Raw genomic sequence first — 115343 nt, 5'->3', positions numbered from 1 at the left:
AACCGTCAAAAACTGCTGCGGGTGGTTTAATTTCCATGGGTACACCGTTTTAAAATTGTGCTACTTTTAAATTCTGAATCTGATTTGAACGGAGTTATCAATATTCCCAACTGATTGATTCTGACTGTTAGATTCTGACTTCTGAATTCTTCTGCAATTAATGACCGGATATTTCCGGTTTTATATTATTTTTATGGAACAGACTCAGAAAAGGATTGAATTCTCTAATTTACCTTTAGCTGTATATCGAGAAATAGCGGCACATTTGCATCAAGTAGAAGGGGTAGATGTGGATTTAATTCCTCAAACATCTTCAGAATTTGATTACAATCAAAGTCAAATTGGTTGCTTATCTATTTCTTGGAAACCAAATACTAATGAGGAAAGGGTTAAGCAAATTTTGGCTTACTATCAAAACCGTTATGGTGTTTCTTCTTTGTAATAGTATTTAGTTGGGAATTTTAGCTGAAGGGGTGTTTATCTGGAATACCCCTTTTATTTTCTTATAAAAGCTTTTTAGGCTATTTAGATTTGGATATCTAAATTTTATCAAACTCTTGTGGGGCAGCCACTGCCTTGGGTGGGTTTACCGACTTGTAGCAAGTGGTATTGGGCATCTTGCCCAGTTTAATTATGCAATTTAAAAGTCGAAATCTTAAAACTTAAATTCCATATTCATTTGTCCCCTAAAACCATATTCACTATTACCTAAACGAGAATTGATCACCAAACCAGAATTAGGACTCTCATAGCGGAATATCATCCCATAGTTAGGATCTTCAGCCTGACTTTCAAATCCTTTAGTAGCCAGAGAATTATTGGAATAGTAAGGACCTATTGTTAAAGTCCCAATTTTTTTGTTTTTCATTACATCATATGTAGCTTCAAGTTGGTAGAAAGATGGATTGCCTAGAGAGATAGAACTATTAAAATTAAAACCAACTTTATGGGAAAAATTGAAGAGAAAAAAAGCACCTATATCGCCTAAACTACTAGATTTAATATTAGGATTGAGCATTGTCGGCGCATAACTCAACACAGGATAAAAAGTAATATTAAAATTAGGTTTCACAAATTGAAACACATTCCCCAGAGAAATACTCGACATATTCAACCTATTAGGATTAGTGTTATAAGTTAATGAAAAAAAAGGTGAATTAGTTATAATCGTTTGCCACTGTTTTTTTTTATCATAAAATATATTCTTAAAATCTGCCTTAGCTGCAAATTTCAACATTCCTCCCATGGAACTTTCTACTGTAGCATTAGGATTTAAATTACCCAAATTACTATCAATCATTGGTGCAGAATCTGGAAATAGATTAAACCATATTCCTGTAGATAGGGCATAACTAAAGTTATCAATACTTCCAGAAGTTACCAACTCAATTGTTGGTAAATAAAGATGTCCAGTATAAGAAGATGTTTCAATATCTCTTTGTGGAAACGTACTCAGTTTTATCCTTCCAAAATCTAGGTCATAACTTTTTTCTGATCCAATAATAGGAACTGTTGTAAACATACTGGACAAATTATTGTCAAAAACATAAGATTGATCAAATAAAACTTCTCCATCTGAAGTTTCACCGCGAATAAAAGTAACTTCAAACGTTTCTGGAGCATTAATTTGAGTTAAATTAGTGGGAATATTAATACCAGTAAAAAATATTGGCCCCAAGTCACTGGGACGAACAAAATCTATGATAACAGGCGCTTCAGGAGTCCACGGTTCTATTTTTTGCTCAGTAAATTGTACACTCCTGCGGTAAATACCTGTTCTCAATTGGAATAATAATGAACTATCTGGAGTAATATTACTCGCAAAAGTATAACTTCCTGAAACTTGGCTAAGATTGCTATTAGTATTAGCATAATTAAGTGTATTATTTAACCGTTCATTCATTTGCCTTCGTTGTTGAGATGTAGCCTTCGTATTGAGAGTAGCTAAAGGCTGCAAATTTTTATACTTTTCTTTCGCTTCACTAATAGTTTCATTCAAATTACCCGGATTGAGAAAATTAAAGACGCTACCCATCATTAAACCTAGACTAGCGTTTGTGGTTTGATTTAAATCAGTATCTTTCCATTGTGCTGTAGTTATAGATAAACCTGGATTAGCAAAAACATTCAAATAATTTAACTTGATTTTTTCTGGATCATATTGCAGTAAAGTCCGGTTATGAGACCAACTCAAACTATATCTAAACCAATCTTGATTTGGAGGATCTGATGTAGAAAAAGTGGCAACTTCAGGATCTTGTTGCCCAAGGTTATACCACATCAAGGAGTTGAGATAATGAAAATCTCTTTGTTCTTTAGTTAGAAAAGGATTGCTGAGAACTGCAACAATATCATTGTTGTCACTTTGATTAACTTGCAAAGTTTTGATTCCTGGAAAAGAAGTAATAGGAGAGTTAAAAGCAAATCCCTGTTTAGTGAAAACATTACCTAATGTTAGTCCAGCGGCAGCAAGATTTTCACGGGGTATAATACTGCCAATTTCCAGCTTGACACCATTATTTAATAAAGGTTGTAAATTTACAGTTGGAAACCCTTGTAAAAATTTAGGTGTATTCGTAGCATCTAAATTCCCAAATAAAGAACCTCCTCCTAGCAGTGAATCTGTGGTTGCTTTGCGGGTGTCATATAGGGGAATAAATTTTTCAAAAAAACTACTATCAGGTCTAGTTACATTAATAGTAAAACTGGCATTATCAGCTAGATTTTCTCCTTTAGGTAATACTATTTCCGCAGCAGCACTAATAATATTTATCTCATTCAAATTATTATCCCTAACTAAATCTTCAAAGACATTGGGAATAGCAAATACTGTTTGGACTCCCCAAAAAACTGTAGAAATTTTAGCAATTTGTCGAAATTTTTGTTGAGAATAATTTCCCTGATAACCAACATTCAAATGTCTACCTTCAGTATTAATAACTACTCGATTTCTATCTAAAATCCAATAAAATTGTTCGTCATCGGGATAAAAAGAAATATTGGCTGATTTAATGAGAATATCGCTAAATTCTCCTGTCTGAAAAGAATTACCTACTTCAAACTTATCTAGGTCTAAACTGAAATCTGAATAAAACTCAAATTTTAAAGGTTGAAAATTCCGGGGATTAATAATTAGTTTATCACTTGTATTTACCAGAAATGGATATCTTGATGCACTGTTGTCTAACAAGTTACGCATTAAGGTTCTCAGCACTTTTTTATTTTCTTCTGGTGTTAATTGGGGTTTATCCTCTGGTTTATCTTCTGGTTTATCTTCTGGTTTCTCCTCTGGAATAGGTAAAGAGGGTATTTCCTTGGGAACTACAGGCAAATTTGGCTCAACTGGATTAAATTGTGCTTGAATTTGATTATTCGTTGATTGTGCAATTAAATTCTCTTTTGTAAGAGTAGCTTCAGATAAAGATGCGTTAGAATATGAAGCAATGGGAAATTTTGTATTTATATTCTGCACGGAATCGTCATGAAGAATTTCACCAGCACTGTAGTCAGATAGTGCAAAGGAGGTATTATTATCTTCACAAACGGATATTTTTGGCTGAAAGTCCTCCTGAGTATGGGGGTTATCTTCTGTGGTCATGGGTATGAGTGGGGAATTTTCCAGGGTATGTCCCCGACAACTTCTGGTTGTATGTAGGAGCTTTTCTGGTAACTGATATGCAGAATTGTGAATGGGATTGATTTTTGTATTGATTAACTGTTGCTCTGGTGAAAAAGAAATAACGTTTGTTTGCTCTGGAGGAGAATAAGTTAAGTCTTTTTGGTCAAAAACTGCCTCTGTTGAATTTAACTGTCTTTCGGTATGACTATTCTGATTTTTTGTCTTGACACTCATAAGTTCGTCAACTGTGTCTGGCTCGGTTGCAATGACTTTTATCGGTAATAGAGCCGATATTGACAGAGTTAAGAAAAGCCCACTATTCCAGAAAAGATATTCTTTCTTCATAACAATCTTAAATATTGGAATTAGATTAAATGCGGTTGCGGTTGAGTTTGCATTCTCTGATGAACTGTCGAATTTTTATCGCACAAAAATCTCTGTATTGAAAATTATTGCTCAACACAACCATTCTCTTAACCAGTTACAAAAATGTAAATGTTTGTGATCTTAACCATTAGAAAGCAATCTAATCCTCATCCCAATACTACTCGGTTAAGATGCAAGATCCTTGCAAATAACCCTAAATACCACCCAAAAAGGAGGACTTTAAGAAATTTAGCTCTTCTTGAAAAGGGGGGTTGGGGGGATCAAACTTTAACCGAGCAGTATTGATCCTCATCCAAATTTAAGACTGTAGTTTTGGAAGCATTGGCTAAAAGTCTGAGTCAGCAAGACATATACATCTCAAATAGCTGTGAACAAATCTCCATTTAGCCAAATAATAACAGTTGATTTAGCTTTTATCAGAATTTTTTTTACATGATTATGGTGAGCTAATTACTGTTTTTTTTCAGTGTAGGGATTGAAAAAATAAGTAGTGTTACGTAGGTACAAATTGGCTTGCCTACGTAAATATAATCTTTAATAATCTTGCCAAATAAACAGTTACAGTTATTGCTGAAAATTAACGATAATTCTTTAATCAACTCTAAGGTGATTTTTTATTACGCTGGTAACGAATTATAAAAATACTGAACGTTTAAACAGGATATACCCAAAAAACTATTAAGTGATTTACAGTATTTTTACTATTTGATATTTTTAAAATTTCAATATTTTCCCCGTAACAACCTTCCAATATTCCGTGTAAGGTATTAAACATAGATTCTTACCCATTGCCAAAGCAATCAAACATCCATCTGTATAGTTTCAGAAGCTGAGTTTTTCCATCCTGATTCTTATCAGGATGGCTGACTAAAAAGAGTCTTTGTTTCATGCTCTTGAAAAATTCCTACCTATCGGAACGTTACACAGCCTGAAATGAAGAAAATTCTTCAATACAAATGATGCAAAGTTTTTGTAGTGTGTAAGTTTTAGTAAAAAAACTAGGAGTTACCAATCATGAACGCTAAATCTAACAAAACATTAAAAGCTGCTGCTATTTCTTCTCTGTTAGCAGGTGGTGCAGTTGCAGCTTCATTCATCTCTGCTGAACCAGCTAAAGCTCAATTCATCGGTGCTGATTCTCAGTCTAGAGTATCTGGTGCTGTCACCAGCGTTTTAACCAATGGTGTAACCAACAGCTTTGCGGCTGAAGTCGTATTTCCAGAGCAGTCTATAGCTTCGACAGGTGCTTTAACAATTAGTGCTACTTATGCTAGTGTCGGTTCAGATGCGAGCCAAATTGCTATTACAACAGCAAACATGAGTGCTGGTACTGCAACTTATTCTGCCAGCACAGTTGAAGCTGCTACTGCTCGTGCGATAGATTCTGCTGAAGGCGCTACTCGCTTTGGTGACATTATCGGTATCGTCAAACAGTGGCAAAGTGGCGGTTCTGCGGCGTTGGACTAATGAAGGAAAGTCGGCGATTCCTACTAATAAAAGGGGATAGAAGGAATCGTCAACCACCTTTATGGGACATAGACAGGAAAATTCAATCCCTATGTCCTGTAGTTAATTATAGTTCATCTTCTCTGCATTAACTGGGGGATGACCTTATTTTATTCTGAATTTGAGTCAATGTCTGCGGTATTTTCTCCAGATGTGAAAATTGAAGTTGGGAAAGGTTGGGATAGTCAACAAATAGAGTGTCCCAACCATGAACACCAACTTTACCCACACATCAAAAGCATCAGTCATTGCATTTTTATTGGTAGGGGGTGCAGTTGCAACCTCATTTATTGCAGAGAAACCTGCTCAGGCTCAGTTTATCGGTAATGATTCCCAGTCTAGAGCCTCAGCGGCAGTGACTAGCGTTTTATCAAATGGTACAACTAATAGCTTTGCATCAGAAATTGTATTTCCCCAAAATTCCATTACTCCGACTGGTCAACTGATATTAAGAATTAATTATGGTGCTGGAGGCCATGATCCTAGTCAAGTGACAATTACTAAGGGAAATATGTATGCTGGTACAACCAATTATACAGACAAAACTATTCAAGCTGCGATCGCTCGCGCCATTGATGCTGCTATTAATGATGTTCGCTTTGGTGACATTATCGGCATTGTGAAATCATGGCAAAGTGCCGGTTCTGCTGCTCTAGATTAATTGTGGTTTTAATTGCTGCTTGATAAATTATACAACCTTGTGGGTGGGCATCCAGTCTGCCCAACATTACTGATTAGCAAAATACGAACATTAATTTTTCATTGTGTGATTTGAATTTAGATAAATATTATTTCTTTAGCAAATTTTACTGAAATTAACAAGTTTTAAAGGTAACTATGATTATATTTTGTGGTGGCACTGCTCAGAATTTAAGAACTCTGTGTTACGACCTTTGCCAAGCCCTGCTCACTCAAACTGGTAAAATTGATATTCAAGGGACAGCTTGTAAAACAGCAACTGAAATTGATGCTTATTTGGAAATCAAAGGAGAACCTAAACTAACAACACTAATCCAATATCAGACTCTTTCAGAAACAGCCTTAGAAAAAATTCATCAAGGTCAAACTAAGAGCATTTATCTACATCAAGACCCCCGTCAAATTCTAGCTGCTGTTATTACATCCCCAAAGCAGAAGGAAACTTTTGAATCTATCTTTATTAATCTTTGGCAACAATACCAGAAAAAGTGGTTTCCTGATGTTAATAAAACTTTATTAATTTCCAGAGAAATCTTACTTGCACAACCAAATTCAGCGATTGCGTGGTTAGCGGAATATTTAGAAATTTTAGTAACAGAAGCAGAAATTGACCTGTTCTTAAAAGATTACCCCTTAGAGCAAGAGATAACAAAAGAATGGCAAAATATTCTCAATCCTCAACAATGCTTACTAATTGAAGCTTTACTCAGTCCATTATTACTGCATTTTCATGACGAAGATGAAGCTAGTTTATCTAGAAAATTAGAACAGGATTTGGCATCAATTCAATTAGAACAGCTACTTATACACATTGATCAACTTCTTGCTCAAGTTCACCGTGTCAAGTCAGGAGAACTGCGGGAAAATTTTTATGAGTCTATTGATAAACATCTGGTTACTAGATTCATTGCTATGGGGCGGTTACAGGAAGCTGCAGAAGTTTGCCATTTATTGGCAACATCCCTAATCTTAAAAAATGATCTACAACTATCAGAACAATGGTATTTACGTGCTGTTAGTATCCAGCCTCAATTAGCTAAATCCCACTATAATCTAGGGTTTGTATATGAAGAACAGGATGAGTGGGAAAAAGCTATTAATAGTTATGTTAATGCTATCACTATCAACTCCGATTATACTAAAGCTCATTATCGTTTAGGATTAATTTTTAAACGTCAAAGGCATTTTATCAAAGCCATAGAGCAGTTTTCTCAAGTTTTACAAATAGACGAAAATCACCAAGGTGCTAAATTCAATTTAGCTTTACTCTGGCAACAAGGAGAAGGTGCAGATTTTATTCAGAATCTGCTAGGGGAAAAAGAGTTGGAATTATTGCCTCAACTCATCGAGCAAATCAACGATACTGGCGCAATGTTGGTGCGTCAACGCAAATGGGAACAAGCTAAAAGCTGTTTTCACTCCGTAATTGACCTAGATCCAGATTGTGTTTTGGGCCATTATAATATTGGTTGTGTTTTGCAAAATCAAAAATACCATTCAGAAGCTATATCTTCTTATCGCCGAGCTTTAAAAATTGATCCTAATTACATTGATGCACTCAAAAACTTAGGTTATGTTTACTATAAAACAGGACAAATTGATTTAGCTAAAGAATGTTTCCAAAAAAGCCTACAAATAGATCCTAATCATGGCGAAACTTACGAACTTTTGGGCTTTCTTGCTGGTGAACAAGGAAAATTATTAGAGTGCATTAATCTCTTAAATGAAGCGTTAAAAATTAATCCCAATAATTCTAAACTACATTCTTGCTTTCTGTATAATTTAAGTTCGCTCACCAGTTTTACACCGCAACAGATATTAGATTCTGCTCAACTGTGGTATCAGCAACAAGTAGTTAATCAATGGCTACCAACTCTCAGTAATCATAATAACAATAGAAATCCACAACGGCGTTTACGCATTGGCTATATTTCCCCTGATTTTCGCAGACACTCCGTAAGTGCATTTATTAAACCTGTTCTCCAACACCATGACCGCACCCAGGTTGAGGTCTTCTGCTATGGAGAAGTTAATGAACCTGATGCAATCACAGATGAAATTATAGATATCTGCCATGCTTGGCGTTCCACAGTTGGTCTTTCTGATTTACAAGTAGCTGAGTTAATTCAAACCGACCGTATAGATATTCTGGTTGATTTGGCTGGACATACGGCAAACAACCGAATGATGGTCTTGGGGATGAAACCTGCACCGATTCAAACCACCTACTTGGGTTATTTTGCTACCACAGGTTTACCAACCATTGACTATTGGATTACTGATCAGGTTCTCCATCCCCATGATACACAGGAAAAAACCAGCGAAACTATATGGCGTTTACCCCGTTGTTATGTGGGTTATGAACCTCTAAAAAATGCACCCGATATAGCTGAACTTCCCTGTAAAAAAACGGGTATCTTCACTTTTTCATCTTTTAATAATTTACGCAAACTGACACCAGAGACTTTTGCTCTGTGGATTGAAATCCTTAAAGCAGTTCCTAACTCTCGCTTGGTTTTAAAATGTGCGAGTTCCGATGTATTTAGTCCTTTAATTGCGGAAAAAATTCAAACTCCCTTTGTGGAACAGGGTATTGATCCGAAACGCATCTTTTTATATGGTGGGTATGCTGCTGATGAAGACCACCTGAATCTTTATAATCAAGTTGATTTGCATTTGGATAGTATACCTTATACAGGATGTACTACAACGTGTGAAGCTCTGTGGATGGGAGTACCCACAGTCACCCTAGCAGGGACTCGGAAAATGGAACGCATGAGTGCAAGTATTTTGCATAGTGTTGGTTTGGATAATTGTATTGCCCATAGTGCCGCCGAGTATGTTCAAAAAGCGATCGCATTAGCCCAAAATCCAGATTATCTGCAATCTTTGCGCTCAACTATGCGGGAACGAGTGCTGCATTCTCCTCTGTTGGATGTGAAAAACATGACCAGCACTTTAGAAGCTGCTTATCGCCAAATGTGGCAGATTTATATTGAGCAAGAAACAGCAGTATCTAATGGCGAAAATTATTCTAGTAACGCTTCTTTTCCTGTTGGTTTAGAATTTGCTGATGCTATTAATTATTATCAGCAGTATATTCAAAATCATCCTGATGATGCTCAGGCTTACTATTATTTAGGTCAGGCTTATCAAAAATTAGATGATGTGGAAAATGCGATCCCATCTTATTTACAATCCCTTGCCTTTAATCGCTGTTCTGCTTTAACATACCAAGCTTTAGGAAAACTGTTGGAAGAGCAGGAATTAATTGAACAGGCTGAAAAATATTATCGGTGTGCGCTGTTAGTAGAACCGGATAATAGGGAAATCCGGCAAAATTCAAAAGTTTTATTGGAAAATTTTGGCTCTAAATATGCTAATAATATTACTCCTGCTTTTCTTAAAAATGGTAAAACTTCTGAAAAAATAGAAAAATCACACATCCATGATACTTCTATTATTCAAGCAATAGCTATTAATGGCAAACAAAGAAAACTGCATATTGGCGGAACTGAAGCTGTAGCAGGTTGGGAAATATTGAATGCTATTCCCGGCTCTCATGTAGATCACATAGGCAATGCTAAAGATTTATCCAGATTTGCAGATAACACTTTTTCTGCTCTCTACTCATCTCATGTATTAGAACACTTTGATTATGCTTATGAACTGGAAAAAACTTTGCAAGAATGGCGGAGAGTTTTAGCCCCTGGTGCTGCTATTTATGTTAGTGTTCCTGATTTAGATGTTCTGGCTTCTTTGTTCCTCCAGAAAGATAAATTAACTTATCACGAACGCTTTAATATTATACGGATGATTTTTGGCGGTCATGTCGATGAATATGACTATCATCTGGGAGGATTTAATCAGGAAATCCTCACTAGACAATTAAAAATGGCAGGATTTACCAATATCCGCAAAGTGAAAGAATTCAATATATTCGGAGATACAAGTTCTATGACTTATAAAGGAACTCTCATCAGCTTAAATATGATTGCAGAAAAATGATTGTTGCCATAAATACATCCGATCCCCAACTTCTCAACGAAATCGGGGATCTATGTTCTGTCAATCTAAAATCCAAAATCCAAAATCTAAAATTGAATCACCTACCGACGCACAACCACGACAGTCCCCGTTCCTGCCCAATTGTATAACTTGCGTGCTTGCTTAACTGGCAAATTTACACAACCATGACTAATGGGAGTCCCAAAACGGTTATGCCAGTAAGCACCGTGAATAGCATAGCCTTCATAAAAGTACATAGCGTAAGGAACATCAGGAATGTCGTAACCTGTACCACGCATTCGGTGAGTGCGATACTTGGAATTAATTGCAAATCTACCAACTGGTGTGGGGGTGGAACGCTTACCTGTAGAAATTCGGAAGGAATACACTAAATTTTTACCATCCCAAGCCCGTAAACGTTGCTCGGACAAATCAATTTCAATGCGCCGAGATTGGGCTATTTGCTGACTTTTAGATATAGTAGTTCTTTGATTGACTACAGTTGCGTTAGCTGTAGTAGTTTTGGGGTCACTGGTTGGTGAAGACCAAGAAAACACAGTCACCACCATCAATACTAAACCTGTACAAAAAGTTCCAGAACAACGTATTAAAGCACTACGAATCCAGCTAGGCATGATCCAATTACCTTTTAATTTTTAGTGTTATTACTTCGCGCAGGATTTCTGAGGATTTACGCCAAATTCTGGTAAACAGAGATTTTCAATACCTTTCTCTATTTTACTGATCCTGCAACCCCTAGAACCGTTTAATTGTTTTGATTTCCTGTGATTTTGGTCATTTATCAGGTGATAGGTAATTGGTGTATTCATCTCCCCATCTCCCCACTTCCTATTTTTTAACAACTACTGGAGTTCCTACATCAGCCCACTCAAATATCCATTTCGCATGATTAGGTGCAAGATTTACACAACCATGACTTACAGGTGTACCAAATCTTTTATGCCAATATGCTCCGTGAATAGCATAACCGCCTTGATAATACATAGTATGGGGGACATTGGCAACGTCATAACCTATACCCCGCATCCGAGTTTTTTTCAGCTTTGTTTGAATCTTAAAAGTGCCAACACGAGTGGGTGTAGATTTTTTACCAGAAGAAATGGTGATTGCATACACAGGTTTGTTACCTTCCCAAGCAATTAAATTTTGCTCTGAGAGGTTAATTTGAATCCAGCGTTGATCAGATTCTTTGAGTGTTTGAATAGCTGTAGCAATTTTATTGTTGTCTGGATTTTTATTGTTGTCTGGATTTGCCCACACTGCATTCGCTCGGAAACTAAAAATACTAGTAGAGACTAATGCACCCGTGAGTAATATTTTTAAGCGACGCATCCAATTAGGATCAATTAGGCTTTTCATGGTAAACACACTCCTCTATACTCATTAGTGATTGGTAATTGGTGATTGGGAAGAATTTATTATGACTTGTTCCCTATTCCCTATCCTTGTCACCTCACTACTAATTTAACCTCCGTATGAGATTTTTTGCTTGCCCCGCGATCGCGTCCCAATTTCCTTCTAATAGCGTTTTTTTGGGAAATAATTCCCCACTTAAGCCCACCGCCACAGCCCCAACTTGTAAAAAATCTTTAGCATTTTCTATTGTCACACCACCGGTAGGTATTAAGGGAATATGACCAAGAGGTGCTTGTAAACTTTTTATATAACTCGTTCCTCCCACAGCTTGCACAGGAAACACTTTCACACAACTAGCGCCCTGAGTCCAGGCTGTAACAATTTCTGTAGGTGTGAGTGCGCCAGGAATGATGGGAATATCTTGAGATACTGCGGCTCTAATCATTTCTGGATCAGTATGGGGAGTGAAGAGGAACTGCGCCCCAGCTGCGATCGCCTCTTTTAACTGCTGCACATTAAACAGCGTACCCGTACCAATGATACAATCAGGTAAATCGGTACGCAGTCGAGAGATTAATTCCCCAGGGCGATCGCTATTCCAGGTAATTTCTATTAACTGCATTCCCCCGGATGCTACCGCTAAAGCCATTTTTTCACCCCACGCCATTTTTGGGGCGCGAATAACTGCGATCGCTCGATGTTGCTGCAATTGTGACAACCAAACTTGATCAGACATAAAAAAATAGGCGTTGCTCAGTAAAAATAGGATTTGACCTTACACTTGCGTAACGTAGAAGGTAAGAGTTGAGGATCTTTTATTTTTCCAATTTCATATCGCTCAAGATTCAGATCCCCGACTTCTTAGAGAAGTCGGGGATCTTGTTGTCTTGTTGTTCACGAAGAATTTAGTATTGCTATATACCAGCTAGTACCATAGAGATATGCCTAAATTTTCTATCATGCACCATTAGCCAGATGCAAACAAAGTTGCATCTTTGTAGGCTGAGATTATTAATATCTTCCCCTAACTTATTGTGCATTATCCGGTGATACTTGCCGCCAGATTTGCATCACTTCAAATTACACGTCGAAAGTTTAGGAAAAAATCTCTAGTTTCCATAATTAATAACTATGCGAGACGCAACTATAATCAATTTAGTCGATGCGGTGCGTGAATCTGCATATCCACTAACAGGTGTAGCCGCAGAATACGACCCATTAATGAATTTAATCGGTAATGCTCGTTTGGTTTTGATTGGTGAAGCTTCCCACGGGACACATGAATTTTATGAACAAAGAGCAGAAATTACCAAACGGCTAATTCAAGAAAAGGGTTTTAATGCTGTAGCTATTGAAGCTGACTGGCCAGATGCTTACCGTGTGAATCGTTATGTGCGAGGTGGAAGTAATGATCCCACACCAGCAGAAGCACTAGGTGATTTTCTAGGTTTCCCGACTTGGATGTGGCGAAATACAGACGTTTTAAACTTTGTCAATTGGTTACGAGAATATAACGACGCTTTACCAGAAAATGCTGCCAAAGTTGGCTTTTATGGACTTGACCTTTACAGTATGTATGCTTCTATAGAAGCAGTTATTGACTACTTAGAACAAGTTGACCCAGATGCGGCTCAACGTGCGCGTTTTCGCTATTCGTGTCTTGAGCATTTTGGTGAAGATGCCCAAACCTATGGTTATGCTACCAGTTTTGGTATCACTCCAACCTGTGAAGAAGAGGTACTGAATCAATTAACAGACTTACAAAGTCAAACTGCTGAATATATTCAACAAGATGGTCGGATGAAAATAGATGAATCCTTTTATGCTGAACAAAATGCTCGATTGGTCAAGAATGCAGAGGCTTATTACCGCTCGCTGTTTGAAGGAAGGGTTGAGTCGTGGAATATTCGCGATCGCCACATGGTAGAAACTCTAAACCGATTAGTTGCACATCTCGATCAACAGGGGACACCAACTAAAGTCGTAGTTTGGGAACATAACTCCCATTTAGGAGATGCAAGTGCTACAGATATGGGGTCATTGGGTGAGGTGAATGTTGGTCAACTAGTACGAGAAGGTTATGGTAATGATGCTGTTTTGATTGGTTTTACCACCTATACAGGTACAGTTGTTGCTGCTTCTAATTGGGGGGAAACTGCCCAACTTAAACAAGTTCGTTCGGCCTTACCAGGAAGTTATGAAGCCTTATTCCATCAAACAGGATTACCCCGGTTTTTACTTCTGCTACGAGATGGAAATCCGGTAATTACAGGTTTAAAAGAACCTCATTTAGAAAGAGCCATTGGTGTAATTTATCTACCAGAAACTGAACGCATTAGTCACTATTTTTATGCTCGTTTGCCTGACCAATTTGATGCAGTTATTCATATAGATGATACCAAGGGAGTGCAACCTTTAGACCGTAATACTGAATCGGAGATGGATGAACCACCAGAGACTTTCCCCTTTGCACTCTAAAATTAGGAATTACAAATTGGTATTATGCCACCGGCTACAGATTTTAAAGACTATTACGCTGTTCTGGGTGTGAATAAAAATGCCACACCAGAAGAAATCAAACGAGCATACCGCAAACTTGCCCGCAAATACCACCCTGATTTAAACCCCGGAGATCAGCAAGCGGAGGCGCGTTTTAAAGAAATTAACGAAGCCCATGAGGTACTATCTGACTCTGAGAAACGACAAAAGTATGACCAATTTGGGCAATACTGGAATCAGGTAAATCAAGGATCAGCACCACCTAGAGGTGCAGGTGTGGGAGTTGAAGGTTTTGATTTTGACCAATACAGCGATTTTGATTCATTTATCAATGACTTATTAGGTCGTGTTGATGGGGGTAGAACCAGAGGCAGAACTTACACCTATCGCACTCCTACAGGGCGACCAAGCGGTTTTAGCAGAGGATTTGAACATTTTCATTTTGGGGGTGAATATGCTCCTCAGACTTCTGCGGCTGATACAGAAGCGGCTATAGCTCTGACGTTTTCCGAAGCCTATCACGGTACACAAAAACGGCTACAACTCGATCATGAAATTATTAATGTGAGAATTCCACCAGGAGCTAAACCAGGTAGTAGAATTCGCATTCGGGGTAAAGGTCGTCCTAGTGCGTTTTCTCCACAACGGGGAGATTTATACCTAACAGTGGAAATTCTGCCCCATCCTTTCTTTAGATTTGAAGACGATAATATTGCTTGTGACGTACCTATTCGCCCTGATGAAGCAGTATTAGGCGCTGAAATCAAAGTACCCACACCCGATGGCAGCGTTACCCTAAAAGTACCGCCCGGAGTTCGTTCGGGGCAATCATTGAGGTTAAGAGGTCAAGGTTGGAGACAGTCCGAAGGGGCAAGAACTGACTTAATAGTTAAGTTGCAAATTGTGCCTCCCAAAGATTTAGACCCTATTGAACGGGAAGCTTATGCAAAAATTCAAGCACACACCAGCTTTAACCCCCGCACACAATTGCAGGAGGTGGGATTATGACTGAGTTGAGTCTTTCCCAAGTAGTAGTTTCACAAGAAGGTGAACAGCTTTATTCTTTTGAATATGCGGCAATGGCAACAAACACATCAACCGCTTTAGTAGAAGGCTGTGTCACGCTGGGATTAATTGAACCTATTGGGGTGATGCTAAAAAAGCGAGATATTGCTCGTATTGCTCAAATTCAACGTCTACGTCAAGATTTAGGTCTAAATTTGGTAGGAGCAGCAATGCTTTTAGATATGGCTGAAGAAATTGCTCAGTTACGCGCTCAAATTCGTGCGTATCAGTCAATACAGGAAAGTTAAGAAATGTAACGATGTAGGTACAGGTAATTGGTAAAAAACACGGTAGTTAATTACCCATTACCCATTACCTATGACCTAATTAGGCAATATCTTCGCGTTCAATATATAAGAATAAAAACGCGAAAACTACTGCTGGCAAAACTAGACCAGTCAAAGGAACGAAGATAGAAGGCAAAAATGAAGAATAGGCCAAAATAGAGGGCAAAAATGAACCTGACATAGTAAAGAGTCCTCTGAAGTCACACTACAATTCACTTAGGAGCTTACTGCAAAATTCCTCCTCTTTTTGGAAATTCTCAAGATTTTTAACAAAACCATTTACATCCCAAGCACCTCATCAAGTTCCATCATCGGTAAGTCGGGAGGTATGACAGTCTTGACTACTGTGATTTTATGACTTTCCTGTTGGGTACTCATATCGAGAGCGATCGCCCCTACCAAAATTTCCACACAGCCTAAAGGCACAATTAATTGAGTTATGGCTTCCCAATTTCCCCAGGGGGTAGGCCGCAAATCTTGGAGCAGATGGGGTCCGTCTAGTAACCCACGAGTTTGGTAATCCTCAACCCATAACTTCATCACAACTGTTGATGATGCTTGGGACAGTTCTAAACGCACTTTTACAGACGTACCAGCAAGCAATTCACCATTGGGCAGAAACAGTTGGGGTGTAGATAAAGATGTCAGCAGCGGAGGGGATAAATCTAGCAGTTGTTGTTCCTGTGGTTCCGAAACCTGACTGCTGTCCTCATTGCTTAAGGCAATATAGGTATCATCGAGAACGATTTCTTGAGATAACAAATTAGATATGTGTTGAGATGCTTCTGGCTCGGGGGTTGGTTCACTCGTGTCTAGAAGCATATGCTCAGGCAAATCTATCAATTCTTCTATTTCTATTTCTGCATCTAATAGAAGTAATTCATCCTCAACAGCAGGATTTTCATCATTCAGAGTCACACCAGGCTCCTGGTTTGATTTATCAGTCTCATTGTTTTGGTATACCAACTCGATACCTTCATCCAAGAAGTATCCTTGGTTCTTCATCCACTTTTGAATCAAAGGTGATGTTTGTGTTGGGTCTGCTGATATCTCTGCTGTGTTTAATTCCTCGGTTTCCAGAGTAGGAACTTGAGGAACTGCATCTTCGATCAATTCCACACCAAAGGCTTCTTCATGTTCATTGCTGGACAGTAATTTTGGTGTGGTTTCAGGCTCAGATAAGGTAGTTTCAAGAGGATTTTGCAGATTTTCTTGGGTTTCTGGTTCCGGTTCTGGTGCAGGTTTTAAGCGTTTTAAGTAGGGAAAAGAAGTTTTAACTTGTTTGATCACCAACTTTTCTAGATTGATTGGGGGGATCTGACTAGGTAGATTGATGGTGCCGTCAGATATGGGTGATCCTGTAACTGGAGAATTACTAGCGAGAGCATTTTTGCGAATCCGGGGTAATTTCGGCAGTTTCGGTAAATCCCCATCTAAGATAACTATGGGTTTAATTCGTGGTGGTAGTGTTTTTTTTGCAGATGGTTTTAAAATATGAAACTGAGCTAATTTGGGAGTTTTAACTAGATTGAAAAGTTCTAAACCTACGCTAACAGGTGGTTTTGGCTTGGTGGCTACATCCTGATGTGGGGGAGAGTTGCCATCAGGTAACAAATTTGGGGGACTAAATTTTGGTGAGGTAATGGTCAGTAATTCTGTGACATCTGCTGTAATTATGAAAGAATGGCTGCCCAAGAGTATGACTTCACCACTATTCCTAAGTGCGCCATATAAACTAATATTTGCCAAAATTAACTTTGATTCACACTCTCGCGGAATCTCAATGATGCTACTAAATGTAAAAGGCAAGATTTGATTTGTTAAAGGCTGTCTGAGTTGAGTGAGGATTTTGGATTCTGAGGGCGATCGCAGTTCGGTAACTAGTTGCAGTTGATAAAGATGGGTTACAGATAATATTTCATCTTCCAGATTTTCCGTTTCTGCCAGTTCCACATAGCCATTTACTGTGATAGTTTTTCCCCAACTACCAATGTATATATCCCTTTCTAGAGATACCTTGAGTGGTGATGGTGGGGATACTGGTGAAATATCCTCATCTGGTGAATTTTCATCCCAGGATTCTGAACTGGGTAAAGCTAAATCTATTAAGCTTTGTACGATCTGTTCTGCTGTCTCTCCTTTAAATAAGACTGGGCTGACAGGTTGATTAATAACTATATCTTCTTCGGTTTCTGTTAACAAAGCATTGATGTCAAGGTTGCTGGGTGAAGTCAGGGCAGATTCATCTTCCCCAGTGAGTGTTACCTTTAGCCCTTCGTCAAACTGATCTCCACTACCTAACAGTGGTTGCTCACTGAATTGTAGAGGCAAGACTTTAAGGAGTAGGCTATATTGCCAGGATTTACCCAGCATATCCGTCATCAAGTCGCCAGAGCATCGTAACTCCCAAATTCCCGGTTTGAGATCGGTAAAGGGAATTACTGCCATGAGTCCATCTGCATTAGTACGACGCAAACGCTTAAAAATTCGCCGTTTGGGTGGAACTTCCTGGATTGAGGAGTGAATTACCCGCACTTCTACATCGGTATTGGCAAGGTGAGAACGAGCCAAAACTCTATACTTACCTGCTAAAATTCTTAGATTTGGCGATTCCAGGGGTTGCCAATCGCGATCGCCCTGTTTCTGTATCAGAAATTGCCAGTGTTCCATTGAAGTCATGCCTAAGCCAAGGAGCGGATGATTAATTTTTTGTATTAACTTGCTGTAAGTTTAACTTAGTAAGATGATGACATCACACTTAGACTGCTCAGATGGGCTTTAAAAAGCCCCCGGCTTTAGCTGTGGGGTTTCTGACTATGGGAACTATATTTTATCGCTATTAATTGTGTCCCACTGCTTTGTCTCAGCCACCTGAATTTTACCAAAGAAATGGGTTGAAAGCCTCGCCCTTCTAGGGCGACCGTCTTTGGGTCAGAAAAATATCAGACTTAGCGTTTGGCGAATTTCTCCAAATATTAGAATGGGTAGCCAAAAATAAAAATAAACAAGTTATTTTTGTAGATAAGTGGTATTGTAAAACTTCGCCCAATCTATAGACAAATATTGCCATCTATTGTCATTCGTAACAGTGAAACCAGCTAATAGATGGGCATAGAGCAAACCTAAACCCAGAGAATTAACATAAATTTATTGACATAAGTACGCAACTGAAGCCACTGTAGTCAATTAATAGCTTTTTTATGGCTGATGACTACGACGAATTTCTGTAATTTGGTCTGCTACATCCAGTAAAGATTTCGGCATTTCTGGGCCTGTGAGAATGATATCAACATGGGGAGGACGGTTTGCTAGAAACTCTAAAACCTCTGCTTCTGGAATTAAACCAAAGTTAATTGCTAAACTTAACTCATCCAAAACAACGAGAGAATACTTCCCTTCAGATACTACTTGTTGTGTATACTGCCACAACTGTTGTAAAGCTTGATTTTCCGTTTCCTCTAGGTGTGGTGTATCGATGCAACGTGGTAAATCACAGCGTATCCAATCTAAATTTTGCCCCATTTGTATAGGTTTGTTATGTCCTTGATGAATACCACCTTTGAGGAACTGCACTATTAACACTGGTGTACCTTGTCCAGCAATTCTTAGTGCTTGTGATATGACGCTAGTAAAAAAGTTACGATGGGAGCTAGTGAAAACTTGTACTAGTCCAGCAACGGAATATGGCAAGCTGAGAGTCGAATTGATACTTGGGGTTTCTAGTTGGGCAACCATAGGGCTAAGTTTAAAGAGTCACAATAGATGAATTAGTTGTTGCTAATAGTAGTAATTGCAAATTTACGCTGTATAATTAAGCTGTTTTGTACTGGTCTAGTGTATTTTAAGATTAGCATTATTAGTCAAACACTAGATTTATTCTCAAGTCAAGAGCCATTGTGATTTACATTGTGGTTTTTTTGCAGGAAAGTAATTGTAAAAATACAAACAAATAATTGGCAAACTTTATCATTTGGAAACTGGCGCTAGAAGCTAAAAATCATTAAAAAAGTGGATTTATCATTTTATTTGGGCAAAAAAACAGAGCTAGGCAGTAATGAATTTGAGATGATGAGGAGTGAACTGTTGTGAAATTGGTGATTTTAGGAGGTTCAGGTTCGGGAAAAAGCACTCAAGCACAAAGGCTCTGCAAATACTTTGATATTCCTCTGATTTCGACGGGTGAGATTTTAAGGGAAGCTATATCTGGTAATAAATCGGCGAATGGTTATGGTGAACTACATGATTTAGTCCTCTATGCCAAGCCTTATGTGGATAAAGGGGAATTAGTCCCAGACGAAATGATGATTGAATTTATCAAAGTTCGCCTCAATCAACTGGATGTTACTTGTGGTTGGATCTTAGAAGGCTACCCCCGAACGGCTTTTCAAGCGGAAGAATTAGATTTTTTGTTGGACAGTTTAGAACAAAAGCTAGATCATGCTATTTATCTGCAAGTACCAGAGGCGGTGATGGTTAGCCGTTCTTTAGGACGATCGCTCCCAGATGATCAACCAGAAATTGTCCAGCGACGTGTAGAGCTATTCTACGATCGCACTATTCCCATTTTAGAATATTATGACCGTCGTCGCCGTCTGTTAACTATCAATGGTGACGATTCAGCAGAACAAGTACAGCACAATATTCTCAGTTTACTTGGCAACAGGGAATAGGTGACAGTAAGAAGGCAAGAGGCAAAAGTTTCTTCTTCCCAGTCCCCAGTCCCCAGTCCCCAGTCCCCAGTCCCCGTAATCCTGCGGTAATCTAAAGGCAGAATACAAAAATTTTGAGGCAACTCCAATGGCTTGGCAGCGTCCCGACGGTCGAAACCCTTACGAACTCCGTCCACTGAGTTTTTATCCTAATTTTACCCGCTTTGCGCCTGGGTCGGTTCTGGCAAAATGTGGTGATACTCAGGTACTTTGTACTGTTAGTGTCACCGAAGGAGTACCCAGGTTTTTAACGGGGAGTGGTAAAGGTTGGTTAACGGCCGAATATCGGATGTTACCATCTGCCACACAACAACGACAGGAAAGGGAATTATTGAAATTATCGGGACGGACACAGGAAATTCAACGTTTAATTGGGCGCTCTTTAAGAGCCGCGTTGGATTTTGAGGTGTTGGGAGAACGGACGCTGACTGTAGATGCTGACGTATTACAAGCTGATGCTGGGACGAGAACAACAGCGATTACAGGTGGTTTTGTGGCTTTAGCCCATGCTATTTCTCAATTATTGCAGCGGGGAGTTTTAGAGCGATCGCCTTTGTGTGGACAAGTGGCAGCGGTGTCTGTGGGCTTATTGGGGGGAGAAGCATTTTTGGATCTTGACTACATTGAAGACGTGGCCGCAACTGTAGATTTTAACGTTGTCATGAACCAAAATCTGGGAATTATTGAAGTCCAGGGAACCGCAGAGGAAGGCAGCTTTAGCCGTCAACAGTTGAATCAGTTGTTAGATGTTGCCGAAAAAGGGATTCAGGAATTATTAATTGCTCAACGAGATGCTATTGCTGATTGGAATACCGTATTTACAGGAAATTAAGATGCAATATTTCCCGTCAATTGTCACTTGTGTTGAATACTGACTAATATCAAAAGTCAACACTAATGGCGGTAAACTTGCAACCAACAAGAAATCTGGAACAATTGTGGATTGTGCGCTGTTTGGCCACAGTGCTGCTCTTTGGTCAAATATCACTGCACATACTTCAAGGAAAAACTTATTACCGGAAGGTTCTGGATCATACAGTCAAAGCGGGACCTGCTTCGCTCTTGCCAGTTCTGTTAGTCAGCGGTTTTGCGGGGATGATTTTCACGATTCAAACAGCAAGAGAATTAGTCAGATTTGGTGCGGTGGAAAGTGTGGGAGGTGCTTTTGCTTTAGCCTTTTGCAGAGAATTAGCGCCAATTTTGACTGCTAGTATTATTGCCGGACAAGTAGGTTCAGCTTTTGCAGCTGAAATAGGAGCCATGCAAGTCACAGAACAGATTGACGCTCTTTATATGCTGAAAACTGACCCAATTGATTATCTCGTACTACCGAGAGTGATTGCTTGCTGTTTAATGATGCCTGTGATGATGATTTTTGCTTTGGTTATGGGCATCACAGGCGGAGTTTTTGCCGCAGCACAATTTTTTCAAGTTCAGCCAGAGACATTTTTAGAGTCAGTCCGAGATTTTTTAGCACCTTCAGATGTGTTTATTATTTTGCTTAAAGGGTTGATTTTTGGATTGATAGTTGCAGTTAATGGCTGTAGTTGGGGATTGACTACCAAGGGAGGAGCTAAGGAAGTAGGAGAATCTGCGACAACAGCAGTGGTGACTACTTGGGTAGCAATTTTTATGATGGATTTTGTGCTGGCCTTGCTACTGTTTGAGCAGCCTGTGCTTTAACAGTTATCACTTATCAGTTAGCGGTTATTTGAAAGCTGATCAGCGATTAGTACAACTGACTACTGACAAATGACCAGAAAAAGTGATAAAGAACCTCTAGGTTGATTATTTCCCACCTAACTTGATGATGTTAAAAGTTTCAAAAGTTAAAAAGGGAAATTGCCAAAAGTTAGGTAAGCTGTTGCTGGAAGCCGGCTATGTGATGATAAAGCCATGAACAACACGGTTGAAATTTTACCGGATCTACCTGCGCTGGTAACACGGGCGCTAAATTTGATCCTGTCCAAATTGGAAACTGCGATTCAAGAAAGGGGGCAATTTACTATTGCTTTATCTGGTGGCAGCACACCTGAGCCGTTGTACGAAGCAATAGGCTGTTCAAATCTGCCTTGGGATAAAATTCATGTGTTCTGGGGAGATGAGCGTTATGTACCACCAGATCACCCTGATAGCAATGAACTGATGGCGCGTCGTGCATGGTTAGACCGCGTTGCTATCCCAGCAGCTAATATTCACGCCATACCAACTTTATCAGCTAATCCAGCGGTAGATGCTGCCAAATATGAACAGCATCTGCAAGAATTTTTCCATTCTGCACCGGGAAATTTTCCCGCATTGGATGTAGTGTTACTGGGAATGGGTGATGATGGACACACTGCATCTTTGTTTCCCCACACCGAAGCTCTTAATGTACGCGATCACTTGATTACTGTAGGTAACAAAGACGGTAATCCTCGGATCACTTTTACCTACCCATTCATCAACGCTGCGCGGAGCGTGATTTTTGCAGTTGCTGGTGCTAATAAAAGACCTGCTTTAGCACAAGTATTCGCGTCCGTGGCTGATGATTTTACCTATCCATCTCGCTTGATTAAACCTCAAGGAGAATTGTTATGGCTGCTGGATGAAGCAGCTGGTTTGGAACTCAAACCCTAAATCAGTCAACAGGTGACAGGTGACAGGAAACAGGGAAGATGGAGAAAATAATATATAGCAATAGACAAGGCGGTTAGGAAATTCTTAAAAGCTCAAATTCAGTGATGAAAAGGGTTTTACTTTTGCCTTTTGCCTTCTGCTATAAGACTTCATGCCTTCTGCCTCTTGACTCTTGCCTCTTGCCTTTTCCCGCTGACAACTGACCACTGCTTGTGAGTAATATATTTTACGATGACCTTGACAAAGGCTTAAATCCATGATCGTCTGCCCGAATTGCAATCATCCCAATCCAGACGGCGCTGTTCAGTGTGAAGCTTGCTACACGCCGTTACCAGCGACTACTAACTGTCCCAGTTGTGGGGCAACAGTGCAAGCAGATGCTGCTTTTTGCGGTCAGTGTGGCTATAACCTGCACTCTAATACTGCCGCAGCAGAAGCAACAATAGTAGGATCAACGATGGCTCCCAATATTCCTGTGGAAGTACCACCGTTGGTTACTCCTGACCCAATGTTAGAACTTTTACAACCTGATGCTCTAGGGCTTGGCGCTCCTGCTAATCCTCCTGCTGCTTCTACCCTACCACCAACAGTAGTAGCAGCAGCCCCACAACCTATACCAACACCAGCACCAGCACCCATACCAGTTCCGCCTCCAGAAGCGGTGGCTCCACCTGCACCAATACAAGTTCCACCCCCACAACCTATACCAACACCAGCACCAGCACCCATACCAGTTCCACCTCCAGAAGCGGTGGCTCCACCTGCAGCAGAACCGGAACCCGCACCTGCACCAGTTCCACCTCCAGAAGCAGTGGCTCCACCTGCAGCAGAACCGGAACCCGCACCTGCACCAGTTCCACCTCCAGAACCGGAACCCGCACCTGCACCTGCGGTAGCAGCCTCTAGAACCCAATTACAACAGGTCGTGGCGCGGTTATTTCACGTCCAAAGTAACCAAGAAATTGAATTACCGCAAAATCTGTCTGTAATTCATATTGGCAAGCCTAATGACCGCATTCCCCCAGATATCGATGTGGCTGGATTTCCTAATTCAGAAATTGTCTCACGGATTCATTCAGATATTCGTGTTGAGGGAGATGCTCATTATATAGAAGATGTGGGTAGTTCTAACGGCACTTACATTAATAATTTGCCGCTATTACCAGGGAATAGACACCGCTTACGTCCAGGCGATCGCATCAGTCTGGGTAAGGGAGATTTGGTAACTTTCTTATTTCAACTCTCTTAGACGAATAATTCGTAATTGATAATTCGTAATTGATAATTCGTAATTCGTAATTAATAATGAGTAATCATAAATTACGAGTTACGAATTATATTTTAGGAATATTACCCATGAGGGAACCAAAAAATTTTCAACCTTTCCTGACTCAAGAAGCCCCCCCAGAATTTGAACGGATGGGGTTAACCTGGCTTGTGGGAGCAGCGATCGCCACGGCTATTCTGTGGCAATTCCCAGCAGGTGATTATATTTTATACCCATTTACCATCTTGGCGACTTGGTTTCATGAAATGGGTCACGGCTTGATGGCTCTGATGTTGGGGGGAAATTTCCAGAAATTAGAGATTTTTAGCAATGGTTCTGGTGTTGCTACTTATACTATGCGCTCAACCTTGGGTCCGATAGGTCCAGCTTTGGTTGCTGCTGCTGGTCCAATGGGTCCACCTATTGCTGGTGCAGCTTTAATTCTCGCTTCCCGCAGTTTTAAAGCCGCTTCTCTAAGTTTAAAAATCTTAGGGGGCTTTTTGCTGTTTTCTACATTAGTTTGGGTGCGTTCTTGGTTTGGCTTAATAGCGGTTCCCTTGCTAGGTTTAATTATTTTGGGAGTAGCTTTGAGAACTCCACGCTGGGTACAGGGTTTTGCAATTCAGTTTTTAGGTGTGCAAGCTTGTGTGAGTACGTACCATCAATTAAATTATCTATTTAGTTATAGTGCTGGTTCTTTAGGACTTTCCGATACAGCGCAAATGCAGCGGTATTTGCTGCTGCCTTATTGGTTTTGGGGTGGGTTGATGGCTGTGGCTTCTCTGGTGATTTTAGTGCAGAGTCTGCGGGTTGCCTATCGTTCAAAATAATGTGTAATAAAAATCACAAGAAGGCAATTGATTCTTTCTTAAAGCAAATTGCCAAACATCAAGAAAAGATTACACTGGAATTAGAGAAGGATTTTCCTAATCAGGGTTTAATTAAGCATTGGGAGAAAGAGATTAGGACTTTTGAAGAGAACATTCAGAAAAAGCTTAAAAGATTAGGTCAATGAATATGATGCAGATTACTGAAAGACATCTTCCAATCACTAACTCAACTCTCAGTACCTTAATTACTGAATTGGGTGAAGAATGCCAGAAAGTACAAACGTTAATTAATCAGCTACAGTTACCTGGTTTAACCTCTGATCAAAAAGGTGACATTATAGCAGAACTTCTCGTGAGTGTCGTTCATCTACATACTCATTGTGATGATGATTTTCAGGAGCTAATTTCTAGTGAATTAGAAGAGTTACCTGATGATCAACAGAATCAGAAAAAAGAAGAAATACCGAATGCGCTTGAGGCATAGACCGAGGGAATTGATAACACAAGAAATAGCAGAGGAATATGAACCAATTATTAAGTTGAATAGTAAAGAAATATAGCAGAAGTCAGGAGTCAGGAGTCAGGAGTAAAACCCTTTTGTAGTGGGAGTTTCATTATCAATTGATGTCCTAACCACCCTGTCCATGGCTATAAGTAGGGCTTGCTGAATAAAGATAAAACCGTTTATTAATAAGGGTTTCGCGGATTTTTATCACAAGAAAGTGCAAGGTTTTGGTTTATGGTGTCTCAAAACAGGTGCAATTTTCCTTGTCGGATATGGGAAATTGAAGATATCTAGATAGCTGAAACTGTTCCCTGTTCCCTGTTCCCTGTTCCCTCCCCTCACAGACAAATTTTTCAGCAAACCCTAAGTAAAGAAATAGAAGAGTTAACTGAACAAGAATAATGAATGTAAAAAGCGATGCCTGGGTTGGGCGTAGCCATCGCATTTACATTACCAAATATCAACCAACTAAAGCCTTTTCCGGTTGATAGCGGATTTCATTGGCACAAGAACGACCTTGTTCAATGTCAGCTATATTAGCAAAAGTGGTGTCAGCAATATTCCGCAAAGCCTCTTCTGTAAAGAAAGCTTGATGTCCCGTAATTAGGACATTGGGAAATGTCGTCAAGCGTTGGAAAATATCATCTTGAATAATTTCCCCAGACAAATCTTCAAAAAACAATTCTGATTCTTGCTCGTAAACATCTACACCGAGATAACCAATTTGACCAGATTTCAACCCCTCAATCACTGCTTGGGTATCAATCAACGCACCCCGGCTAGTGTTAATAATCATCATACCAGGTTTCATCTGGGCGATCGCTTCACTATTAATCAAGTGATGAGTTTCCGGCATCAGGGGACAATGTAGAGAGATAATATCAGAATTGGCAAACAGTTCTGGCAGTTCCACGTACTTTCCACCTAAAGCTTCTAAATCTGGGTTTTTATACAGATCATAAGCCAGTAAATTACAGCCAAACCCTTTCATAATCTGTCCCAAAATCAGACCGATTTTTCCTGTACCGATAATCCCCACTGTGCGCTCATACAAGTTAAAACCTAACAGCCCATTCAGAGAAAAATTACTTTCCCGCACACGGTTATAAGCACGGTGAATTTTGCGATTTAGGCTTAAAATCAAGCCTACAGCGTGTTCTGCTACCCCATAGGGTGAATAAGCAGGTACACGGACAACAGTAATTCCTAACTTGGCAGCGGTTGCTAAATCTACATTGTTGAAACCTGCACAACGTAGAGCAATCAAACGAGTTCCCCCAGCAGCGAGAATTTCCAAAGTCGAAGCATCAACTTGATCATGGACAAATGCACAAACACAGGGAAATCCAGCTGCTAAGATGGCAGTATCTCGATTCAGACGAGGTTCAAAAAATACCAACTCATGTTGAATCGGAAAATTTGCAGCTTCTAAAAACTGCCTATCGTAAGTTTTTGTACTGAAAACTGCTACTTTCATCCAAAATTTCAGGTTATATGCTGCATGACACCTTATACGCTACACCCTACACCTCACACCTCACAAACTTCTTAATTATTTCCTTCGCACACAGAGCATTGTAATATCATCAAACTGCGGTGCATCAGCAGTAAAATCAAATAAATTAGTTTTAATCGAATTCAGCAAGTCACTAGCAGAAGTGGATGGTTGCTCTAGAATATCTCGCAGTCGCTTGTCTGTAAATAACTTACCCTCAGGGTTTTTGCCTTCAGTCACCCCGTCAGTATAGCCAATCAATATATCACCAAGTTCAAGCTGAACTTGCTCGATTTTAAATTTCATTCCCGGCATCATTCCTACTGCTGGTCCAGTAGATTTAAGAATTTTCTTCACACCAGATTCGTTAAGAATAAAAAGTGGTTCATGTCCACCATTAATATAAGTAAGTATGCCCGTTTCTGGCTCTAGAACACCAAAGAACATGGTTGCAAACATACTCATTTGCCAATGATTTTTGGCAACATATTCATTAGTTCTTGAAACTGCTTGCAGCGCCTTGACGTGAGCTAAATTTGTAGAGATAGACTCACCAATCCAACCACTGGTTGGCTGATTTTCTTCTAGAACTTGATTGGCAGTGCCGCGCAATTGGGTTTCGGAAGAAAATACACGGATTAAACTCCGCATCAGCGCCATAAATAGTGCCGCTCCTACACCTTTATCACATACATCGGCAATTACCAGTCCTACGTGATTATTAGGAAGGTCAAAAGTATCATAGAAGTCTCCAGCTACCTGACGGGCTGGATGAAAGCAAGCTGCAATTTCCCAGTTAGGCAATTTAACCAGTTGATATGGGAGAAAATCAATCTGTATCTGTCTTCCCTTTTCTAGTTCAGCATCAAGAGCCTTTGAATATTTATCAAGTTTTGAGTACAGACGAGCATTTTCCAAAACTAAAGCCATTTGGTCAGCAGTTAGCAGCATGAGATTAGCTGTTTCTTGGCTAAAATGTCCTGGTTGACAGTGTAACAGGGTGATAATACCTAGTAATTCTTCACCCCTAATAATGGGAACAGCTAAAGCAGAACGGACATTATAAGGCTGATTAGGTAAGGTGAGCCAGCGATCATCATTCTCAGTATCTATAATCAATCCTAGTTCACGGTTACGGATTACCCAACCAGCTAGACCTTTATCCAATACATTACCGATCAGGTTTTTGCGCTGTTCTGGCGTTACTTCCGCTCGTGACAAAATCGCATCTGCTACTTTTCCAGAAGGCTCTAGTAAAAATAGACTACCTTTTTCAGAGTTAGTTTGATCCGTGGCGACATCTAATGTAGTCTGTAATGCGGCTTTTAATACCTCTCCTTCAGTAGAAGAGCGTGCCATTGATACTAATTTCTCTAGCAAATGACTTTGAGCCTTGAAAACAGCTTCTTCATTTCTGAGTTCTGCTACTTCTCGGCGTAGTGATTCTAGTTCTTCGTAATCTACTGTTTGAGCCTGATTGTTAAAATTCATATTCCCCCGAAGCAAATGATTGCTACCATCAATTTAAACTGAGTTGTACCAAAAATTAGATACCTAAAACCTGTGTGTGTTGATATTTTTCAATTGCTTAACCTATCTAACTTAGATTTATGGGGGCTGAATTAACTGAATATAACCTAAACAAACATCTATAAATCGGCTATTTGCAATTCACAACGAAGATGTTACGATTTTTATCTCCCACACGCTCATAAAAATATTGATCAACGCCCTGAATTGCTAAGTATACTCCCAGCCCGCCCATCCGGCGTTCATCCAAACGCTTATTTAATTCTTCAGCCTCAACAGTCACCATTTCGTAAGGATCGTATCTGGTTCCTGTATCTTCAATACAAATACTTAAAGTTGATTCATGGAGATTGCTAGATAAGTCTAATTTGCCTTCCAAACCAGCTTCTTCATAACCATGAATAATGATATTAGTGGCAATTTCATCAACTGCCAAACGGAGCTTGTAAGTAGCTTTTTTGTCCAATCCTGCTGACTCAGCTGCTGTGATCACGTATTTAGCGATCGCTCCTAAAGAGTCTAGTCTTCCCGATACGGTTAAAGTTTCCATAAACAGTGGTTGTTGTACAAAGCCATAATGAGGGTTAATATCTGCGTTTCTTGAATAAACGCAGATTGGCATCTTTTAAAATTTTTTGTGTTGCTGATTTTGGCGTTGCTGAATTAGGGTATGAAATTGAAAAATCAATGATTTCAAACTCTTACTCTCTGTGACTGGAGCGCCTCTGCGTGAAACAAAATCATACTCTTAATCAGCAACGCCCTGATTTTATGTATGAATATGATTTTGTATTATCTCTGTAGAGACGTTTCGCCAAAACATCTCTACCCTTAAATTCATATCTTGTTCCAGCGAGTCAGATTACTACACGCTTTCTATTTTGGCAGCGTCGTACTCATCTAGCAAATATACACTGTGATGGAAACCAGTTTTTGTAATTGTCTCCAAAACTGTATCTTTTTGAGCGCCTACCACATAAATATCCAATGTTCCCATCTTTTGTTTAGCGAAGATTAGCACCCGGAGTCCGGCACTAGCCATATACTCTAAGTCTTGCATCATCAGCACCAAACGTTGAGGATTGTGGGCAGCAGCTTCTTCTACCTTTTCCTTGAAAATTGATGCTGTACTTGCATCCAGTTCTCCAACTAAGGTAATTTTAGCGATATTGTCACTTGTTTCTAGAGTTACGTTTAAAGCCATGATTTTCTGTTATTGGTTGAATTGGAAAAAAGTAATTGAAAGTTGAAAGTCGGCAAATTTAACTTTGCCAAACTTAAATTTATTTACCTACCAAGATAGCCATAGAGCGATCGCCCATCAACAATCCCGATTGATTTTCTAACACAGGTTCTGCACCAGGTTGCCAGCTATCATAGGGTGAGGTAGCGCCAGTATTCGCAAATATATGCCAATTCATGCCCACAGGCAAGCCAGGAATCTCAAACCACAGAGAGTCCCAGTGCATATTCATAGCCACGTAGACATAATTATCTTCTACTGTGCCTAGCTTGGCGTGTTTTCCACAGAGCATGAAAGCCAGAGTCCGGCTAGAATCAGACCAATCAGCGTTCCAGGCTTGGGTTCCATGCCAAGTAATATCTGCATAACCACTACCTACATAATCGCGATTTTGGAAATGCCAGGGATTTCTCAATACTGGATGAGCGTTGCGGAAAGCGATACAGTGTTTAAAAAACTTAAACAAATCTGCATTAGTTTTTAACAGATTCCAATCTAACCAGTTCAAATCATTATCATGGCAATAAGTATTATTATTACCATATTGAGTACGCCCCACCTCATCACCCATGAGAATCATTGGCACACCCTGACTTACCATCAACATTGCCACAGCATTTTTAATTTGCCGATGGCGTAAAGCATTAATGCCTGGATCATCTGTTGGACCCTCCCAACCACAGTTCCAACTATCATTATCATTAGTGCCATCATTATTATTTTCACCATTGGCTTCATTATGTTTCCCGTTATAGGAAAACAGATCCATCATGGTAAAACCATCGTGGGCCGTAATAAAATTAATCGATGTTGCGGGAGCGCGGCCAGACCAAGCATACAAATCAGGAGAACCTTGGAGACGTTGAGCAGCATCACTAACCGTACCATCTCCCTTCAAAAACTTACGAATCCCATCACGGTACTTACCATTCCATTCAGCCCAACGTCCGTAAGCTGGGAAAGAACCTACTTGGTATAAACCGCCCGCATCCCAAGCTTCAGCAATCAGTTTACACTTTGCCAGAATCGGGTCAAAAGCCAAAGATTCAAGCAGAGGAGGATTTGCTAAAGGTGCGCCCCAAGGATCACGACCTAAAATAGCTGCCAAGTCAAACCGGAAGCCATCAATATGATATTCCGAAGCCCAGTAACGCAGACAATCTAGAACTATACCCCGAACAATGGGGTTATTGCAGTTGAGAGTATTACCAGTACCGCTAAAGTTGTAATAATACCCTTCTGGGGTAAGCATATAATAGGTCTTATTGTCAATCCCTCTAAAAGAAATTGTCGGACCATGCTCATTACCTTCGGCAGTGTGGTTAAAAACTACATCGAGAATTACCTCAATCCCGTTTTTATGTAATTCTTTAACCAGTGCTTTTAGCTCATCCACCTGCATCCCAAATTTACCTGTAGCAGCATAACCAGCTTTGGGAGCGAAGAAGCCAACGGTACTGTAACCCCAGTAATTATACAGAGTTTCCCCAGTTTGGGGATTAGGACGGCTATTTTCAAACTCATCAAATTCATAAATAGGCATCAACTCCACAGCATTGACACCCAACTCTTTCAGGTAAGGAATTTTATCCCGGATACCTGCAAAAGTACCCTGATGTTTTTCTTTCACACCAGAGGAGGGATGACGGGTAAAACTGCGGACGTGCATCTCATAAATAACTTGATCCTCTGGGGGAATTTCCAAAGGACGGTCATTTTCCCAGTCAAAATCATCAAAAGCAATTCTAGCGCGGTGGTGATAGATATCATTCCAGTCTGGAGTTACACCCCAAACATCCCGACCACCAATAATTTTGGCGTAGGGGTCCATCAAAACTTTGCTGCTGTCAAACCAATGACCTTGCTGGAAATTATTTGGACCATCCATACGATAGCCATATTCCAGATTTTCATAATCAAGGTCAAAGACAGTCATGCAATAAACATTACCAATGCGAAACTCTTCAGGAAAAGGAATTTCGACTAAAGGTTTTTTGGCGTGCTTTTCAAACAAGACTAAAGTGCAGGATTTAGCGTAACTCGAAAAAATCGAGAAGTTAACTCCTCCTGGAACTAGGGTTGCACCAAACGGAAATGGTTTTCCGTTGCGTAATTTGAACCCTTCATAAGTATGCGTTGGATGAACATCAATTCTTTCCATTAAACTTTTCCTTATTTGAGGGCTTGTAATCCAGTGTCTAGGTCTTGAGCAGTGACAAAATGTTCTAAGAATCCAGTTACTTCCATTGTGTCTTTAACTTCTTCACTCAAACCCACTAATACTAGTTTGCCTTCTTTCAATGTTGATTGCCGATGTATAGTCAGCAAAGTTCGTAAACCTGCACTAGACATATATTCCACCCCTGTCATATCGAGCAGAATTTTACTACCTGGTGCTACTAGAGGTAAAACTTCTTTTGTTACCAATGGTGCTGTACTGGCATCTATATCACCCTCCAGCACAACTACTTCGATGTCTTCTGTCGTCTGGATATTAATCGTAATTTTAGTTTCTTCCATGTTACCAACTACCAGTAGATTTGCATTTAGATATGGGGAAGAAGCAGGGGGTATGTTTTATCCCCCCTCATTCTTTTTTCTGTGTATAGTTACACAGGCACAATCTGCACTTTAACTTTCACCCTTTCGCTGGTTTTGGGTAAGGTGACGGTTAAAGCTTCAGCATCGAAGTTGCTGTAAGGTTCGCCGTCGATTTCACACTTACCAATTTTCACACTTCCAGGAGGTAAAATATCTGGTGATACTCTGAGAATATTGTCAGGGAATCCACCGGGAATAGGCTTAAAGTAGAAGTCCATTGGCTGTTTGGTAATTAGCAAGTTGGTATAAACTGCTGCCAAATAGCACAACTCGAAGGAGTGATAACCACTCATGGAGTGAGAGCCTTTACCCCGTTCGTTGCCTCCAGCTAGATAAGGAATACCATTAGCCAGAACGTTAAAGTAAATGCCACCTTCTTCTAAATCTAGGAACCAAGCATTATAAAATGCTGCTGATTCACGAGCCAAACGGTGATATTCTTTGTTATTGAGAATGCCTGCTAGAATCTGGTAGGCTAAAATTGCTTGTTCTTGTTGCCACCAAGCTTTGCGATCGTGCCAAACAAAGCGGTAATGCTCTTCACCTTCAGCTAGAGTGCGTTCTACAACGTCGTACCAACCGCCACGTTGTTGATCACTACCCACATCTGGCATGATATCAGCAATTTTCTTAGCTAGATTGACATAGCCATCCTTAGGTTTGAGGCTTTGCATCCGCATTAAGTTCCAGGCAATCTTGAGGTTATGACCAACTACAGCGCGATTTTGCTGCCAAGCCCAAGTTGTATCATGAGACCAGTCTTGGAAAAACCGTTCTTGTACAAATGGACTATTTTCGTAATCAGGGAAACGTTTTTCGATGGTGTCGAAGGTATACTCCAACATATCTGCATATTCTTGTTTACCTGTAGCTAACCAGAGGTTAATCAGGTAAGCTGGGGCATGATCACCGACGGAGTTCCAGTTTTTTGTTCCCTTATTATGTCCCAATGACTCGCTCAGGGGATCTAAAGTTAAGGGATCGATGTGGGAGAAATATCCGCCATGTTCGCCTTTATCGAGGAAAAACTCGTTAAAAAGCTTAATTGTTTTTTCGGTGTCATCCATAATTCGGGGATCACCAGTACAACGATAGGTTTGGATGGGACCTGCTAGGGCATAAATTTGTTCATAAGCCGGGATAGCGTAATAATCATCCCCAAATTCGGAAGCAAAGATTTTATCTTCTTTTTCTCCCTGAACGTCGATCCCGTGATACCAGTAGACAATTCCTTCGTCTAAGTCTACAAACCTCATGTGTTCCCGCAGGTACTCAGTACCTCTTTCAGCGGCTTTGAGGAAGCTATCATTACCAGTCATCAAGAATGCAGTAGCAAAACCATAGACTAGACGGGAAACAGTATCGGTTTCTTGGCGGAAATTGATGCTTGACTGTATACCACTCAAATTGAGAGTAGTGCGATAGTTGCGGTAGTCGTATTCACCTTCGCCAAATTGGGCTTTGAGGTAAAATTTACCTAAAGCATTGACCTGTTTTACCCACCAGTCTTGTTTCTCGAAAACGTAATCGTTTTTCTGACGACCGGCAAAAACTATCTGTTTCGCATCGAAGATATCTTTATCTGGATAAAATACCCCATAGGTAAATAAATACCTTCCGGGTAATAGCATGGCTCTCATGCTGGCAGTTGCATCAGGATAGCCTTCGTCAAAGTTTTGAATTAACTTAGCATAGGCCATAGGGCTGATTTTAACTTGAAACTCTCTGCCATCAGAAGTTTTCAGTCCAAAGGTATCGCTATTACCGTCATATTCAGTAACGTATCCAGCGATGAGATCAGAAAAGGTAAAATCTACCTTTGTGGTCATAATATTTCCTCGTTTTGGTAAGAATTGATTGACTCTAATTTCCTAAGGAAAGGATGTATGGCAATTACTAATTTTTCTCTATTTCTTTGACAAAAGTTTCCATGAATTGGTCTACCATTCCTGGATGCTTGCCTGTAATCAGATTACCATCAATGACTAAATCAGTAGTGACATCACCTTCATAGATAACGTCTGCCCCGGCATTTTCGACATCACAGATAATGTTATGAGCGCAGGTTACTTTTTTGCCTTTAATTAAGTCTGGGTCTGCACAGAATAGCCACAAACTATGGCAAATAGTACCTAATTTTACATTGTCTGTATTTGCAGCTTTTCGGAGAAAAACAACTGCGGGAGCTTGATTTTTTTCACCTTTTTTAACATTGACTTGATATCTTAACCTATCCATTGCATAGGCTCCGATACAAATAATGCCTTTATAGTCACTGGGTTCTATATCTTTAACTTCTGTGCTGACAGTGACATGATATTCTACTTGATCATTTTCGGGATTGGAACCAAAGTGTAATTCTTTATTACCCCACAGATGAGAAATGTACTCTACTTCATAACCCTGTTCAGGAAAATATTCATTAAAACGGCGGAATTCTGTGCCGTCGAAATGTTCTTCGATGAGTACGCCGATTTTACCTTTTGACTCAGTTGCCATATTTTCTTAAATCCTTGCTTATTACTGGTAGTAATAGAATCTACCTAAATGATTTTTGCAGTCCCATCTCAACTGAGGATGAATCTAGGAAAGTTTATCTAGATTTACTCAAACTCCAGCATCTTTACGACTAAGTTTTTCCGATAATGCACAATTAATACCTTGTTTGTCATTCAACTAGAGTAATTGCAACCACACGACCAATGTTCAAATTTTAACTATTACCAAGAAGTTTTTTCGGGGTTGCATAAATGGGGAATGAATTGGCGATCGCATCAGTTTAAAATTTGTTCACCATTGGGCAAAATCATCCCATGATTTAGCAACTCCGATTTTCCTAGTTGAGTGATGTGAAGTCAGAGAATAGTAATCTTTGATTCCTCTTATACAGTCTGTTCCACAATTTCATAAATGTGAATATCTGGTGGAACGGTTTTGAATATCTCAGGTGCTTTTCCTAGAGAATTCCTGGCAAAATTCTCGTAGTCTTCACGCGTTTTCCATTGTGTATAGTTAATAACCCGCATTCCATCTAGACTCCGGTGTAGGGTAGATGAAATGAAACCAGGCTGATACTTCACCTGTGAGCCACCATAAGTCATGATATTATCCAGCAGATGCTGTTGTTGTGATGGATCTACTGAAAAGACAACCATCACTGTAGTTACATCCTTGTTCGGCTCAAGGGTTACAGTTTTATCACCCGCTTCATTCCAAGGAGACATATCTGCATAAACTCGCCATTCACTGACCTTATTGCCCCGCATCCGATAGATATCGCAACAGGCTACTGTCACGTGTTTCTTGCTGCCTACCATTTCATATTTAGCATCCATTTCAATGGTGATGATGTCTGGTTCTATCCAAATTTTCCGAGCATCATGACCATAAAACTTAGCTGTAGTTTTAAAGGTGTGTTTAAAGAAGTCTACAACTGCGTTTGGTCCATACATTGGCGCACCTGAACCAACTTTATAAAATAGATCATCTGTCAGGTAAGTTTTGACTTTTTCCCAATCTTCAGCCATGATTGCTGCTGATAGTTCACCAACTACTGCTAATTGTGCTGATGGCATTTCCGTATTACCCTCTATAGACCATTTGGGACCAGCAATTGACCATTTAGGAATAAATCCTTGGGCTACTCTTTGTTTACCTTCAGGATGTTCGGCAAAATGTCTTCTCATTGTGCCGGGAGGAAGCATTTGCTGTCCTTTGCTGACTGTCAGCACAGACGCGGATTCAGGAACGGGAATTGAGGGATCAAATACAGGATTTACATCCATGAAAATCCGCAGTTCACTGAATTTATCCCCTTCAACTCGGAAGATATCAAAACAAGGAAGTGAAACAACTGAACCATCTTTGCGCCAGTATGTCACATCCATTTCTACGAATACCGCATCTCCTTCTTCCCAGATCATTTTGATCTCGTGATACACCGCATCAATTTGACTAAAGAAAGCATCGGCTGATTTTTTGATCGATTCTTTATCTAAACAGACATCAAAGTTACCAAATTGATAAACTGGTGTGTCGGTAAAGAAAGTAATGAAACCTGCGGAATCAAAAGCTTCTCCTCTGGAAAACAGGCGTTTTACTAAGTCTGTATTAGTTCCAGAAATGCTTTCTGTTTCGGCATGATCAGGTGATCCTTGTGCCATCAACTCACCCATCATTGACTGCACAACTTGGCCAAAAACTATATGAACTTTACCAAGTGCTGAAGCCAATTCTTCTTTGCTTAATTCATAGCCATTTTCCCTAGCAATCTTCACAAACTGTTCAGCTGTGTCAGCAGAATGCAGTTGCTGTTGTAGATTGGGTTTATCAAAAGCTGCGTGTAACAGGTCGATTACTTTATGTGACATAACTATTCTCCTAACTAAATTATTTCAGTTCAGTTTTGCCACGGGGTCATATCTGCATAAACCCGCCATTCACTTACCTTATTGCCGCGCATCCGATAGATATCGCAACAAGCTACTACCACGTGTTTCTTGCTGCCTACCATTTCATATTTAGCATCCATTTCAATGGTGATGATGTCTGGTTCTATCCAAATTTTTCGGGCATCATGACCATAAAACTTAGCTGTAGTTTTAAAGGTGTGTTTAAAGAAGTCTACAACTGCGTTTGGTCCATACATTGGCTCACCTGAACCAACTTTATAAAATAGGTCATCTGTCAGGTAAGTTTTGACTTTTTCCCAATCTTCAGCCATGATTGCTGCTGATAGTTCACCAACTACTGTTAACTGTGCTGAGGAAGCGGGGGTATTTTCAGCACCGATAGGCCATTTTGGTCCAGCAATTGACCATTTGGGAACAAATCCTTGGGATACTCTTTCTTTACCTTCAGGATGTTCGGCAAAATGTCTCCTCATGGTGTCGGGAGGAAGCATTTTTTGTCCTTTGCTAACTGTCAACACAGAAGCAGATTGAGGCACGAAAATTTTGGGGTTAAATACAGGATTTACATCCATGAAAATCCGCAATTCGCTGAATTTATCCCCTTGGACTCGGAAGATGTCACTGCAAGGAAGTGATATAACTGAGCCATCTTTACGCCAATAGAGGACATCCATTTCTACGAAGACGACATTTCCGACTTCCCAGATCATTTTGATTTCGTGATACACCGCATCAATTTGACTGAAGAAAGCATCGGCTGATTTTTTAATGGCTTCTTTATCTAAACAGACATCAAAGTTACCAAATTGATAAACTGGTGTGTCGGTAAAGAAAGTAATGAAACCTTCGGAATCAAAAGCTTCTCCTCTGGAGAATAATCTTTTTACTAAGTCTGTATTGGTTCCGGGGAATTTTTTGGACATGGAGATAGTTCCATTATTGGTTGCTTTTAAATTGCCAGAGTTGTGATTTTGCGTCTGGGCAATTTGAGGATGTTTTCCGTTTCCTGTGTGATTGAAGTTGGTAACTATTGCTTCTGGAAAGGTGAATGTAGTGCCGTTGGCCTGGTTATATTCCTGCATTCCTTGTTGGAAGCTGGTTTTAACTTTACGGGTAACTTGGTTAAATTCCAATTGTTCCCCATTTGGTCCTTTGCAGTAGAACAAAGACCAACCTTCCATTGGATCGTGACTCCAATCTATTTCTGGTTCTCCGGCAGCTAAATCTTCTGGTTCATTCCAAAATTTAAAAGAATTATATCTGAGGGCAACTGCTCTTCTTTCAGCTTCGGATTTGACGTTAACAACTCGGTTACAAACGACGTTTGTCATTCCCCGCTTGTGACATTCTGCTTCTAACATATTGGCAAAAACATTCAAATCAACGCCTTCTTTAACGTTGAAAGAAATGTGCATGGCATTGACTTTGCCAATTTGGGAAGCACTATTAGGAACTGAAGCATAAGGAGCGTTAGGTTTACCCGCTTCGCGAAAGTAAATTAGTTCTACAGCTGTGTTACCAAAGGAAATAAACTTGACATCTAATGCGTCTTCTTTGGCACTTCTGAGATGGGGAATAGGCAGGGTTTGCGGATCAATACCTTTAGCGATCGCATCCAATTCTTCTTGTTGAAAAAGAGTATTTTGAATGACATCACCGACTAACTCATTTTCACCAACAACTAATTTTCCTCCCAAGACTTCTGTGTAAAATTCGAGGGATTGGTTCATGTCATGAACTGTAACACCGACGTGTTGAACGCCTTGCAACAAATGACCTAAACCAGAAGTAGTTAAGGCGCTATTTTTTAGCTCAGTTTGACCATTGTGTATTAAACCTTTTTCATGAGTTTGACTACCAACCATCAACGCCACAATGTCATTTTGGATTTGATTGGTAGCACCAATTTTATTAATCAATTCTGCTACTTTGGCACTACGTTGACCAGCAAGGGTAATCTGACCATCGTAAACAAAAGTATAAGTTGTTTTTTCGGGAAAGGGTTTGATCTGTTTAATGTATTTAGCTGCGTCTTTTATGGCTGCTAAATATTCAGAAGATGCAAAAAACTTTTCTCTTTCTAGATGATTAGCAAAGGCAATTTCATAAGCTGCTTGATATTGCTTTTCTGCTGGTTCATAATGACTCACTCCTGCGGCATCTGGACGAGAATTATCTACTTCTTCAAATAAATGTAGTCGGAATTTGAGGACGGAATCACTACTGCTAACTAGGGGGGCAAAAGTTTCGGTTAAATAACTACGAAAAGCTTCTATACTTGCGCCATTGGCTTTTTTCACCATGACGTGAAATTTGATTGCGCCGGTTTCGCCGTTGGGATCACCGGTAGGGATTTTATCTACATAAGTAATAGAATTCCCAGGACTGCTCACATAACCGATGGCTTTACGGAACAAGTTATGCTCATCATCCATCAAAATAGCAGAGGCTGTAAACCATGTCTGACGGTCTGCAACACTTGCAAATGTTAACTCAGCAATGCTATCAAAGTTATCTTCTGAGTCAGTTGTGTAGTCTAAGCCGGGAATCTGCGGACAAAACCCACCTTGGTTGTGATTTACCCGAAATTGCCAATATTGATATTGTCCAGGTAATCTGGCACAAACGGGTCCGTGTACGTTTTTCCAATATTTATCAAAAAGCTCTTCTGCGATTCCTGGTCTTTTCCACAGGAGTACATAAAAAGCGACTTTTCCTTTTTGATCCCGTGCTGAATAATCGGCTGTGGTTGCCTTTTGATTCGTTGTCAGCATTTCTGCTATCCTTGGTGTGCTATTGGCATGATCAAAAATCAAATTCAGGGTAGCAAAGCAAGCCGCGACTTTATTAAATCCCGCATAAACACAGAGGAACAACAGCAGTTCTTCAATTTCTGCGCGGGTTGCGCCTTGCTGGAGAGCCATATTGACATGGGCAGCGAAGGGGTTGCCAGGACCTCTATGATCCTGATTAACAACATCAATAGCGATGGTAATCAGAGCCTTAGTTTTTTGGTCAATTAACGGCAAACCCCAAGCTTCACCTGCTACCCGAATGACAAAATCACCAAACTTGGGATTAATTTGTTTTAGACCCTTTTGAAGTTCAGGGTCATCCAGAACCGCGTTTTTGTACACTCGCTCCTGTTCCATTATTAAGCGGTGGTGATCAAGGTCAATAATTCCTGAGCCGCAAAAACATCACGATAGAAAGTTAGTTGTTCAGTCTTCAAATAGCAAGCACCACGATGACCACGACGCACCCAAGTTACATTTCCTTTGGCGAGAGTTTCGTTGGTTTCATCATCCACACACTTCCATTCAAAGTATGTATGTTCACCAAAAAACATGACAATAGGCCAGCACATTGTCACTCCTGGTTGAGCAATTAAAGCCCACCAATGTTTTTCTCTTTCTTTTTGTTGTTCTAAGCCTTGGTATGGTCCATCCTGACAAAAATAAACTAGATCATCACGATATTCTCCAGTTAAAATATCGCCTCTTCCTTGTCTTAAGGCTTCGCAATGGGTAGGCCACCAATCTCTGTTTTCTTGTTCAATTTGTGCCAGGGTATAGTAAGGACCAATTTCTGGGAGTTTTGGTTCTTTCATGGCCACAATTCTTTCTGCATCCTCGATCAGTTTTTTCGCTACGTAAGGAGTAACTAAACCGGGGCGAGAATAATCAGCGGATAAACCAGCATAATAATTAGTTCTCTTTCTCGTTGCTTTTGGCTGGCTTTGTCCGTTTTGGGAAGAGGAAAATCCGTTGGTTTGTTGATTGTAAAGAGTTTGATTTAGCATGAGAGATTCTATATCTTCTTGAAGTTGATTAACTGCGCCAATTTCTGTGATCAGTTCTGCTACTGAGGAACTCCGTTTACCAGCGAGTGTCATCTGACCATCGTAAACAAATGTATAAGCTGTTCTTTCGGGAAATGGTTGGATTTGTTTAATATATTTAGCTGCGTCTTTTACTGCTGCTAAATATTCGGAAGATGCAAAAAACTTTTCTCTTTCTAGATGATTAGCAAAGGCAATTTCATAAGCTGCATGATATTGCTTTTCTGCTGGTTCATAATGACCAACTCCTGCTGCATCTGGTCGAGAATTATCTACTTCTTCAAATAAATGTAGTCGGAATTTGAGGACGGAATCACTACTGCTAACTAAGGGAGCAAAAGTTTCTGTTAAATAACGACGAAAAGCTTCTGTACTTGCGCCATTGGCTTTTTTCACCATGACGTGAAATTTGATTGCGCCAGTTTCACCGTTGGGATCACCGATGGAGATTCTATCTATGTATGTAATAGAATTACCGGGACTGCTGTTGTAACCGATGGCTTTACGGAATAAGTTGTGTTCATCATCCATCAGAATGGCGGAAGCCGTAAACCATGTCTGACGATCTGCAACACTTGCAAATGTTAACTCTGCGATGCCATCGAAGTTATCTTCTGAGTCCCAGGTGTAGTCTAAGCCGGGAATCTCTGGACAAAAGCCACCTTGGTTATGAGCTACATGAAATTGCCAGTATTGATACTGCCCTGGTAATCTAGCACAAACTGGTCCGTGTACGTCTCTCCAATAGTCGTCAAAAATTTCTAGAGAGATTCCTTGTCTTTTCCACAGCAGTACATAAAAGGCTACTTTTCCTTTTTGATCCCGTGCTGAATAATCAGTTTTGATTGCGTTATTAATTACTGAAAGCATTATTGCTGTCCTTTTTCCACCATGACTTAATTTTGGTTGATGTTACTTTGATGAAAATAAAGGCTCAAACCTGAGAACAATCAAGGTTTTTAAATCAAGCGATCGCCTATCTTTCCACAGGTTTATTTCCTACTATCTAGATAGATGTAGAAGTTTTGAAGAAGATTATTCAGCGACAAGGTTCAACTTGTTTAACACACTTGTCTCAAACTTACAATAAGTTGGTGTGTCTGTTTCTTGAGGTCAATATTTGTGATTGCTATATTAACGCCTACAGTTGCAGACAACTTATTATTATGGCAAAACAGAAGTTGATTTTTCCTCAAATCTCCGTATTTCCGTACCTCAGTAATTTCACTTTCCTCAACTACAAATCGAGAGTAGTGGATTCCGGAATCAGGCTGGAGATTATTTTCCCAGTATTTCGTTTAGAGCGCCAAAACAACCTGCGACTTTATTGAACCCTGCGTAAGCACAAAGGAACAATAATAATTCTTCGATTTCTTCAGTAGTTGCTCCCTGTTTGAGAGCCATACTGACGTGAGCGCCAAAGGGGCTTCCTGGTCCTGCTTGTCCTTGGTTGACTACATCAACAGCAATTGTGATCAGGGCTTTGGTTTTTTGGTCAATTAATGGTAGTCCCCAAGCTTCACCTGCTACTCGCGTGACAAAATCACCAAATTTGGGATTTATCTGTTTTAAACTTTCTTGAAGTTCTAAATCATCTAAAACTGCATTTTCATACTTCATAGCTTGATTTTTCCCTCATTATCTTGGTAGCTATCAACTATGTAACCGTAGAAAGTTAAAATTAGCCTTCCGTAGTCAGAAATCAAGATTTTTTAGCCCCCCATCAAGATTTCTACTTCTGGATTTTAATTTTATTTTCAACTCAGGTGCTACTAACCTCTAGCCAATATACAACATAAACTAGCAATATTATAATTGCATTGCCTCAATATTTATATTTCCTCCCATACAATGGCATGAACCCATTTTCCCTGACTGGGATTTTAATAACTTTTTACATATTCAAAAACTCAAGTTTGAATACCTAAACCCAATACACATATTTGGGATTTAATGTCAATGCTGCGTAAGTATTAGTTAATTATTATCCATTAAACTTGGGACTAAATTAAGTTAGGACTCAATAGACATCTCCGGAAAATAACTCACATCTTGCACCAGGCGACTGGAAGTCACGGCTATACATACAAAACCCCCCGGCGTGGGTTTCAAACCCTTGATTTTCCGTGAGTCCGTGCAGACGGACTTAGTTTGTATAGCAGTATCTTTCTAATCACCTGGGCTTGGTGCAAGATGTAAGATAATGTAGAGCCGAGAATCCCTACCCATGGAACGTCTCTACAAGGGTTCTAGGATACGCATATTTCATTTCTGGAGATGTCTAATTAAGATTGTTTTCAGAAAACTTGCAGATTGCTAAAAAGGCTCAGATTAGTATTGGCACTTTTTACCTATACAGCAGATTGCAGATCAATGAGGTACAGAATCTAAATTGAAAACTATACACAAAGCTAGTTTTACTCCTGACTCCTGCTGTAATTTGGTTGATATTGCTTGATTAGCTAAAAACTGAAGGTTGTTCTCACCCCACCAATAACAATGTCTTCATTGTCAGCGTCTTGATTAGGCGCTGTAATCCAGGTAACAGAAGGAGTAATTGAGATATTGTCTGTAAGCTGATGCCTGTAATATGCTTCAATGTGTAATGATGTATCCTTTTTGAATTGCGAGTAAGGTAGTTTAGTTCTGACATCTGTGAGGGTAGGTTCCATACCAACGATTAAACCCCCCTGATTCCCTTGTTTAAACAAATCGGGAAAAGCTGCCTGAACCGAATAAGTCCAGATATCAGCATCTCCTTTACCGAGTAGCCTAGCTTGGATTAAGTTAGCCCAACCACCAATTAGCACTTTGGGAGTGATGGCGAAGTAGCCACCAACCTGATAAGCATTGGTACTAACGGCAGAATCATCAGCAAATAAAACACCAGCATCATCAAAACGATTTGCTAAGGCAGTACCGACAAAACCATTACCTCTAAAACTTTGACCGCTATTAAAGCCAAAATTACCAGGGTTAAAATAACCGTGCTGATATAAAAATTGCAAGAAAAGTCCAGGATTGGGATTATAGTTAATTTGTCCAGAAGCAATATAATCTCCGTTAAATAAACCTCCGGCGTTGGAATCGTTGCCAAGAGGTGATAAATAAGTCAAAGTTAGTACAGTAGAGTCTACAATTTTATAACTGGCTGAAATACCTGTACCAGCCCCTACAAGATAAATGGGAGGTGCTTCAGCAAAAGCACTGGCTGGACCACGACCAATACTATAATAAGGTGCAAATCGAGAAAGTAAAACCGGACTAAAACGATAGCGATTGGCAGCAACGACATCTATAACTAGATTTTCACCGATGGGAAATTGATATTCTAAACCTAGTATTCTGAAACTGCCGCCACTATCGCCAGATCCAGTGGCATCGCTGGAACCTTCTCTAGTAGAACCAACTTCTCTGCCATTGTTGGTGCTGGCAAGATTAGGAAATTCACTGCTGGTAGAGCCTAGCGCGGTTAGCAACAGATCTTTCCCAGTGAAGCTAGTCAGCAACCCCAGGAAGAGGCTGTATTGCATATTCGCTTGAGGATTACCGTCACCGGAAAAATAGGTATTAGTTTGAACTCTTAAATTACCAAGTAATTTAGTGGTGGTAGAAAACTGATTTTCCCTTATTTCGGTGGTTTTAGCCTCTAATGTATCAACACGACCACGGAGAGTTGCTAGTTCAGCGGAGAAATCTTTTTCTAACCGCTGCAAAGAAACCAAATCTGGTTGAGAGACAATATTCTTTGTCGCTGTGGATATTAATTCATTGATGCGATTTAAACAAGCATTTAAGCCTGCGGCCAATTCATAACGAGTAATAGCACGATTACCTCGGAATGTGCCATTGGGATAACCCGCAATACAGCCATAGCGTTCAACGAGGGATTGTAAAGCTTGAAAAGCCCAGTCTGTGGGTTGGACATCAGAAAACTGAGCGACACTATTAATCTGTGCCATACTTTCATCGGCGCTACTGTTATTTTGATCTGGATTAGGGGTAACAGTAGAGGAATTATCTAGCAGATGATCAATTGAACTGGTTGGGGTAGTTGATTCCGATATTGATGAATTATCTGTCAATACTACCTGAGCAGAAGCAATACTACTTATTAATGTTGAAGTAGCGATCGCCCCCACGATTACCATTGGACTGGCGAGTAATTTTATTAATGCCAACATTTGCTTAATCTCACACCACGTATTAAAAACAATTTTTATACTTTAAAGTTTTATCTACCCTAAGTACATACTGAAGAACTCAGAATTTAGGAGGGGAAACTGACGTTAACCCCTCCTAAATTAAAACAGGCTTTTAACTCACATTGACATTGATTTGCACAATGACATCATTGTAATCTCTGTCACTTTGACCATTTGGTAAATCTTCAAAGCCGAAGATGTTATTGCCTAGTAGACGAATATGATCCGCCTGACCGGGGTTAGCTCCTAAGAATGGGAAGTAAACTGCGGGAATGTTGGTAGAATTGCCTAAAACTGCCTCTGGTGTGCCATTAGCAATAATAAATGGTGCAAAGATTGAACCTTTAGCGAAGGTTCCTTGATAGGTTGCTTGCCCTTGGTTGCTGACAGTTAGACGGATATCTCGCAGGTATAAGTTAACAGCGGCTTGGAGATAACCTGCATCACCGGGGGCAAAATCGGCTTGACCATCATTGTTGATGTCGATTTTCCCTTCTGCATCTAAGATGGGATAAAAACCGACAAAGTTGTTAAATGCTGCTTCTCTGTAAACTTTAAACTCTGCCTGGACATTAGTGGTAGCCGATCTAAAATCAAGAATTTCTCCGGCAAAGCCACCTTGCAGACTCGTACCCTGAAATGAGGTTTCGCTGGTGGCTTTAATTTTGACTTTAAAGTTGCTGTTGCCCGATTTATCCTTCCACTTCAGGGAAAATTCGCCCCCAGTTAAAGCGTCAATTTCTTGGTATGTTTCGGAAAAGAACACTTCTGTTTTAGAGGTGAATCCAGATGATACAGCGTCTAAAGTGCTGTTGTTAACCAACAAGAATCTTACTCTCTCACCAGAATCAAATTCTATAAGGCTGGACACATCAGTGTTATTAAAGCCTGTGGGCAAATTGGCAATAGTTGAGAAAATGACTTTGGCACGTGCTAAAGCTGCTTCAGTGTAACCAGATGCCCCCGGAGCTATACCGTTAATATTGCCATCATCACCATCAACAAAAAATACCGCCATTTCATTGACTGAAATGGAACTGCGTTCTTCCATGGAGACTTTTAATTTGACTTTGCCGTTGCTGCCACCTTTGAGGGTGAAAATATCCTTGTCATTGATCCTGGTTACTTGAGGAATTGACTGGAAACTGGCTGTAGCAAAAGTATCTGATTCAGGTTTATTTTCTGCTCCCAGGTGAATAATTTCATACTCACCATTTTTTCTCCGGGTAAACAGAACTGGTTCACCCTTGGGTAAGTCGGGAAGGTCAGCAAAAGTTCCCAGAATTTCTTGAGTGTTACCAGCGGAGGTTAATGAGACATCAAGACGCAGTTCTTCTTCATCAGAGCTACTTTCATGATCTTCACCATGACTTCCACCCATATAGGTGAATACCTGAATCTGTTCATAACCATCAGGTTTATTACCCTTAGCAATTGTAGTCAGGTTGGCATTATTGGTTTGAACAGGGAAGTTATTTGGCTCATCTGGTCTTTGGAGAACATAACCAGATGTGACATCTACCTCACCAGTGTAGTTAGGACCGTAGGCTTGGAAAGATTGAGATAGCAGTGCTGTGTCATGGGCGGTGTCTTTGCCAACTAAACTGCCTTTTTCCTGAATTAAGATCCCGTCATAGACTTCCACTAAGCCGCGTCCACCACGGCCCTGTCCGACAATGATGTCGTCATAGTTATCACCGTTGATATCACCAACTGCCAGGTTGATTTTACCCTTGAAGTCTTCGTGATGAAAGGCGCTAATGCGGCTCATCAGCTGAAAATCTTTACCGCTGTAAATCTCAATTATGGGCGCGATACCACCACCTAAACCCACGACGACATCTGCAAAGCCGTCACCATTAATGTCACCGGATGCGACTGAGGCAATTTGGTCTTTGGATGCAGTGATATTTTGGAAAGGATTGAATTCTGTAATTAAGAGGGCGGCGTTTTCTGCATCTGTAATTTCGTCTGCCCCTGCTTCTTGCTTGTGAATTAGTGATTCACCATCAAATACTTTAACGGTGAATTTATCATTAGCATTTTGTACAGATCGCTGGATGGTGATGATGTCAGTAACGTTATCAGTAACGTTCTTGTTTTCATCTGTATCAAGGGTTTTGTAATTGACATCAGCGATCGCCAGATCAATTCCTGCTTTGAAGTTTTTACCATAGGGGTTGAGATTGATGCCTTCTTCATAGTTGCTGGCTCTAAACAACTCTATTTGTCCTTTAGCATCCTCATCAACCCCCAGACCTAACCAAGTATCTTCTGTGTTGAGAATAACTCTGAGAACTGCCATCATGCCTGCATCTTCATGGAACAGAATGTGACAATGATTGACATAGCTGCCAGGAAAATCCTCAAAACTCATGACGATTTTGACTTCTGATGCCTTCAGTTTGGCTAAGTCATCGGGATTGGCCGGATTTGCTCGGATACCGTAGGGATTTTCTGGGGTAGCGGTTCCGTCTACATAAGCTGGTGGTAGGGTCACGGTGTCACCTAAGACACCGGCTAGGTAGGTTTGATCAATATCTTCTACATCAAATCCATTAATTGATAAAACGGCAAAGTCATTTTGATGGATGTGGAATGGATGCCATTCTGATAACGGAATATTGGGTAGGGGAATATCAGTACCTGGTATGGTCTTGCCATCAAAATCAGCATTTGGCAATCCTGATCTATTGATAATATTCCAAATTTCCTTTGTTCCCAGCATGGGCATTGCCAATGGGGGCATACTTTCACCGGGCTTTGTGGAAAAATATTCCCCGTTGATGGTATATGTGCCTTCAAAGGTTTTTACTTGGGTATCACGAGGAAAATTGCCAGCCAGGAGCGCACCACCTATATTTGCATCCCATCTAAAAGTCCTCACCCGATTTACATCACCGTTTTTAGCTGCTTCTATGATTTCATTAATCTCTTGGCTTTCTTCTTCTAAAATGTCATAGACTTCAGGGAACGGCGGTAAAACTTCTATTGGATCACCTGTGACTTCCACAGTGGCTAAAACCTGCGATCCCCAAATTAGGTGTCCATCATTGAAACCTTTCCCATCACCAATTAAAACGGAGACATCTTCTTCATTGAGAATTTCTTCTGTCCCGTTGGAAAGAAAGTAGTATTTACCAGGCTTAGTAAAGGCGTGTTGGATGGCGACTCTAGCACCTGGACTGAGAACTGGAAACTCAGTTATTTCTCTTCTGGAACTTTCTACGATACCGCTGGCGTTACCATCAATAGCGACCAAGGTAACTTGTTCAGGGGTAAGATGACCATTTTCATCTTCATGTACCAACTGTACGAGGTGAAATGAGTTGATACTCATGTTGGCGAAGTTGAAGAGACTCCATTTGCCAGTTTCAACCTCTAATGTTGGGTTGTATTGTCCATTCACGGTGTGAATGACGTTTTCTACTGGTTCTAATAAAGCTCCTCCACCATATTCAAATGTATTAGCAGCAGGATTTCCAGTTGGGTTTTCTGGATCATAAAATACAGGTTTAGCGTTGTAACCTCCAAACACTGCATCAGAAAGTTCATAAGCCCCATTTGTTAGTTGCAAGGGTGTACCAGCTGGAACTTTTATTCCGTCTGGACTCTGATTTAAAGGATCATCATCGCTGGCATTTCTTAGTTGTTGCTGTATTCCAAAGGTATTAAGAGACAGGGTATAGATTGGCTCTTTTGTGATATCAAATTTGTCTAAATCTGGTAGGTCGTGTGGAGGGTTAATTGCTATCAGTCCACCTAAACCGGAAGCTACTTGTTCACTAGTCACTCCGTGTAGGTGGGGATGATACCAGTCATATCCAAGAGAGTGATTATCGGGTAATTTGATTGATATTTCTCTAGTATCTCCAGAGTCAACGCTAACAAGAACGTTATCTCCTGCTCCTAATGGTGAGACGTGTAGTCCATGTGTATGTAGGTTGGTTGGTTGTTCGGGCGCAGATGGAGCAGATGAGCCTGGTTGTAAATTATTTATGAGGGTAATTTTGAGTGTGTCGCCAGGATCTGCAACTAGCAATGGTCCTGGTATTAAACCATTGTAAGCCCTCAGAAATTCATAAGCTGTTTGCTCGTCATTTAACCAGGGAATGAAACCATCACCTGCTCGTATGATACCAAATCCATCAATCTCAATCTCGCTTAGATACTGCATATCTAAGGTGACTTCTAATTCTTGATCAGGTCCCCAACTAGAATAATAAACGCCTCCTTGACCTTCTGATTTATAGGCACCATTTTGATGATCTAGTTGCCACTGTTTCAGAGGATCTTTGAAAATTACTTTCTCTTCAGGATGAGGTAAAACTTTTAAGTAACCTGATGCTTCATAACCCTCACTCCACGCTTGAAAATTTTCAGCACCAATAATGTATGCATTCTGTAAAGTCATGATAAAAATGCCTCCAAGGTCACAGAAATTACTTGAAAATATTATTTGAGTGTCTGCTTATTCTGCTGCTAAATACTCGTTTTTCAGCCCCATATTTTTCTTAATTAGAGGACTGAATCATAATTCACTGTTGCATTAATCGAGAAAACCGTCTCCAACTTTTTTGCGCGTCAAAACTCTTCATGTCAAACTGAAATTCAATATTATGTCTTCAGTTAGAGACGAGAAAATTAAGCCAGCATTGTTTGAAGGTATGAATATAATTCATGTGAATTTTTATTTCTCATGTAGTTTATGCCGGTTCTATTAAAGATGATACAGCAACTGGTGTCAAATATTGTGTCATTTTTTTAACATTAAATTAAATAAATGTAAAAATATGAGTTATGGTAAGAATATAAGGTCAAGCCTAAATTATCTTCTTTTTGAGTCAATTATGTGGTGCAATTGACTATTTTCTCAATATCCAGCCCTAGTGATGAAAGATAGATTTTTTAAGAAAAAATCTCCTAGAACTCCTAAAATAGTTCTCGGTTAGTAGTTGTTAGTACCTGAACAGATGAAAAAAGGTTTGTGGCAACCGCCTAGATTACGCATTGGTGAGGAGCATGAAGAAAGACGTGCGACTTGGCTCGAACTTTTCTATGATCTGGTATTTGTAGTTGCGATCGCGGAATTATCTCACAATCTGAGTAAGGATGTTTCGCTGGGGGGATTTGTTGGTTTTGTTGCCCTGTTTATACCGATATGGTGGTGTTGGATAGGTGCTACTTTTTATGCTACATTATTTGATACTGATGATCTTGGCGATCGCTTGCTAACTCTACTGCAAATGTCGATTATTATCGCTTTGACGGTAAATTTGCATCATGGTCTCAGTACATCTTCTCATGGATTTGCTATTTCATACATAGCTGCTCGCTGTGTTCTCATACTGCAATACTTGATTGCTGGACACCATGTACCAGAAGCCCGTCCCTTAACGAATTGGTATATCAGAGGTTTTAGTATTGGTGCGGCATTTTGGTTAGTTTCGCTGTTTGTACCAATTCCCTGGCGTTTTGGATTTTGGACATTAGGTTTGATTGTCGAATTTATTACTCCGCTAGGTACAGGTGATTTAGCAGTTAAGCTCCCACCAAATATGTCTCATGTTCCAGAACGGATGGGACTATTTACAATCATTGTTTTAGGTGAATCAATGGCCGCAGTAGTCAGGGGTGTAGCCGGAAAGCAATGGGATACCTCATCAGTGTTAACTGCTGTGTTAGGTGTAAGTATAGCGTTTAGCTTCTGGTGGCTATATTTCGATAGCGTCGATGTTTCACCACTAGAAATGATGAAGGCAGGTAGAATTAAAATCTTTCTGACTTGGCTTTATTCTCACCTCCTGCTGGCTATAGGTTTAGCAGCAATAGGGGTAGGGGTTGAACATATAATTGCTAACAGTGGAGTTAATGTTTTACCAAAAAATGAACGTTGGCTTTTTTGCGGTGCGGTAGCACTGTGTTTAATGATTTTAGCTGTAATTAACTTCACTACTTGCGTTTTAGATAAAATGCACAAAGGGAGAATTTTGAGTGCTTATCGTCTGGGAGCAGGAAGTTTTATTTTATTCTTAGCTATCGCAGGGAATAATTTATCTCCTGTGGGTTTAATTACTCTTGTTGCTTGCGCTTGTATAGTCACAGTGGCTCTAGATTTATTAACAAAAAGTCAGGTTTCTCTGAGTTCTTAGATGACTAAAAGAGACTGGGGACTCAATACTGTTCGGTTAAGGATTTTAGTAGGTTGGGTTGAACAAAGTGAAACCCAACAAACCCTTGTAAATGTTGGGTTATGCCTTCGGCACACTGCGTGTATGCTTACAGCACGCTTTGGGAACACGTAGTGTCCCGAAGGGATACGTTCCATTGCTCCGCGAACGTTCACGTTCCACAACCCAACCTACGTGATTTCACTTTTTTGAGCTTAACCGACAAGTATTGACTGGGGACTGGGTACTGGAGAGAGCCTAAGCCCCAGACCCCACCGTAAATTCTTGACTATGTGAATATGAAAATTCAAAAACTTGTCTACACTCTACAAAGCCGCAAAAACCGTCTTTTTTGGCATCAGGTAAAAAACCTGGTTGATAACCATACAGCCACATTTTATTTTTGATTGTTTCTGGTAACGTTGATAATTGTTCATAATTGGCATGAACAGGAGTTTGATAGCTTGATGTTTCACAATCATGAAAAATTATATCTGCCTGCTCATATATTTCCCTATTTTGCTCGAAACATAATTGGGTATCTGTAGATAAAAATATCTTCACGCCTGCTAATGTAAAAAATAAACCATAGCTTGGCATCAAATAAAAGCCGTTATTAACATGAGTAACTCTGATGAGATTAAACTGGATTTCTTGCCAAATAAAATAACCTTGACGACCAATTTTATACTGCTCAAAAAAAGTATCTATAGTGGCGATATCGCCATCAAGAGACCTCAGTCCACCCGATAAAGTTCTATCCCACAAATTGCTAGACACATCTTTGCTTAAATAAAGATTTGGCTTTTTACATCTAGGGTCAAATAATGTACTAAAGGCAATATATTCAAGTCCTCCCACATGATCAGAATGCAGATGACTAATATAAATATCGGTGATATCAAGATAGGATAAACCAGCCGCATTGAGAGAAAATCTAATATCTGTACCACAATCAATTAATAGTTTATGGTTTTGATCAGTCATTAAGAGTATATTAGACTGAAAATTATTGGCACCAACCGTAAAAGCTGAACCAGAACCTAAAAAAATCAAACTTGTCATTTTGCTATTATTATGTAGTAGTTGGATTTCGATGTCAGAGATTATTGGGAATTTTGAGCATTAATTTGTTCAATTAAAATATTAAATTTATTGATTATTTCTGGAGATTTGACAGTAAAGCGAATGCAAAAATGACCTATCTGGGCAGGCTTTTCTAAGACCTTAGCATACATAGCTCCGGTTTCTTCTAGTTGATTTTGGGTGGATAGATTAAGTTTGATATTGGTCAGGCAAGATGGTGGAGATTGGATTTCTTCAGCCAAACAAATTTCTGCTTCATAGGTTGAAAGTCTGACTAAAATTCCTTTGAAAGATGAACTACCGATATCTTTACCATCTACAATTGCGTATTCAATGGGAATGGGTTCAAGAAGAGTGCATAATTCTTCGTGATGTTGAGATAGAAAAAGATTGTATTCGCCAGTGATACCAGCTATTTTATAGACGTTAATTGGTTCTTGAACACCTTTTGGTGTGACTTGAATTTGACGGTCAACTGCTACTATTGACTTTACTTCGTTAAAAGTTGATTCAGAAATAATAATTTCGCCGCCTGTCGTGTAACCTTCGATGCGGTAAGTTAAATTTACTTGACTGCCAACAATGCCATACTTGGTGCGTTTTTCGGAGCCAATATTACCGACTACCACAACGCCTGTATTAATACCGATACCCATTTCTAGCGGTGGTAAGCCCCACTCTTTCATTTGGTTATTAACTTTGACCATAGCTAACTGCATGGCGACACCGCAAGCGACAGCCCTAACTGCATCGTCTTCTCTAGCAGTAGGAGCGCCAAAGAGAACTAAAATACCATCTCCCATGAATTCATCAATGGTTCCCTGATATTTAGTAATCTCATCTGCCATACATTCGAGGTAAAAGTTGAGAATTTTAACTACTTCTTCTGGTTGTAATCTTTCCGATGTGGCGGTGAATCCTCTTAAGTCGGAGGTAAAGATGGTAATTTGCCGCCGTTCACCACCGAGTTTTAAGCCTTCTGGGCTTTCTAATAAAGTGGCGACGACTTCATCTGTTAAGTAACGCCCAAATACCTTGCGGATATCTCCAGCAGAGCGAGCAATATAAGCTGTGATAGCTATTACTGATCCTGTGAGTGCTAAAAATGGTGGGACTGCTGGTAGCCACCAACCCCACAGGAAAGCTAGATAGGTGCTACCCAGTAAAGCCCCTCCTGCTAGTATGACAGCGGCTATCCTCTGATAGCCGAGCAGGTCTTGAAATCGCAAGTGCCAGGTCAGGGTTGCGCCGACTCCACTCCAGATTAGTATCCATAGCCACTCTTCGGGTTCTGACCAAGTTTTAAACAGAGGTCGATTTTCTAAGGCAGCACTAATAATTTGGCTAGTGATATGGGCGTGAATTTCTACCCCTGTCATAGGTGCTGGGAGGGTGAGAAGTTCGCTGCTGTGGGGCGTGAAAAATGAGTCTTTAAAACCTTCTCCTACATACCCAATCAAGATGATGCGATCGCGCCCCCAATTTGCTGGTACTTTGTTTTCCAGAATATCTGTCATGGAAACGGTTTCAAAGGAATGGTTTTTTCCTCGGTAGTTAATTAATATCTGGTAACCACGAGAATCAGCACGGACATAGCCACCATCATTGCTTTGAAATGGAATAAATTTTGCTTTCCCTAACCGGAAATCTTTGCTGGCGAAAATTCCTTTTTTTTCCAGATAATGCAAAGCTAAATGCAAGCTGAAACTGTAGACAGTTTCTCCCTTTTTAGGGTTCACGTACATTAAGCCGCGTCGCACTTTGTTATCTGCATCAACCATCAGGTCATTTGCACCAACTTGACCCAAAGATTTGAGTACCGGGGGTGCAGCTACTTTTTCGTACCTGCTTTTTCCAACTACTTTCTCGATACCTACCAGATTAGGGGTAGATTTAAAGACCTGTACTAATTCTTGATTACCTGGTTCTACAGGTAAATTACGATACACATCTAGACCAATGGCTATCGGTTGTTTAGCTTTTAGTTTGTTGAGTAACTTCGCTAAAACTTGATCTGTAATGGTTGCCTGTTTGAGATTATCCAAGTCTATTTCATCAATGCCGACGATAACAATCCGTTTGTCACGGGATTCTTGGGGTCGCCAACGCATATATTGATCAAAAACCCCCCATTCCCAGGGCTGCAATAAACCAGCAGTACGGATGACAATGATTGCTAATGTGATGATAGGAGTGGTAATCCACAAACCGCGCCCTTGCCAAAGAAAATGTTTCAGCTTGTCCGCATTCATCGTTACTAAGGTTTTGGGTCTGGTTGACAACAATCAAATAGCTCTTCAGAGGCTATTACTTCTAGACCAACTGATTTGAGAAGTTCTTTCCATTCATTTGGCTTTTCGGTGCGTAATTGAGCAATCTTGGTGATGGTTTCTGGCCAAAGAGCATATTGGGCATAAATTTTTGCCTGTTTTAGAGGTGTTGCTTGTTGAAGAGCCTTGCTTAAGGATGGAGTGATGGCAGTTCGTTCGATTACGCCGTGTATATATTCATCGGCGCTTCTGTCGTCAGGATTACAAATAATTGTTAAGTACCATTTATATGTTGAGCCTGTTTTGAGGGCAGATGTGGGGGGAATTTGTAGTTTGACTATTCCTGATTTACCAGGAAGTTTAAAGGTGGTATCGTAAATATCTTCTTCGCCTTCTCTAAGTATAAATTCTGCGGTAGAGGCTGTAGTTTTGGGAACATAAAAATAAAATTCTGGAGTCTTGGTAGCGGTGAGACTTTTGTTATCCCGTTTGGGCATTAAGGCAGTGAGGGAGGGTTTCCCTTTGTCAATTGTAAGACATGAAACTCCCCGTCTTCCTCCCCCAAGTGTGGATGCGGGTGTACCTCTAGGATCTCCAGATGGAAACTCAAGACTTATTTTCATTGGTGCTGACTGTGCCAGCAACTGTCCTGGTAAGAGAGATGTAACCAGGAGTCCAGGTAAAATTACGCTGACTACTTTTCCTGGATACTGAAAATATTTTGGCAAATTCATGATCCTTAAGATTAAGTTTATTACTTTCTTTACTAAGGTAGTTTACTGTATTTGATTAATACATGGTTTTACGAAAAATTTACAATTAGTATTTCTTGATCTGGGCTGTGATTTGAAGTTGCGGCTGATGGTATGTAGCAGTTTACGTTATGTCCTTTTATTCAATTGTGCAATTAACTTCATAATTTCTTGATAGTATAGTGTATTTCCTTCTTGATCAAAGAGACTAGCAGATTTTTGGAAATCGTCAATAGCGGCTTGAGTATTTCCCAGATGTTTGTGGATATCTCCCCTACTGTAGTAGGTGGCGGCTAAGTTAGGATTAATTTGCAAGGCTCGGTTGTAATCTTCTATTGCACCTTGATAGTCTCCTAATAAGTGACTAGAAACTGCGCGATCGCAGTATCCTTCTGCTAGATTGGGATTGAGTTGTAGTAGTCGATTGCTGTCTGCAATTGCACCTTGATAGTCTCTAAGTTGGCGACGTGCATTAGCCCGCAAGCCATAAACTAGAGGGAGGAGAGGATTAATTTGTAACACTTGGTTATAGTCTGTAATCGCGTTTTCATAGTTTCCTAAACTGCTATAAATTAAACCTCGTTGATAGTATGCTTGCACATCATCAGGATGCAGTTGTATTGCTTGATTAAAATCAGCGATCGCTCTTTCGTAGTTTTGAAGATGAGACATGACCAAACCACGGTTATAATAAGCTTCGGCAAATTGGGGATTAATTGCTAATGCCTGATTATAATCTGTAACTGCGCCTTGATAGTCTTGAACAGCGTAGCGGCTATTACCTCGGTTATGGTAAGCTGCTGCCAGGTGAGGATTTAGCTGTATTGCTTGGTTGTAATCGGCAATTGCTTCTGTGTACTGTCCAAGGATGTGTAGAATATTACCACGGTTACTATAAGCTGCGACAAAATCAGGATAGCATTGTAAAGCTTGGTTGATATCTGCAATGGCAGCTTGATCATCTCCGCGTTGAAAACAAGCTAAACCCCGGTTATGAAATGCTTTAGCGAGATCAAATTTGATATTTGCAGGTAAATGAAGAGGATTTTTGATGATTTTTATTACTTGTTGATAATCTGCGATCGCTTGATCAAATTCTGCCAATTCCAAGAAGGCGTGACCACGGTTATGATAAGCTTCAGCTAAGTTAGAATTTAGCTCTATTGCTTGGTTAAAAAATGCGATTGCACCTTCATAATCACCATGCAAATTCTTATCTATTCCCTGTTTGATCAATTCTTCTGTATTCATATAGTATTCTTATTTGAGTTGTAAAGTGACTCATGACGGCAGGAAATAGGGAACAGAAAGTGTTGGTAAATAATTGAGAATCGCTATATTGAAAATATAACATTTATCAGTTGGATGAGATCAGAGAGTGGTCATAAAATTCAGATCCAAAAATACTTTCAACTCTGTTCCCTATTCCCTGTTCTCTGTTCCCTCCAATATGTAAATGATGTAACCGCAATTCATCACGTTGCTGCCAAACGGCAAATATATTTTTTCTCCCATCATTAAGAGTTTGTGGATCAATTATATAAACATTATTTAACTGTTGCAACTTCAAACCCAATAAACTGAAAACTTTATTAAGGATCTTGATTCCTGAAACAGATGCTTTCTCTTGGACAACATCAATACCCAAAGCTCGTTTAATATGTTTACTGCTTTGAACAGCGACATTTTTTAACCAAATTAAATCAGCATCATTTTCCCTAAACACTCTTCCTGTTTCCAAAAATTGCAACATACCTAATGCTCGCAATGCCTCAACTTTGAGAGTATAAGTTTTTATATCTGGTAAAAAAACTTTACCCTCACCCCAAGATAATTGTTGATGCCACTCTTGCTGATCTCTAGTATGAAAATATTCACTTTCATGAGTCAGATAATAGTGAATTAACAATTGTCCATAATATCCTTTATCATCCTGCAATTTTAACCAAGGACTTACTTCAGTACCATACCTATCTCTAAGGATATATTTATTGATTTGATAACGTTCTTCTTCACTGAGAGAATGTTTAGCTAATAGCTGTTCATATTCGACATAATCAATATCTTTAGCCGTAGCTACAGCCTTCGCTGCCATTAGTTGATTTTGTTGTTTAATTTCCTTAATTTTGCGTTTAATATCCTTAGCTTTTTGACGACTTTGATCCCAATCTTTCTGCACTTTGACAATTTCCATAATTAACCTTTTGCGGGTTTCTGACTCACTGGAATCAGTTGCAAAGAAAGCCAAGCGCAAATCACGAATAATGTTATTTTGAATGGCATTACTCCGCATCATAATTTTATGCCCGTCATCAATCAAGCCATCTTGTAAAGATTGACGATAAAGACGAATAGAAGCATTTACTCTGGCAGATAACTTAGCCCAAGTTCGTAAATGAATCGGGTCATAAACCGCAGGTAAATCTACATCTATTTTATGTAAAGGACTAAGCAAAGCTAAATTTTCTTTTTGATTTTCCTGATACCAATGAGATAACAACTGATAATTTGTACTGCCACTCCCAATTAAACCAATACCGCGTTTAGCACACCAAACAACACGGGGGACATCATCACGCACTCTTGCTAATGCTTGACGCGCTTCCGAGTCAGGAATTACCCCTTGAAAAATGCCATAAACACGGTCAAAATGTTGGACATCAATACTAATTCCTGTTCCCAAACTAGGAGTCACAAAAACCGTATGATAATCTGTAATTTTTTGATTAATAGCAGCGATAAAATCAACTGCTGCATGACCAGGGGTATTAGTAGTTTGGCTACTAACTACCAAAGTATCAGGAAATTCTTTTCTTAATTTCTGCAAACGTTCTTTGAGATAACGTTCAATTGTTTCACAACTATAACGTCCAGTGCGACTATCTGTAGTTACATAACATTTACGTCTGGCAATTAAATCTAATTCCAATTGATGAATTAATGATGTTGGGTTAGGTGAATCATGAAAAGTTACATCCCAACCTTGCTGGGGTTTCCACTTATTTACAACCACCCAAGGCGTAATTTTAATTTTTGATAAACCTTGTAAATATTCTAGAGAAACATCTGATAAATCTGCATCCTGGGCAATGACCAACCCTCCAGTTGTAAGAACAGTAGTAATTAATTGTTGGAAGATGCCGAGAATTTTCACTCGTTTATTTTTACAAGTATTACTGTTAAGTAAATGCCATAAAGATTGTTCAACTTCATCTAATATTACTATTGCACCTTGCCAATCTTCAGGATTAAGTTTCCAAAGAGAATCAACGCATAAGCCAAAAGATTTAGTAATTGGTAATTGATAATTAGTAATTGGTAATTTTTCTTCTATAGTCCAAGCCTCATGGCTAATTCCCCAGTTAATGCCAATTTTTGCACATAAAAATTTTCCTAAAAGGATGCGATGGGTAATTAATAAAACTGGTTGATTACGACTTTTAGCTTGATTAACAACCGCTTCCAGTCCGGTAGTTTTACCTGTACCTTTAGCTGATTTTACTCCTACTAAACCAGAGGAGGGAAAAGGTATTTCTCCTAAATAAGCAAGGTTAACAGTCATTGCCGGAGGAATTGTTAACTCGGTGTGGGGTTTAGTTTGAGCAAGATAAACTTCTAAATCTAGACTTTGACGATAAATCTTTTCAAAATTAGCCGCACCTTTAGCAACAATAAACTCATCAACGCCTTTTTCTATTCCTGGCAGTTCTACAACCTTTACAGGACAATTTTGTTGTTGAAATAAACAACCAAGTTGGGAAATAGCATTATTAATAGCGGCAATTTTATTTGATTGAGTTTCAAAATCAAAACATATATAAAAACTGCGTTTTTTGGTAGCAAAGACTGCTAAGTCAGGTATGAGTTGACGACGGGTAACTTTACCAAATTCATCTTTAACAACTCGATAACCGCTAGTAATTCCAGGAATAGCGATCGCCGCATAACCTTGTGTTAACAAAGCGGCTGCTTTTTTCACACCTTCACAAATAATGATTGAGATATTACATTCCATCACCCATTGCCAAAAACCTTCCGCTTCACCATCTTCAGCAATGATGATATTTTTAGGCATGGGAATGTTATAACGTTGCGCGACTTGCTGCCAAATTTGCAAAGTTACCCGCAGACAAAAGACCCGTGTTGGTGTGCTGGGGGGATGTTCATATTTAATAGACTTACCATTTTTATTTTTTCGCGGTTGAATGGGTTTAAAACATCCCCATTCCATCATTTGCCAATTATTCAGAGGATCTCTTCCAGAACACCACCAACCACCTTCTGTAATATGGCTATAACGCTGCAACCAACCACTTTTTACCATGCCAGTATTAGTGCGAGGGAGTTGTTCTGAAATTAGTAGGTAGTCATAGGCATTGACACCTTGAAGCGATCTAAAATTTAGTCGCACTAAGTGTAAATCTATACTACTACTCTTGACTAATTCTTCAAGATGTTGGGGGTGTAAATAATCCACAAGCATGGGCAGAAGCACTAAGGGAAGACAACGAGATTAAAACCTTAACACGCATCTGCTGATTTTTTATAAAAAAATTTGTGCCATTTTGGCGAAAGTTTTTATACATTGTTTTTAACAACACCTCGGTTTATACAGAATGTGCCTATTTTTCCTGTTGAATGGTAAAAATAATAATTTTGTATTGTGATTTTTGTACGTTATTAATTTTTCTTTATCAGTACATTTTTATAAAAATAGTAAAAGTGTACTTTAAATGTTTAGTAGCGGAATTTGTCAAGATGTAACAATTATCCAAAAATTGTAATAATAGTTAGCTTGAGCGTAAATTTGTGTGTGCCATTGCTGATTATATGCAGTAATCAAATAGCATCCTTTGAACTCTAGCTAAAGATTGATTTAGCAAATCAATCCATAGACCAGTTAAATTCAAGCTTTTTTTTTATAGAAATTACTAATTAATATCCTGCACAAAAACTGTATGTTACAAACAACTGATTCAAAGAATACAGCCTCTTTTTTCAACAGTTCTAATGAACATCTATTGCTGGAGTTAAACTCTCATGAAGCATCTGCAATCAGTGGAGGATTTTCTCTGGCAAATGACACAGATCGGACACAGACTTTTTCGACTTTTGGGGCAACAGTACCATCTCAAAGATATGTTCTACAACCAGGAGGAAGCGGTAATTATGGTGGAGATTATGTTCAGTATAATTCATCCAGAGATGCTTATGTTCCAATACAGCAACAGGTAGATCCTAATGGTAGCTACCATTTTATTACCCAAGGGAATAACACACGTCTGGTTGGTTTCAACGAATTTAGAGGTTGATTCGAGATAGGCAGAAAATAAAGGCTAAAAAAGCTTGATAGTTTGTTACAAAATACAGTAAATAATCATCAAGTCAAATATCGTCAATGTTTTTAGCCTTATTTTTTAAATATTTAGCTATCTCGACTTATACTCAAGCCCAGTTATTATTTAATCTGGTCTAAAATCAAAATCGAATCCGCACTACGTCCAAACTCTTCTGGTGCATATTGCAGATGTACTTCTGCACCAGGCCAAAGGAATGTTCCTGGAGTAACAGAACGGACTAGATAATGTAAACTGTAAACTCCTGCTTCCAGATGATCTGCATAGGAAATAATTCTATCTTTATAGATAGTTTTATATCCTAATTGCCAACTATCAGCTTTTGCTTGTAATGCAGGTGTGGCAGTTTGAAAACTTTGATCTATTGCTTCAAAACCTGCGGGTAATGGGTCTTTTATTACCAGATGATCTAGAGGATGATCTGTAATTATTTCTAAACCAATATCAAAGACTTCTCCAGGTTTTAAAATTAAAGGTTTATCAAAAGCATACATTCCTGTTTTTTGAATCACTTTTTCTTCATTTACTTTGCTAATTTCTCGTGTGACTCGTAGACCGTTAAATCTCCCCGGTTGATTTCCTTGTAAGCGATAACTGTAAGCAGCTAAATAATGTAAATTACCTTGACCAGATTTTTGTAAAACTAAATCATGACGACCACGGGGTAATTTATCCATTGCTACATTTACCTGTAAGCTAGGATTTTGATAACCCTTAAATCTGGTTTCTCCTAACTTCTTACCTGCTAATTTGACAGTAGCGACCAAATTAGGTGGTGTGGGTTGAAGTTGACCATATTCAACCAAAGCTGTTAAGGCTTGGGCGTTATTATAAGTTGTTGTCCATGTACCATTTCGACGTAGATTCAGCAGACTTTGAAATAATTTATCAATGATTTCTGGTGGTGTGTTTTGGTCAATAAATAAACGTAATGCTTGGGCTTGAGTGGTTGTCGGTGAATTCATCCAACTCCAACTGCGGGGTAAATTCACAACTGCACTACGTCCAGTTTCATAGATATTTTTTTGGAAATCAATTCGCATGATTTGCGCTTCATCTTGCCATTCTGGAAACTGGTATAGATATCGCGCTAATTTAATTTGTGTGACTAAATCAAAAGCGTCACGTTGTTGATAAATATCTGATAAAAAACTATTGCGTTGATCGCCTAATTGTGATAAAGCAATTAAAGAATTAAGTCGCAGTTGTGCTTGACAAAGTTTGGATTTACAAAAGTCATATTGTCCGGGGTTAGCGAGAACTTTCTGTAAATAATTTTTCAGTCGAGATAAGATTTGAGCATTGACCAAACCGGGATAAACTTGATTAGCTTTTACTAAAGATTCCGCAGCATAAGCAGAAACCCAAGGATCAGATTTTTCTTGTCCTGGAAAAGCTGCAAAACCACCATCAGCAATTTGTAGTTTTTGCAGTTGTGATATTGCTAAGTTAGCTTGTTTTTGGGGATTAAATTCTGCAAATGTTTGATTATATTGTTGTTTGAGATTTTGTAAATTTGCAGCAATTAATAATTGACTCGCTGCTGGTTCTGCAAAGGGTAAATCATTATCTGCTAAAACTTGTTTTACTGGTGCTTTAATTTCCGGAATTAAGGTACTAGCTACTTGAATTTCTAAACCTCCAGTTTCTGGCAAAATATTGTTATCAATATTCAGAGGAATTTTTACCTGATCCCCCCTTTGTCCCCCCTTAGAAAAGGGGGAAATAATACCAGTTTCTACAACTTGTTCTGTAATTTCTAACGGTTTAATTTCCAAAGGAACTGTAAAAGCATCAGCGATATTATTTAACTCAGTTGCAAAGGTAACTTTACTTTCTCCCACACTTCCCGCAACCATTGGAAAACGATAAGCTTGGGTTTTTGACTCTGCTTGTGTTTGTAAATTTGTGGTTTTAGGGTTATTTTCCGCAAAGGTGAGAGAACCGCTAACTTGACCATTAATATTCAGAGTTCCAGTGTTGTTGGTGGTGTTGGTAACGGATAAACCTGCAAAAATGCGATCGCCTGGACGGGCAAATTGTGGGAGAATAGCATTAGTTATTAATGGCTTTGTTGTGATAAATGTCGTTTCACCATTACCAAAACGCAAATTTCCATCCGTCGCAACAACCATCACTCGCCAAGTTGTTAAATCATCTGGTAATTTAAATGTAACCGTAGCTTGGCCATTTTCATCAGTAATTACAGAACCATTGTAATAAGCTAAAGGTTGAAAATCTTCGCGAATACGAGTATTTGCTAAAGCACTGGATAAACCACCACCATAACCCCAACCTTTGGGTAACATTGCAGCTACAGATGTTAATCTCACATCAGGACGGTTATCACTAAACCGGGTAGAAATTGGTTGTTCTGCATAAACAGTATCTACTAAATTTGGAGGACGATAACCAGCAAGTTGTAACACTGCTTCATTAACCACCATGACAGTAAATTGTCCTGAAGTTGGTTTTTCTTGGTTGTCTGTTAATTCCAGTTGCAAAGTTTCTTCTTTCCCAGGTTCTAAAGAAGTTTGATTTGGCTTAAGTTGCACTTTTAAATATTTATCTGACAAATTAACTTTAAAAGGTGCAAAACCAATCCGCGCTAACTTATCTAAGCTTTCTAAATTTTGTGGTTCTACTTGGTTTATTGGTTTTCCTTGTCTGACTAACACCGCTTCTACAGCAGCATTAGGTAACATTTCTGGGGTGACAGTAAACTGAATTTGGGGCGCACCTCCCTTAACTTTGATAACTTGTTGATAGAGAGGTTTATCTTTAATTACTGCAAAATATAATTCTCCTTCTGGGTAGGGAGATTGAATTAAAGCAGTTGCGATTTCACCAACTTTAAATTCTTTTTTATTTAACTTAACTTCCAATTTATCCTTTTCATTCCCACCCCAAAATACTGGATTTTCTCCCGTTACCCAAATTTGTAAATCTGTAGCTGTAAATTCATCTCTACTACCAATAAAACTAGCACGGATGCGGTAAGAACCTGATTCTTTTGGTGTCAAATTTACCGTTTGTGGAATACTAGAAGATGTAACTTCAGTTTTCGCAATCGTCTGATATTCAATTTGATTTTTGGGAGTTCTGCTACCTTCAACTACTTGGGTAACACTGCTATATTTTATTTGTTGTAATTCTAAACTGACTCGTTCATTTTCTAAAGGTTTTCCTGTCGCATCACTAACAATAAATTCCACAGGAAAAGCCTTTCCAGCATCAGCGACAAAATTACTTTTTAAACCAATAAGTCTGTTACTGGGTAAAGCCGTGAAAGTTTGGGAGTTAGCAACCGACAAATTAGAAACATCTGCAACTTGTACATCTACACGGTAAGTCATTGGGTAGGGTAAATCTTTTCCTACAGTTACCGTTTGACTATTTTTACCACCAGCATCTAATTGGGTATTAGTTTGTAAAACATCACTAGAGACATTCGGACTTTCTTCGGGCCAAAACCACTGTCTAGAAAAACTGAATTCCTCCCAACCTTTGGGAATAAAATTAGTTTGCTGACGAGTTACAAAATATTTGGCTTCTCCTCCTTGTACAGGTGAACCAAATAAATAATTACTGCTGACATCAGCATTTACTTTATCACCAATTAACGCAAATTTTTGATTTAGCTGTAAATCAACTTTAAAATTCGGTGGTTTAAATTCAGCAACCCGAAATTCACCAGATATTTCTCGTCCATTTTTACCTTTAGCTTTAATTTTATAAAAACCTAAAGGTTGAGTTTTCTGAATAGGTAACTCTAGAGAAAATGTACCAAATTGATTTGTAGTTTGTGTACCTAAATCGGAATTTTGCCCATTGGGACTAAATAGAGTTAATTGATAGTTTGAATTTTTATCTTGTTGAATTTCACCTTTTTCTAAATAATCTGCGAAAGCAGTAAACGCAGCTTTTTCACCTGGTTGATATAACTGTCTATCAGAAAAAATTACACCTCGTGATATTGGTTTACCATTGTCCCAACCTGCATCAATACCATAACCATAACTACCGCTGTATTCTTGAGTTCTCGCAAATGCCCAATCTTGATTTTCACGGGCAATTATTAAGAAATTTGGCAGTTTATCATTATTCGTATTACATTCTTTAAATTCATCATTCTCAATTCTTAAAGTTCCGTTTTCATCAGTTTTACCCGTTGCACAAGGTACAGGTTGAGAACCTGATTTTTCATATAATTTGGATTGATAGATTTCAATATTTGCAGCTTTAACCGGTGAACCATCACTCAGATGATGAACTCGAATTAAACCTGACTCTGGAAACCATTGACTAAATACACCTAAATTGGTTAATTGTACCATTCCATAAGTCGTTGGTTCTCTCCATAATTGTTTATTATTTTCTTGATATTTATTAGTTCTTGCTTGCACTCCATAAGCTAACATTCCCTGAGTATCACCTAATTTATCTTTCAGGGGAACAGTTACATTAACTGATTGATTTTTTCTACCCGATACTTTGTAAATTTGCCATTGTTCAGGTTTGGGTAATAAATAATTTGCATAATTCGTGTAAACTAAATCTGTAGGTTTAACAACACGATAATTTGCTTTATATTTAGATTCTGGTAAATTGACAGTATTAATATTTAACTGTAAATTCTGATTTGTGGGAAAAATATTTAAATCAGCAGGAACCCTAATTTCCCCAGCTAAATCTCCAGTATTATATTTAATGGATACAGGTTTACCTAAAGTTTGCCCAAACTTATCTTTGAGATTTCTGTCAATATTAATTGTATAAGTGGTAGCAGGTTCTAAAGCATAAGGATTAACACTCACAATTCTATCTTCATCATAGATTGGCAGCACTCTATCAATATTTTTAGGTGCTGGATTAATTTTAATATTTGCTTTCGCGGAATCTGGTAATAAGATGTTATTAAATTCTAACTGAGGACTCCCTTTAACAAATCTACCATAAGTTCCCCCTGCGTCTGGTTTTCCGTAAGGTTTAATTCCTTGAAATGCTAATGGTGAATAAGTGGTTAACTTACTAACAAACTCTTTATCACTGGGTAAGTTTCCATAAGCAGGAAGGATACCAGGAGAAAATTTTAAACGGTATGATTTAGCTTTTTCCAGATTTCGACTAGGAGTAATATTGTAAATCCAATTTCGTGCATAAGGATCAAATTTTTCTAAAGGATCTAAATTTTCGGCTTGTTCTGATTTTCCTAAATCTACTTGAAAACTCACCCCTTGGGTTTTTCCTTCAGGAATTAGTTGCAAATGTTTTTGTACAGAATCTAAATCTAATTCTAAATTTGAGGTGAATTGTAACTTAGGCTGTAAATCAATCGGTTCAACTTCGGCTTTTTCAATTGGGTTAACACCAGGTAGATTGGTAATTTTGATCGCTTCTGTGTTAAATGTCCAAGCCAAATCTTCCACTAAACGATGATTTTTCAAATCTGCCAAACCCGCTTTGAGAGTAACTTGTAATCGCGTCGCTTTAGGTAGTGCTTTATCAGCTTGAAACCCCACCATACGCGGTGTTAAAAACCGAAATCTACCCGGTAAAGGTGGCCAAATCGCAAATTTAGTTAATAAATTCTGCTGTTGGGGACTATCAATACTTTCAACGGGAATTAAAGCTTCCTTAAAACGAACACGAACTTGACTGAGAGTATTTGCATCGCCTAAAGGACTGATTTGTTCTATCCAGTCTGGTAATTTTGGGGGTGTAAGTTGTGCAACTGTGGGTAATTTTTCCTTACCTGGGGTGATACCAACAAAATTACAACCAGCTATACCTAATATTAAGGTGATGATAAATAGGAACTTTCCTAATTTGCTGTTCATATTGTTAAATAAATAAAAAACTTTAAATTTGTAGTCTGGGTTAAGCGACAGCACAACCCAACAAAATCTCCACAATGTTGGGTTTCCTTACGTCAACCCAACCTACAGAACCCAAGCTACTTATATAGATAACCAATTGGATGTGATGAGTTCCCCAAATTAATACAATTCTTAATCTTGAAGAAATATTACTTTTTTGTGAAATCTCCTTAACAACAACTGAAACATAAACCTATGAAACTTAAAACTCTTCCTCTCCGCGTCTCTGCGACTCTGCGTGAGATAAAATCTTATTTCCGTTATCGCAATAAATATATCCTGACTGTAATTATTGTCTGTTTTATTGTGCGGATAATGCCTTATTTTGCGCCTATTCATAGTCAGGATATCGCCCAAAAGCAGTTAGCTTTGCAGTTTACAGATCGTAATAATTTACCACTGGGAACTATCCTCACTCATGACCAAGAACATACATCAATTGTACCATTAAATCAAGTTTCAGCCCAATTTATTAACGCTATTTTGGCAGCAGAAGACGGTAATTTTTATCAACATGGTGCTTTAGATTTAAAAGCTGTCGTTCGCGCTATTAAAGATGCTGTTTATCATCAAAAAATTGTTTCTGGTGCTTCGACAATTACAATGCAGTTAGCGCGAATGTTGGATAATTCACCCCGGAATTTATCAGGTAAATTACATGAAATTTGGTTATGTTGGCGGTTATTTGCAGGAATGAATAAAGATGAAATTCTCTCTGCTTATATTAATCGTCTACCGATGGGGGGAAATATTTATGGTGTGGAAGCAGCAGCGCAAATTTATTTTTCTATTTCTGCGAGTGATTTAAATATTGCCCAAGCTTCGCTGTTAGCGTCTATTCCTAATAATCCTACTTATTTTAATCCATACCAACATTGGCAACGATTAAAGCAAAGGCAGAAATATGTTTTAAATCAAATGGTAAAAGATGGATATATTTCTAGTGCAGAAGCTGAACGTATATATAAAGAAAAAGTTGTATTTCAATCTCGTGAACAGGGAATTATTGCTGCACCTCATTTTTTGTTTTGGTTAGCAAAGCAAAACACCGCACCTCTAACCCCTCCCCGCAAGCAAGGAGGGGAACTGGAATCTTTTCCTATTCAAACTACGATAAATCGCCCTTTACAACAATTTGTAGAAGCACAAGTACAACAAGTTATTGTTTCTGTTGCTGATAACAATGTCCATGATGCAGCTGCTGTGGTAATTGACAACTACTCTGGGGAGGTTTTAGCTTATGTCGGTTCACCTGATTATTTTAATGATGTGAAATTAGGTCGAAATGATGGAGTACAAGCTTTGCGTCAACCTGGTTCTACTTTGAAGCCATTTGTGTATGAATTAGCTTTAGAAAAAGGCGTAATTAAACCTAATTCTATTTTGGCTGATGTTCCTTCTCATTACGCAATTCCGGGGGCGAAATTATATAGCCCTACAGATTATACTAACAGTTTTCTCGGTCCGGTCCGGGTGAGAGTTGCTTTAGCCAATTCGTTAAATGTACCTGCGGTGAAGGTGTTAGAAAAAGTTGGTGTACAAACTTTATTAAATCGGTTGCATGAGTTGGGTTTTGAAAACTTAAATCAAAGTGCTGAATATTACGGTTTGGGTTTAACTTTGGGTAGTGGTGAAGTGAGTTTATGGGAACTGGCAAGGGCTTATTTAACTATGGCCCGGTTGGGAAAAAATACACCTTTAATCACTATATTAAATAATTCCCCAATCCCTAATCCCCAGTCCCCAGTCCCCAGTCCCCAGAACTGGCAATTAATTACTAATATGTTGAGCGATCGCTATGCCCGTGCAACTGCTTTTGGTGTAGACTCAGTATTAAACTTGCCCTTCCCTGTCGCTGTCAAAACTGGCACTTCTTCCAATTATCGGGATACATGGACAGTTGGCTTTAGCACTGATTACACGGTTGCTACCTGGGTAGGGAACTTTAACGGTGAACCCATGCGTCAAGTATCTGGTGTTACCGGGGCTGCACCGTTATGGAATCGCATCATGTTACATCTGCATGAAAATCAACCACCCGCAGATTTTTCACCACCAAAGGGGTTAGTGCAGTTACCTATCTGTGCTAACACAGGGTTAAAGCCTACACCTGATTGTAGTTCAGTAGTACAGGAATATTTCTCACTAGAAGATAAAATCGCTTATGAAAATTCTGCTGATTTTCGTTTATCACCTGTGTATGATGAATGGTTAGCAAAACAACCAGCAGCGAATTTTTCATCTGATGAATTCAGGATTTTATCTCCGCGTGATGGGGATTTATTTCTAATGTCTCCCAGCGCAGAAGGACAGCAAAAACTAGAATTTAAACTTGCTGGTAATTCTCATCAGTCTGTAGAGTGGTGGCTAAATGGTCGAAAGTTATCTACACAATCCAATAATGAGATATTTTGGCATTTACGCCCTGGTAATTGGACTCTGGAAGCTAGAGTTGGCAAGATGCGCCAGCAAATAAATTTTCAAGTAGAGGTAGGAAATATCCAACCGACAAGACAAGGTTTTTCTGTAGCACATCCCACTATTTCCCCCATTCGGTCTATTGATTAATTTTCGATCAAAAAAATAAAATCTTTCTTCCGGAATGTGTTGAGAAAAACTTGATCTGGTAAATTAGGAATGAAGTTTTTAGCAAAGGTATCGAACCATGACTAACATACAAGAAAATAAATCTGCCAAAAAGACAAAACAGTCTTTTCCACCTGTTGATATTGGTACTCCTAAAGTACCAGTTCGCAAAAGCAAAGCGAAAAAACAAGACCGTGAATTACTCAGTGACTGGGAACACGCAAGTTAGCAAAATACAGGTGACAGGTGACAGAAAAGAAATTAACTTAACAACAAGGCAGTACAGGCTGAAAAATTGTTAAATTAAGTTAACAGTTAAGACTGTACAATGTGCTTTAGCTTAAGTTAAAAATGAAAGTAGCAATTACGGGAGCAACAGGATTTGTCGGTAGTCGTTTGGTAAAACGGCTGCAAGATGAAGGTAATAGAGTATTAGTGTTAAGCCGGAATACCAATTCTGCCCACAAGGTTTTTCCCTCTCAGGCCTTCCCAAATGTAGAAATTTTGGGCTATACCCCAGGTGTATCCGGCGCTTGGCAAGATGCTGTTGCTGGTTGTGATGGTGTGGTAAATTTGGCAGGAGAACCCATCGCTGAGGAACGTTGGACACCAGAACGTAAGCAAGCTATTCTCAACAGCCGCAAACTCGGTACACAAAAAATTGTGGAAGCTATAGCGAAGGCTAACCCTAAACCATCTGTGTTAGTCAACGCTTCGGCTATCGGCTACTACGGCACTAGTGAAACTGCTACTTTTGAAGAAAATAGCCCTTCAGGTCAAGACTTTCTGGCTCAAGTGTGTCAAGAGTGGGAAGCAGAAGCACAAAAGGTCGCAGATGCTGGTGTGCGCTTGGTAATTTTGCGCTTTGGTATTGTTTTGGGTCATGGTGGCGCTTTGGGGAAAATGATTACTCCGTTCAAATTATTTGCAGGTGGTCCCATCGGTAGTGGTCGGCAGTGGTTTTCGTGGATTCACTTAGACGATATTGTTAATTTGATTATTCAAGCTTTAACTAAGTCTAATATGCAAGGCGTTTATAATGCTACTGCTCCCAATCCTGTGCGGATGGCAGATTTAAGCAATACAATGGGACAAGTAATGAATCGTCCTTCATGGTTGCCTGTGCCTGGTTTTGCTTTAGAAGCAATGTTGGGAGATGGGGCAATTGTGGTTTTAGAAGGACAAAAGGTTTTACCTCAACGCACTCAAGCTTCAGGTTTTAATTATCAATATCCAAATTTGCAATCTGCATTAAAGGAAATTTTGAAATAATTGGTTATGGGTAATGGGTAATTGGTAATTGGTGATTGGTAATTGGTAATTGGTAATTGGTAATTGGTTATTAGTAATTAAATCATTATTCCCTATTCCCTATTCTCTCTTAACTGTCACCTGTCACCTGTTACCTGCTATAACTAATTTTTCATCAATTTCTTAGAAACCCAACTGGTAATCCCACTGAGGAGCGCCCCACCCATCAAAATACCAATAGCTGGGTTAAATAGTGGTATCCACAGTTTATGCCATAAATCTAAACCTAAGTTGATTCCTGACGCATTACCAATAACAGCTATAGCAAACCAAACAAAACCTAAAATCACCAGGAAAACATCAGCAACTAATATTATATTGAGCCAATTTAACAATTTATCTTTCATCTTGATTGAATAAACTTTTATAGTTGATTATCATAATTCATAATTATGAATTATGAATTATGAATTACGAATTATTCTTCAAATAGCCATTTTTTGACTTTAGCCAAACTTTGCCAATCGGGTTTCCTGGTTAAACCGTCTTCAATGCTGTTTTTAACTTCTTCTTCCCATTCTTTGTTGACAAAAATCAACTGTTGTGCAAAGTCAATGTGTTCTCGCAAACCTTTCTGACCGGTTTCTAACATGGCTAAAGCGAGATTAATTCTGGCTTGTGGGTCTTGGGGATTTAATTTTACTGCTTTGTTTGCGGCTGTGTAAGCTAATTTGGCTTTGTTATCTAAGAGGTACAACCACGCTAGACAAATCCAAGCGGAACTGGCTTTAGGAGAGCGATCGCACACCTCTTTAAATACAGGGATGAGCGTTTCTGGTGATTCTCCTGCTTTATAGCGTTCTAAACCTGTATCAAACAGTTCTTCAATTGTGATAGTCATTGGTCATTAGTCATTAGTCATTTGTCATTAGTCATTGGTCATTAGTCATTGAGAACAAGGAACAGGGAACAGGGAACAGGTTAATTCAAAAGTCAAAATTTAGGAACTATTGCCTATTGCTTATTGCCTATTGCCTTTTCTTACTGACATCTGACCATTGACTATATTACACTCCGAAGGATTTGCCGCAACCGCAGGTTTGGGAAGCATTGGGGTTAGTGAATTGAAAACCTCCACCAATCATGGCATCACTGTAATCGAGCATCAAGCCATAGAGATATAATAGGCTCTTGCGATCGCAGATTATTTTGAAACCATCATAATCAAAGACATCATCCTGTGGGGTGATTTTGCTGATGTCCTCAAAATCCATCATGTAAGACATTCCAGAGCAACCACCTTGACGGACTCCTACCCGTAAACATAAATCTTGGCCTTGATTGGCTTGAAGAGTTTTTACCTGGCGCAATGCTGCTTCACTCAACAAAATGCCACGTTCTTGAGTTTGGGTTGCTTGTGTCATCTGCTGTTTTCACTCCTTAATTAGTCTAAATATGACCCTGTATATGCTGTTGACAGCCGTGGGGTTGCTTTTTCTAGTTTTGTTCTATTCTAGCGGCATTGATAGGTCTAGACGCTAAATTCTCAACACTTTGTCAACAGCAGAGAAGGATTTTTATTCTAGAATTGAGAGGTTCGGTGTATTTAGAGATGGGGTATTTTTCTCTTTTTCAGCCACAAGCCGTCTGAGCAGCAACCACTCTTCAGGTACAGCAGGGAAAATTTGATCCGAATTTTAGCCATTCCCCACAGTTTACTTCTAATTTGCTTTTTTTTGATTAACTTACTCTATGACAAGTTTTAATCGCTCTACCAGTCGTCGGTTGAAGAAATTAACCCAAATTCCTTCTATATGGGAGGGCGATCGCCGTCCGTTGTCATCATCAACCCCATCCAGAGACTCAGAAGAGTCCAAGGGTGAATGTATTCTCTGGGTGGATGGCTCTCAAGGTATTGTCAGAGGTATGGATGTGGTATCTCCAGACCTGGGACCCGAAGCCATAGTTCGTACTTTAATGCGAGCAATGGAGCATCCACAAAGTCCAGCTAAACCCGCTAGACCTCAGAGAATTGTGGTGAAAGACAGGGAAATTCAATTTTACCTGCGCGGAGTTTTGCAAGATTTGGACATTGCTATTGACTACGCACCGGAATTACCTTTAATTGATGAACTATTTCGCTCTTTTGCCGATATTCTCGATAGCCAAATTCCCGATTTACCTCCACAATATGCACAAATTCTGAATGAGAAGGCGTTTGCAGTTTGGGAAGCAGCACCTTGGAACTTTCTGGAAGAACAGCAAATTTTATCAATAGAAATCAATAAATGGGATGTGGGGACACTTTATGCCTCAGTCATGGGAATGCTGGGGATGGAGTATGGTGTTTTGTTCTATCGTTCAGAGGATTCTTTGAAGCGGTTTCGTGCAGATGTTTTACAGGATGAAGAATCTGGCCACGGTTTAGAAGCAGCTTTCCTGAAGCAAGATTGCTTATTTCTCACCTTTGATCAAGTTGACGAAGATGAAGATGAGGATGAAGATTTAGCAGATTTACCGCTATCGGAAATTGAACCTACCTTTGGTAATATTCACCCCTTAGAAGGATTGCGCTCGGTTTTGTATGACGAAGAAGCATTGGTAATGTATGTGGCGATCGAAAGCTTGATCCGCTTTGTCCGTGATTATCGTCATCAGTTGTACGAAGAAGACTTTCCCGTCATCAATCGACGTTATCGCATTTCTCTACCTCATCCAGATGAAGCTACTAAATCAGTGTCTGTGACTGTCTCTACTATGCCAGAATTGGCAGCAGAGTTAGAAGAAATGGCAGGCTTTGATATCTCAGATGAAGAGGATTTGGATGCTACCGAGTTTCGGTCATTGCGGGATGACTTGATCCCAGAAGACTCGTTCCTGAGCTTGGGTGTGATTTCTTGGGAGATGTTGAAGTCTTTACGTCAGGAAGTAAATTACCATGCAGTACAGGAAATCAATCAAACGGGTGATGGCTTACCCGTGATTTTGATTCAAACTTCCCGTCCCAAAGCTAAAACTGTCATTGAAAATATTCAGGCTGCTGGGGGATTGAACGCCATTTGCTTTAATCCTGGTGCTAATCCTTTAGATGGTGAGCGATATGATTTGGGTTTGTTACAAACAGAAAATGGGGATCTGTTCCTGTTTGGGGAATTTTTAGATCAAGACCCGACTCATGTTGAAGCCAGGAAAAAATGGAATCAGCGGTGTCAGCTTACCAATGGTTATTGCGGCTTGATTATTGCTAAGGGACTGACCGGGGCTTCTCGTGGTAATCCGCAGTTAAAAGATATGATGGCTTTGTTTGAAGCGCGATCGCTCTCTTCCCAAGATTTAGGTATTGGTACTCTCCAACTTATGCCTCAACTGGAATTTGAATAATCCTCTATGTAGTTACCACAGATAAACATCAAATCTACACTGAGTTCACTAATTCAGGTTTAATCTGTGGTTTTCTACAATGAACTCTTATGATAATTGCTGCATAATTTGTTGTTAAAAAGATCAAGTTGATTCGTTGACTTTATCTATTCTTTACCGAACTTTACCGAGAATTCTTAGTTATATTTTATGATCTTCCTATTTCTTTGAGGCAATCTCTGATACTATCATTTTTTCCTTTTACAATTGGATTCTTTTTGATAACCGTTAACACATAGCAAGTTGCATGATAATGACTAATAAAAAATGGGCTGTTAAACGTATAACCGTTAACCTAGCAACACAGGAAGCGGAAAAATTAGAAAAATATTGTCAACAGACAGGTAGACCTGCTACTGATGTCATTCGAGAATTGATTAGAAGTTTACCTCTCTCTGAAGATACTAAGGAGAAAGGTTGAAATGGGTAATGGGTAATGGGTAATTGGTAATGGGTACTTGAGAAAAACTGATTCTCTGTCACCTGTCACCTGTCACCTATCACCTATCAATAGTCCCCAATTCCCAATCAATAGCCAATTCCGACACCAAGCCAGTTACAATTTGTAAAGAAACTGATAGCGCAGCTTGGCGTAAGCAATAAAGGAACTTGGGAATGCGTGTTGCAATTGTAGGTGCAGGACTAGCTGGACTAGCAACTGCCGTCGATTTAGCTGATGCGGGTTGTGAGGTACAAATTTTTGAATCTCGTCCGTTTGTTGGTGGTAAAGTAGGCAGTTGGGTAGATAGTGATGGCAACCATATTGAAATGGGGTTGCACGTATTTTTTGGCTGCTACTACAATCTGTTTGAATTGATGGAAAAAGTGGGAGCAGGTGAAAATTTACGTCTTAAAGAACATAGTCATACTTTTATTAATAAAGGTGGACGCACTGGGGCGTTAGATTTTCGTTTCATCACCGGTGCGCCTTTTAATGGCTTAAAGGCATTTTTCACCACTTCTCAACTTTCATTACAAGATAAATTACAAAATGCGATCGCTCTGGGAACTAGCCCCATAGTTAGGGGTTTAGTAGACTTTGAGGGCGCAATGAGAAATATCCGCGATTTAGACAAAATCAGCTTTTCTGACTGGTTCTATCGTCACGGAGGCAGTAAAGGCAGCATCAAACGCCTATGGAACCCCATCGCTTACGCTTTGGGTTTTATTGATTGCGATCATATTTCTGCCCGTTGTATGTTGACAATTTTCCAGTTTTTTGCTGTCAGAACTGAAGCTTCTATTTTGCGAATGCTGGAAGGTTCACCCCACGAATATTTACACAAACCAATTATTGAATATCTAGAAGCCAGAGGCACAAAAATATACACCCGTCGCCAAGTGCGGGAAATTCAGTTTGCTGAATCTGAAGCGGAAACCCACGTTACAGGTATAGTAGTTGCCCAAGGTGATACAGAAGAACTGATCACGGCTGATGCTTACGTTTGCGCTTGTGATGTACCGGGAATTCAGCGCGTTTTACCCCAAGCATGGCGAAAATGGTCAGAATTTGACAACATTTATAAACTTGATGCTGTCCCAGTCGCTACAGTGCAGCTACGGTTTGATGGTTGGGTGACAGAACTGGAAGATGCTGAAAAACGTAAACAGTTAAATCATGCGGTGGGGATTGATAATTTGTTATATACCGCCGATGCTGATTTTTCTTGTTTCGCTGATTTGGCTTTAACTAGTCCAGCAGATTATTATCGTCCTGGGGAGGGTTCATTGATGCAGCTGGTGTTGACACCGGGAGATCCTTTTATTAAAGAAAGTAATGAAGCGATCGCTCAACACGTCCTTAAACAAGTGCATGAATTGTTCCCCTCGTCAAGAGATTTAAACATGACTTGGTACAGTGTCGTGAAACTGGCTCAGTCTTTGTACAGGGAAGCACCAGGAATGGACGCTTATCGTCCTGATCAGAAAACACCGATACCTAATTTTTTCCTAGCCGGTAGTTACACTCAACAGGATTATATTGACAGCATGGAAGGTGCAACCATTTCTGGAAGACGTGCGGCTAAGGTGATTCTGGAAAGTGTGAAGAAATAGGGACTGGGGACTGGGGACTGGGGACTGGGGACTGGGGACTGGGGACTGGGGACTGGGTAAGAGTTGTTCCGAATTACTAATCACCCATTACCAATCTAAAATCTAAAATCTAAAATCTAAAACCTAAAATCTATATGGCTGAATGGTTAGAGCATAGTGTACAGGTAGAAGTCGAAGCTCCCATAGAATTAGTATGGGGGTTATGGTCTGATTTGGAACAAATGCCAAAGTGGATGAAATGGATTGATTCAGTGAAGATTTTGCCAGATGATCCAGAAATTTCACTTTGGAAATTGAGTACCGGAGGTTTGGATTTTAGCTGGAAATCTCGCATTCTCAAAGTTGTTCCTAATCAAATTATTCAATGGGAATCGGTTGATGGTTTGCCAAATCAGGGGGCGATTCGTTTTTATGATCGTCATGCTGGTAGTATTGTGAAAATGACCATTTCCTACGCTATCCCTGGAATTATTGGTAAGTTGATGGATAATTTATTTTTGGGACGGGTGGTAGAGTCTACGATTCAAGCGGATTTGGAGAGGTTTAAGGAATACGCTTTGAATGCGAAGGGTGATTGATTTAGATAGGAAAAACAGGCAGTAAGAAGCTTTAATTTAAGAGGATGTTTGAAAAGTCTAACCTGGGTGATTATAAATCACATCTACACAGACAAAACTTGCCTACGCAGGTTTGAAATCCCTAATTTTTCGTTAGTCCACGCAGGTGGACTTGGCTTGTGTGGTAGCGTTCGCGCCAGCGTGGCGAAGCCATATTATTTCGCCGAAAACTTTTAAGACAACCTCTAAAACTTTGGACGATTACTGCCTTTTAAAATTCATTATTCTGACTCAGCAAGTATTATTATAATAAGGTTTTATGGCTCAATTAAATTTATTTGATTCACTACCTGCAAATTTAATATCAAACACAAAATTACCAACTAATAAAAAATTATCTACTAATATATTTACTAATCATTACCCGATTCATAGATGGTACAATTTCATAGCTGGATTTTCTCCTGAATTTGTAAGTTTTTGTATAAAAGAAGCAAAACTTAATTGTGATGATGTTGTAATTGACCCTTTTTCTGGATTGGGAACTACACTAGTTGAGGCAAATTATCACAATGTTTTTTCAATAGGATTTGAAGCCCATCCTTTTTTCTATGATATATCACAAGCAAAAATATTTCCTACATCAGATATACAACAGGTAAAATATTTAGAAAATCTCTTGTTATCACTTCAACCTTACACTGGCAGTTTTCAAGAAATATGGTCTGAAGATGCTTTAAAGTTTTTAACTAAACTTGTCTCAGAAGATAATTTAGCCTTATTGGCAAGTTGTCTAGAAATAGAAAGTAAGTGTTCTCAGGAAAACAAATCATTATTTCGTTTAATAGTATCCAAAGTTCTTGAAAAAACTTCTTTATCTCAAACTGATGGTATTTATAAAGCTCCCACAACTTTAAAAAAATCTATATCTTTTTATGATTCTGTATCTATTGTATGCAAACAAATATATGAAGATGTTGAAAAACTAAAATATGATTTTACTCCGAAAGCAAAATTGAATTTTGGAAGTTCAGAAAATATGGAGTTAGTTGAAAATGAAAGTTGTTCACTTTGTATAACTTCTCCACCTTATTTAAACAACTTTGATTTTGCGGAAATGACACGGATGGAATTATATTTCTGGCGTTATGCGGGTTCATGGAGAGAAATTACAGAAAAAGTTCGTCGCCGTTTAATCGTGAATACGACAACAGCACCTACAGATTTAAAAAGAAATCAAGAATTTTTCTCTTCTACATTATCAACAAGTTTCAAGTTAAAATATTTAGATTATATTATAGCAGAATTATTTAATGAAAGAAAAATTAGACCAGGTAAAAAGGATTATTATTTATTGATATATCCATATTTTGCCCAAATGCAAAACGTCATTCGAGAATTGCATCGTATACTTCGGTCTGGTAGTAATCTTCATCTTATTGTGTCCGATGCAGCACTATATGGAGTTTACATTCCTGCTCATGAAATATTGAGTCAATTAATGATAGATAACGGCTTTCAAATTATCAATATAGAAAATATGAGAAAACGGGGTGAACGTTGGCTGCTTAAAAAAAGGACAGGTTCAAGTAAATTAGGGGAGTATCATATTCATGCAAAACGAATTTAATCTAGACTTAGATATTGAGCAGAGTAACGATGCAGACGAAACTAGCAGTACACTGTATGCTATTGCTATGGATTTTATGAAAGGTTATATAGATGTTTATTTAAGTTTAGTAAATCAGACAAAGGGATTCGCTGTAGTTGAAGCTAAAAATGCTCAAGATTATGAACAAAGACTAATAATCTTAACCGGAATTAATAGCAATCTTGATCCGAAAAATGCAACCGCAATTGATGTAGTTCAAGAATGGCAAAGACGACAAGCAATAATTTTTGATGTGGAAGCATCAATAACTAAAGGTGTTTATATCAAAATGCGAGAAGTAGCACAAACCCTTATTAATGAACTTCGCGTAGCTACAAATAATTTCCAAGTATTTGATTCTGATTATATAAATAAAAATCCGAGAATGCTACCAATTTTTCAGAGATTGATTAATGTTAGAAGTAAATCTGAATTAAAGAAAAGAATTGGTAGTGTTTCTGATAATGCTATATCAAAGCCAGCCGCAAAAAGATTATCAGATATTCTTAACAGTCAAACAACTAATCAAAATATAAATGATCAGGAAATTTTGCAAGGTTTGGAAACAACATTAGAAGGAATTGTCCGTGATTTAGTAGGAAGGGTATTACTAGAAACTATTGTAGCTACAGCACTTGATGAAGCTAATGTTCCTTACAAACGAGAGAAAGAGTACAAATATTTAGAAGGAGTTATCTATAATTTTAGATCCGATTTTGTTATACCTGATGAAAATGAACCTAAAGCATTTATAGAAGTAAGAAAGTCATCATCTAGACATGCATCTTTATATGCTAAAGATAAAATGTTCTCAGCTATTAATTGGAAAGGTAAGAACAAAGATATTCTAGCTATATTAATTGTCGATGGAGAATGGACGGCTGAAACTTTGCGAATTATGGCAAATGTTTTTGATTATGTTGTCCCTATTAAAGCCGTTTCTTCGGTGGCTAATTCTATTGCTGAGTATTTGCAAGGAGATAAATCGAAGTTGAAATGGGTGATTGATTTTTCTATCAAACCAGCAAATGAATAAGTTGTTTGATGGGGATATAGAGATATGAAAATATTAAAATTTCTCTTTTGAGTATAAATTGGAAAACCCAACACAGTTGGTTGGGTTATTTTAGATCAATCCTCTGCAATAATTTGTTTTGCTAACTGAAATTCTGATTCCAGTGCATCATATTCAGCTTTTATCTCTGGATCTGCAAGCACTTTTTCACGGATAGATTGCCAAGAAATAGTTTTGGGAGTCATTGGTGTTAACCTTTCTCGTTATTTTCAAACGAAAATCCTCCACTCTGTAATAGTTGGGTTACATAGTCGTCCACGTTTTCATTATTCTTATCCTGGGACTCTAATAGTTTGGTCAAAAAGTCGTACAATTCTTCCATTGTAAAATAATGGTAACTTCCTTTACTTTGAATATGCCAACGTTTTGCTGGAACTGGGGTTTCAGACAGAGGAACTTCTCCGCAAGAGCTTACCAACTTAGAATCATGAGCATTCTTACATAATTCAAACAGTTTTTCCCGTGTGAATTCAGTCATTCTTATACCTTTTTGCAAGTAAATATTACCAACTGCGCTCACTAGATGTAGTATATAATTCGTCTAGCATTCAACATTTATGCTCAAATCCTTAAGTTTGTACCTCAAAATTTCGTTAGATTTATCTATCATTCGTTTTCTAAGATCACAATATTTCCAATTCTTCCATTTATCATCCCTAACTTTGGCAATAGTATCTTGTTTAGAGCTAAATATTAAGCCCTCATTAAATTTAAGATCATCAAGATCATTATTCCAAATCCAGTTTTCATTTTCTAAATCTTCCCGTTCCCAGGTTAACACTGGTACTTTATCAACTTGAGCCTTATAATGCCTAGCAGTAAAATCAATAATTTCAGGCTTTATATTTGCTTTTCTAGGTCCAACAATCCAACAATGGTAGTCATTTTGATTATTAGAAATTTCTCCCCTATAAATAAACCAGGGTAATTCTTGAGTTTTATCCTTATAAGGTCTTAGTGCAAAAAATCCTGCTTCCACAATGTAATCAGATACAGGATATTTAAATTTTTGCTGATAAAATTTTGTACAAACTTCAGATCCTAAAGCCGCGTAATAGAAGCATGAACCTTCAAGTATATCCTTGATATCTATATGAACTGCATCACCAAAATCTACAATTTCTTTGAGTTTATCACTAAACTCTGATAACGTGTCATAGACAGTTTCATAAATTGCCTTTTGCTCTGGAATAGTAATTATCTGACTGTTTAAGAGTGTCATTTTTCAAGATTAATAAAGAACAAGTGCGATGCTTTCAATGAGCGGAGCGATCACCCAATTTTGTAGTTTAGGCACACGCGGCTAAATAAATATACAAAGTTATCTCCCTACGGATATACAGTAATTATACGTAAATACAATATTTAATAAACCTACAAACCTAAAATTACGCAAATTGATTAGATTAAATAGCGTATTCAAAGGTTACATATTTTCCTTGACTGACAGATTTGGCAAGAATTTGTGATAAAATGTAGGTAAATATTAACTATTATCTACACTTCATCACAAAACTAAAAAAGGCTGCATGATAGACAAATAAACAAAAGCATTATGTCCAAAACCCAAAAAATACTAAATTACGCTGCTCAAACAGGCGTAATTAGAGCAAAAGACATCGAAGCAAAAGGTATTCACAGAGAGTATTTGAAACGTTTGGAAAACCAAGGAATCCTTGTACGTTCTGCTCGCGGTGTTTACACTTTTGTAGATGCAGAAATTACAGCAAATCACACTCTAGCTGAAACTGCGAAAAGAGTTCCTAACGGAGTAATTTGTCTTCTATCTGCACTCAGTTTTTATCAGATAACCACTCAAGCACCTTTTGAAGTTTGGTTGGCAATTCCTCAAAAATCTCGTCCTCCTAAAGATAATCTTCTACCACTCAGAATCGTTTATATGTCAGGTAAATCTCTAGAAGAAGGAATTGAAGAACATATAATAGAAGGCGTGCCAGTTAGTATATATTCTTTGCCTAAAACAGTTGCCGATTGTTTTAAATTTCGCAATAAAATTGGTCTTGATGTTGCCTTGGAAGCATTGCGCGAATGTTGGCGAGAAAAAAGATGTTCAATGGATGAAATATGGCGCTATGCCAAAATTTGCCGAGTACATAATGTGATGCGTCCTTATCTAGAATCACTCTCATGAAATCAAAAAAGCCTGTTAACATAGCAGCATCTATCCAAGCCAAATTATTGAATTTATCTAAAACAAGAGGAGAAGATTATAATTATTTATTGACGCGCTATTTTGGCGAAAGGTTGCTCTATAGGCTTAGTCAATCTCCATATCAAGCACAATATATTTTGAAAGGTGCTACTCTGTTCAAAGTTTGGAATGGTGAACCTCATAGAGCGACTAAAGATTTGGATTTACTCTGTTTTGGCAACAATGAGATTGAATATTTAGTGAATGTTTATAAAGAAATTTGTACAATTCACTGTGAAGAGGATGGAATTACTTTTTTACCAGAGTCAGTTAGAGGAGAATTAATCAAAGAAGCTCAGGAATATGAAGGAGTTAGAATTAAATTAAAAGGGCAATTAGTTAAAATTGAAATTGCTATTCAGGTAGATATAGGATTTGGTGATGCTGTTACACCTGATGCGGAAGAAGTAGAAATAGAACCTATTTTAAATACACCAAAACCACGTTTACGAATATATCCGCGTGAGACAGTAATAGCTGAAAAGTTTCAAGCAATGGTTTCTCTGGGTATAAGCAACAGTCGAATTAAAGATTTCTATGATATTTGGTTTCTTTGCAAAAATTTTGAATTTCAAGGAAACTTACTCAGTCAAGCGATAAATAATACTTTTCATAGACGCAAAACAGAAATACCAGTAAAAGAACCTTTAGCTTTATCTGAAGAGTTTGTTAATGATTCAAATAAGCAACAACAATGGCAAGCCTTTAAAAAGAAATTAAAAATAGAACAAACTCCAAATTCATTTGGTGAATTAATTAACGAAATTCAAAAATTTATAATGCCGCCTTCTGTAGCATCTGCCCAAAATGAAAACTTTGATAAAATATGGAGTATATCAGGCTATTGGCAAGATGCAAATAATCACTGATTTTTGGTGTAAATTTTCTCCCTGTTTCCAAGGTTTGTCGGGACACAGCATTTCTATGTCCCTACAGCGTATTCCTGATAACTCAAAAAAAAATCAAAAAACAAAATATTACCAAGTTGGATCACTAAAAAGATGTATGGTTAACTCCTCCTTTCCTGGAGGAACAGGAGTAATACAAGCGCGGATGACTTCCCCGTCGTCTAGTTCAACGGTGCAAGCGTGACAAGTTCCCATTAAACAACCAGTAGGAATTGATACCCCTGCTCTATCTGCTACATCTAACAAGGATTCTCCTACTTCGGCTTTAACGGTGACATCATCTGGTAGAAAGCGGATATTAATAGTCATTGGTCATTGATTATCTAAGATAGAAATGGGGCTAAATTTAAATGGGTTTCAATTTCCGTAGCTAAAGAATCTAAAATCTGCTCTCGCTGATCTCGATAGTTAGCAACACCTGTGGGTAAAGATTTCAAACCGCGCTGTTGACGGAGACGATTTAACCAAGCACGTCTCCAGGGACCGTTATCAAAAAGCCCATGTAGATAAGTACCCCAAACAGATTGACAATTATCTACTAAGCCTAAATTAACATCATCAAATAGAGGTTGACAGACGGCTTTATCTGTTGGTTGTTCTATGCGCGATCGCCCTTGGTGAATTTCAAACCCATTCACAGGTAAACCCATCTGGGGATAATTAGAACTAACTTGGCGCTGACGGGCTATTTTTTGTCCTGTAATCACTGTTTTGATAGGTAACAGATTTAACCCTTGATATCTGCCAGCTTGTCCCTCAACTCCTTCTGGGTCAGCTACCATTTGTCCTAACATTTGGAAACCGCCACAGATGCCTAAAACCGTTCCTCCAGAAGCAGCAAAATTTTGGATTGCTTCCGCCATACCGCTTTTTTGCAACAGAATTAAATCGGCAATTGTGGTTTTTGTGCCTGGAATAATTACAGCGTCAGGGTGTCCTAAATCTTGCTTGGGACTCAGGTATTTTACTGAAACTGTTGGTTCTGATTCCAGGGGGTCAAAGTCGGTAAAATTGGCAATTCTCGGTAAGCGGATCACAGCAATATTCAATTCCGCTTGGGCTTTAAGGGGTTTACGTTCTAGTAAGTCTAGGGAGTCTTCTGCTGGAAACACTTGTTCTAAGTAGGGAATAACACCAACAACGGGGATACCAGTGCGTTCTTCTAGCCATTTGATTCCTGGTTCAAGGATGGAACGCTGTCCCCGGAATTTGTTAATTACTACCCCTTTAATTAAGGCGCGTTCGTCGGGTTCTAATAACTCTAGGGTTCCGACTACGTGAGCAAAAGCGCCTCCCCGGTCAATATCAACAACTAACAGAGTGGCTGCATTCAAATGTTTTGCTACCCTCATGTTAGTTAAATCCCGGTGCTTGAGGTTAATTTCTGCTGGGCTACCCGCACCTTCACAAACGATTAAATCAAATTCTGTTTCTAAGTGTTTTAGCGATTCTTGAATAGTTCGCCAACCTAGTTCAAAATACTGCTCATAATAATCTGTAGCACTAACTCTACCTATAGGTTTACCTTTGAGGATAACTTGAGAAGTCATATCCCCTTGGGGTTTAAGTAAAATTGGGTTCATTTCTACCAATGGGGATACTCCCGCAGCCCAGGCTTGCACTGCTTGAGCGTAGCCTATTTCTCCCCCACTGGCGGTGACATAAGCATTTAAAGCCATATTTTGACCTTTAAAGGGAGCCACTCGCCAGCCCCGCCGCGAGAGAATGCGACATAAGGCCGTAGTTATCAGTGATTTCCCTGCGTGGGATGTTGTTCCCACTACCATAATTGATTTCATAGTGTGACTTGTGTGTTTTCTGAGTGATGTTGTAATTTTTGGGTTAAAGGCTGTAGTCTGCCAATCTGCTCATTAAACTTGAAAAAGAGCAGATCAAAGGACGAGGCTAAAGATTATTGTTTCCTTTACCTCGTTTTCACTTTGACTTGCTTATCTCAACTTGTCAATTTTTCATCTAAAACGGTAGTCGAAACCAACGAGTGATGGATTCATCAAAGCGATCGCGCCATGAGGGACTAGGCCAGTTTGTATCTAGGAATTTTTCTACCAACTGATGACCAAGAGGTGTGAGGCGAAAACCGTCGGTTATGCCCTGTCCATCGACTTCTCTCCGTAGCACTCCCACTTCGATTAACCAATCAAAAGCGTTATCACAGGCTAATTCTGACAAAGGGCGTTTGGTATAACCTTGCTTGAAGCCTTTTTCTGTGGCGATCGCACTCACCGAAACACTCTGAGTCCGCATAGCTGTAAATAAACTCAGATGGAAAGGGGAACAGATCAGCGATCGCTCGGCCCGTTCTAATGTTTTCTGAGTATATACAAAGGGTTTGGGGTTTGGAGAATCAACAGTAGGCATAGGTTTGGAGTTGAGGAGAAGGCAAAAGACAAGAGGCAGGAGATAGGAGGCTAATGTAAATTATGTAAATATTGTAAATTATTGTAAAATCTCAAGTGCATCAACAATCTGAAACAGGAAAGGTTAATTATGCCACTAGCAGTTGGTACAGATGCGCCTGCATTTACCGCTAAAGATACAAACGGCAACACAGTTTCATTATCTGATTTTGCTGGTAAGACGGTGGTTGTGTATTTTTACCCCAAAGATGATACGCCAGGTTGCACCAAGCAAGCCTGTAGTTTCCGGGATGCCCAACCTGAATATCAAGGTAAAAATGTTGTGGTGTTGGGAGTAAGTGCTGATGATCAAGCTGCCCATCAAGCATTCACCGCTAAATATAACCTGAATTTCCCCCTACTAGTTGACACTGATAAAACCCTCATTAACGCTTTTGATGTAGATGGTGGTGGTTATGCCAAGCGCGTCACTTTCGTAATTGACCCCAACGGTAAAATCATTCATGTTGATAGTGCTGTTAGTACAGCTACTCACGCTAGTGATGTTTTAAATGCACTTGGTTTGTAATTTGTAAATTAGCAGGAGTCAGAAGTTAACTGATAACTGATAACTGTTAATAGCCTCAACTCCAGCCCAAAGCAGGATTAGGAGTTGAGGTTTTTACTTTTCATTTATCTGAAGAGGGTAAGATCATCAACGGTGCTGCATTTTCACCCGCTGTAGTTGGAGAATTTGCGTTTGGCTGTTGCTGACCTTGCAGGAGTTTTTGTTGTCTGGCTTTAAAAGCTGCTGCTGCATCATCTAACTGTTGATTCTGTTGGTCAGGATTCCAGTTAAGATTGCCGAAATTTGCCTGATGAATCAGGTTGAACATATTGAAATCTGAGCCATTACCGAAGAATGAATTGCTATTCCTATCGCTCTCCAAACTACCAAAGGGTTGATTAGGATCAGCTAAACTAGGTTGTGCTACTAGGAAGGAAGCAAAGCTAATTCCTGCAAAAGTGGCAACTAAGATTTTGTGAACTGGTAAAAATGGTCTTGTCATGAAATTTCCCCTCACATTTTGTCTATTTAATCATGCTTCTATCTTAAGCAAGAGTCTTGCGTAATTGGGGTTGAATGCTGAGTAAAGCCACCGCAGCAAATCCTAACAAGACTAGCAATGCTCCCCCAAAGGTAACATCACCCCAAAAAGCGTGCATGACGACATCGTTTAATCCCCAAGTGCTGTGCAGATACAAATAGCGAATCGGTTCAATAGCATAGCTGAGGGGGTTGAGGGTAGCGACAACCTGCAACCATCCTGGCATAAAGGATAATGGTGCTAAGGCTGTGCTGGCAAATAATAAAGGTAGGTTAGTTACAAAAATTACCGCAATTAATTCAATGTGTCCTGGTAAAGCAAAAGCTAAACCCAGAGAAATAGCGGTGACACCTAAAGCCAGAAGAAAGACGATGAGAGCGATCGCACTTAATCCAGCCGCATCAGGTAAACCTGCACCTAAAAACGCCGCAGCACCAACGATGACAGCCGCTTGTAGCAAACTTTGGCTAATAATAAAAATAGCCGAAGCAAAAACAATTGAGAAGCGAGAAGCTAAAGGTGCAACCAGCAACCGATTTAAAAAGCCAAATTCCCTGTCAAACATCACAGGTAAACCGGCATTCAACGCCCCAGCAAATGCGGTAAATACTATTACACCAGCGGACAGGAATTGTCCGTAATTTGTCGTACTTCCAAATAAACCCTTGGGGGCATTTTGGAATAATGCACCAAACAACACCAACCACATCACCGGTTGAATAATTCCTGCTGCTAGGGTAGAGGGACGGCGTTGTAATTGGATAAATAGACGACGGGTTAAAGCTAGGGTTTCTTGGACTAATTCACCAAAGAAGTTGGGTGTAGTTTCAGGAACTACGCTAGGTGAAGTTATTTGTTGCCAATTCATATCAGTCTTCATGGATTTTCGATTTTAGGTTAGTCAATGATAATGAGGTGGAATAAAATCAACATATCTCTAAATATTAGAAAACATGGAATCATCGCTTACATACCAGTTTAGCGACTTCTGGAAGCGCAGGACTGTTCTCAACTGGATAGATATATTGACTCACAAAATTAACAAATTTATAGTACAATAATACTAAATAATAAAAAAAATTGTAGCCAGCAGGGAGGTAAATAATGTCTATCACAACATCAGGAGCGATCGCTGATTACTTCATCGGGTTAGCAAATGAAACAGGTTCGTTTGTGAGCAATTTAAAACTGCAAAAGCTAGTTTACTATGCTCAAGCTTGGTATTTAGCTCTTTATAATCAACCTTTATTTGCAGAAGATTTTGAAGCATGGGTTCATGGTCCTGTAATTCCTGATTTATACCAGGAGTATAAAAAGTTTGGTTGGAAGCCTATTTTCAAGGATGTTGAAGCACCGAAGTTTTCTGAGCAAGTCCATGAATTTTTAGCAGAATTGGCAGAAGTTTATTTTGCTTGTGATGCTTTTGAATTAGAACAAATGACTCATCGTGAATATCCTTGGATTGAAGCAAGAGGAAATATTCCCCAAGATGCCCCATCTAATGCGATTATTTCTAAGGAAGCGATGAAAGAATATTACCAGAAACGTGCCGAAGCCGAAGAAGATTAAAAAAGTTAATCACAATCAAGCTTCATCTTTATCTAAGAGGTTGTTTGAAAAGTTTTTGGTAATTAGTAATTAGTAATTTTTACCAATCACCAATCACCAATCACTCTATCTCATATTTTGCTTTTTCTCAGCTTTTGGATCACGATTTGCCACAGCAGCTAATTCCGCATCCATCAAAGTTTTTCCAGTTGCAGCGAGGTAAACATCATCTAAACTAGGACGAGATTGGGCAATACCAAAAATCGGTAAACCTGCATTAGTTAACGCTTGTTGAATAGTAATCAATGCGTCATTTTGGGGAGTAACTACCAAATTTAAGGAGTTACCTTGGGCGCTGTTGATGATAATTTCTTGGACAAAAGGTAAGGTTTCCAACAAGTTTTTAGCTTTGTCGGCTTCTTCGTTGGGTGAAAATTCGCGGATGCGTAAAGTAATGCGATCGCCCCCCACTTTATCTTTTAACTGGGAAGGTGTACCATTAGCAATAACTAAACCCCTGTCTATAATTGCTACCCTATCAGCCAAAGCATCAACTTCTTCTAAATAATGGCTGGTAATGACAACGGTAGTCCCCGCAGCGCGTAGCTTCCGTAAAAAATCCCACACCACAAACCGACTTTCTATATCAAGTCCTACCGTTGGTTCATCTAATACTAATACATCTGGAGAATGCAATAAACCAGCGGCCAAGTCCAGACGCTTGCGTAAACCACCGGAATAAGTGCCGGTTTTTTTATCCGCGTATTCTTGTAAACCGAGTAAATCTAATACAGTATTGATGCGTTGTTTGATGACTGCACGGGGGAGGTGATAAAGGGCTGCTTGCAGTTGTAGCAACTCCCTACCAGTCAAAACCTTATCTAAAGCCACCTCTTGGGCAACATAACCCAGCTTTTGCCGTGCTAACTTAGGATTATCTAAAACCGAGATTCCCGAAACTTCGATTTTTCCAGCATCGGGAGTAGTTAGCGTACACAAAGCCCGCAGAGTGGTTGTTTTACCCGCACCGTTGGGACCGAGTAAACCGAAGATTTCCCCTGGTTGTACCTGAAAGGAGATATCCTTGACGGCTTCAAAAGTACCGTAGCGTTTTTGTAGATTTTCGATTAAAACGGCGGAAGCCATGACAGCTATAATCCCTAACTATACATTTCGCAACAATCTATTTTCTATTGTACGAGTTGGGCGTTAGCTGTGATGAGTTCTGTTCTACTATTCTTGATAAAGTGTAGGTTAGGGAAAAACCACCCCTATTTCCTCTATCCTAGAGGGAGATAGTTAGTTTGTGTATAAGTGCAAACTTGTTTAATTAGTTAGGTCAGTAGTTTCGCTAATTAGATTTAGATCAGTTGAAAAAATTATGAATCAACCTATTTTGCAATTTATTGTTACTCAAAATTATAAAAATTTATCTTTACCTCAGCCTGTAGAATTAGACAGGCTCAATATTTTTATAGGTTCTAATGGTTCAGGTAAAAGCAATTTTATCAGTTGCTTGAAATTCCTAAAAGATTGTTTAACCACTATTCCTGATGAAAGTCGTGGTGTGAGTAGTTTTGAGGATGCAGTTAGCAAAATTGGGGCTGATAGGATTTTAGATAATAGTGTCGAAAGTCCTGCTGTTATCAATTTTTCATATTGTTTTTCTCAAACATTATCAAGTGAGCAGCTTCATGAAAAATTTAGCACAATGCTTACCTTAACTCTTTTTGTGGACAGAAAGAAAAATAAAATAATTATTTCTCAGGAGTTTTTATGTAGTGGAAAAGATTTAAATAAATTGGATTCACCACCTTTTTACTATTATAAATTTCATGACAGAGAACTTGGTAAAGGTGCTGTATCAGTTTATAATATTCCTGGACAAAATTCAGGCACACACTTTGAAGGTTTAGATAATATACCCACCAATTCTTTAGGTTTGACTATACTCCCAAGGTTGCTTGAAGATAGCCAATATTCACCTGAAAATACACCTGCTTACAGAACCAGACGAGATTTAGTTGAATTTATTTCCAAATGGCAATTTTATAACGCCAATAATATGGACTTAAATCAAATCAGAACTTCCGAACCCAAAATAGGAGGAAGTGATATATATTTATCTGCTTCTGGCGATAATTTACCTTTGGTTTTAGATAATTTAATCCAGGAAAATATTGACTTTGAAGATAGCATTAACCAAGCGATGAAGTCGATTTTACCTAAAACTCGTCGTCTGCGTCCAATTCGTTCTGGTCGTTTATCTTTAACTGTAGAATGGTATTTTGAAGATAGTAAAGAACCATTTTACCTGAGTGAAATGTCAGATGGAACTGTGAGAATGTTATGTTGGGCTACTATATTACATTCTCCTGTACTTCCTTCATTGTTAGTCATTGATGAACCAGAATTAGGTTTGCACGTTTCATGGATGCGGATTTTAGCTGAATGGATTAAAAGAGCAGCAAGAAAAACTCAAATAATTGTAACTACACATAGTCCTGATCTTTTAGATCATTTTACAGATTGTTTAGAGAATGTTTATTGTTTTTACTCTGAAGATAAAACCCATTTTGCTATGAAAGCACTTTCAAAAGAAATTCTTAATCCAAGTCTGGAAGAAGGATGGGAATTAGGTGATTTATACCGTGTTGGTGATCCTAATGTGGGAGGATGGCCGTGGTAGTATGGGTGTTTGCTGGTGGTGGTGAGGCTGAAGTTGCTGGACTAATTCCTTTTTTAGAAAAAAATTTTCCTGGTTGTAGATTTGAACGTAAAACCCCAGTGAAAATGAAAAAAGGCTCCAAACCTGGTAAGCAAAATAGTTATGGTAAAACAGGGAAAAGTTTAATCAGAGAAATTAGTGCAAGACTACCTCTTGCTTTACAATATGAATCTGGTAAATGTGATTTAATTTTAGTATTTGATGATTTAGATTGTCGAGATGTGATAAAACAAAAAGAAAATTTCTTAGGTGCAATAGCAAAAATACCAGAATGTAATGATATCAATAAATTTATAGGTTTTGCAGCACCAGAAATAGAAGCTTGGATTATTGCAGATTGGAATAATTCAATAGCTAGACATCCAGATTTTAAAGGTAATAGAGAAAAACGAATGCGTCGTTGGCTGAGTCAAGAAAAGAATATTCCTTTTGATAATCCTGAATCATTTAGTGAGTATAATAAAGAAAAAGATTGTTGTCGAGAAAAGTTATCACAGGCGTTAGTTAATTCAAGTGAACAAGATGCAGATGATCGGAATATGCCACGTTTTTCTAAAGGTTTACACACTCCTGAACTATTACTGAAAATAAATCCAGAAGAAGTACAACGTAAATCTCCTTTATTTCGGGAACTTTATAACTATCTTCAGAATTTCTGCTAAATACTCAAGCTGGTAATTTTTGAAATCCTGTAAATCCCTACATCCTGTAAATCCTGATATGGCTTGCGCCACGCTACGCTATCAGACAAAAAAACTAGTACCATTAAACCACACTATCAGGATCTACACCCAAAGCCCGTAACCGTTCCGCTAAGATTTGAGCGCGTTCTTCAGGTGTGAAAAAGCGTTTTCCTTGTTGGTTATACCAATACATCCATTCTCGTGTAATACCTTGATAAGTTCCCCGTTCAATACCAATTCCTAAACCAACTTCTGGCAACCAAACGGGATTACCATCTTGTAATTGATATACCCCATTAATTAATTTATGAACTTCCAACCGGGGTTTACGGCGACGAGTGGGATTGTAAATTACATAATATAAAACGCCTAAATTGGCATAATCATCTTTTTTAGTGGAATATTCACCGCGATAAGTTTGAGAAACAACTTCTAAAACCAAAATAGGAACTTTTTCTTCTTCCCAAATCGCGTAACTAGGACGCAAATTTTCATCATAAAAGCGTTCTACCCCTAAGCTGAGAAAACCATCAGGGACAATTGCGGGCTGATAAGGGTCATAATAAACACCCATATCCACACCAAAAAACCAGTCCATGCGGTCTGCCCAAGCCATAGCTAAAATAGCTTTGAGTAAACCGGGAATTAAATCTTGTAATTCATTATCCACAGGTGTTTCATCTGAATCAGGTAGTTCCTCAGAAGAGGGCATACAGTCCAGGGGATTGTAATCTAACATGATAGATTTCACATATCCTTGTATATCTGGATTATATGAGATTGGGGACTGGGGACTGGGGACTGGCGACTAGGGAAGAAGGAATAAGTAATTTTCTCCCCTGCTCCCTGCTCCCTGCACCTCCTGCCTCTTGCCTCCCGAAATGTGTCAAAATAAAGAGTTGTAATAAGAAAAATATTGTTAAGGTAATTTAGTGACTTCAACTGCTCAAGCTAGTGCGAGTGCGCGTCGCGCGGTCTTTCCATTTACAGCAATTGTCGGCCAGGAAGAAATGAAACTGGCACTGCTGTTAAACGTGATTGATCCCAAAATTGGTGGTGTAATGATTATGGGCGATCGCGGCACCGGCAAATCTACAACCATCCGTGCTTTGGCAGACCTGCTGCCTGAAATCCCCGTAGTTGCCAATGACCCCTTCAACAGTGACCCCAACGACCCGGACTTGATGAGCGATGAAGTCCGTCAACAAGTGGCGCAAGGGGCAGAAGTTCCCATAGCTCACAAAAAAGTCATCATGGTAGATTTACCATTGGGCGCAACAGAAGACCGGGTTTGCGGTACTATCGACATTGAAAAAGCTTTATCTGAAGGTGTGAAAGCCTTTGAACCGGGACTGCTGGCCAAAGCTAACCGAGGCATTCTCTACGTCGATGAGGTTAACTTGTTAGATGACCACTTGGTAGACGTACTCCTGGACTCTGCTGCTAGTGGTTGGAACACAGTAGAACGGGAAGGTATTTCTATCCGTCACCCAGCGCGGTTTGTTCTCGTTGGTTCGGGAAACCCAGAAGAAGGTGAACTGCGTCCCCAACTACTTGACCGTTTTGGGATGCACGCGGAAATTCACACGGTGAAAGAACCGGCTTTGCGGGTGCAAATTGTGGAAGAACGGGGAGAATTTGACCAAAATCCCGCCGTTTATTTAGAACAACACAAAACTGAGCAAGAAGCATTACAGGAGAAAATTGTCAAGGCGCAAGAATTGTTACCCCAAGTTAACCTTGACTATGACCTGCGGGTGAAAATTTCGGAAGTTTGTTCAGAATTGGATGTAGATGGTTTGCGGGGTGACATCGTTACCAACCGTGCTGCTAAAGCCTTAACTGCATTTGAAGGACGGACAGAAGTTACCGTTGATGATATCCGTCGGGTAATTACTTTATGTCTGCGTCACCGTCTGCGGAAAGATCCTTTAGAATCTATTGATTCTGGGTATAAGGTTGAAAAAGTTTTTGCTCGCGTTTTTGGTGTGGAACTTCCAGAAGATGGTGCTGCACAGAAAAACGGTACAGGGATGAAAGCTGGGGTGCGTTAGTTTTTAAGGTGACAGGTGACAGGTGACAGTTGTTACCAATCACCAATCACCAATGACTAATAACTAATAACTAATAACTAAATTATGAGAACTTGGAACTTTTGGGTAAATACCCTGATTTTATCTAGTCAATATAATCCACCGCGATTTATTGAATTATTGATGCTGCTGCTGGCGATCGCTATGCTAATAGTTGCAACAATTATACCGGAAAAACCTTTTTTGGTGCTGGGTTTGAGCTTTGTACTTGGGGCATCAATTTCTATTTTAGTCCGGGAAGCAATGTCTACAACAGGTCACGTTCACCCACCTTATTACCAAAGACTGATTACCCAATTTACAGCCTTACTGTTACTGGGTATTAGTATTTATGGCTTTGCGGATTTAATTCGGTCTTTGTGAAAGTAATAGGTGACAGGTGATAGGTGACAAGTAAGAGTTTTTCCTGATTACAAATTACGAATTACGAATTACGAATTACGAATTACGAATTACGATTAGCATAATGAAACTCAGTCTGTGCATGATTGTCAAAAATGAAGAAGCTTCTCTACCAAAGTGTTTGGGAAGTGTGCAGAATGTTGTAGATGAAATTGTAGTTCTCGATACAGGTTCAACTGATAAAACGCCAGAAATCGCTCAACAATTCGGTGCTAAAGTACATTATTTTCAATGGTGTAATGATTTTAGTGCTGCTCGTAATGAAGCTTTAAAATATGTGACAGGTGACTGGGTTTTAGTGTTAGATGCTGATGAAACTCTCACACCAGAAATTGCACAGCAAATCAGAGAAGCGATTAATATAGATGATTATTTATTAATCAATCTTGTCCGTCAAGAAGTTGGTGCGACTCAATCTCCTTATTCTCTGGTTTCTCGATTATTTCGCCATCATCCAGATATTCGTTTTGAACGCCCCTATCATGCTTTGGTTGATGATAGTATTGCGGCAATTTTAAAGAAAGAAAATTATTGGCAAGTTGGCTATTTAACAGGAGTTGCTATTCTCCATGCTGGATATCAAAAAGCTGTAATTAATCAGCAAAATAAATATGCTAAAGCCGCAGCAGCAATGGAGGAATTTTTTGCAGCTAATCCTGATGATGCTTATGTTTGCAGTAAATTGGGGGCTTTGTATGTGGAAATGGGTCAAATTAACGAGGGAATAGAGTTATTAAATCGGGGTTTACGTCAGGTACTTGGTAATCGCAGTAAGAGTGAGAAAAAACCTCTGGGATGGTTGAAAAATTCTCAATCAATGAAAGGAATAAATTCTCTGGATCAAGATATCCAGGAAACAAATTATGATATTTTATATGAATTAAATTATCATTTAGGTATTGCTTATACACATTTAAAAAATCTACCTCTGGCTATTTCTCATTATCAAGCGGCGCTAAAGTTACCAATTTATCCTCTGTTGAAGTTGGGAGGATATAATAATTTGGGTAATTTGTTGAAAGCTACGGGGGATTTGCAAGGGGCGAAAAATGCTTATGAAACTGCTTTGAAAATTGATGAGAGTTTTGTGACTGGGTATTATAATTTGGGGATGGTATGTAAAGCTATGGGTTTGTTTGTTGAGGCGGTTGAGGCTTATAATTGCGCTATATTTTTAAATCCTAATTATGCGGATGCTTATCAAAATTTGGGGGTGGTGTTGTTGAAAATTGGTGATGTAGAAAATAGTTTGGCTGCTTTTAAATGTGCGATCGCTCTCCATGAACAAGATAATCCTCAAGAGGCTAAACGCTTACTTCAAGGTTTACAGGAAATGAAGTTAATTTAATTCGTAATTCGTTAAGATCCCCGACTTCTTTTTTATCTTGTAAATAAATTCTGATATTGATGTTAGAAGTCGGGGATCTGGTATTTTGAAGTTTCAATCCCTCATAGGGATTATGTGAAATTTCAACGACTTACAGGGAAAGTGCCTTGTTCGCATTGAGTAGAGTTTCAATCCCTCATAGGGATTATGTGAAATTTCAACTTTCCATGCTTTTCACTGCAAGGTAAAAGTTTTTCTGTTGTTTCAATCCCTCATAGGGATTATGTGAAATTTCAACGGTGTGGTTGCCGTCGTCGGTTTCTCCCCCGTTGTGGTTTCAATCCCTCATAGGGATTATGTGAAATTTCAACTGGGATTGTAAGCGAGCGTAGTGATACCGCCACGAGGTTTCAATCCCTCATAGGGATTATGTGAAATTTCAACCTATCTTTCCTCCCTTTCCCCCGGTTCACGTCCGGCAATGAGTTTCAATCCCTCATAGGGATTATGTGAAATTTCAACGTGATGCTGAAGGTTTGTGTCGCAATTATACCACTGATGTTTCAATCCCTCATAGGGATTATGTGAAATTTCAACAGTTAGTGAGGCAGCATGAGAGATACAAATAAGTTTCAATCCCTCATAGGGATTATGTGAAATTTCAACGATTTATTTGAAACAGAAGCAGAAGTGCCAGCCGGGTTTCAATCCCTCATAGGGATTATGTGAAATTTCAACTCCTAAGCCCTAAATTTTCACGTTTAAGGCTTAGGAAAAGTTTCAATCCCTCATAGGGATTATGTGAAATTTCAACGCCTTTAAAATATCAATCAGATTTAATTATTAATCGTTTCAATCCCTCATAGGGATTATGTGAAATTTCAACTTTTCCTTTTGCGAAATCCTAAAGAGTCGTTGAGTTTCAATCCCTCATAGGGATTATGTGAAATTTCAACCACAGGTGGAAAGTTTGCAAACGAAGCGCCAATGCGTTTCAATCCCTCATAGGGATTATGTGAAATTTCAACGAGATGAATATTATGATGGCGCAAAGTTTTAATCGGTTTCAATCCCTCATAGGGATTATGTGAAATTTCAACATCATCAGGTAAATCTCCTTCAGGCTCAGGCAAAACGTTTCAATCCCTCATAGGGATTATGTGAAATTTCAACGTATCAAGCCGAATTACCATACAAAATTCTTCGTTTCAATCCCTCATAGGGATTATGTGAAATTTCAACGGTGGTCTGTGAGTTACCGCATCAAATCTCTCATTAAAAGTTTCAATCCCTCATAGGGATTATGTGAAATTTCAACTTTTAGCAAAGTAGCCATTTTGTCTATACCTTTTGTAATTTGTTTCAATCCCTCATAGGGATTATGTGAAATTTCAACAGGCAAAGGAGATCCGGGAGAATAATCCTTCGGGTTTCAATCCCTCATAGGGATTATGTGAAATTTCAACAATATCATCCCAGCAAGGACGGATCATCTGCCTGTTGTTTCAATCCCTCATAGGGATTATGTGAAATTTCAACGAGAACGGTAACTTTCATTCTAGGCATTTATCATGTTTCAATCCCTCATAGGGATTATGTGAAATTTCAACCAATAACAATTAAATAGCATAGTGGTATTGCTTTCAAGTTTCAATCCCTCATAGGGATTATGTGAAATTTCAACTGCGGGAGTCTGAAAGCCTGGATATATATAGTTTTCAAGGTTCAGTTGCGCGAGCGATCTGATCATAGTCGATTTCAGGAATCGTGTCAAGAGTGAAAAACGCTGAAAGCCTTGCTGTGTAAGGTGCGCGAGGGGTCGAGTGATAAAAAAGCGAGCAAAGCCTTATGTAGAAATGGTTTCAGGGGTTTTTTGAGAAACCGGATTTTTTACACCCACCCCCTCGCGCATCAAGCGAAGAAAATAGTGTGGTCGCGGGGTTGTTCACCACCAATTCTTTCCACTTTACCAAAACAGCAAGCGCAGAGGAAGTAAAAACGGATGCTATCAGTATCAGCTTTGATTAGCTTATTGAGACGCGATCGCAACTTAGCATATTGAGTATCAGTCAACTCACACTCAAAAATACTATACTGCACCCATTGACCATAAGACTTGAGGATATTATGGATTTTAGTCCGTCGCTTATCCTCAGAAATATCATAAGAAACAACAACATTCATAAATTGGTAATTGGTAATTGGTGATGGGTAATAGAGAAGAATAAACTCTTAACTCTTGCTTTCTTACTGTCACCTGTCACCTAAATAGCTATTTCAAAAACAAAGGTGGATACTTATCAGTTGTTCCCATCAAATATTTAGCTAATAATCTAGCTTGTAATTCAAAAGCTTCTTGATAAGTGCATTTACGCCCCATCACCGGATGTTTAAACTCCGTTATTTTTTTCTTTTGGTACAAAGTCAAAAAAGTTTTACGTCCTTCAGGAGTCAAGTGAACAGCACCGCTTAAAGGTTCCGTCACAAAATCTGCGGGTGTTAATAATTGATTATTCAAAATAGATAAAACCAGCGCATCTACCACCAAAGGGCGAAATTCTTCCATCAAATCTAAAGCCAAAGAAGGACGATTATAGCGATCAAAATGCAGGTATCCTAGACAAGGATCAAACCCTACAATATTTACAGCACCTTGGACATCATGACGCAACAAAGTATAACCAAAACTGAGTAAAGAATTTACCGGATCAGTCGCTGGACGACGCACTCGCTTAGTAAAAGAAAATTCGGGATTACGAATTAATTGATTAAAACCACCAAAATAAGCAGCACTACCAGCACCTTCTAAACCGCGCAAAGAATTGATATTTTCAGTTGACTTAATCGAATCAATTACCTGTTCAATGCGAGTGATATTTTTAGATAAATTAACATCATCAGATTCCCGTTGACGACGCATCAAAATTTGACGGTAATTTTTCAATTTTCCCCTCACAAAACCTTGCACCACATGAATAGATTGGGGTGTTTCTCCCGCAGCTTGCCATTGTGCCTTGCGAACGAAAATATTACCAGACATTTCTGGTTCTAAGCGTCCTAAATAATGACCGATTTCATTAATAAAAGAAAGAGGAATATGACGAATCATTAATTCGGAAACAACCGCAGGTGAAATAGTCGCTCGTCCTAATACTACCACACTTTTAAGATGAATAAAAGGGATATCCTGAAGAATTTTCTTTTCAAACTTCACAGTAATCCGTTCATCAACCTTACCGACAAAAGCATCATTTTGTAAAACGTAAAGAGTACCCATGATTAATTCTCAAAATAAGTGACAGTTAACGAAATAAGATCCCCTACTTCTTTGTTTATCTTGTAAATAAATTATGAATTGATGTAAGAAGTCGGAGATCTGGGTTTTTCAATTTGCCTCTTGATAACGCCCCACCTTCTCAACAGCTTGAGGCAAACATCGAGAATATAAACTACAACCATCACAACGTTTTGTTTTTACAGGTTTTGGCATTGCACCTGTAAACAACAACATTTGCACAGCTTCAATAGTGGCAATGGTACTAGCTCTTAATTCTGGCGTAATTTCTACTAATTGACGTTGATGAGATTGAGCATAATAAATATAACCAAAATTGATATTTTTACCCGTCATTTCCTCCAAACACAAAGCCTGAGCGCAAACTTGTAACTCATCATTATCCCATTCTCCTTTACGTCCGCGTTTATATTCAATTGGGTAATATTCACCATTTTCAAATTCAATTAAATCAGACTTACCAACTAATTGATATTGATCAGACTTGAGATAAATTGCCCGTATTTGGTAAGTTTCCTCACGGTTTCCTTCTCCAATAGTGTGAACTCGTTCATGTAAACTTGTGCCTTCAATAGTGTATTGATTATCAATAAACTCACCTGCACAATGAATCAACCAACAACGATGGGGACAGTAGGAATATTGATTTAATGAGGCAATATTCACATAATCATCAGCAGAGGTAACAAGGGACAGCATAAAATATTCACAATTAGATTTTCAAGACAATAAATAAAAAACAATTCATCTGTAGGTTGGGTTAAGCGACAGCGTAACCCAACAAAAACATTAATAATGTGATCATGTTGGGTTTCCTTACGTCAACCCAACCTACTTTCTTCTTACCATTCCCATTCCCATTGTTGTTTTACGTCCTATTCCCGCATATAAAACAAAATCAGCCAAAGCGTTAATTTGCTTAATTCCTATTGTTTCCACATTGCCCAGAATGCGATAGCTAATTTCACCTAAACAACCAATAAATTTATTTTCATAGTTGCTAATAACTTCAGTTTGGATATTAAAAGCACTAGGATAAACTGATTCAAAGGAAATATTATTTAATTCAATTCCGCTATATTTATTCCAGCGATTCAACAAACTATTAAATACAGATTCCTTGGTAGGTAAAACATTATCAAATCCACCTTGACGAAAGGCTACAGGTGTAGAGAAAATGAAATTAATGATGCGGTCTTTCTCACTTGCTTGTTCATATAATTGAGCATAAGTACAAACATTAGCCCAAGGTTGGGTAGATTGAGGTGTACCTTGAATACTGGTAATATATAAATTAGCTGACCCTAAATGCCAAGGTTGTTCCGGGTTAAGATTCAACCATAAAGGTGTGAGTTGACTAAATAATTTGTCATCTAATAAAGATATCCGCCACCAACAGGGAGTACCAGCAGAAATCGGTTTTTGATGTTCATATTGCAAGATGAGAGATTGATTTTTATGTTTACTTTGTACCTGCAATGGTGAGAGGGTAAAGGCTTTATCGGCGTTTGATTCGTGTAGGTAGTCTCCTAATTTTCTATCAACAGAACTCACTAGGTTAAGGAATAAGGCGTGGTAATGTCTGCCGGTGAGAAAATTGGGGTAGATGGGAGATTGGGGGGTAATGTTCAGGATGAGACTATGGGGCATGATTTAATAGTTGAAAGTGGAGTAATTCCCATTTGATATTTTGCTGTATCAAGGGCGGGCAAGATACCCACCCCACAAGAGTTAAATGCAAATTTGGAGATTCTAAGCCCGAAAACGGTATTGCATTTGTTTGGGAAGTTTTACATTTTTGATATCATCAAAATAGTAATATTCTCCTTGAATTTGCACATTTTGAATGAGGCTAACTGGCGGCATATTTACCACATCATAACTAATGACTTGATTAGTAAACATGACATCTAAGGGATTTAAAGGATGAGTGCAGGTAAATAAACCAGTTTTAGTTTTTGGTTGTGGTAATTTATTAACCATAATTTCTGCCTTACTCATCCATTTACCTAAGCGAACCCATTTAGGTAATTTAATCTCTTTTTGCGAGATGAGAAAAAACTCAAATTGAGTTTCCGGTGCAATTTCCTTTGCTCGTCCAAAACTGGGAATATTCTTTTGGGTTTTTTCCATTTCTACATGGTAGTTATTATTGGCATATTTCCATGTACTCAGAATAGCCGTATGATTCAAAGAACGAGCGGGAGTTATATAGATTCCTTGTTGATTTAAAGGCGTTAAATGTGCTTCATATTTTGGCACTTGTTCGGGGCAGAAATAGCGATAGGAATCTTCTTCAGCAACGGTTGTTGAGTAGATCTGACTATCAATTAAACCGAGTGCATAACAGAGGGCATAATTGTGAATTATTGGCTCTGTTTCGTAGAGTCTGCCAATTTCACGAGTGGCAAAATAGAGGCTGTCATGTAGTTCTAATTGACAACGGTAGATAAACACCATTTTTTGTTACTCCGCTTTCGCATTTTTACCTGCTTTTGATTTTGCGGTTTTTGCTTCTTCAGACTTACCTTTAATATGCTTTTTAGCATAAGCCTTAGCTTCATCATTAGCTTGCTGTAGGAGTGATTTAATTCCTGCTTCGTTATTTGTGAGGTTTTTGACTTCATTTAATAGAGGTAAAAACGCATCACCAATAAAGTCTGTATGTACAATAAATTCGTCTGCCATTAAATTTTTAATTGCATTTTTAGCAGCAGTAATTACATCATCTTCATCTAAAGGATCTGGTGATTTGAGAGTATTATTAACCCTCATTTCGTCATATATTGCTTGAGTCCAACGGAGATTACTGGTAATTTCTCCATCAGCAAAAATAACACCTATTAACTCGTTTCTGACTCTACCTGTGCGGGTTGTTTGTGCGCCATAGTGACGAGTTCTCAGGATGTTATTCAAGACATACAAAAAACTTGCTTCTGTGGGGTCTTTTAATGTAACAATGCTAGGGAAAAATACCTGTGGTCTGATGTGGTCTTGTTGGTTAATTCTACTGGTAACTTCACCAGGTTTAGAACCACTTTCTCCCTTAGAAGCCATTGTACCATTTTCAAAAGGTGCATTGAGAGTAAATGTTTCATGAGATTCATCAAAAGCGGTAATTGAAAATGCAGTATCTACCACAACTTTTGATTTCTCAGAACCAGAGTCACCAATAGCGAAACCGTAAATAATGCAATCAGGATTATCCATTGCAAAAGATACGTTATATTCACATTCTTCTGCTGTCATAAATTCGTATTTCCGCAATAGTTCACGACCTACTAATCTTTCTGGTGTGGATTGTTTACGCTTGAACATGGAAAGACGGCTAATGGTATTTTTATCTTTAACACCAGCCCTTACCCGTGCTTTATTTAGTTCTGAATCTGTTTGGAATAAAGGGTAAGATTCAGTAATGCGAATGGTGAGAAAATGGGCATATTTTCCCATTGGTTTGTAGGGAATTTCTGATTGAAATAATTTAGCGTCAACGGTTTTTAAAAGTGCCATGATTTTCTCCAAAGGTTAGGTAATAGATGTAAATTCCTCGTTCCCATACTCTGTATGGGAATGAATTTTTGAAGGCTCTGCCTTCTGTAAAATAAGTAGAGTCAGAGACTCCGTTAGGCATTCCCAGTCAGAGACTGGGAACGAGATGTGGAGTGATTATTGATTTTCATCATTTTCAGATTTAGATTTCTCGGCGTTTTCTTTGTCATCTTCTAAACGATAAAGAAATTCACAGGTATCTCGAATTAGATTTAATTGACGGCCTGCTAACCGTGCGCGATCGCTCTTAAAACTTCCTTCAAATACATCAACTACAAAATAGTTTGCAAACTCTAAAACTGCTTGTCTTTCCTCCTCCCTTTTATTCATCATCCAACGTCCTTCCGCAGTAGAAGAATGTACCCGATCCATCAGTTTAAAAACCTCTGCTGCTACGGCTGAAATTAAAGTTTCTCCATCAAATACACTGGAATCTGCTTTGAGAATAGTTTCTGCAGCGATATCAATGGGTTTTAAAACTGCATTAGCTTTCGGATTAAACCTTTTATTGGCTCGATAAAATCGGCGATAAAGTTCCGTTAATTTCTTTGGATGATTCAAAGTTGATTTTTCTCCCACAATTAATTTCTCCTCATTAGAATCAAATTTTGTATAAGGGTCAAAACAAGGGTAAAAATGATAGGTGTAAAGTTTTATTTTTTCAATTCTTGCTGTTTCAACTCCTTGGTTACGCACCCATTTATTCAGATAAGCAAAGACATATAGAGGACTGGTTTCAAAATCCTTTGCTAATTCCGTAAATTTCCCCCAATTAGCATCATATCCAGTCTTTCCTTGTCTCGCATTCACATCTAAATGAATAGCGTAAGCAGCAGTTAAAACATTTAAAGGTGCAGGATATTGAATACCGTACTCTTCCCAACCTTCCAGAATGTAATCAAGTCTGAATCTATCTCTTTTCACCAAAGTACGGAAAGCATGAGGCGCACTATCAAGAAATACCGTTTCTTCAAATTCTGCACCATCATTAAATGGGGGAATAGGAGACTCGGAAACTACAGTTTTGACATCTAAAATCATGGGGAAAGCAAACGCTAACCAACTCGGCATTACCCAAGATTCTGTATCAGTGCTATCTCGTCCTGGTGGTAAAGCCATGAAGTAAAATGTTAAATCGTCTGGATAGGAAAGTTTAAATGTGCGGTCTTTTTCACTATCTAAATTTTCATCAATTAAGAAACTATCAACACTTTGATAATTTTCTTTACCTAAATCAACCTGTAAATCTTTACTGATGAAATGATTACGAATGCTCGTGTCAAAACGAGTTTGAGCAATATTCATGTAAGCTTTTTGTAAAAACTTATTAGTTTCTGGAGTGAAGTAATAAGTTGGATAAAAGTAGAGATAGCGATATTTACCATCTTCAAATCTTTTACCTACAGCTTGAGTTTGATTCATTAATATTTGTCTGAGCATCATTTCCACACCAGCAATACTGGAAATGTTGCGTTTAGCGTTAGAACCTCCTAACATTTGTTTATTTGTATAAACTTGGGGTGTAAATAAAACTGCTGATTCCATTTGCTCAGTTACAGTGTATGCAGAATGAGAAATTGAGCAGATTAATTGTTTACCTCTCCCTGGCTTTTTAGCAGCATTATAATTACTCAACTCATTGATAAAATTATCAACTTCAGTTTTTACAGATGTTTCTGTATTGGTAGTGGGTAACATAACAACTCTTAATACCCATAACCTTAAATCATCCCAACCATCAGGTAATTGATATTGTGCAAGAATTGGAGAAATTAAATCTGTCAAGTAATAGATTACCTGTTGACAATTTTCCCGCACATCTTCAATACCTGGATTTTTCTCTAAATATTTAGCCGCTAGATAATACCATTCATAAGGTACACCTCCTGTATTACCTTTGAGTTTTTGTTCTTTCAAACTTTCATTAATGCGTTGAATTTCTCGAATCTGCGGTAGATATTCTGTTAAATTCCAAAATTCAGCAACTTTATGAGTTAAATCAAAATCTGGAACTTGTGGAAGTTTTTTATCTTTCTTCCTTTCAGTTTCAATTTTATTAACTATTTCATCCCAAATTTTGCGAGTAATTAAATCTCCAAATTCGGCAATTTGATCAATGCGAATATCATCATCAAATTGAAAATCATAATCAGCAGATAAAACATTTTGTTTTTGGAACTTAACTAAATTCTCACTGCGACTTTTACCAACAGATGTTTTACCTGTATTTAAAATCCGTAAAGTAGCATCTAAAGCAACTTGCATTAAACCTGGAGATTCAAAAAATAGATTGTAATATTCAGCATATTTCATACCTTTTCCATCTCTACCAAATCCCGTTTGTCTGAGTTTTAATTGATCTCTACAAAGAGATTTAATTTTATTAACTACCATATCTGGTAAAATTTCTGGTGAGATAGGAGGAGCATTACGCAACGCTAGATAAATTACCCCTGTTGGTAGATATAACAAAGGTTGATAATATCTATTTTCGTCAGTATTTAAGTTAGTGTGAGCTTCAATTACAGCATTATTAACAACATTGGTTAAAACACCTCTATTTTCGGCAATGTGATGATAAGTAAACTTCAGTTTTCCATCACTGAGACTATGGAGAATTTCATTTAATGCCCTATTTTCTGAATCTTGAGGATGTTTAATAATTGAAGAAAGTAAATCAGCTAAACGAGTTAAATCACATAAACTGCGAATCGTGCGATCTTTAAGAACAGGATTTAACCCAAATTCCGAAAAATTCCAGTTAGTATCCCAGCGAATTTGTGCATTATAAGCCATACACAATAAATCATCAATATGTTCTTGATAAATTTCGGGATTATTGGGATTGATAAATTTATCAAGTCCTAATTGTCGAATTTTTTCATCAATGATTTTTTTATGTTCATCTAAAGGTAGTTTGCGACAGTCTTCAGGTGCATCTGGGAATTTTTCAAAGTCATGGAGAATAAAACCAGCAATTACTAAACGCCTTTCTTTATCTTTTACAACCCTTTTTACTGTGGTATCCAGTTTTTCTAATCTTTGCTCAATTAAATTTGCTGGAAATAAGCCATTAAGTAAGTGTGTATTTAAAGATTGATCAGCAGCGTTATTTCGTCTAACTTTGGTTTTACCTTCGGCTTCTCGTTTTTCGTCTATTTCATCAAAGAATTTACCACCTTTAGCGGTGACACCAATAGCGATTTTTAGCAAGTTTGGTAATACATATTCGCTAAAATCTGCCATGACTTGATCATTTGGATTTTGCGATTGTATTGCTTCTTTTAATAGTTTGAGTGTGAGTAATTGTCCTTTGGTTTCAATCGTTCTATTATCATCACCATCAAAACCAAAGTCACCCAATAACCAATCATCATCTGAAGTTTCATAATCTGAATTATTCTCTATTTCTAGAAGTGATAATTGTTGATATTCATTTGCATCTTTACTTTTTTTAGCCATTGTCTTCTGCCAATGAAATTAAATAAGAGTTGATTTGTCTGACGTAAAGTGGATATTGCTGTAAGGCAAAATTAATTGCTTTAAAAACTTGATTTGGATCTATATCATCATATTCATGAACTAGACGATTTCTTAATCCTGATGATGGTGCTATTTGTTTCGCTAATTCTGATGTAATTATTTGAGATTTACCTAATTCAATGAAAGCCTCAAAATTAGTGTAAGATTTTCCAGGGTTGAATTTTGACAATATATGATCGTTGATGTCTATTGCACCTTGAGTCATTAATTGCAGGAGTCTTTCTACAATAAGCTGTTGACGAAAATCAGCTAAAAATTCATCAAGACTAATAGAAGAAAATTCTTCTAAGGTATTGTAATATTTGGTAATTAGCTGTAGTCTAGCTAAAACTATTTCTGAGTCTATATTATTCATGCTTCCCACTTATTTAGTTGTATTTCAATTATTCGATGTTGTTCTTGACGGAATCTTTTTAATTCTGATTCAGTTTTTAAGAAATTTGAGCGAAAATTATCAAATTCTCCAGGGTATTTCTCAAACACACAAATTCCGTCACGAGCAACAAAATGAGCAATTAACCAAGAAGATTGATTTAATTGAACAATATCAATTTTGTCAGAATTGATTTTAAATAATTCCCCAATCAACATGGGTAACTCAAACAAAGCTAATGGATGTTCTTCTATGTATGAATTATATTTTTCCTCATCCCATAAAACAGCAAAATCCCAGTCACTATTGGCATTAGTGTTCCCAGTTGCTCTAGAACCAAACAGGACTAACATTTTTAAGTAAGGTATTTTTTCAGGAAGTTGTGAGGATAGTTCTTGAAGTTCTGCAATTGTGGGAGTGTTGTTTTTCATTTCATATTTCCTAATTTTTGATTTTGGTGCGTTACGCTATGGCTAACGCACACTCTACTAGCCGTAAATAGCACTTTAGTCCTCTGGTTCTGGTTCAAGAAAGGTTAAACGATTCTCTAAATCTTCATTTTTGCAAACTATATGTCTTAAATGCGGTATTTCTGCTTCTAGGACGCTCATTGATTCTTGGTTTTCTTGAAGCTGATTTTCAAAATTGTCAAGTTTTAGCAATATCTCTTCATGTTTTTTTTCTAAAGCACTAATACGGTAATTATGCTCACATACTTCACCAAGTAAGCGTATAGTCACGACTTGATTTAGTGTATTAATATCTGCTTTCTGTATAAGATTAGCGAGGAGAGATTCAGTATTTTGGTAGAGCATGGAAGCTTTTCCTTTTGTATTGGGTTGCTCCTACCTAGTATATCTTTTCTTTTTTAGCTAGACCAGCTAATTCATTTAATTACTCCTCTTTAAGTTAACAGTCTAATCTTTGAGTAATGATTGTGTGACCAGCTAAATATTTTAGTTGACTTTTAATCAATTTCATCGTACAATCTGCTTCTGCGGGTAGACTAATCCTTATTAGGGATTGAAATACACAGTCATTTGTCGCTGATAGTTTGTTGTCTACCCTGTAGCTTGAGTAACTTAAGCTATTTAAAATAATCCCTATTAGGGATCGCAACCTCAAGCAATCCATATCTCATCTCCTTGGCTTTTAACCGTATAAGCAAGTGTATCCAACAGCAACGCAGATTGACCAAAGGCTATAGAATAGGGCTGAGTTGCTTCATGAATACTGTACTTGTCACTGATGGGATAAAGTTGAAAGTACATGGGTAGCCTTAACCGCATCCGCACTTCCGCCACTGGACGACGAATCACATAACAAACTAAACCCTCTTTTTTCAGTTTTTTATCAATTTGACCTATCCAAGCATTATCCGGTTGCCATACTCCCACCCCTGTTAAAACCTGAACTTTCCAAGCATCAGCGATGGGTTGCAAGTCTCCAGAATAGGTAAATTTCCAGTTCAACCGTTCTTCACGATAGGAACGCAACTTGATAAATGCGAGACAGTGGGCAAATCTACCTTTTGCTATGGGTTGTCCGGTACGTTCGGCGGTTTCTTTTAATGTCCGCATAAATCCCGCTTCCGTCCACATTTCTATTTCTAAGTTGCTTAAAATTCCCGGTAAATCGTAGGTTTTAAATCTCTCATTTTCGTTGTTTTCTGTTAAATCATATAATCCACATTGCAAAGGACTAGAACCGCGAAAACTAGCTGCATCTTCAGCAATGGGATTTCCTGATTTACCTGACACTTCTTTCCAGTCTTTAGCCCATCCTGTAATATATCCAGCTTGTGATTTTAAACTTGTATTAAATACTTGTTCACAGGCTTTTTGAAACTTTTCTCTACTTTGAGCATATTGTTGTTTAATGGTGCGATCACTCAATTTACAACATAACCAAAATGACTGCACAGCACCCCATCGGCGATAATAGCCATGAAAATCATTAATTTTCCGATATTGTTCCTTTATCGTTTGTTGCAAAAATGGACGATCATAAATATTATCAACTTGTAATGCTGGTGAATCTGTTTGAAATAAACGCTCAACTAAAAAGTTAGGAACTAAAGCATAAGCTGTATAATTCTCAAATTTAATCTCTTGACCATTTTTTTGATATCCGTCATGTCTTCCTAATCTTCCTAAACGTTGAATAAAGTTACCAGAATCCGATGATTCAAAAATCAGAAAGTTAATTTTAAAATCAACTCCTACATCAATTGTACTTGTACCTAAAACTAAATCAGCCGACAAACTTAACTCTTTCTCTCCTTTACTTGATAAACCTGTATTTTCTCCTACTGTCAAATTATAGGGTTTTAAAATTTCTTGAAAAAATGGAGTTAGTCGCTTCACTGCTGCAATTGAATTGAGAATAATCGCGCCTTTACTTCCTGGATATTCTTGAAACTGAGATACAATTAAATCAATATTGGCTTTTAACCAAGTTTCTGAAGCCTTAAAACTCGGTTCTAAAGGTATGAAATTGAGTGCAATTCCTCGCGCTACCTGTCGCCAATTTTGGTTTTTAAGTTGCGCTTCTTGTTCTGGATGATCAGGAAATTGATATTTATTTTCTTCCAGAGGATTTATTTCTTGACAACGAAATCCTGCTGTTTCTAATCTGCTGATTAAATCTTTATCTGGTGTAGCTGAAAGAAAGAGAAATTTTTTCCTGCGGTTTGTACAATGAATTAACAGCATGGTGTTAATTACGCTGGCAATTTGGGGAGCAGCAAAAACATGAAATTCATCAAAAATAAATAAATCAAAGTTTTTATTAACTCGTCCCCAAAGTTTATCAGGACTATCATCATGGCTTAGATATGCTCCATGATGTAAGTAGTGGAAAATATCAGGATTGGTTAAAAGTATTTCAGATTGTACTACACGAGTTAAAAGTGCAGCACCTTTTTTTAATTCTTCGTTTTCCGCATAAATTTCTAAATCAGCCCCATTCAATCTAACTACACGAGGTTGATTTTCTGGTTTAAATATATCAATATATCCTTTAATTTGGGTTTCTTGATCACGCGCTAATTCATTAGTTGGGTAAAGTCCAATCGCGGAAAATTCACCTTGAAGAACTTCTAAATAAGCAGCTAAACTTTTACCATCACCTGTCATTGCAGTATTGAAAACTACGTCAATATTTGGATCGCGCAATGCTTTTAAAGTCTCTAATTGATGCCAAGATAAAGACCAATTATCAGGTAATTTAACCCCATCAGGTGTGGGGACTGTTTGCGAATAAACAGGTTTGAGTTGAATACTGTAGTTTTCTGACATACCCTTAATAACTTATTTCAATTTCTGCCACCATTGGTGGCAGTTTTTCATTGTTACCTTAAAAACTGTCCGTAACTCGTTGCTAAAACCTATAATGACACTGAAAATAAAAGTTGACAAGAGAAAACAAGTATAAAGTACACGGACACTTTTAATGAGTCGCAAAGGTCAGTCCATAACCCTGTCGGTATCAGAACGAGACAAAGCCGAACTAGAAGCGATCGCTCTCGAATTCGGTATGATGTGGGGAGAAGATAATCCAAATATCTCCAAACTCATCAAAGCGATCGCCAAACGTGAATTAATTGTTGGTAAAAATCATGACTGGCAGGATTTCCGTATTCGCGCTTTACATCGCTGTATAGGTGCATTAACCGACATCGGACAAAATGAACAAGCGGAAATTATCGCTAATTTGCTACTAGAACGCAGTGAATTATCCGTACTTTTACGGAAAGAAATAGAAGGGTTTTTAAATCATTCTCGCCCATCTTGGCGGTTGCAAATAGATCACTATATATTGCGTGAACAACCCTTTCAACTTTCCTATCAAGATGCAGCAGAACGAGTATTTAATTTTACTGTTCGTTATGCCAAAATCACACCCCATGAAAAGCGTCAATATCTTGACTGTTGGTGTGAAGAGACAGAAGGAAATCTTGACATCCCAGAATTACAACATAATTGGTGTTTTCGTTTAGACAACATTAACGAAGCATCGGTTATGAACATTACTCGAAAATGGCTTAATAACTTAGATCAAATAGATGTAGAAATGCACCTATACAAAGGTTTAGCTTTTGCCTATCAAACCAAAGCAGAAGATAAAACCGTTGAATGGCTACCAGATCAACCACAGGTGAAGCGAGTAATTAGGAGAGTATCAAATACATTCTGGTTTATTCGGGAAATTATGCAATATTCATCTGATTGTATTGTAGTCTCACCGGAAAACGTGCGATCGCTCATCAAGAAAAAACTTATAGAACAATGTCAAAGATATGACATTTTAGGTGACAGTTAACAAGTGACAGGTGACAGTTAAGAGGGAATAGGGAATAGGTGACAGTGAGGTGTAGGGTGTTAAGTATGGATGATGAGGAGGTGGGAATAAATATTTACTTTCTACCTCTACTCAACTCCTTCTGTCACCTGTCACCTGTCACCTATTCACTATCACCTATTAAATTCGAGAACGGACAAACTTCTCTAACCGATCCATCCCCTTTTCAATAGTTGCCATATCCGTAGCATAGGAAAGGCGGATGTTCTTATCAGCACCAAAAGCCACACCCGGAATAACAGCAACTTGATGCGCTTCCAACAAAGCGTTGCAAAATTCCAGAGACTTCAACCCGGTTTTACTGATCTCAGGGAACAGGTAAAAAGCGCCGTCTGGTTTAGGACAACTCAAACCAGGAATAGCATTGAGTCTGTCAAACATCACCTGACGACGTTTAGCGAAAGCTTGACGCATTTCCTCTACACAGTCTTGAGAACTTTCCAAAGCAGCGATCGCCCCATACTGAGCAAAAGTACAGACATTGGATGTACTATGTCCTTGAATGGTACTAGCAGCCTTAATAATTTCCACAGGTCCAGCTAAATAACCCAAACGCCACCCAGTCATCGAGTAACCTTTAGCAAAACCGTTACTAATTAAAGTCCGGGAAAAAATCTCCGCACCTAAAGAACCGATGCTGATATGTTCTGCACCATCGTAGAGAATCTTTTCGTAAATCTCATCAGAAACAACTAAAATATCTGCATCAACAATTACCTTAGCTAAGGCTTTAATTTCCTCTGGTGTGTACACCATCCCCGTGGGGTTAGAAGGGGAGTTGAGGACAAATAACTTAGTTTTTGGGGTAATAGCCTTCTTTAGCTGTTCTGGGGTAATCTTGTAACCCGTAGAAGCATCAGTTTCCACAATTACCGACTTACCACCAACCAAAGTCACCATTTCGGGATAACTTAACCAATAAGGTGCAGGGATAATCACCTCATCACCGGGGTCAATAAGTGCCACAATCAAATTATAAAGAGAATGCTTACCGCCATTAGTAACTAAAACATTCTCTGCCTTATAATCAAGACCATTATCGGTTTTGAGCTTGTGGGCGATCGCTTCCCTTAACTTTGGTTCACCAGCAGCCGGACCATACTTGGTTTTCCCTTCATCCAAAGCCTTCGCGGCTGCGGCTTTGATATGTGCTGGAGTATCAAAATCCGGTTCTCCCGCACTAAAACTACAAACATCAATACCCTCTGCTTTCATGGCCTTAGCTTTAGCTGCGATCGCTAAGGTTATGGAGGGTGTCACCTGACTTACTCTTGCTGCCAGCTTCATTCTACTTCTTTAAGCCAATCTCTATCCTATGATCTCAGCATATCCCAGAATCTCAGTCGAGATTTGCCTTTTGCAAATTCCTGACCTTGAGTTTCACAATTTGAGGTTGGTGATACACAAGCATAACATATCTCTGCTGTTAAGCCAATAAACATATTTAAACGTTAAGTGTTCAGTAGATACGTTTCGGTGAAACGTCTTTACAGCAGTAAAACTCTGTTGGTGCAAGGCTTTGTCACTCTCCACATTGCAATTAATTTACCGACTATACGCTGTATCAAGATGAATTACTATGAATAGAAATTTTTTGGATTCCTCGTAAGTAAAATTACTATATAATATATACGATTTAAAACATTCTCTAGGCAACAAAGCTCAAATCAAGCTATTAAAATTAACCATGAACCCAAAAGCAGTTTATCAAAACATTCTCACACCCCTCACCTTTATTGAACGCAACGCCAAAGTTTACCGTGACAAAGTTGCGATCATTTATGGAAACCAAAAATTTACATATAGCGAATTTGCAGCCCGGATCAATTGTTTAGCTTCAGCCTTACGTTATGCAGGAATAGAAACAGGCGAACGCGTCGCCTTTTTTGTTTTCAACACCCCCCAGATGCTAGAAGCCCATTTTGCAGTACCTTTAGCCGGGGGAATTTTAGTTTCTATCAACACCCGTTTAGCACCTCAAGAAGTCGCTCATATTCTCAACGATAGTGGGGCAAAATTTTTATTTATTGATACAGAACTAGCAGATATAATTCGTCCAGTTCAAAATGATTTAAAAACCGTCAAACATATTATCAATATCCATGACATAGAACGATTTACGCCCTTACCAGGAGAAGATTATGAAACATTTATCAAAACTGGTAATCCTGGAGCCTTACCTTCATTAATAACAGATGAAAATGAAACAATTACCATTAATTATACTAGCGGTACTTCCGGTTATCCTAAAGGAGTCATGTACTCCCATAGAGGCGCATATCTTAGCACATTAGGAGCGATCATAGAAACCAATTTAACACCCAACTCAGTCTATCTTTGGACATTACCAATGTTCCATTGTAACGGCTGGTGTTTTCCTTGGGCGGTTACTGCTATTGGTGGAACTCATATTTGTTTACGTAAATTTCACCCCGAAAAAGTATGGGAACTTATTCAACAATATCAAGTAACTCATTTTAATGCCGCACCAGTTATTTTAATTTCTCTGCTGAATTATCGAGAACGTCCCCAAAGTTTAACACAACCAATCACAATCACCACAGCCGGCGCACCACCGTCACCCACCTTAATAGAAAAATACACAGCTATTGGCGCAAAAATTATTCATGTTTACGGTTTAACAGAAGTTTATGGCCCCTATACAGTTTGTGAATACCAAACAGAATGGGAGAATTTAAACAACGAAGAAAAAGGCAAGTTATTAGCCCGTCAAGGAGTAACTTATATTAGCGGAGATGGGTTACGAGTCGTAGATAAAAATATGCAAGATATCCCTGCTGATGGTAAAACAATGGGAGAAGTAGTCATGCAGGGAAATATGGTCATGAAAGGTTATTATAATGATCCAGAAGGAACAGAACAAGCTTTTCGTGGCGGCTGGTTTCACAGCGGAGATTTAGCCGTCATGCACCCAGATGGCTATATTGAACTGCGCGACAGAATCAAAGACATAATCATTACCAATGGCGAAAACGTCTCTAGCATTGAAGTTGAACAATGTCTTTATCGCCATGAAGCAGTATTAGAATGTGCTGTGGTTTCTGTACCTCATAAAAAACGAGGTGAAGCACCAAAAGCCTTTATAACTTTAAAAGAAGATGTGCAAGTTACAGAACAAGAATTAATCCAATTTTGTCGTAGTCAGATAGCAACTTTTAAATGTCCCATCGCCATTGAATTTACCAATTTACCCAAAACCAGCACCGGGAAAATTCAAAAATATATCCTGCGAAATAAAGAATGGGTAGGGTATGAAAGAAAAATTCAAGGTGCTTGATTCGGCTTAATTGGTAAGAATTCACAACTCAGGAATCAGCCCCCCTAAAAAAGGGGGGTTGGGGGCATCTAACTGCCGACAAGCATTCACCCCAATCAATCAAATCCTCAATTTCAGCAATTTCGTTTGATTGATACAATAAGGGATTAGTATTACTACACCTCATCAATACAACAGGCAAAAGAAAAGTTTAAGTAGAAAGGCGCGAAAAAACTGAAGTGTGTAACAAAAAGTCAAGTTGTATAAAAACCTGTTCCCTTCTGCCTTGTCATAACGACAATTTTTAACGCCGACCTACTTAATTACCGATAATCACCTCTTGCAGCCTTATTTTGCATGAGTTCTTGTTCAATTTCACTCCTTTCATAATCCCTTGCCCCAAAAGTCCGTTTTAGTGGTTCATTACCCAACTCTTCCCCCGCACGTTTGAGCATATTGATAGGATTTTTTTGCCTACTTCCAGTTCCCAACTCTTTAGGAATTACTTCACCTGCACGCTTCCCACTTTCGATATAATCATCGCCCATTTCTGGGGTTGTATAGACTTTTTCTTTTCTGCGGTCTTGAGCCGAGTAATAATGTCTAACAGGCTCAGTTCTAACTAATTCACGCTCTTTGGTAGAAAAAAATGGTCTAGTTATTTCTACCTGGTGAGTTTTCTGGGAATAATAACCAGCTGCCTGGACAGGAAGCATCGGTAAGCTCATTAGCCAGATTAAACCAGCTGACATGACGATAGCAACTTTGCGGTGCATCTGATTAAATAATCTCTTGATTTCCAACATTAGGCAAATGTCCTTATGAATATTTGGCAAATGCCTCCATGTTAAAAAAACATCCTTGAACTAACGTCTTCCCTGGGGTTGGTTAAAGGTATATAAAAAGTAATGTACATAGCATATTGCAGGTAAATGAGGTATAAATTTGAATAACAAAGCTTTGCATCAAGAGGGTTTGACAGGGGAAACGCTGCTTTAAGGAGGCAGGAGGTAATCCCCATCAGTAAATTTAGGAGCCACTGCGGTGGACGGGTTCCCCCGCATCAAGCAACTGCCGTCAAGTGGCGTGGGCTTTAAACCCTTTTGGCAGAGGTCTATTATTTTCTCAAACCTTCTGCCTCCTGCAAGACTGCCCTCTGCCTTTCTTCGGTAATTGAACGACAAGATACCCGAATTCTCCAATACTTCGGGTATCTGGGGTTAATTAACAGCAAAAGAAAGTCAAGCTATAGTTACCATAGGCGATAAATAAATATCTTGAATAGCGTGAAACAGCTGCACCCCTTCTTCAAACGGACGCTGGAAAGTCTTCCTTCCAGAAATTAATCCTGTACCACCAGCACGTTTATTAATGACAGCAGTCCGCACCGCTTCCGCAAAATCATTTTTACCAGAAGCGCCCCCAGAATTAATTAAACCTACTCGTCCAGCATAGCAATTTAATACTTGATAACGAGTTAAATCTATCGGGTGTTCCGTTGTTAATTCTGTGTAAACTCGCTCATCAGTTTTACCGTAACTTTTACCAGTGGCTTTGGCAATTGCCCCATAACCATTATTGCATTCCGGTAACTTTTGTTTAATGATATCTGCTTCAATGGTTACACCCAAATGATTCGCTTGTCCTGTTAAATCTGCCGCAAGGTGATAATCTTGATCTTGTTTAAAATTGCTATTTCTCAGATAACACCAAAGTACAGTTGCCATTCCCAATTCATGGGCGTGTTTAAAAGCTTGACTTACTTCCTGAATTTGTCTGGGAGACTGTTCTGAACCAAAATAAATTGTTGCCCCTACTGCTGTTGCCCCCAAATGCCAAGCTTGCCAAACATCAGCAAACATAATTTGGTCAAATTGATTCGGATAAGTCAACAATTCATTATGATTTATTTTGACAATAAAGGGGATTTTATGGGCATATTTGCGGGAAACACTGCCCAATACACCTAAAGTTGTAGCCACAGCATTACAACCAGCTTCTATTGCTAATTTAACAATATTTTCTGGGTCAAAATAAATAGGATTAGGTGCAAAAGCAGACCCGGCCGAGTGTTCAATACCTTGGTCTACAGGGAGAATAGAGAGATAGCCAGTATTTGCTAATCTGCCAGTAGAATAGATTTGTTGTAAATTTCGCAGCACACGAGGAGAGCGATCGCTATTTATCCACACTCGATCTAGAAAATCTGCTCCTGGTAAATGCAGCAAATCTGAAGAAACCTTGGCTTTGTAGGTCAGCAAATCTTCTGCTTCTTTACCTAGTAATGATTCCAGGGAATTGGTTTGTAATAAAGTTGTAGTCATATTTTTACCTACGCGGAGGCGCAGAGAACGCAGAGAAGTTTTTTGGTTAGACACTATTACTATTTAGGTCTTTGAAATGAGAATTTTGTCACTCTCCCAAGATATATATCAAGAGAGCGATATAATTTAATACTCTTTGCGTATCTGCCTCTTGTCCTGAGAAAAAAATTAAATTATTTCTGTTTCTATTAACGCCAAAGTTAGTAATTTTTGATCATCGAGTCACGCTCGGCGTAAACGCCTCAATTGGCTTTCATCGCCGGCTTAAAAGACATCAACCCTAAAATTTTTTGGGGTTTTTAAGAGTTGATTCCGGGGTTTTCAGCCTATTTTATGATAAGTCCATGTTATCACCACCAGAAAAGGAATTACCAGAAGGTTGTTTTTTTGTTGCCACACGTCGGGGTAAGCAGTTTAATAGTATAGGGTACAGGAACGCA

Annotated in this window: 91 protein-coding genes, 1 pseudogene and 1 CRISPR repeat array (1 of these 93 cut by a window edge); of the genes and pseudogenes, 38 read left to right on the top strand and 54 right to left on the bottom strand. The window is 38.7% G+C overall.

The genetic code is table 11. The annotated features are described in order from the left end of the window. Nucleotides 1-53, top strand: partial view of a hypothetical protein gene (locus tag H6G06_RS06690; RefSeq protein WP_190558273.1) — the 3' portion only. It extends 829 nt beyond the left edge of the window; only the last 53 of its 882 coding nucleotides appear in the window; its start codon lies off the left edge, out of view; its stop codon occupies nucleotides 51-53. Between the two features lie 140 nt (nucleotides 54-193). Further along, entirely contained in the window at nucleotides 194-442 is a 249-nt protein-coding gene (locus tag H6G06_RS06685) for a hypothetical protein (RefSeq protein ID WP_190558271.1), read from the top strand. Nucleotides 443-655: 213 nt separating this feature from the next. Here the strand turns inward: H6G06_RS06685 and H6G06_RS06680 are convergent, their stop codons facing one another. Continuing rightward, a complete protein-coding gene (locus H6G06_RS06680) occupies nucleotides 656-3964 on the bottom strand; it encodes a hypothetical protein (protein ID WP_190558269.1) in 3309 nt (1102 codons plus the stop codon). A 1056-nt stretch (nucleotides 3965-5020) separates the two neighbouring features. On the opposite strand from H6G06_RS06680, the gene H6G06_RS06675 reads away from it, so the two are divergent. The 3 genes from H6G06_RS06675 to H6G06_RS06665 all read left to right on the top strand — a co-directional run bounded on the left by H6G06_RS06675 (nucleotide 5021) and on the right by H6G06_RS06665 (nucleotide 10219). Beyond that, nucleotides 5021-5473: a TEK-like protein gene (locus tag H6G06_RS06675; protein WP_190558267.1), complete on the top strand. Its 453-nt coding sequence runs from the start codon at nucleotides 5021-5023 to the stop codon at nucleotides 5471-5473. Between the two features lie 247 nt (nucleotides 5474-5720). Next, entirely contained in the window at nucleotides 5721-6173 is a 453-nt protein-coding gene (locus H6G06_RS06670) for a TEK-like protein (protein ID WP_190558265.1), read from the top strand. 176 nt (nucleotides 6174-6349) lie between these two features. After that, on the top strand, nucleotides 6350-10219 hold the full coding sequence (locus H6G06_RS06665) for an O-linked N-acetylglucosamine transferase family protein (RefSeq protein WP_190558263.1): 3870 nt from the start codon (nucleotides 6350-6352) through the stop codon (nucleotides 10217-10219). A 101-nt stretch (nucleotides 10220-10320) separates the two neighbouring features. Here H6G06_RS06665 and H6G06_RS06660 read toward each other — a convergent pair whose 3' ends face one another. The 3 genes from H6G06_RS06660 to H6G06_RS06650 form a co-directional block, all read right to left on the bottom strand. Next, nucleotides 10321-10854, bottom strand: a complete 534-nt coding sequence (locus H6G06_RS06660) for a L,D-transpeptidase (protein WP_190558261.1) — start codon at nucleotides 10852-10854, stop codon at nucleotides 10321-10323. A gap of 214 nt (nucleotides 10855-11068) precedes the next feature. Further along, on the bottom strand, nucleotides 11069-11599 hold the full coding sequence (locus H6G06_RS06655; RefSeq protein WP_190558259.1) for a L,D-transpeptidase: 531 nt from the start codon (nucleotides 11597-11599) through the stop codon (nucleotides 11069-11071). Between the two features lie 100 nt (nucleotides 11600-11699). Beyond that, on the bottom strand, nucleotides 11700-12332 hold the full coding sequence (locus H6G06_RS06650; RefSeq protein WP_190558257.1) for a bifunctional 4-hydroxy-2-oxoglutarate aldolase/2-dehydro-3-deoxy-phosphogluconate aldolase: 633 nt from the start codon (nucleotides 12330-12332) through the stop codon (nucleotides 11700-11702). Nucleotides 12333-12727: 395 nt separating this feature from the next. On the opposite strand from H6G06_RS06650, the gene H6G06_RS06645 reads away from it, so the two are divergent. From H6G06_RS06645 to H6G06_RS06635, 3 genes are read left to right on the top strand one after another with little or no spacing between them, the layout of a single operon-like run. After that, nucleotides 12728-14074, top strand: a complete 1347-nt coding sequence (locus tag H6G06_RS06645) for an erythromycin esterase family protein (protein WP_190558255.1) — start codon at nucleotides 12728-12730, stop codon at nucleotides 14072-14074. 24 nt (nucleotides 14075-14098) lie between these two features. After that, nucleotides 14099-15103 (top strand): DnaJ C-terminal domain-containing protein, encoded by a 1005-nt coding sequence (locus H6G06_RS06640; protein ID WP_190558253.1) that lies wholly within the window; start codon nucleotides 14099-14101, stop codon nucleotides 15101-15103. Then, nucleotides 15100-15408 carry a chaperone modulator CbpM gene (locus H6G06_RS06635; RefSeq protein ID WP_190558251.1) on the top strand — a complete coding sequence of 103 codons (309 nt, stop codon included), beginning with the start codon at nucleotides 15100-15102 and terminating at the stop codon, nucleotides 15406-15408. Before H6G06_RS06640 ends, H6G06_RS06635 begins: the two co-directional genes overlap by 4 nt. A gap of 79 nt (nucleotides 15409-15487) precedes the next feature. On the opposite strand, the gene psaI is transcribed toward H6G06_RS06635, so the two are convergent. Both psaI and H6G06_RS06625 read right to left on the bottom strand, forming a co-directional pair. Continuing rightward, the gene (gene psaI, locus H6G06_RS06630; protein ID WP_190558249.1) at nucleotides 15488-15628 is read right to left on the bottom strand and encodes a photosystem I reaction center subunit VIII; all 141 of its coding nucleotides are present in this window, start codon (nucleotides 15626-15628) and stop codon (nucleotides 15488-15490) included. Nucleotides 15629-15726: 98 nt separating this feature from the next. Next, nucleotides 15727-18117 (bottom strand): hypothetical protein, encoded by a 2391-nt coding sequence (locus tag H6G06_RS06625; RefSeq protein ID WP_190558247.1) that lies wholly within the window; start codon nucleotides 18115-18117, stop codon nucleotides 15727-15729. Nucleotides 18118-18368: 251 nt separating this feature from the next. On the opposite strand from H6G06_RS06625, the pseudogene H6G06_RS27250 reads away from it, so the two are divergent. Beyond that, nucleotides 18369-18479: pseudogene (locus H6G06_RS27250) on the top strand (RNA-guided endonuclease InsQ/TnpB family protein); the annotation flags it as partial. A gap of 166 nt (nucleotides 18480-18645) precedes the next feature. Here H6G06_RS27250 and H6G06_RS06620 read toward each other — a convergent pair. Continuing rightward, the gene (locus tag H6G06_RS06620) at nucleotides 18646-19182 is read right to left on the bottom strand and encodes a P-loop NTPase family protein (RefSeq protein WP_190558245.1); all 537 of its coding nucleotides are present in this window, start codon (nucleotides 19180-19182) and stop codon (nucleotides 18646-18648) included. 350 nt (nucleotides 19183-19532) lie between these two features. Between H6G06_RS06620 and H6G06_RS06615 the strand changes: the two genes are divergently transcribed. The 7 genes from H6G06_RS06615 to H6G06_RS06585 all read left to right on the top strand — a co-directional run bounded on the left by H6G06_RS06615 (nucleotide 19533) and on the right by H6G06_RS06585 (nucleotide 25356). Then, nucleotides 19533-20117 carry a nucleoside monophosphate kinase gene (locus H6G06_RS06615; protein ID WP_190558243.1) on the top strand — a complete coding sequence of 195 codons (585 nt, stop codon included), beginning with the start codon at nucleotides 19533-19535 and terminating at the stop codon, nucleotides 20115-20117. Nucleotides 20118-20244: 127 nt separating this feature from the next. Beyond that, the gene (gene rph / locus H6G06_RS06610; RefSeq protein ID WP_190558240.1) at nucleotides 20245-20988 is read left to right on the top strand and encodes a ribonuclease PH; all 744 of its coding nucleotides are present in this window, start codon (nucleotides 20245-20247) and stop codon (nucleotides 20986-20988) included. 65 nt (nucleotides 20989-21053) lie between these two features. Further along, on the top strand, nucleotides 21054-21839 hold the full coding sequence (locus tag H6G06_RS06605; RefSeq protein WP_190558238.1) for an MlaE family lipid ABC transporter permease subunit: 786 nt from the start codon (nucleotides 21054-21056) through the stop codon (nucleotides 21837-21839). A gap of 213 nt (nucleotides 21840-22052) precedes the next feature. Then, complete coding sequence (gene pgl, locus H6G06_RS06600) at nucleotides 22053-22775, top strand: 6-phosphogluconolactonase (protein WP_190558237.1); 723 nt, start codon at nucleotides 22053-22055, stop codon at nucleotides 22773-22775. A gap of 256 nt (nucleotides 22776-23031) precedes the next feature. Beyond that, nucleotides 23032-24024 (top strand): FHA domain-containing protein, encoded by a 993-nt coding sequence (locus tag H6G06_RS06595; protein WP_190558235.1) that lies wholly within the window; start codon nucleotides 23032-23034, stop codon nucleotides 24022-24024. A 107-nt stretch (nucleotides 24025-24131) separates the two neighbouring features. Beyond that, nucleotides 24132-24872, top strand: coding sequence for a M50 family metallopeptidase (locus H6G06_RS06590; RefSeq protein WP_190558549.1), 741 nt, complete (start codon nucleotides 24132-24134; stop codon nucleotides 24870-24872). 187 nt (nucleotides 24873-25059) lie between these two features. Then, nucleotides 25060-25356 (top strand): hypothetical protein, encoded by a 297-nt coding sequence (locus tag H6G06_RS06585; protein WP_242039605.1) that lies wholly within the window; start codon nucleotides 25060-25062, stop codon nucleotides 25354-25356. Between the two features lie 481 nt (nucleotides 25357-25837). Here H6G06_RS06585 and H6G06_RS06580 read toward each other — a convergent pair whose 3' ends face one another. From H6G06_RS06580 to H6G06_RS06500, 14 genes are all read right to left on the bottom strand, one after another. Continuing rightward, nucleotides 25838-26854 (bottom strand): 2-hydroxyacid dehydrogenase, encoded by a 1017-nt coding sequence (locus H6G06_RS06580; protein ID WP_190558233.1) that lies wholly within the window; start codon nucleotides 26852-26854, stop codon nucleotides 25838-25840. Between the two features lie 75 nt (nucleotides 26855-26929). Then, entirely contained in the window at nucleotides 26930-28363 is a 1434-nt protein-coding gene (locus tag H6G06_RS06575; protein ID WP_190558231.1) for a PP2C family protein-serine/threonine phosphatase, read from the bottom strand. 169 nt (nucleotides 28364-28532) lie between these two features. Next, on the bottom strand, nucleotides 28533-29024 hold the full coding sequence (locus H6G06_RS06570) for an ATP-binding protein (RefSeq protein WP_242039604.1): 492 nt from the start codon (nucleotides 29022-29024) through the stop codon (nucleotides 28533-28535). A 243-nt stretch (nucleotides 29025-29267) separates the two neighbouring features. Continuing rightward, complete coding sequence (locus tag H6G06_RS06565; protein ID WP_190558229.1) at nucleotides 29268-29606, bottom strand: anti-sigma factor antagonist; 339 nt, start codon at nucleotides 29604-29606, stop codon at nucleotides 29268-29270. A 79-nt stretch (nucleotides 29607-29685) separates the two neighbouring features. Next, the gene (glgX, locus tag H6G06_RS06560; RefSeq protein ID WP_190558226.1) at nucleotides 29686-31806 is read right to left on the bottom strand and encodes a glycogen debranching protein GlgX; all 2121 of its coding nucleotides are present in this window, start codon (nucleotides 31804-31806) and stop codon (nucleotides 29686-29688) included. An 11-nt stretch (nucleotides 31807-31817) separates the two neighbouring features. Next, complete coding sequence (locus H6G06_RS27245; RefSeq protein ID WP_190558224.1) at nucleotides 31818-32165, bottom strand: STAS domain-containing protein; 348 nt, start codon at nucleotides 32163-32165, stop codon at nucleotides 31818-31820. An 89-nt stretch (nucleotides 32166-32254) separates the two neighbouring features. Then, nucleotides 32255-34075 (bottom strand): AGE family epimerase/isomerase, encoded by a 1821-nt coding sequence (locus H6G06_RS06550; RefSeq protein WP_190558222.1) that lies wholly within the window; start codon nucleotides 34073-34075, stop codon nucleotides 32255-32257. A 67-nt stretch (nucleotides 34076-34142) separates the two neighbouring features. Then, a complete protein-coding gene (locus H6G06_RS06545) occupies nucleotides 34143-34745 on the bottom strand; it encodes a DJ-1/PfpI family protein (RefSeq protein WP_190558220.1) in 603 nt (200 codons plus the stop codon). A gap of 383 nt (nucleotides 34746-35128) precedes the next feature. After that, the gene (locus H6G06_RS06540; protein WP_190558218.1) at nucleotides 35129-36616 is read right to left on the bottom strand and encodes a nuclear transport factor 2 family protein; all 1488 of its coding nucleotides are present in this window, start codon (nucleotides 36614-36616) and stop codon (nucleotides 35129-35131) included. A gap of 29 nt (nucleotides 36617-36645) precedes the next feature. Further along, entirely contained in the window at nucleotides 36646-39810 is a 3165-nt protein-coding gene (locus H6G06_RS27240; protein ID WP_242039603.1) for a nuclear transport factor 2 family protein, read from the bottom strand. A gap of 2 nt (nucleotides 39811-39812) precedes the next feature. Further along, complete coding sequence (locus H6G06_RS06515; protein WP_190558216.1) at nucleotides 39813-41369, bottom strand: EthD domain-containing protein; 1557 nt, start codon at nucleotides 41367-41369, stop codon at nucleotides 39813-39815. A gap of 408 nt (nucleotides 41370-41777) precedes the next feature. Then, the gene (locus tag H6G06_RS06510) at nucleotides 41778-42119 is read right to left on the bottom strand and encodes a carboxymuconolactone decarboxylase family protein (RefSeq protein WP_190558214.1); all 342 of its coding nucleotides are present in this window, start codon (nucleotides 42117-42119) and stop codon (nucleotides 41778-41780) included. Nucleotides 42120-42961: 842 nt separating this feature from the next. After that, nucleotides 42962-44683 carry an iron uptake porin gene (locus tag H6G06_RS06505; RefSeq protein ID WP_190558212.1) on the bottom strand — a complete coding sequence of 574 codons (1722 nt, stop codon included), beginning with the start codon at nucleotides 44681-44683 and terminating at the stop codon, nucleotides 42962-42964. A 133-nt stretch (nucleotides 44684-44816) separates the two neighbouring features. Continuing rightward, complete coding sequence (locus H6G06_RS06500) at nucleotides 44817-49118, bottom strand: DUF4114 domain-containing protein (RefSeq protein ID WP_190558210.1); 4302 nt, start codon at nucleotides 49116-49118, stop codon at nucleotides 44817-44819. A gap of 559 nt (nucleotides 49119-49677) precedes the next feature. Here H6G06_RS06500 and H6G06_RS06495 point away from each other — a divergent pair. After that, entirely contained in the window at nucleotides 49678-50856 is a 1179-nt protein-coding gene (locus H6G06_RS06495) for a low temperature requirement protein A (protein ID WP_190558208.1), read from the top strand. Nucleotides 50857-51132: 276 nt separating this feature from the next. Here the strand turns inward: H6G06_RS06495 and H6G06_RS06490 are convergent, their stop codons facing one another. The 5 genes from H6G06_RS06490 to H6G06_RS06470 all read right to left on the bottom strand — a co-directional run bounded on the left by H6G06_RS06490 (nucleotide 51133) and on the right by H6G06_RS06470 (nucleotide 59465). Next, on the bottom strand, nucleotides 51133-51939 hold the full coding sequence (locus H6G06_RS06490) for an MBL fold metallo-hydrolase (RefSeq protein ID WP_190558206.1): 807 nt from the start codon (nucleotides 51937-51939) through the stop codon (nucleotides 51133-51135). Nucleotides 51940-51980: 41 nt separating this feature from the next. Beyond that, nucleotides 51981-54212 carry a CHASE2 domain-containing protein gene (locus H6G06_RS06485; RefSeq protein ID WP_190558204.1) on the bottom strand — a complete coding sequence of 744 codons (2232 nt, stop codon included), beginning with the start codon at nucleotides 54210-54212 and terminating at the stop codon, nucleotides 51981-51983. Between the two features lie 5 nt (nucleotides 54213-54217). Next, on the bottom strand, nucleotides 54218-54964 hold the full coding sequence (locus tag H6G06_RS06480) for a DUF928 domain-containing protein (protein WP_190558202.1): 747 nt from the start codon (nucleotides 54962-54964) through the stop codon (nucleotides 54218-54220). 147 nt (nucleotides 54965-55111) lie between these two features. Next, nucleotides 55112-56233, bottom strand: coding sequence for a tetratricopeptide repeat protein (locus tag H6G06_RS06475; protein WP_190558200.1), 1122 nt, complete (start codon nucleotides 56231-56233; stop codon nucleotides 55112-55114). Between the two features lie 106 nt (nucleotides 56234-56339). Further along, complete coding sequence (locus H6G06_RS06470; protein WP_190558198.1) at nucleotides 56340-59465, bottom strand: plasmid replication protein, CyRepA1 family; 3126 nt, start codon at nucleotides 59463-59465, stop codon at nucleotides 56340-56342. 475 nt (nucleotides 59466-59940) lie between these two features. On the opposite strand from H6G06_RS06470, the gene H6G06_RS06465 reads away from it, so the two are divergent. Beyond that, on the top strand, nucleotides 59941-60294 hold the full coding sequence (locus H6G06_RS06465) for a hypothetical protein (protein ID WP_190558196.1): 354 nt from the start codon (nucleotides 59941-59943) through the stop codon (nucleotides 60292-60294). Between the two features lie 146 nt (nucleotides 60295-60440). Here H6G06_RS06465 and H6G06_RS06460 read toward each other — a convergent pair whose 3' ends face one another. After that, nucleotides 60441-66179 carry an alpha-2-macroglobulin family protein gene (locus tag H6G06_RS06460; RefSeq protein ID WP_190558194.1) on the bottom strand — a complete coding sequence of 1913 codons (5739 nt, stop codon included), beginning with the start codon at nucleotides 66177-66179 and terminating at the stop codon, nucleotides 60441-60443. Between the two features lie 234 nt (nucleotides 66180-66413). Here H6G06_RS06460 and pbpC point away from each other — a divergent pair, with 234 nt between their 5' ends. The 3 genes from pbpC to thyD all read left to right on the top strand — a co-directional run bounded on the left by pbpC (nucleotide 66414) and on the right by thyD (nucleotide 70076). Continuing rightward, nucleotides 66414-68786 (top strand): penicillin-binding protein 1C, encoded by a 2373-nt coding sequence (gene pbpC / locus H6G06_RS06455; RefSeq protein WP_190558192.1) that lies wholly within the window; start codon nucleotides 66414-66416, stop codon nucleotides 68784-68786. Nucleotides 68787-68883: 97 nt separating this feature from the next. Further along, nucleotides 68884-69033 carry a hypothetical protein gene (locus H6G06_RS06450; RefSeq protein WP_190558190.1) on the top strand — a complete coding sequence of 50 codons (150 nt, stop codon included), beginning with the start codon at nucleotides 68884-68886 and terminating at the stop codon, nucleotides 69031-69033. A 122-nt stretch (nucleotides 69034-69155) separates the two neighbouring features. Next, nucleotides 69156-70076, top strand: coding sequence for a thylakoid membrane protein ThyD (gene thyD / locus H6G06_RS06445; protein WP_190558188.1), 921 nt, complete (start codon nucleotides 69156-69158; stop codon nucleotides 70074-70076). A gap of 143 nt (nucleotides 70077-70219) precedes the next feature. Here the strand turns inward: thyD and H6G06_RS06440 are convergent, their stop codons facing one another. The 3 genes from H6G06_RS06440 to H6G06_RS06430 form a co-directional block, all read right to left on the bottom strand. Further along, on the bottom strand, nucleotides 70220-70462 hold the full coding sequence (locus tag H6G06_RS06440) for a hypothetical protein (protein WP_190558186.1): 243 nt from the start codon (nucleotides 70460-70462) through the stop codon (nucleotides 70220-70222). A 71-nt stretch (nucleotides 70463-70533) separates the two neighbouring features. Continuing rightward, nucleotides 70534-70956: a tetratricopeptide repeat protein gene (locus tag H6G06_RS06435; protein WP_190558184.1), complete on the bottom strand. Its 423-nt coding sequence runs from the start codon at nucleotides 70954-70956 to the stop codon at nucleotides 70534-70536. Between the two features lie 166 nt (nucleotides 70957-71122). Continuing rightward, a complete protein-coding gene (locus H6G06_RS06430) occupies nucleotides 71123-71479 on the bottom strand; it encodes an iron-sulfur cluster assembly accessory protein (protein WP_190558182.1) in 357 nt (118 codons plus the stop codon). A 328-nt stretch (nucleotides 71480-71807) separates the two neighbouring features. On the opposite strand from H6G06_RS06430, the gene H6G06_RS06425 reads away from it, so the two are divergent. From H6G06_RS06425 to H6G06_RS27000, 6 genes are all read left to right on the top strand, one after another. Next, nucleotides 71808-73436 (top strand): DUF6930 domain-containing protein, encoded by a 1629-nt coding sequence (locus H6G06_RS06425; RefSeq protein ID WP_190558180.1) that lies wholly within the window; start codon nucleotides 71808-71810, stop codon nucleotides 73434-73436. A gap of 286 nt (nucleotides 73437-73722) precedes the next feature. Further along, entirely contained in the window at nucleotides 73723-73896 is a 174-nt protein-coding gene (locus H6G06_RS06420) for a ribbon-helix-helix domain-containing protein (protein WP_190558178.1), read from the top strand. Between the two features lie 194 nt (nucleotides 73897-74090). Then, nucleotides 74091-75530, top strand: coding sequence for a 9,9'-di-cis-zeta-carotene desaturase (gene zds, locus H6G06_RS06415; RefSeq protein ID WP_190558176.1), 1440 nt, complete (start codon nucleotides 74091-74093; stop codon nucleotides 75528-75530). 134 nt (nucleotides 75531-75664) lie between these two features. Next, nucleotides 75665-76108, top strand: a complete 444-nt coding sequence (locus H6G06_RS06410) for an SRPBCC family protein (RefSeq protein ID WP_190558174.1) — start codon at nucleotides 75665-75667, stop codon at nucleotides 76106-76108. Between the two features lie 298 nt (nucleotides 76109-76406). Further along, on the top strand, nucleotides 76407-77717 hold the full coding sequence (locus H6G06_RS27005) for a DNA methyltransferase (RefSeq protein WP_199306592.1): 1311 nt from the start codon (nucleotides 76407-76409) through the stop codon (nucleotides 77715-77717). After that, nucleotides 77701-78774 (top strand): hypothetical protein, encoded by a 1074-nt coding sequence (locus H6G06_RS27000; RefSeq protein ID WP_199306591.1) that lies wholly within the window; start codon nucleotides 77701-77703, stop codon nucleotides 78772-78774. The genes H6G06_RS27005 and H6G06_RS27000 overlap by 17 nt, the downstream gene beginning before the upstream one ends. A 95-nt stretch (nucleotides 78775-78869) precedes the next feature. On the opposite strand, the gene H6G06_RS27760 is transcribed toward H6G06_RS27000, so the two are convergent. The 3 genes from H6G06_RS27760 to H6G06_RS06395 all read right to left on the bottom strand — a co-directional run bounded on the left by H6G06_RS27760 (nucleotide 78870) and on the right by H6G06_RS06395 (nucleotide 80035). Continuing rightward, complete coding sequence (locus H6G06_RS27760; protein WP_277875173.1) at nucleotides 78870-78998, bottom strand: hypothetical protein; 129 nt, start codon at nucleotides 78996-78998, stop codon at nucleotides 78870-78872. A 5-nt stretch (nucleotides 78999-79003) separates the two neighbouring features. Then, nucleotides 79004-79291, bottom strand: a complete 288-nt coding sequence (locus H6G06_RS06400; protein WP_190558172.1) for a hypothetical protein — start codon at nucleotides 79289-79291, stop codon at nucleotides 79004-79006. Nucleotides 79292-79354: 63 nt separating this feature from the next. After that, nucleotides 79355-80035, bottom strand: coding sequence for a hypothetical protein (locus H6G06_RS06395; protein WP_190558170.1), 681 nt, complete (start codon nucleotides 80033-80035; stop codon nucleotides 79355-79357). 333 nt (nucleotides 80036-80368) lie between these two features. On the opposite strand from H6G06_RS06395, the gene H6G06_RS06390 reads away from it, so the two are divergent. Both H6G06_RS06390 and H6G06_RS06385 read left to right on the top strand, forming a co-directional pair. Then, nucleotides 80369-80965, top strand: coding sequence for a type IV toxin-antitoxin system AbiEi family antitoxin domain-containing protein (locus H6G06_RS06390; RefSeq protein ID WP_190558168.1), 597 nt, complete (start codon nucleotides 80369-80371; stop codon nucleotides 80963-80965). Continuing rightward, a complete protein-coding gene (locus tag H6G06_RS06385; protein ID WP_190558166.1) occupies nucleotides 80962-81894 on the top strand; it encodes a nucleotidyl transferase AbiEii/AbiGii toxin family protein in 933 nt (310 codons plus the stop codon). The genes H6G06_RS06390 and H6G06_RS06385 overlap by 4 nt, the downstream gene beginning before the upstream one ends. 108 nt (nucleotides 81895-82002) lie before the next feature. Here H6G06_RS06385 and H6G06_RS06380 read toward each other — a convergent pair whose 3' ends face one another. The 3 genes from H6G06_RS06380 to H6G06_RS06370 form a co-directional block, all read right to left on the bottom strand. Then, the gene (locus H6G06_RS06380; protein ID WP_190558164.1) at nucleotides 82003-82242 is read right to left on the bottom strand and encodes a 2Fe-2S iron-sulfur cluster-binding protein; all 240 of its coding nucleotides are present in this window, start codon (nucleotides 82240-82242) and stop codon (nucleotides 82003-82005) included. 14 nt (nucleotides 82243-82256) lie between these two features. Further along, a complete protein-coding gene (gene cobQ, locus H6G06_RS06375; RefSeq protein ID WP_190558162.1) occupies nucleotides 82257-83732 on the bottom strand; it encodes a cobyric acid synthase CobQ in 1476 nt (491 codons plus the stop codon). A gap of 175 nt (nucleotides 83733-83907) precedes the next feature. Continuing rightward, the gene (locus tag H6G06_RS06370; protein WP_190558160.1) at nucleotides 83908-84312 is read right to left on the bottom strand and encodes an Npun_F0494 family protein; all 405 of its coding nucleotides are present in this window, start codon (nucleotides 84310-84312) and stop codon (nucleotides 83908-83910) included. Nucleotides 84313-84441: 129 nt separating this feature from the next. Between H6G06_RS06370 and H6G06_RS06365 the strand changes: the two genes are divergently transcribed. Next, nucleotides 84442-84879 (top strand): peroxiredoxin, encoded by a 438-nt coding sequence (locus H6G06_RS06365; RefSeq protein ID WP_190558158.1) that lies wholly within the window; start codon nucleotides 84442-84444, stop codon nucleotides 84877-84879. 100 nt (nucleotides 84880-84979) lie between these two features. Here H6G06_RS06365 and H6G06_RS06360 read toward each other — a convergent pair whose 3' ends face one another. Both H6G06_RS06360 and H6G06_RS06355 read right to left on the bottom strand, forming a co-directional pair. Then, nucleotides 84980-85360 (bottom strand): hypothetical protein, encoded by a 381-nt coding sequence (locus tag H6G06_RS06360; protein ID WP_190558156.1) that lies wholly within the window; start codon nucleotides 85358-85360, stop codon nucleotides 84980-84982. Between the two features lie 43 nt (nucleotides 85361-85403). Further along, nucleotides 85404-86279 carry an ABC transporter permease gene (locus tag H6G06_RS06355; RefSeq protein ID WP_190558154.1) on the bottom strand — a complete coding sequence of 292 codons (876 nt, stop codon included), beginning with the start codon at nucleotides 86277-86279 and terminating at the stop codon, nucleotides 85404-85406. Nucleotides 86280-86503: 224 nt separating this feature from the next. On the opposite strand from H6G06_RS06355, the gene H6G06_RS06350 reads away from it, so the two are divergent. Continuing rightward, a complete protein-coding gene (locus H6G06_RS06350) occupies nucleotides 86504-86968 on the top strand; it encodes a Panacea domain-containing protein (RefSeq protein ID WP_190558152.1) in 465 nt (154 codons plus the stop codon). A gap of 105 nt (nucleotides 86969-87073) precedes the next feature. On the opposite strand, the gene H6G06_RS06345 is transcribed toward H6G06_RS06350, so the two are convergent. Continuing rightward, nucleotides 87074-88093 (bottom strand): ABC transporter ATP-binding protein, encoded by a 1020-nt coding sequence (locus H6G06_RS06345; protein ID WP_190558150.1) that lies wholly within the window; start codon nucleotides 88091-88093, stop codon nucleotides 87074-87076. A gap of 235 nt (nucleotides 88094-88328) precedes the next feature. Between H6G06_RS06345 and H6G06_RS06340 the strand changes: the two genes are divergently transcribed. Together H6G06_RS06340 and H6G06_RS06335 are read left to right on the top strand one after the other, a co-directional pair. Beyond that, nucleotides 88329-89636, top strand: a complete 1308-nt coding sequence (locus tag H6G06_RS06340; protein ID WP_190558148.1) for an AAA family ATPase — start codon at nucleotides 88329-88331, stop codon at nucleotides 89634-89636. Then, a complete protein-coding gene (locus tag H6G06_RS06335; protein WP_190558146.1) occupies nucleotides 89624-90337 on the top strand; it encodes a hypothetical protein in 714 nt (237 codons plus the stop codon). The genes H6G06_RS06340 and H6G06_RS06335 overlap by 13 nt, the downstream gene beginning before the upstream one ends. A 103-nt stretch (nucleotides 90338-90440) precedes the next feature. Here the strand turns inward: H6G06_RS06335 and H6G06_RS06330 are convergent, their stop codons facing one another. Next, on the bottom strand, nucleotides 90441-91097 hold the full coding sequence (locus H6G06_RS06330) for a Uma2 family endonuclease (RefSeq protein WP_190558144.1): 657 nt from the start codon (nucleotides 91095-91097) through the stop codon (nucleotides 90441-90443). A gap of 193 nt (nucleotides 91098-91290) precedes the next feature. On the opposite strand from H6G06_RS06330, the gene bchI reads away from it, so the two are divergent. The 3 genes from bchI to H6G06_RS06315 all read left to right on the top strand — a co-directional run bounded on the left by bchI (nucleotide 91291) and on the right by H6G06_RS06315 (nucleotide 94201). Continuing rightward, the gene (gene bchI / locus H6G06_RS06325; RefSeq protein WP_190558142.1) at nucleotides 91291-92412 is read left to right on the top strand and encodes a magnesium chelatase ATPase subunit I; all 1122 of its coding nucleotides are present in this window, start codon (nucleotides 91291-91293) and stop codon (nucleotides 92410-92412) included. 84 nt (nucleotides 92413-92496) lie between these two features. After that, nucleotides 92497-92814 (top strand): hypothetical protein, encoded by a 318-nt coding sequence (locus tag H6G06_RS06320; protein ID WP_190558140.1) that lies wholly within the window; start codon nucleotides 92497-92499, stop codon nucleotides 92812-92814. A 103-nt stretch (nucleotides 92815-92917) separates the two neighbouring features. Further along, nucleotides 92918-94201 (top strand): glycosyltransferase, encoded by a 1284-nt coding sequence (locus H6G06_RS06315; protein WP_190558138.1) that lies wholly within the window; start codon nucleotides 92918-92920, stop codon nucleotides 94199-94201. A gap of 90 nt (nucleotides 94202-94291) precedes the next feature. After that, a CRISPR array of direct repeats spans nucleotides 94292-95864; the repeat unit is 37 nt; unit sequence GTTTCAATCCCTCATAGGGATTATGTGAAATTTCAAC. A gap of 227 nt (nucleotides 95865-96091) precedes the next feature. Here the strand turns inward: H6G06_RS06315 and cas2 are convergent. From cas2 to cas3, 11 genes are all read right to left on the bottom strand, one after another. Continuing rightward, nucleotides 96092-96364 (bottom strand): CRISPR-associated endonuclease Cas2, encoded by a 273-nt coding sequence (gene cas2, locus H6G06_RS06310; protein ID WP_190558136.1) that lies wholly within the window; start codon nucleotides 96362-96364, stop codon nucleotides 96092-96094. 88 nt (nucleotides 96365-96452) lie between these two features. Continuing rightward, nucleotides 96453-97457 carry a type I-D CRISPR-associated endonuclease Cas1d gene (gene cas1d, locus H6G06_RS06305; protein WP_190558134.1) on the bottom strand — a complete coding sequence of 335 codons (1005 nt, stop codon included), beginning with the start codon at nucleotides 97455-97457 and terminating at the stop codon, nucleotides 96453-96455. Nucleotides 97458-97565: 108 nt separating this feature from the next. Continuing rightward, entirely contained in the window at nucleotides 97566-98174 is a 609-nt protein-coding gene (gene cas4, locus H6G06_RS06300) for a CRISPR-associated protein Cas4 (protein ID WP_190558133.1), read from the bottom strand. A 132-nt stretch (nucleotides 98175-98306) separates the two neighbouring features. After that, nucleotides 98307-99125: a CRISPR-associated endoribonuclease Cas6 gene (gene cas6, locus H6G06_RS06295; protein ID WP_190558131.1), complete on the bottom strand. Its 819-nt coding sequence runs from the start codon at nucleotides 99123-99125 to the stop codon at nucleotides 98307-98309. A gap of 102 nt (nucleotides 99126-99227) precedes the next feature. Further along, nucleotides 99228-99935 (bottom strand): type I-D CRISPR-associated protein Cas5/Csc1, encoded by a 708-nt coding sequence (gene cas5d / locus H6G06_RS06290; RefSeq protein WP_190558129.1) that lies wholly within the window; start codon nucleotides 99933-99935, stop codon nucleotides 99228-99230. A 6-nt stretch (nucleotides 99936-99941) separates the two neighbouring features. Further along, the gene (gene cas7d / locus H6G06_RS06285; protein ID WP_190558127.1) at nucleotides 99942-100985 is read right to left on the bottom strand and encodes a type I-D CRISPR-associated protein Cas7/Csc2; all 1044 of its coding nucleotides are present in this window, start codon (nucleotides 100983-100985) and stop codon (nucleotides 99942-99944) included. Nucleotides 100986-101141: 156 nt separating this feature from the next. Continuing rightward, nucleotides 101142-104486 (bottom strand): type I-D CRISPR-associated protein Cas10d/Csc3, encoded by a 3345-nt coding sequence (gene cas10d / locus H6G06_RS06280; protein WP_190558125.1) that lies wholly within the window; start codon nucleotides 104484-104486, stop codon nucleotides 101142-101144. Next, entirely contained in the window at nucleotides 104479-104922 is a 444-nt protein-coding gene (gene hepT, locus H6G06_RS06275; RefSeq protein ID WP_190558123.1) for a type VII toxin-antitoxin system HepT family RNase toxin, read from the bottom strand. The genes cas10d and hepT overlap by 8 nt, the downstream gene beginning before the upstream one ends. Continuing rightward, the gene (gene mntA / locus H6G06_RS06270; RefSeq protein WP_190558121.1) at nucleotides 104919-105371 is read right to left on the bottom strand and encodes a type VII toxin-antitoxin system MntA family adenylyltransferase antitoxin; all 453 of its coding nucleotides are present in this window, start codon (nucleotides 105369-105371) and stop codon (nucleotides 104919-104921) included. The genes hepT and mntA overlap by 4 nt, the downstream gene beginning before the upstream one ends. A gap of 75 nt (nucleotides 105372-105446) precedes the next feature. Further along, nucleotides 105447-105680 (bottom strand): hypothetical protein, encoded by a 234-nt coding sequence (locus H6G06_RS06265; RefSeq protein ID WP_190558119.1) that lies wholly within the window; start codon nucleotides 105678-105680, stop codon nucleotides 105447-105449. 381 nt (nucleotides 105681-106061) lie between these two features. Further along, entirely contained in the window at nucleotides 106062-108239 is a 2178-nt protein-coding gene (gene cas3, locus H6G06_RS06260; protein WP_190558118.1) for a type I-D CRISPR-associated helicase Cas3', read from the bottom strand. 154 nt (nucleotides 108240-108393) lie between these two features. Here cas3 and H6G06_RS06255 point away from each other — a divergent pair, with 154 nt between their 5' ends. Further along, nucleotides 108394-109263, top strand: coding sequence for a WYL domain-containing protein (locus H6G06_RS06255; RefSeq protein ID WP_190558116.1), 870 nt, complete (start codon nucleotides 108394-108396; stop codon nucleotides 109261-109263). 159 nt (nucleotides 109264-109422) lie between these two features. On the opposite strand, the gene H6G06_RS06250 is transcribed toward H6G06_RS06255, so the two are convergent. Then, entirely contained in the window at nucleotides 109423-110589 is a 1167-nt protein-coding gene (locus tag H6G06_RS06250; protein ID WP_190558114.1) for a pyridoxal phosphate-dependent aminotransferase, read from the bottom strand. Nucleotides 110590-110989: 400 nt separating this feature from the next. On the opposite strand from H6G06_RS06250, the gene H6G06_RS06245 reads away from it, so the two are divergent. Next, nucleotides 110990-112600 carry an acyl--CoA ligase family protein gene (locus H6G06_RS06245; RefSeq protein WP_190558112.1) on the top strand — a complete coding sequence of 537 codons (1611 nt, stop codon included), beginning with the start codon at nucleotides 110990-110992 and terminating at the stop codon, nucleotides 112598-112600. Between the two features lie 302 nt (nucleotides 112601-112902). Here H6G06_RS06245 and H6G06_RS06240 read toward each other — a convergent pair whose 3' ends face one another. Further along, entirely contained in the window at nucleotides 112903-113385 is a 483-nt protein-coding gene (locus H6G06_RS06240) for a hypothetical protein (protein ID WP_190558110.1), read from the bottom strand. 435 nt (nucleotides 113386-113820) lie between these two features. Further along, the gene (locus H6G06_RS06235) at nucleotides 113821-114903 is read right to left on the bottom strand and encodes a class I fructose-bisphosphate aldolase (RefSeq protein ID WP_190558541.1); all 1083 of its coding nucleotides are present in this window, start codon (nucleotides 114901-114903) and stop codon (nucleotides 113821-113823) included. Between the last annotated feature and the right edge of the window lie 440 nt (nucleotides 114904-115343).

The sequence above is a fragment of the Anabaena sphaerica FACHB-251 genome (genome assembly GCF_014696825.1).
Taxonomy (GTDB): Bacteria; Cyanobacteriota; Cyanobacteriia; order Cyanobacteriales; family Nostocaceae; genus RDYJ01.
This window is presented reverse-complemented; position numbering and strand designations above follow the sequence as displayed.

Excerpts from the sequence above, each read along its gene's own strand:
- H6G06_RS06685 (WP_190558271.1), top strand. The coding sequence starts at position 194 with ATGGAACAGACTCAGAAAAGGATTGAATTCTCTAATTTACCTTTAGCT.
- H6G06_RS06680 (WP_190558269.1), bottom strand. The coding sequence starts at position 3,964 with ATGAAGAAAGAATATCTTTTCTGGAATAGTGGGCTTTTCTTAACTCTG.
- H6G06_RS06675 (WP_190558267.1), top strand. The coding sequence starts at position 5,021 with ATGAACGCTAAATCTAACAAAACATTAAAAGCTGCTGCTATTTCTTCT.
- H6G06_RS06670 (WP_190558265.1), top strand. The coding sequence starts at position 5,721 with ATGAACACCAACTTTACCCACACATCAAAAGCATCAGTCATTGCATTT.
- H6G06_RS06665 (WP_190558263.1), top strand. The coding sequence starts at position 6,350 with ATGATTATATTTTGTGGTGGCACTGCTCAGAATTTAAGAACTCTGTGT.
- H6G06_RS06660 (WP_190558261.1), bottom strand. The coding sequence starts at position 10,854 with ATGCCTAGCTGGATTCGTAGTGCTTTAATACGTTGTTCTGGAACTTTT.
- H6G06_RS06655 (WP_190558259.1), bottom strand. The coding sequence starts at position 11,599 with ATGAAAAGCCTAATTGATCCTAATTGGATGCGTCGCTTAAAAATATTA.
- H6G06_RS06650 (WP_190558257.1), bottom strand. The coding sequence starts at position 12,332 with ATGTCTGATCAAGTTTGGTTGTCACAATTGCAGCAACATCGAGCGATC.
- H6G06_RS06645 (WP_190558255.1), top strand. The coding sequence starts at position 12,728 with ATGCGAGACGCAACTATAATCAATTTAGTCGATGCGGTGCGTGAATCT.
- H6G06_RS06640 (WP_190558253.1), top strand. The coding sequence starts at position 14,099 with ATGCCACCGGCTACAGATTTTAAAGACTATTACGCTGTTCTGGGTGTG.
- H6G06_RS06635 (WP_190558251.1), top strand. The coding sequence starts at position 15,100 with ATGACTGAGTTGAGTCTTTCCCAAGTAGTAGTTTCACAAGAAGGTGAA.
- psaI (WP_190558249.1), bottom strand. The coding sequence starts at position 15,628 with ATGTCAGGTTCATTTTTGCCCTCTATTTTGGCCTATTCTTCATTTTTG.
- H6G06_RS06625 (WP_190558247.1), bottom strand. The coding sequence starts at position 18,117 with ATGGAACACTGGCAATTTCTGATACAGAAACAGGGCGATCGCGATTGG.
- H6G06_RS06620 (WP_190558245.1), bottom strand. The coding sequence starts at position 19,182 with ATGGTTGCCCAACTAGAAACCCCAAGTATCAATTCGACTCTCAGCTTG.
- rph (WP_190558240.1), top strand. The coding sequence starts at position 20,245 with ATGGCTTGGCAGCGTCCCGACGGTCGAAACCCTTACGAACTCCGTCCA.
- H6G06_RS06605 (WP_190558238.1), top strand. The coding sequence starts at position 21,054 with ATGGCGGTAAACTTGCAACCAACAAGAAATCTGGAACAATTGTGGATT.
- pgl (WP_190558237.1), top strand. The coding sequence starts at position 22,053 with ATGAACAACACGGTTGAAATTTTACCGGATCTACCTGCGCTGGTAACA.
- H6G06_RS06595 (WP_190558235.1), top strand. The coding sequence starts at position 23,032 with ATGATCGTCTGCCCGAATTGCAATCATCCCAATCCAGACGGCGCTGTT.
- H6G06_RS06590 (WP_190558549.1), top strand. The coding sequence starts at position 24,132 with ATGAGGGAACCAAAAAATTTTCAACCTTTCCTGACTCAAGAAGCCCCC.
- H6G06_RS06585 (WP_242039605.1), top strand. The coding sequence starts at position 25,060 with ATGATGCAGATTACTGAAAGACATCTTCCAATCACTAACTCAACTCTC.
- H6G06_RS06580 (WP_190558233.1), bottom strand. The coding sequence starts at position 26,854 with ATGAAAGTAGCAGTTTTCAGTACAAAAACTTACGATAGGCAGTTTTTA.
- H6G06_RS06575 (WP_190558231.1), bottom strand. The coding sequence starts at position 28,363 with ATGAATTTTAACAATCAGGCTCAAACAGTAGATTACGAAGAACTAGAA.
- H6G06_RS06570 (WP_242039604.1), bottom strand. The coding sequence starts at position 29,024 with ATGCCAATCTGCGTTTATTCAAGAAACGCAGATATTAACCCTCATTAT.
- H6G06_RS06565 (WP_190558229.1), bottom strand. The coding sequence starts at position 29,606 with ATGGCTTTAAACGTAACTCTAGAAACAAGTGACAATATCGCTAAAATT.
- glgX (WP_190558226.1), bottom strand. The coding sequence starts at position 31,806 with ATGGAAAGAATTGATGTTCATCCAACGCATACTTATGAAGGGTTCAAA.
- H6G06_RS27245 (WP_190558224.1), bottom strand. The coding sequence starts at position 32,165 with ATGGAAGAAACTAAAATTACGATTAATATCCAGACGACAGAAGACATC.
- H6G06_RS06550 (WP_190558222.1), bottom strand. The coding sequence starts at position 34,075 with ATGACCACAAAGGTAGATTTTACCTTTTCTGATCTCATCGCTGGATAC.
- H6G06_RS06545 (WP_190558220.1), bottom strand. The coding sequence starts at position 34,745 with ATGGCAACTGAGTCAAAAGGTAAAATCGGCGTACTCATCGAAGAACAT.
- H6G06_RS06540 (WP_190558218.1), bottom strand. The coding sequence starts at position 36,616 with ATGTCACATAAAGTAATCGACCTGTTACACGCAGCTTTTGATAAACCC.
- H6G06_RS27240 (WP_242039603.1), bottom strand. The coding sequence starts at position 39,810 with ATGGAACAGGAGCGAGTGTACAAAAACGCGGTTCTGGATGACCCTGAA.
- H6G06_RS06515 (WP_190558216.1), bottom strand. The coding sequence starts at position 41,369 with ATGCTTTCAGTAATTAATAACGCAATCAAAACTGATTATTCAGCACGG.
- H6G06_RS06510 (WP_190558214.1), bottom strand. The coding sequence starts at position 42,119 with ATGAAGTATGAAAATGCAGTTTTAGATGATTTAGAACTTCAAGAAAGT.
- H6G06_RS06505 (WP_190558212.1), bottom strand. The coding sequence starts at position 44,683 with ATGTTGGCATTAATAAAATTACTCGCCAGTCCAATGGTAATCGTGGGG.
- H6G06_RS06500 (WP_190558210.1), bottom strand. The coding sequence starts at position 49,118 with ATGACTTTACAGAATGCATACATTATTGGTGCTGAAAATTTTCAAGCG.
- H6G06_RS06495 (WP_190558208.1), top strand. The coding sequence starts at position 49,678 with ATGAAAAAAGGTTTGTGGCAACCGCCTAGATTACGCATTGGTGAGGAG.
- H6G06_RS06490 (WP_190558206.1), bottom strand. The coding sequence starts at position 51,939 with ATGACAAGTTTGATTTTTTTAGGTTCTGGTTCAGCTTTTACGGTTGGT.
- H6G06_RS06485 (WP_190558204.1), bottom strand. The coding sequence starts at position 54,212 with ATGAATGCGGACAAGCTGAAACATTTTCTTTGGCAAGGGCGCGGTTTG.
- H6G06_RS06480 (WP_190558202.1), bottom strand. The coding sequence starts at position 54,964 with ATGAATTTGCCAAAATATTTTCAGTATCCAGGAAAAGTAGTCAGCGTA.
- H6G06_RS06475 (WP_190558200.1), bottom strand. The coding sequence starts at position 56,233 with ATGAATACAGAAGAATTGATCAAACAGGGAATAGATAAGAATTTGCAT.
- H6G06_RS06470 (WP_190558198.1), bottom strand. The coding sequence starts at position 59,465 with ATGCTTGTGGATTATTTACACCCCCAACATCTTGAAGAATTAGTCAAG.
- H6G06_RS06465 (WP_190558196.1), top strand. The coding sequence starts at position 59,941 with ATGTTACAAACAACTGATTCAAAGAATACAGCCTCTTTTTTCAACAGT.
- H6G06_RS06460 (WP_190558194.1), bottom strand. The coding sequence starts at position 66,179 with ATGAACAGCAAATTAGGAAAGTTCCTATTTATCATCACCTTAATATTA.
- pbpC (WP_190558192.1), top strand. The coding sequence starts at position 66,414 with ATGAAACTTAAAACTCTTCCTCTCCGCGTCTCTGCGACTCTGCGTGAG.
- H6G06_RS06450 (WP_190558190.1), top strand. The coding sequence starts at position 68,884 with ATGACTAACATACAAGAAAATAAATCTGCCAAAAAGACAAAACAGTCT.
- thyD (WP_190558188.1), top strand. The coding sequence starts at position 69,156 with ATGAAAGTAGCAATTACGGGAGCAACAGGATTTGTCGGTAGTCGTTTG.
- H6G06_RS06440 (WP_190558186.1), bottom strand. The coding sequence starts at position 70,462 with ATGAAAGATAAATTGTTAAATTGGCTCAATATAATATTAGTTGCTGAT.
- H6G06_RS06435 (WP_190558184.1), bottom strand. The coding sequence starts at position 70,956 with ATGACTATCACAATTGAAGAACTGTTTGATACAGGTTTAGAACGCTAT.
- H6G06_RS06430 (WP_190558182.1), bottom strand. The coding sequence starts at position 71,479 with ATGACACAAGCAACCCAAACTCAAGAACGTGGCATTTTGTTGAGTGAA.
- H6G06_RS06425 (WP_190558180.1), top strand. The coding sequence starts at position 71,808 with ATGACAAGTTTTAATCGCTCTACCAGTCGTCGGTTGAAGAAATTAACC.
- H6G06_RS06420 (WP_190558178.1), top strand. The coding sequence starts at position 73,723 with ATGATAATGACTAATAAAAAATGGGCTGTTAAACGTATAACCGTTAAC.
- zds (WP_190558176.1), top strand. The coding sequence starts at position 74,091 with ATGCGTGTTGCAATTGTAGGTGCAGGACTAGCTGGACTAGCAACTGCC.
- H6G06_RS06410 (WP_190558174.1), top strand. The coding sequence starts at position 75,665 with ATGGCTGAATGGTTAGAGCATAGTGTACAGGTAGAAGTCGAAGCTCCC.
- H6G06_RS27005 (WP_199306592.1), top strand. The coding sequence starts at position 76,407 with ATGGCTCAATTAAATTTATTTGATTCACTACCTGCAAATTTAATATCA.
- H6G06_RS27000 (WP_199306591.1), top strand. The coding sequence starts at position 77,701 with ATGCAAAACGAATTTAATCTAGACTTAGATATTGAGCAGAGTAACGAT.
- H6G06_RS27760 (WP_277875173.1), bottom strand. The coding sequence starts at position 78,998 with ATGACTCCCAAAACTATTTCTTGGCAATCTATCCGTGAAAAAGTGCTT.
- H6G06_RS06400 (WP_190558172.1), bottom strand. The coding sequence starts at position 79,291 with ATGACTGAATTCACACGGGAAAAACTGTTTGAATTATGTAAGAATGCT.
- H6G06_RS06395 (WP_190558170.1), bottom strand. The coding sequence starts at position 80,035 with ATGACACTCTTAAACAGTCAGATAATTACTATTCCAGAGCAAAAGGCA.
- H6G06_RS06390 (WP_190558168.1), top strand. The coding sequence starts at position 80,369 with ATGTCCAAAACCCAAAAAATACTAAATTACGCTGCTCAAACAGGCGTA.
- H6G06_RS06385 (WP_190558166.1), top strand. The coding sequence starts at position 80,962 with ATGAAATCAAAAAAGCCTGTTAACATAGCAGCATCTATCCAAGCCAAA.
- H6G06_RS06380 (WP_190558164.1), bottom strand. The coding sequence starts at position 82,242 with ATGACTATTAATATCCGCTTTCTACCAGATGATGTCACCGTTAAAGCC.
- cobQ (WP_190558162.1), bottom strand. The coding sequence starts at position 83,732 with ATGAAATCAATTATGGTAGTGGGAACAACATCCCACGCAGGGAAATCA.
- H6G06_RS06370 (WP_190558160.1), bottom strand. The coding sequence starts at position 84,312 with ATGCCTACTGTTGATTCTCCAAACCCCAAACCCTTTGTATATACTCAG.
- H6G06_RS06365 (WP_190558158.1), top strand. The coding sequence starts at position 84,442 with ATGCCACTAGCAGTTGGTACAGATGCGCCTGCATTTACCGCTAAAGAT.
- H6G06_RS06360 (WP_190558156.1), bottom strand. The coding sequence starts at position 85,360 with ATGACAAGACCATTTTTACCAGTTCACAAAATCTTAGTTGCCACTTTT.
- H6G06_RS06355 (WP_190558154.1), bottom strand. The coding sequence starts at position 86,279 with ATGAAGACTGATATGAATTGGCAACAAATAACTTCACCTAGCGTAGTT.
- H6G06_RS06350 (WP_190558152.1), top strand. The coding sequence starts at position 86,504 with ATGTCTATCACAACATCAGGAGCGATCGCTGATTACTTCATCGGGTTA.
- H6G06_RS06345 (WP_190558150.1), bottom strand. The coding sequence starts at position 88,093 with ATGGCTTCCGCCGTTTTAATCGAAAATCTACAAAAACGCTACGGTACT.
- H6G06_RS06340 (WP_190558148.1), top strand. The coding sequence starts at position 88,329 with ATGAATCAACCTATTTTGCAATTTATTGTTACTCAAAATTATAAAAAT.
- H6G06_RS06335 (WP_190558146.1), top strand. The coding sequence starts at position 89,624 with ATGGCCGTGGTAGTATGGGTGTTTGCTGGTGGTGGTGAGGCTGAAGTT.
- H6G06_RS06330 (WP_190558144.1), bottom strand. The coding sequence starts at position 91,097 with ATGTTAGATTACAATCCCCTGGACTGTATGCCCTCTTCTGAGGAACTA.
- H6G06_RS06320 (WP_190558140.1), top strand. The coding sequence starts at position 92,497 with ATGAGAACTTGGAACTTTTGGGTAAATACCCTGATTTTATCTAGTCAA.
- H6G06_RS06315 (WP_190558138.1), top strand. The coding sequence starts at position 92,918 with ATGAAACTCAGTCTGTGCATGATTGTCAAAAATGAAGAAGCTTCTCTA.
- cas2 (WP_190558136.1), bottom strand. The coding sequence starts at position 96,364 with ATGAATGTTGTTGTTTCTTATGATATTTCTGAGGATAAGCGACGGACT.
- cas1d (WP_190558134.1), bottom strand. The coding sequence starts at position 97,457 with ATGGGTACTCTTTACGTTTTACAAAATGATGCTTTTGTCGGTAAGGTT.
- cas4 (WP_190558133.1), bottom strand. The coding sequence starts at position 98,174 with ATGCTGTCCCTTGTTACCTCTGCTGATGATTATGTGAATATTGCCTCA.
- cas6 (WP_190558131.1), bottom strand. The coding sequence starts at position 99,125 with ATGCCCCATAGTCTCATCCTGAACATTACCCCCCAATCTCCCATCTAC.
- cas5d (WP_190558129.1), bottom strand. The coding sequence starts at position 99,935 with ATGGTGTTTATCTACCGTTGTCAATTAGAACTACATGACAGCCTCTAT.
- cas7d (WP_190558127.1), bottom strand. The coding sequence starts at position 100,985 with ATGGCACTTTTAAAAACCGTTGACGCTAAATTATTTCAATCAGAAATT.
- cas10d (WP_190558125.1), bottom strand. The coding sequence starts at position 104,486 with ATGGCTAAAAAAAGTAAAGATGCAAATGAATATCAACAATTATCACTT.
- hepT (WP_190558123.1), bottom strand. The coding sequence starts at position 104,922 with ATGAATAATATAGACTCAGAAATAGTTTTAGCTAGACTACAGCTAATT.
- mntA (WP_190558121.1), bottom strand. The coding sequence starts at position 105,371 with ATGAAAAACAACACTCCCACAATTGCAGAACTTCAAGAACTATCCTCA.
- cas3 (WP_190558118.1), bottom strand. The coding sequence starts at position 108,239 with ATGTCAGAAAACTACAGTATTCAACTCAAACCTGTTTATTCGCAAACA.
- H6G06_RS06255 (WP_190558116.1), top strand. The coding sequence starts at position 108,394 with ATGAGTCGCAAAGGTCAGTCCATAACCCTGTCGGTATCAGAACGAGAC.
- H6G06_RS06250 (WP_190558114.1), bottom strand. The coding sequence starts at position 110,589 with ATGAAGCTGGCAGCAAGAGTAAGTCAGGTGACACCCTCCATAACCTTA.
- H6G06_RS06245 (WP_190558112.1), top strand. The coding sequence starts at position 110,990 with ATGAACCCAAAAGCAGTTTATCAAAACATTCTCACACCCCTCACCTTT.
- H6G06_RS06240 (WP_190558110.1), bottom strand. The coding sequence starts at position 113,385 with ATGTTGGAAATCAAGAGATTATTTAATCAGATGCACCGCAAAGTTGCT.
- H6G06_RS06235 (WP_190558541.1), bottom strand. The coding sequence starts at position 114,903 with ATGACTACAACTTTATTACAAACCAATTCCCTGGAATCATTACTAGGT.